This window comes from Flavobacterium enshiense DK69 (assembly GCF_000498495.1).
Classification (GTDB): domain Bacteria; phylum Bacteroidota; class Bacteroidia; order Flavobacteriales; family Flavobacteriaceae; genus Flavobacterium; species Flavobacterium enshiense.
Map to the genome: position 1 here is coordinate 1 of NZ_AVCS01000021.1, position 85,107 is coordinate 85,107.

Annotated in this window: 65 protein-coding genes and 1 other RNA gene; 40 read left to right on the forward strand and 26 right to left on the reverse strand. The window is 35.9% G+C overall.

What is annotated here, in order from left to right:
* Positions 1 to 339: 339 nt before the first annotated feature.
* The 4 genes from FEDK69T_RS12250 to FEDK69T_RS12265 are packed head-to-tail and all read right to left on the reverse strand — an operon-like array spanning position 340 to position 2,709.
* A complete protein-coding gene (locus FEDK69T_RS12250) occupies positions 340 to 981 on the reverse strand; it encodes an endonuclease III domain-containing protein (RefSeq protein WP_023574486.1) in 642 nt (213 codons plus the stop codon).
* A 3-nt stretch (positions 982 to 984) separates the two neighbouring features.
* A complete protein-coding gene (msrB, locus tag FEDK69T_RS12255) occupies positions 985 to 1,377 on the reverse strand; it encodes a peptide-methionine (R)-S-oxide reductase MsrB (RefSeq protein WP_023574487.1) in 393 nt (130 codons plus the stop codon).
* On the reverse strand, positions 1,374 to 1,850 hold the full coding sequence (msrB, locus tag FEDK69T_RS12260) for a peptide-methionine (R)-S-oxide reductase MsrB (protein WP_023574488.1): 477 nt from the start codon (positions 1,848 to 1,850) through the stop codon (positions 1,374 to 1,376). Before msrB (FEDK69T_RS12260) ends, msrB (FEDK69T_RS12255) begins: the two co-directional genes overlap by 4 nt.
* Positions 1,851 to 1,854: 4 nt before the next feature.
* Positions 1,855 to 2,709, reverse strand: a complete 855-nt coding sequence (locus FEDK69T_RS12265) for an alpha/beta fold hydrolase (protein ID WP_023574489.1) — start codon at positions 2,707 to 2,709, stop codon at positions 1,855 to 1,857.
* Between the two features lie 202 nt (positions 2,710 to 2,911).
* On the opposite strand from FEDK69T_RS12265, the gene FEDK69T_RS12270 reads away from it, so the two are divergent.
* From FEDK69T_RS12270 to FEDK69T_RS12330, 13 genes are all read left to right on the forward strand, one after another.
* Positions 2,912 to 3,724, forward strand: coding sequence for a M48 family metallopeptidase (locus tag FEDK69T_RS12270; protein ID WP_035630943.1), 813 nt, complete (start codon positions 2,912 to 2,914; stop codon positions 3,722 to 3,724).
* Positions 3,725 to 3,785: 61 nt separating this feature from the next.
* Positions 3,786 to 5,102, forward strand: a complete 1,317-nt coding sequence (locus FEDK69T_RS12275; protein WP_023574491.1) for an MFS transporter — start codon at positions 3,786 to 3,788, stop codon at positions 5,100 to 5,102.
* 61 nt (positions 5,103 to 5,163) lie between these two features.
* The gene (locus FEDK69T_RS12280) at positions 5,164 to 5,688 is read left to right on the forward strand and encodes a lipocalin-like domain-containing protein (protein WP_023574492.1); all 525 of its coding nucleotides are present in this window, start codon (positions 5,164 to 5,166) and stop codon (positions 5,686 to 5,688) included.
* 193 nt (positions 5,689 to 5,881) lie between these two features.
* Complete coding sequence (gene lon, locus FEDK69T_RS12285) at positions 5,882 to 8,332, forward strand: endopeptidase La (RefSeq protein ID WP_023574493.1); 2,451 nt, start codon at positions 5,882 to 5,884, stop codon at positions 8,330 to 8,332.
* Between the two features lie 110 nt (positions 8,333 to 8,442).
* Positions 8,443 to 9,462 (forward strand): type IX secretion system protein PorQ, encoded by a 1,020-nt coding sequence (gene porQ, locus FEDK69T_RS12290; protein WP_023574494.1) that lies wholly within the window; start codon positions 8,443 to 8,445, stop codon positions 9,460 to 9,462.
* A gap of 52 nt (positions 9,463 to 9,514) precedes the next feature.
* The gene (gene cmk / locus FEDK69T_RS12295) at positions 9,515 to 10,204 is read left to right on the forward strand and encodes a (d)CMP kinase (protein ID WP_023574495.1); all 690 of its coding nucleotides are present in this window, start codon (positions 9,515 to 9,517) and stop codon (positions 10,202 to 10,204) included.
* A gap of 145 nt (positions 10,205 to 10,349) precedes the next feature.
* Entirely contained in the window at positions 10,350 to 11,612 is a 1,263-nt protein-coding gene (locus FEDK69T_RS12300; protein WP_023574496.1) for a nucleoside permease, read from the forward strand.
* 446 nt (positions 11,613 to 12,058) lie between these two features.
* A complete protein-coding gene (rpsA, locus tag FEDK69T_RS12305) occupies positions 12,059 to 13,828 on the forward strand; it encodes a 30S ribosomal protein S1 (protein ID WP_023574497.1) in 1,770 nt (589 codons plus the stop codon).
* A 208-nt stretch (positions 13,829 to 14,036) separates the two neighbouring features.
* The gene (locus FEDK69T_RS12310) at positions 14,037 to 16,247 is read left to right on the forward strand and encodes a DUF7619 domain-containing protein (RefSeq protein ID WP_023574498.1); all 2,211 of its coding nucleotides are present in this window, start codon (positions 14,037 to 14,039) and stop codon (positions 16,245 to 16,247) included.
* A 121-nt stretch (positions 16,248 to 16,368) separates the two neighbouring features.
* A complete protein-coding gene (locus tag FEDK69T_RS12315) occupies positions 16,369 to 19,878 on the forward strand; it encodes a DUF7619 domain-containing protein (protein ID WP_051385139.1) in 3,510 nt (1,169 codons plus the stop codon).
* 1,170 nt (positions 19,879 to 21,048) lie between these two features.
* A complete protein-coding gene (locus tag FEDK69T_RS16110) occupies positions 21,049 to 22,584 on the forward strand; it encodes a T9SS type A sorting domain-containing protein (RefSeq protein ID WP_244875461.1) in 1,536 nt (511 codons plus the stop codon).
* Between the two features lie 1,038 nt (positions 22,585 to 23,622).
* The gene (locus FEDK69T_RS12325; protein ID WP_023574501.1) at positions 23,623 to 25,281 is read left to right on the forward strand and encodes a T9SS type A sorting domain-containing protein; all 1,659 of its coding nucleotides are present in this window, start codon (positions 23,623 to 23,625) and stop codon (positions 25,279 to 25,281) included.
* A gap of 259 nt (positions 25,282 to 25,540) precedes the next feature.
* Positions 25,541 to 28,246 (forward strand): DUF7619 domain-containing protein, encoded by a 2,706-nt coding sequence (locus FEDK69T_RS12330; RefSeq protein WP_035630862.1) that lies wholly within the window; start codon positions 25,541 to 25,543, stop codon positions 28,244 to 28,246.
* A 387-nt stretch (positions 28,247 to 28,633) separates the two neighbouring features.
* Here FEDK69T_RS12330 and FEDK69T_RS12340 read toward each other — a convergent pair whose 3' ends face one another.
* Both FEDK69T_RS12340 and pheT read right to left on the reverse strand, forming a co-directional pair.
* A complete protein-coding gene (locus FEDK69T_RS12340; RefSeq protein WP_023574503.1) occupies positions 28,634 to 29,350 on the reverse strand; it encodes a hypothetical protein in 717 nt (238 codons plus the stop codon).
* 162 nt (positions 29,351 to 29,512) lie between these two features.
* The gene (gene pheT / locus FEDK69T_RS12345) at positions 29,513 to 31,942 is read right to left on the reverse strand and encodes a phenylalanine--tRNA ligase subunit beta (protein WP_023574504.1); all 2,430 of its coding nucleotides are present in this window, start codon (positions 31,940 to 31,942) and stop codon (positions 29,513 to 29,515) included.
* A 135-nt stretch (positions 31,943 to 32,077) separates the two neighbouring features.
* Between pheT and FEDK69T_RS12350 the strand changes: the two genes are divergently transcribed.
* The 3 genes from FEDK69T_RS12350 to FEDK69T_RS12360 all read left to right on the forward strand — a co-directional run bounded on the left by FEDK69T_RS12350 (position 32,078) and on the right by FEDK69T_RS12360 (position 35,482).
* The gene (locus FEDK69T_RS12350) at positions 32,078 to 34,543 is read left to right on the forward strand and encodes an AsmA family protein (RefSeq protein WP_023574505.1); all 2,466 of its coding nucleotides are present in this window, start codon (positions 32,078 to 32,080) and stop codon (positions 34,541 to 34,543) included.
* Positions 34,544 to 34,729: 186 nt separating this feature from the next.
* Complete coding sequence (locus FEDK69T_RS12355) at positions 34,730 to 35,266, forward strand: DUF2975 domain-containing protein (protein ID WP_023574506.1); 537 nt, start codon at positions 34,730 to 34,732, stop codon at positions 35,264 to 35,266.
* A 3-nt stretch (positions 35,267 to 35,269) separates the two neighbouring features.
* Positions 35,270 to 35,482 (forward strand): helix-turn-helix domain-containing protein, encoded by a 213-nt coding sequence (locus tag FEDK69T_RS12360; RefSeq protein WP_035630866.1) that lies wholly within the window; start codon positions 35,270 to 35,272, stop codon positions 35,480 to 35,482.
* Positions 35,483 to 35,538: 56 nt separating this feature from the next.
* Here the strand turns inward: FEDK69T_RS12360 and FEDK69T_RS15955 are convergent, their stop codons facing one another.
* From FEDK69T_RS15955 to FEDK69T_RS12390, 6 genes are all read right to left on the reverse strand, one after another.
* Positions 35,539 to 36,102, reverse strand: coding sequence for a DUF4256 domain-containing protein (locus FEDK69T_RS15955; RefSeq protein ID WP_023574508.1), 564 nt, complete (start codon positions 36,100 to 36,102; stop codon positions 35,539 to 35,541).
* Between the two features lie 36 nt (positions 36,103 to 36,138).
* Entirely contained in the window at positions 36,139 to 36,768 is a 630-nt protein-coding gene (locus FEDK69T_RS12370) for an NAD(P)-dependent oxidoreductase (RefSeq protein ID WP_023574509.1), read from the reverse strand.
* A 43-nt stretch (positions 36,769 to 36,811) separates the two neighbouring features.
* Positions 36,812 to 37,837 (reverse strand): proline iminopeptidase-family hydrolase, encoded by a 1,026-nt coding sequence (locus FEDK69T_RS12375; RefSeq protein WP_023574510.1) that lies wholly within the window; start codon positions 37,835 to 37,837, stop codon positions 36,812 to 36,814.
* A 17-nt stretch (positions 37,838 to 37,854) separates the two neighbouring features.
* Positions 37,855 to 38,718, reverse strand: a complete 864-nt coding sequence (locus FEDK69T_RS12380; protein ID WP_035630871.1) for a bestrophin family protein — start codon at positions 38,716 to 38,718, stop codon at positions 37,855 to 37,857.
* A gap of 61 nt (positions 38,719 to 38,779) precedes the next feature.
* Positions 38,780 to 40,882, reverse strand: coding sequence for an ATP-dependent DNA helicase RecG (gene recG, locus FEDK69T_RS12385; protein ID WP_023574512.1), 2,103 nt, complete (start codon positions 40,880 to 40,882; stop codon positions 38,780 to 38,782).
* Positions 40,883 to 40,935: 53 nt separating this feature from the next.
* Entirely contained in the window at positions 40,936 to 41,667 is a 732-nt protein-coding gene (locus tag FEDK69T_RS12390; RefSeq protein ID WP_035630883.1) for a Dph6-related ATP pyrophosphatase, read from the reverse strand.
* A 75-nt stretch (positions 41,668 to 41,742) separates the two neighbouring features.
* Here FEDK69T_RS12390 and FEDK69T_RS12395 point away from each other — a divergent pair, with 75 nt between their 5' ends.
* The gene (locus tag FEDK69T_RS12395; protein ID WP_023574514.1) at positions 41,743 to 43,809 is read left to right on the forward strand and encodes a M1 family metallopeptidase; all 2,067 of its coding nucleotides are present in this window, start codon (positions 41,743 to 41,745) and stop codon (positions 43,807 to 43,809) included.
* A 62-nt stretch (positions 43,810 to 43,871) separates the two neighbouring features.
* Positions 43,872 to 44,369 (forward strand): hypothetical protein, encoded by a 498-nt coding sequence (locus tag FEDK69T_RS12400; RefSeq protein WP_023574515.1) that lies wholly within the window; start codon positions 43,872 to 43,874, stop codon positions 44,367 to 44,369.
* 389 nt (positions 44,370 to 44,758) lie between these two features.
* On the opposite strand, the gene FEDK69T_RS12405 is transcribed toward FEDK69T_RS12400, so the two are convergent.
* On the reverse strand, positions 44,759 to 45,277 hold the full coding sequence (locus FEDK69T_RS12405; protein WP_023574517.1) for a DUF7935 family protein: 519 nt from the start codon (positions 45,275 to 45,277) through the stop codon (positions 44,759 to 44,761).
* Between the two features lie 99 nt (positions 45,278 to 45,376).
* Between FEDK69T_RS12405 and FEDK69T_RS12410 the strand changes: the two genes are divergently transcribed.
* The 8 genes from FEDK69T_RS12410 (at position 45,377) to FEDK69T_RS12445 (ending at position 56,183) form a co-directional block, all read left to right on the forward strand.
* On the forward strand, positions 45,377 to 46,549 hold the full coding sequence (locus FEDK69T_RS12410; protein WP_023574518.1) for a carboxypeptidase-like regulatory domain-containing protein: 1,173 nt from the start codon (positions 45,377 to 45,379) through the stop codon (positions 46,547 to 46,549).
* 90 nt (positions 46,550 to 46,639) lie between these two features.
* Positions 46,640 to 47,818, forward strand: coding sequence for a carboxypeptidase-like regulatory domain-containing protein (locus FEDK69T_RS12415; protein WP_023574519.1), 1,179 nt, complete (start codon positions 46,640 to 46,642; stop codon positions 47,816 to 47,818).
* A gap of 120 nt (positions 47,819 to 47,938) precedes the next feature.
* Entirely contained in the window at positions 47,939 to 50,269 is a 2,331-nt protein-coding gene (locus FEDK69T_RS12420; RefSeq protein ID WP_023574520.1) for an ATP-dependent helicase, read from the forward strand.
* A 145-nt stretch (positions 50,270 to 50,414) separates the two neighbouring features.
* On the forward strand, positions 50,415 to 51,533 hold the full coding sequence (locus FEDK69T_RS15540; protein ID WP_051385140.1) for a hypothetical protein: 1,119 nt from the start codon (positions 50,415 to 50,417) through the stop codon (positions 51,531 to 51,533).
* A gap of 150 nt (positions 51,534 to 51,683) precedes the next feature.
* A complete protein-coding gene (locus tag FEDK69T_RS12430; RefSeq protein WP_035630888.1) occupies positions 51,684 to 52,304 on the forward strand; it encodes an L-threonylcarbamoyladenylate synthase in 621 nt (206 codons plus the stop codon).
* Between the two features lie 359 nt (positions 52,305 to 52,663).
* Positions 52,664 to 52,948: a hypothetical protein gene (locus FEDK69T_RS12435; protein ID WP_035630891.1), complete on the forward strand. Its 285-nt coding sequence runs from the start codon at positions 52,664 to 52,666 to the stop codon at positions 52,946 to 52,948.
* Between the two features lie 597 nt (positions 52,949 to 53,545).
* Positions 53,546 to 54,997: a DUF1214 domain-containing protein gene (locus FEDK69T_RS12440; RefSeq protein ID WP_023574525.1), complete on the forward strand. Its 1,452-nt coding sequence runs from the start codon at positions 53,546 to 53,548 to the stop codon at positions 54,995 to 54,997.
* Between the two features lie 145 nt (positions 54,998 to 55,142).
* Entirely contained in the window at positions 55,143 to 56,183 is a 1,041-nt protein-coding gene (locus tag FEDK69T_RS12445; RefSeq protein WP_023574526.1) for a methyltransferase, read from the forward strand.
* A 134-nt stretch (positions 56,184 to 56,317) separates the two neighbouring features.
* On the opposite strand, the gene FEDK69T_RS12450 is transcribed toward FEDK69T_RS12445, so the two are convergent.
* From FEDK69T_RS12450 to FEDK69T_RS12465, 4 genes are all read right to left on the reverse strand, one after another.
* The gene (locus FEDK69T_RS12450) at positions 56,318 to 57,151 is read right to left on the reverse strand and encodes an OmpA/MotB family protein (protein WP_023574527.1); all 834 of its coding nucleotides are present in this window, start codon (positions 57,149 to 57,151) and stop codon (positions 56,318 to 56,320) included.
* Positions 57,152 to 57,231: 80 nt separating this feature from the next.
* Positions 57,232 to 58,224, reverse strand: coding sequence for a glycosyltransferase family 2 protein (locus FEDK69T_RS12455; RefSeq protein WP_023574528.1), 993 nt, complete (start codon positions 58,222 to 58,224; stop codon positions 57,232 to 57,234).
* Entirely contained in the window at positions 58,225 to 59,292 is a 1,068-nt protein-coding gene (locus FEDK69T_RS12460; protein ID WP_023574529.1) for a MauE/DoxX family redox-associated membrane protein, read from the reverse strand.
* 9 nt (positions 59,293 to 59,301) lie between these two features.
* Positions 59,302 to 59,736: a type I restriction enzyme HsdR N-terminal domain-containing protein gene (locus tag FEDK69T_RS12465; protein ID WP_035630875.1), complete on the reverse strand. Its 435-nt coding sequence runs from the start codon at positions 59,734 to 59,736 to the stop codon at positions 59,302 to 59,304.
* Between the two features lie 46 nt (positions 59,737 to 59,782).
* Between FEDK69T_RS12465 and holA the strand changes: the two genes are divergently transcribed.
* The gene (gene holA / locus FEDK69T_RS12470) at positions 59,783 to 60,787 is read left to right on the forward strand and encodes a DNA polymerase III subunit delta (RefSeq protein WP_023574531.1); all 1,005 of its coding nucleotides are present in this window, start codon (positions 59,783 to 59,785) and stop codon (positions 60,785 to 60,787) included.
* Positions 60,788 to 60,846: 59 nt separating this feature from the next.
* Here holA and FEDK69T_RS12475 read toward each other — a convergent pair whose 3' ends face one another.
* On the reverse strand, positions 60,847 to 61,926 hold the full coding sequence (locus FEDK69T_RS12475; protein WP_023574532.1) for a glutaminyl-peptide cyclotransferase: 1,080 nt from the start codon (positions 61,924 to 61,926) through the stop codon (positions 60,847 to 60,849).
* Between the two features lie 88 nt (positions 61,927 to 62,014).
* On the opposite strand from FEDK69T_RS12475, the gene ffs reads away from it, so the two are divergent.
* The 5 genes from ffs (at position 62,015) to fsa (ending at position 65,555) form a co-directional block, all read left to right on the forward strand.
* Positions 62,015 to 62,113, forward strand: an RNA gene (gene ffs / locus FEDK69T_RS15735) — signal recognition particle sRNA small type.
* 75 nt (positions 62,114 to 62,188) lie between these two features.
* Positions 62,189 to 63,187 (forward strand): enolase C-terminal domain-like protein, encoded by a 999-nt coding sequence (locus FEDK69T_RS12480; RefSeq protein ID WP_023574533.1) that lies wholly within the window; start codon positions 62,189 to 62,191, stop codon positions 63,185 to 63,187.
* A 133-nt stretch (positions 63,188 to 63,320) separates the two neighbouring features.
* Positions 63,321 to 64,124, forward strand: coding sequence for an SDR family oxidoreductase (locus FEDK69T_RS12485; RefSeq protein ID WP_023574534.1), 804 nt, complete (start codon positions 63,321 to 63,323; stop codon positions 64,122 to 64,124).
* Between the two features lie 14 nt (positions 64,125 to 64,138).
* Complete coding sequence (locus FEDK69T_RS12490) at positions 64,139 to 64,831, forward strand: hypothetical protein (RefSeq protein WP_023574535.1); 693 nt, start codon at positions 64,139 to 64,141, stop codon at positions 64,829 to 64,831.
* Positions 64,832 to 64,898: 67 nt separating this feature from the next.
* Positions 64,899 to 65,555, forward strand: a complete 657-nt coding sequence (gene fsa / locus FEDK69T_RS12495) for a fructose-6-phosphate aldolase (RefSeq protein ID WP_023574536.1) — start codon at positions 64,899 to 64,901, stop codon at positions 65,553 to 65,555.
* 206 nt (positions 65,556 to 65,761) lie between these two features.
* Here the strand turns inward: fsa and FEDK69T_RS12500 are convergent, their stop codons facing one another.
* Positions 65,762 to 67,171 carry a thioredoxin family protein gene (locus FEDK69T_RS12500; RefSeq protein WP_023574537.1) on the reverse strand — a complete coding sequence of 470 codons (1,410 nt, stop codon included), beginning with the start codon at positions 67,169 to 67,171 and terminating at the stop codon, positions 65,762 to 65,764.
* A 157-nt stretch (positions 67,172 to 67,328) separates the two neighbouring features.
* Here FEDK69T_RS12500 and FEDK69T_RS12505 point away from each other — a divergent pair, with 157 nt between their 5' ends.
* Positions 67,329 to 68,945, forward strand: a complete 1,617-nt coding sequence (locus FEDK69T_RS12505; protein ID WP_035630876.1) for an ABC-F family ATP-binding cassette domain-containing protein — start codon at positions 67,329 to 67,331, stop codon at positions 68,943 to 68,945.
* 61 nt (positions 68,946 to 69,006) lie between these two features.
* Here FEDK69T_RS12505 and FEDK69T_RS12510 read toward each other — a convergent pair whose 3' ends face one another.
* The 4 genes from FEDK69T_RS12510 to FEDK69T_RS12525 all read right to left on the reverse strand — a co-directional run bounded on the left by FEDK69T_RS12510 (position 69,007) and on the right by FEDK69T_RS12525 (position 71,795).
* Positions 69,007 to 69,579, reverse strand: a complete 573-nt coding sequence (locus tag FEDK69T_RS12510; protein WP_023574539.1) for a uracil-DNA glycosylase family protein — start codon at positions 69,577 to 69,579, stop codon at positions 69,007 to 69,009.
* Between the two features lie 27 nt (positions 69,580 to 69,606).
* A complete protein-coding gene (locus FEDK69T_RS12515; protein WP_023574540.1) occupies positions 69,607 to 70,488 on the reverse strand; it encodes a pirin family protein in 882 nt (293 codons plus the stop codon).
* A 26-nt stretch (positions 70,489 to 70,514) separates the two neighbouring features.
* Complete coding sequence (locus tag FEDK69T_RS12520; RefSeq protein WP_023574541.1) at positions 70,515 to 70,829, reverse strand: GNAT family N-acetyltransferase; 315 nt, start codon at positions 70,827 to 70,829, stop codon at positions 70,515 to 70,517.
* A gap of 87 nt (positions 70,830 to 70,916) precedes the next feature.
* Positions 70,917 to 71,795: a pirin family protein gene (locus FEDK69T_RS12525; protein WP_023574542.1), complete on the reverse strand. Its 879-nt coding sequence runs from the start codon at positions 71,793 to 71,795 to the stop codon at positions 70,917 to 70,919.
* Between the two features lie 549 nt (positions 71,796 to 72,344).
* Between FEDK69T_RS12525 and pyrR the strand changes: the two genes are divergently transcribed.
* The 7 genes from pyrR (at position 72,345) to FEDK69T_RS12565 (ending at position 77,683) form a co-directional block, all read left to right on the forward strand.
* Entirely contained in the window at positions 72,345 to 72,896 is a 552-nt protein-coding gene (gene pyrR, locus FEDK69T_RS12535) for a bifunctional pyr operon transcriptional regulator/uracil phosphoribosyltransferase PyrR (protein WP_023574544.1), read from the forward strand.
* Positions 72,897 to 72,920: 24 nt separating this feature from the next.
* Positions 72,921 to 73,847, forward strand: a complete 927-nt coding sequence (locus tag FEDK69T_RS12540; protein WP_023574545.1) for an aspartate carbamoyltransferase catalytic subunit — start codon at positions 72,921 to 72,923, stop codon at positions 73,845 to 73,847.
* A 35-nt stretch (positions 73,848 to 73,882) separates the two neighbouring features.
* Positions 73,883 to 74,800, forward strand: coding sequence for a hypothetical protein (locus FEDK69T_RS12545; protein ID WP_023574546.1), 918 nt, complete (start codon positions 73,883 to 73,885; stop codon positions 74,798 to 74,800).
* Positions 74,801 to 74,869: 69 nt separating this feature from the next.
* The gene (locus FEDK69T_RS12550; RefSeq protein WP_023574547.1) at positions 74,870 to 75,202 is read left to right on the forward strand and encodes a hypothetical protein; all 333 of its coding nucleotides are present in this window, start codon (positions 74,870 to 74,872) and stop codon (positions 75,200 to 75,202) included.
* A 70-nt stretch (positions 75,203 to 75,272) separates the two neighbouring features.
* Positions 75,273 to 76,178, forward strand: a complete 906-nt coding sequence (locus FEDK69T_RS12555) for a ribonuclease Z (RefSeq protein WP_023574548.1) — start codon at positions 75,273 to 75,275, stop codon at positions 76,176 to 76,178.
* Between the two features lie 196 nt (positions 76,179 to 76,374).
* Positions 76,375 to 77,019: a pyridoxamine 5'-phosphate oxidase gene (pdxH, locus tag FEDK69T_RS12560; protein ID WP_023574549.1), complete on the forward strand. Its 645-nt coding sequence runs from the start codon at positions 76,375 to 76,377 to the stop codon at positions 77,017 to 77,019.
* Between the two features lie 154 nt (positions 77,020 to 77,173).
* On the forward strand, positions 77,174 to 77,683 hold the full coding sequence (locus tag FEDK69T_RS12565) for a CAP domain-containing protein (RefSeq protein ID WP_023574550.1): 510 nt from the start codon (positions 77,174 to 77,176) through the stop codon (positions 77,681 to 77,683).
* Positions 77,684 to 77,793: 110 nt separating this feature from the next.
* Here FEDK69T_RS12565 and FEDK69T_RS12570 read toward each other — a convergent pair whose 3' ends face one another.
* The 3 genes from FEDK69T_RS12570 to FEDK69T_RS12580 form a co-directional block, all read right to left on the reverse strand.
* Entirely contained in the window at positions 77,794 to 79,734 is a 1,941-nt protein-coding gene (locus FEDK69T_RS12570) for an OmpA family protein (protein WP_023574551.1), read from the reverse strand.
* Positions 79,735 to 79,745: 11 nt separating this feature from the next.
* Positions 79,746 to 80,654: a PorP/SprF family type IX secretion system membrane protein gene (locus tag FEDK69T_RS12575; RefSeq protein ID WP_035656404.1), complete on the reverse strand. Its 909-nt coding sequence runs from the start codon at positions 80,652 to 80,654 to the stop codon at positions 79,746 to 79,748.
* A gap of 49 nt (positions 80,655 to 80,703) precedes the next feature.
* Positions 80,704 to 85,107, reverse strand: a 4,404-nt coding sequence (locus FEDK69T_RS12580; protein WP_035656405.1) for a gliding motility-associated C-terminal domain-containing protein, incomplete at its 5' end; no start/stop codon positions are given.

Here is an 85,107-nt window from a genome sequence, read left to right on the forward strand (position 1 = left end):
CCTGCGCAGATGGTACTGCAAACCTGTGGGAGAGTATGTCGCCGCCTTTCTTTTGAAAACCCTTCATATAACGATGAGGGGTTTTTGTTTTACAATAATTTTGGTTTTGAAAGAATCAAGACTTGAAAAAATAGCTGTGTTCTTTTGAAAATTATCGTGTTTTAAAAGACAAACGAATATGGATTGCCTTCTAGCCCCGGGTGGAGTGGCACGAAGTAGAACGGAACACGGGAAAATGGTATAGCAATCAAAAACGGCCTTTCGCTCCTAAAATAATCAATGCGAAATATTGTAATCAATTGATTTTTAACCAATTGCCTTCCTTTAAAAAGATGCGATTTATAAGTTTTTGTAATAATTACAACAATAATTTACTGGACAAATGTCACATTTAGGATTGGTTGGCCTGCAGATTTCCCTGCCTAAAAAGGACATGGACATGCCTACTTCGCCCCAAATGTCTTTCGGTAAAACCTGCATTAATTGTTTTTCGACTTTGTTGCCGTCTTTAGATTCTGTAATCAATCCGATTCTTGGAGCTACTCTAATTACGTGTAAATCAGCAATAATACCTTCTGCTGTAACGGTGGCTTCCCTCATGATTACATTGGCAGATTTTCGGCCAATACCTTTTAACGCGACTAAATTTTCCATTGTTAGGGGGATGTTTTTATCTTCCTTTAATGATTGGGCGATTTCAATAATCCAACTTGCTTTTGTGCCAAAATTGCGGACTTTTGAAATATGTGGAATCAAAGCCTCAATATTTGAAACCGAAAGACTTTCTAAATTTGGATAATTTTCGAATAGAGCAGGGGCTATTTTATTGATATTCGCATCAGAATCTTGGGCTGATAGGATAACCATAACCATCAGCTGGTAAAGATTCTGATACTCCAAAGGATGCTTTTTTCCTTTATATTTTTCTATGATAGGCTTTAAGTTGGTCGCCCAATCGATTTTTTCTTCAAATAAATCCATATTTTATTTTTTACGGAAATCTAAAGATAAGGAATTTACGCAATAGCGAATACCGGTTTTTGTTGGGCCGTCATTAAAAACATGTCCGAGATGTCCTCCGCATTTAGCGCACAGAATTTCTGTCCGCAACATTCCGTGTGACGTATCTTTGATATACTCTACTTTTCCCGGAATGCAATCGTCAAACGAAGGCCAGCCGCAATGACCGTCAAATTTAGTATCACTTTCAAATAAAGGTTCTCCGCAAGCTCCGCAGCAGTAAGTTCCGTTTTCAAAAAGCAGGTTATATTCGCCTGTATGCGGGTATTCGGTACCTTTTTGGCGAAGAATTCTGTATTTTTCTTCGCCTAATTGTGCTTTCCACTCATCTTCTGATTTTTCAACAGTATATTTCATTGTTTCGCAGGAATAAATTGTATTGAAACTGAATTTGTACAAAAACGTTTTCCTGTTGTTTCGGCTGGGCCGTCGTCAAATACATGTCCGAGATGTCCGCCGCATTTTGCACAGGTAACTTCTATTCGCTCCATACCGAAACTGTTATCGGTAGTATATTTTACGGATCCTTTTATAGCCTGATCAAATGATGGCCATCCACAATCGGAATCAAATTTGGCATCAGAGGTAAATAAAGGATTTTTGCAGGCAGCGCAAACATAGATCCCTTTTTCAAAATGCTTCCAGTATTTTCCAGTAAAAGGTCTTTCAGTTCCTTTTTCCCTTAAAACCTCATATTGTTCGGGAGTTAATTTTACTTTCCAAGCGTCTTCAACTGTTGGAGTGGAGGCTGTTTGAGTTTCTTTTTTCTTTTCCTGTCCACTGCAGGAAATAAAGATGCTCATTATTAATATGACAAATAAATTTTTCATGTTTTTACTGAATAAATGAAACAATTTTTCTGATAACTTTCGTATCGCCTAAAATTTTTCTATGTCCCAATTCTTTGGTAATCAGTAACTCTCCATTTTTTAAATGCTGGTGAATATGATGAGCGGCAGATACCGGAACGTCATCATCGTTTTCGTCGTGAATTACCAAAACAGGAATAGTAACTTCTTTTGAAGCTATATACGTAGAATAACTGTTCATGGTTTCTCCAATCTTATTTTCAAATGTAAATTTCATCTGTTTACTTATCGCTGGCTTCATACCAAGTTTCAGCACAAAATCATCCATAATATCTTCAACAACATCGCCACTTCCGATTATTACCGCTTTTTTTACATTCAAACCTCGTTTTATTGAATTCATTATGGTCATGCCTCCCAATGAATGGCCGATTGCAAATTCAAATGGGCCAAATTCTTTTTCTATTTGTAATACAGAAGATATAAATTCGGTCATATTGCTTGTTTTTCCAGGTGCTTTTCCATGGGCTGGAGCGTCGAAACTGACGATTGAATATCCCGATTTAATAAGTTCATCAGCAATCTTAACCAACTGAGTCCCTCTGCCTGACCAACCATGTACCAGTAAAATTTTTTTTTCGGAAGCTCCATATTGGTATACCATTACACTTTTATTTATAGATTTTACAGTAATTAATTGCTGTTTACTGCCGGCATCCATTTCTATTTCCCTTTTCGGAATTTTATGGCGGATAGGTGTGGTAAATAATCTGATTGCGAATTTTGTAGCCAACTTTGGAGAAATAGTCTCTAATATCTTTGCAGAATAAAGAATTGCTTTGGGGATTTTGATAGTTTGCTGGTGTTTAGGTTTTTTCATTTCTGTAAATAATATACTGCAAGTTACTTTTTTAATGGGTTATGCAGTTATAAAATATTCTTAAAATAAATTAGTGCGGCACTGCTTTTGCGACTATTGGCATGAAGTTAATTTAATGCGAAAAGTAAATTTGAAACGAAATTAACACGTTTTTTCGGTGTATTTTTTTAAATTTGTTTTATAAAAATCTGACGTTATGAATATGAAAGTCCGCATAATAGTAATGGGCGCGTTAGTAGTTGCAATTTCCTGCGCAAAGAATCCCTTCACAGGAAAAAATACTATGGCGCTGGTGCCTAACAGTCAAATTTTCCCATCTTCTTTTCAACAGTATAATCAGTTTTTGGGAGAAAATAAGGTCATAAAAGGGACCAAAGATGCTGAACGTGTTGAAAACGTTGGTATGAAGATAAAAACAGCTGCTGAAAAATGGTTAAATGCCAATGGAAAAGAAGGTTATCTTAAAGATTATCAATGGGAGTATAATTTGGTAGACAATAAAGAAGTGAATGCGTGGTGTATGCCCGGAGGAAAAATAGTTTTTTACACCGGAATTATGCCAATCTGCCAAGATGATGCCGGTATGGCTACTGTAATGGGGCATGAGGTTGCGCATGCATTGGCAAATCATGGGCAACAACGTATGAGCGCAGGCATGATACAGCAACTAGGAGCAGTAGGGTTAGGAGTTGCTGCTGGAGGCCAAAGTAAAGAGACACAAGCGGCTATTATGACTGCTTACGGAATCGGTACTGAGTATGGAGGGATGATGCCTTTCAGCCGTTCTCATGAAAGTGAGGCAGACATGATTGGTTTGACACTTATGGCAGTTGCCGGTTATAATCCTGATAAAGCTGTGGCATTTTGGGAAAGAATGGCGGCCAATGCAGGCGGAAACAAGCCCCCTGAATTTATGAGTACACACCCTTCTGATGAGACCCGTATTGCAAATATTAAAAAGCTGATCCCTAAAGCTAAGGAAGAAGCTGCTAAATTCGGCGTGACATTTAAGTAAGAAAAAATATGTATATTCGAATCCCGATGTAAGTCGGGATTTTTTTTTATCTATATTAACTATGAAACAACTCAAAAAAGGGAGTTCTAAATTATTAAATGCCTGGGCGTCTTATGATTGGGCGAATTCGGTTTACAGTCTGGTCATTGCTTCAGCCATTTTTCCGATATATTATGGCCAGTTGTTTAAAGAAAAAGGCAATCTGAATATCGAAGTATTCGGAACTACATTAAAGAGCACTGCTTTGATAAGTTTTACGACTGCTGCAGCTTTTCTAATGGTATCGATTTTTTCACCATTGCTTTCAGGTATTGCCGATTATATAGGCAATAAGAAGTTGTTCATGAAATTTTTTTGTTATCTAGGAGCTTTATCAACTATCGGCCTTTGTTGGTTTGATTTGGATAGTATTTATTTCAGTCTGGCATGTTATTTTTTTGGACTGATAGGTTTTTGGGGAAGTTTAGTCTTTTATAATTCGTATTTACCTGATATAGCATTTCCTGAACAACAGGACAACGTAAGTGCTAAAGGGTATTCTATGGGCTATCTTGGAAGTGTTATTTTGCTTATCATAAATCTTGCAATGGTAATGAAACCGGATTGGTTTGGGATTACAGGTACTGAAGGTGAGGCGGCGATAAAAGCAATGCAGTATTCTTTCATATCAGTAGGTGTTTGGTGGATTGTTTTCAGCCAATACGCATTTTATTATTTGCCAAAAGGAACTCAAGAAAATGGAAATAAAATGCACAGTGCTGTTGTTTTTAACGGTTTTAAGGAGTTAAAAAAAGTATGGCATTTGCTTGAAGATAATCTTCGTTTGAAACGTTATCTTTTAAGTTTCTTTATTTACAGTATGGCTGTTCAAACAGTTATGTTGGCAGCCACTTATTTCGGAGAGCAGGAAATTGCATGGGAATCTGACGGACAACGTACCATGGGTCTGATCATAAGTATCCTGGTTATTCAGTTGGTGGCGGTCTTAGGTGCTGTTATTACTTCTAGGGCTTCTGAAAAATTTGGAAATATTCCGACACTGATTGTTATTAATTGCATCTGGATGGTAATTTGCGTTTGTGCTTACTTTGTGGTTTTACCTGTACATTTTTATGTTACTGCAGGTTTTGTGGGATTGGTTATGGGGGGAATTCAATCGCTTTCACGTTCAACATACTCGAAATTTTTACCTGAAACCAAGGATACTGCTTCCTTTTTTAGTTTTTATGATGTATCCGAAAAAATTGGGATTGTTATTGGGATGCTTTTATACGGGTTAATTGATCAGATTACAGGGAGTATGAGAAATTCCATTGTTTTTTTGGCGGTTCTCTTCGCGTCCGGTGTATTCTTGTTGATAAGAGTTCCGAAAAAATGATGACAAATGAAAAATAATATTATATTTGGAAAACTTTTAAAAAGACCACTAATAAATAATTATGAAAAGAATTACAATTTTAGCAACACTGACATTATTTTCAGCTGTATTATTTACAGCATGTGGGGATACAGAGCCTGTTGATCCAGCAGTACTTACAGGAGTTACCAATGATGATGTTGTCGGAAGATACCAATTGACGGCTTTCAATACTGATGTTCAGACCGATTTGAATCGTGACGGAAGCCCTTCTTCAAATCAGATGTCTGAGACGACTTGCTATAACAATATGTTTCTAACGTTGAATGAGGACAAAACCTTTACTGCTGATTCTAAAGGAGTAGATATTTCATCAATTAATTCACTTCAATGTTTTACAGATCCGTTAATAACTGGAACATGGGCTTATAACGGAAATACAATAGTGTTAACATATACTGAAAACAATATAGAGCATAATGAATCTTTTTCTGTTTCAGGTATTAAGCTTGTTGCCAGAGAAGATCAAGGCACTATTGTAGGAATTCCTATTGATACGCCTGAATTCATTTCATCCGGTGTCACAATGATTTACACAAAACAATAATTTCTTAATGAAATGATAAAAAAGCCTGAAACCTATTTCAGGCTTTTTTATTGGCATAAAGATTGACAAATACTAAGAAAGAATTTCAATAAAACGTAAATTTGTATTGATATTCAAAGGGATGGATTTTATATGTTTGTTAAAGCGTATGTCTGTCCTTTATTGTTTAATGACAAAAAGTCGTAAAAATACTATGCCAACTCAAAAAATACTCACGCTTGACAATCTGTCACTTCAGGAAATCGATACGGATGCGGAATTAATTCCGTTGTTAACCCCTGAAGATGAAGAAGAGATGAATAACGAAACCCTTCCGGGGGAGTTACCTATATTGCCTTTACGTAATACCGTTCTTTTTCCGGGTGTTGTGATTCCGATTACGGCAGGAAGAGATAAATCCATAAAATTGATTAATGACGCCAATGTCGGCGATAAAATCATTGGGGTTGTTGCTCAAAAGGATGAGAATGTGGAAGAACCAACGGCGGCCGACATTCATACAGTTGGTACGGTAGCCCGAATTCTGCGTGTTCTAAAATTGCCTGATGGAAATACGACGGTTATTTTACAAGGGAAAAAGCGTTTTGAAATCGATGCGGTTACAACCGATGAGCCTTACCTTAAAGCAAGAATTAAAGAAGTTGCTGAAAATCGTCCGGATGAGAAGGATGAAGAATTCTCAGCAATTATTGATTCTATTAAGGAATTGGCAATACAGATTATTAGGGAAAGCCCGAATATTCCGACTGAGGCAACTTTTGCCATTAAGAACATTGAAAGTAATCCGTTTCTAATCAATTTTGTTTCTTCCAACATGAATTTGTCAGTTGAAGAGAAACAAAAATTGTTGTCTGTTAATGATTTAAAAGACAGAGCATTAGAAACATTACGATATATGAATGTTGAATTTCAGAAATTGGAATTGAAAAACGATATTCAATCTAAAGTCCGTTTCGATTTAGATCAGCAGCAACGTGAATACTTTCTTCATCAGCAAATGAAAACCATCCAGGAAGAATTGGGCGGTGTTTCTCATGATCAGGAAATTGAAGAAATGCGCACTAAAGCCAAATCTAAAAAATGGGAAGAGAAAGTTGCCAAGCATTTTGACAAGGAAATTTCAAAATTGCAACGCATGAATCCGCAAAGTCCTGATTTCGGCATTCAACGTAATTATTTGGAGTTGTTCCTGGAATTGCCTTGGAATGAATATTCCAAAGATAAATTCGATTTAAAAAACGCTCAGAAAATATTAGATAGAGATCATTTCGGTTTGGATGATGTCAAAAAACGTATCATTGAGCATTTGGCAGTTTTAAAATTGCGAAATGACATGAAATCCCCAATCCTTTGTTTGTATGGGCCTCCGGGAGTTGGTAAAACCTCTATCGGAAAGTCAATCGCTGAAGCATTGGGAAGACAATATGTACGTATTTCATTAGGTGGATTACGTGACGAGGCGGAAATTCGCGGTCACAGAAAAACCTATATTGGAGCGATGCCGGGAAGAATCATTCAAAGTTTGAAGAAAGCCGGGACTTCCAATCCGGTATTTGTTTTGGATGAGATAGATAAATTGTCTAGCAGTTTTAATGGTGATCCTTCATCTGCCTTGCTTGAAGTTTTAGATCCGGAGCAAAATTCGGATTTCTACGATAATTTCCTTGAAATGGGCTTCGATCTGTCTAAAGTGATGTTCATTGCGACTTCAAACAGTATGACAAGCATTCAACCCGCTTTACGCGATCGTATGGAAGTTATTAACATGACTGGTTATACAATCGAGGAGAAAATAGAGATTGCAAAACAGCACTTGCTTCCTAAACAATTAAAGGAACATGGGCTGACTTCGAAAGACCTTCAAATCGGTAAAAAACAACTTGAAAAAATAGTTGTTGGTTACACAAGGGAATCAGGTGTCCGTTCGCTCGAGAAAAAAATTGCATCGGTAGTAAGAAATGCTGCAAAAAGTATTGCTTTGGAAGAAGAATATAATATAAAAATTACCGATGAAGATATTATTAAAGTATTAGGCGCTCCACGATTAGAGCGCGATAAATACGAGAATAATGAAACAGCCGGAGTAGTTACAGGTTTGGCTTGGACTAGCGTTGGAGGAGACATTCTGTTTATTGAATCCATCATTTCAAAAGGAAAAGGAGCCTTGACAATGACTGGAAATCTAGGTACGGTTATGAAAGAATCGGTTACCATTGCATTGGAATACATTAAATCCAATGCCGAAAAATTAGGAATCGATACTGAGGTTCTGGAGAAGTACAATATTCATATTCACGTTCCAGAGGGAGCGACACCTAAAGACGGTCCAAGTGCCGGTGTTGCAATGTTAACGTCTCTGGTTTCAAGTTTTACGCAAAAACGCATTAAGAAAAGCCTTGCCATGACCGGTGAAATTACCCTTCGTGGAAAAGTATTGCCGGTTGGAGGTATCAAAGAAAAAATCTTGGCTGCGAAAAGAGCCAACATTAAAGAAATTATTCTTTGTAAGGAGAATAAATATGATATCGATGAAATCAAACCGGAATACATTGAAGGATTGACATTCCATTACGTAGACACAATGGAAGAAGTTCTGGAAATTGCCATAACGAATCAGAAGGTGAAAAACCCTAAGAAATTATAAACAGTAAAGAATTCCAATTTAGAAATAAGTTGGAATTTCTTTTTTGCGTAATCCCTTTTATAATTTTATCTTCGCAAATGCGTTATACACCCAGAAACGAAAACCAATAAATGTACAAGAAACTTCTGACTTTCTTTTTCCTGCTGATTTGCACTGTGAACTACAGTCAGATTGGAGGAAAATATACTTATCAGTTTCTGAGTTTAGTAACCTCTCCAAGACAAGCTGCTTTAGGCGGAAAAACTGTAACCATATACGATCAGGACGTAAACCAGGCAATATACAATCCGGCAACCATCAATGCTGAAATGGACAATCATCTGTCGTTAAATTACGGGAGTTATTTTGGTGAAGTAGCTTACGGTACCGGTGCTTATGCCTATACGTGGGATCGTCATGTGCAAACATTACATCTTGGTGTAAATTACGTAAATTATGGTCAGTTTGAAGGATATGATGAGAACGGACAGAAAACAGGGGATTTCACAGGTAGCGAAATAGCGCTGTCCGGTGGATATGCCTATAATATTCCGTGGACACCAATTTATGTGGGAGCCAATGTGAAATTAATTTCGTCAACACTGGAGAGCTATAATTCGTTTGGTGTAGCTGCCGATATTGGAGGTTTGTATGTGGACGAGGATAATGACATCAACATTGGGTTAGTAATCAGGAATGTTGGAACTCAGATTTCAACGTATGCCGGGGACAGGGAAAAACTTCCGTTGGAAATAATTGCCGGTGTTTCTCAGGAATTAGAGAATGTTCCGCTTCGATGGCATTTGACTTTGGAAAACCTTCAGCAATGGCCTATCGCTTTCAGTAATCCCAACAGGGCAGAAGAGACTATTGATGGTGAGGCCGAGGAAGAAAAAGTGACTTTTTTCAGCAATGTGTTCAGGCACGTTATTTTTGGAGCGGAGTTATTTCCTCAAAAAGCATTTAACATCAGGTTAAGTTATAATTTCAGAAGAGGCGAGGAGTTGCGAATTGTAGATCAAAGAAATTTCTCGGGAATTTCAGCAGGTTTTGGATTACGATTTAATAAAGTTAAATTTGATTATTCGTATTCCAGATATACTGTTGCTTCAAACATGAGCTTATTTGGTTTGACAATTAATTTTCAATAAAGAATATTAAGTAAGTATAAAAAGTCGAAAGAAGAATTTAACTAGTAAGGAATTGAAAAAGATTACCATAGCAATAGACGGATTTTCGTCAACAGGAAAAAGTACTCTGGCAAAGCAATTAGCAAAGCATTTGGGGTATGTTTATGTGGATACGGGTGCGATGTACCGCGCAGTAACTGTTTTTGCGATGAAGCATAATTATATTTCTGAAGATCATTTAGACAAGAAGAAACTGGTTGACAGCATGCCTGAAGTACACCTGCATTTTGAGTTTAATCCTGAATTGGGCTTCGCGGAAATGTTTCTGAACGGAAAAAATGTAGAAACCGAAATCAGAACCCTGGAAGTTTCACGTTTGGTAAGTAAAATTGCCGAAATATCTGAGGTTCGCTCCAGATTGGTGGAACAGCAACAGAAGATGGGTAAAAACAAAGCAGTTGTAATGGATGGAAGAGATATCGGAACAGTTGTGTTTCCGCATGCTGAACTGAAAATTTTTATGACTGCCAGCCCGCATACCAGAGCGCAACGCCGTTATGATGAGTTGCTTGAACTGGGGCAGCAGGTAACTTTTCAGGATGTTCTCCAGAATGTCAATGAGCGTGATTATATGGATACTCACCGTGAAGACTCACCTTTGGTAAAAGCAAGCGATGCTGTTGAACTTGATAATTCGGGGCTTACCAAAAAAGAACAGTTTCAATTAGTGTTAAGCTTGGTTACTGAAAGAGTTACTGCTTAACAAATTGTTTAAATAATTTATATTGAAAAATCCAAAATAATTTAGGCTTGTAGAATAGTCTAAATTATTTTGGATTTTTTGTTTTTAATGTTAGATTTGCCGTCTTTTTGGAAAAATTATAATTTTTTATCACAAAAACAGATATATGAATATAAAAAATCGCCTTGTTTTAATGAACTTTCTGCAGTTTTTTGTTTGGGGAGCGTGGTTGATTTCATTGGGAGGCTATATGGGACAAACATTTGGTCCGATTGAAGGAAGTAGTATAGGGTTGTCAATAGGCAGGACTTATGGTTCAATGGGGTGGGCAAGTTTATTTATGCCGGCATTACTTGGTATTATTGCGGATAAATATTTAAGTGCCCAAAAAGTATTAGGGTTGTCGCATGTTATTGCTGGAATTGTAATTTTTTTTGCAACTAAAGCTACAAATTCAACAGAAATGTATTGGGTGATTTTTATGACCAGTTGTTTCTATATGCCTACGATAGCATTAAATAATTCTGTGAGCTATGCTGTTTTAAATAAATTTGAATTTGATGTTCAGAAAACATTCACCCCTATTCGGGTTTGGGGAACAGTTGGATTTGTTATTGCAATGTGGATTACTGATTTGACCGATTGGAAATCTGGGACTATGCAGTTTGTATTTGCTTCCGTAGCAATGATTATAACCGGACTTTTGAGTTTTACCCTACCTGATGTGCCTGCAGAAAATAAAAATAATAATCAGACTTTGTCCAGCAGGTTTGGTTTGGATAGTTTTGTGTTGTTTAAGCAAAAGAAAATGGCAATCTTTTTTGTTTTTGCTATGTTGCTCGGTGCTGCTTTGCAAATCACAAATATGTTTGGAGATACCTTTATAAGGGATTTTGGTTTAGACCCGGCTTATAAAGGGACTTTTGGTGTTGAACATTCCGTGTTTATTATTTCTTTATCTCAGATTTCAGAAACGTTATTTATATTGACCATCCCGTTTTTCTTAAAAAGATTTGGTATAAAACAAGTAATGTTGTTTAGTATGCTTGCATGGGTTTTGCGATTTGGTTTGTTTGGAATTGGTAATCCGGGTTCTGGGGTGATATTCTTGATATTGTCCATGATTGTTTATGGAATGGCGTTTGACTTTTTTAATATTTCAGGGTCATTATTTGTTGAAAAAGAAACGGATAGTAAAATCCGATCGAGTGCACAAGGTTTGTTTATGTTGATGACCAATGGAGTAGGGGCAATAATTGGAGGCGAATTCGCAGGAAGGACAGTTGGGTATTTTACGCATAACAATAAAGTGCAATGGACAAATGTTTGGTTCTCTTTTGCTTTATATGCGCTAATTGTAGCGATATTATTTGCAATAATTTTTAAATATAAGCACAATCCGAAGGATGTGGTGAGTGTGAGTCATTAAACATTGTGATAAAATAGTAAAACCGATGAACATTGTTTGTCGGTTTTTTGTTTGCTGATATTCAGTGCCATTCCTAAATAGCCCCGATGGGAGCTAGCTACCTTGTAGCGCGGACAGCGGGAACTGTGTTTCCAAAAATGCCCGAGCCATTCGCTCCCTTTCAGACTTCTTAGACTAACTTAGATTTTTGACTTTAGAATTTAACTGTTTGACGTTTTGACGTTTTGACAATTGATGTAGTTTGTCTAATTAAATTGTCCGATAATCTAAGAAGTCCAACAATCAATCAATAAAACTTTGGTAATTAAATAATTATTGTTAATTTTGCGCACCTTTTGGTGAGTAAGAGTTTCCTTTAGGTATCAACTATTTATGTAAAACACTGCTGTTGTTTTCTGTCGCATTAAGAAACTCGAGAGGCACGGCATACAAATTTTTTATCAGACATGTCTGAAGTAAACAAAACACAAGAAGAGTTTTTAGCGAATTTTAACTGGCACAACTTCGAAGAAGGTATTGATGCAGTAGATGCTCAGAACTTAAAAGAATTCGAAGATTTAGTAGCTAAAACTTTCATCTCTACAGAAGCTGAAGAAGTTGTAGAAGGTGTAGTTGTTAGAATCACTGAAAGAGACGCAATCGTTGACATCAACGCTAAATCTGAAGGTGTTATCTCTTTAAACGAGTTCCGTTACAACCCGAACTTGAAAGTTGGAGACAAAGTAGAAGTATTAATTGACGTTCGTGAGGACAAATCAGGTCAGTTAGTATTATCTCACAGAAAAGCACGTACAATCAAAGCTTGGGATAGAGTTATCGCTGCTAATGAGTCTGGAGAAATCGTTAATGGTTTCGTTAAATGCAGAACTAAAGGCGGTATGATCGTTGACGTATTCGGAATCGAGGCGTTCTTGCCAGGTTCTCAAATCGACGTGAAGCCTATCCGTGATTACGATCAATATGTAAACAAAACTATGGAATTCAAAGTTGTGAAAATCAACCATGAGTTCAAAAACGTTGTTGTTTCTCACAAAGCGCTTATCGAAGCCGATATTGAAGTACAGAAAAAAGAAATCATTGGTCAATTAGAAAAAGGACAAGTATTAGAAGGTGTTGTTAAAAACATCACTTCTTACGGTGTGTTCATTGACTTAGGAGGTGTAGACGGATTAATCCACATCACTGACTTATCTTGGTCAAGAATCAACCACCCATCTGAAGTTCTTGAATTAGACCAGAAACTTAACGTGGTAATCCTTGATTTCGATGATGAGAAAACAAGAATCCAATTAGGTTTAAAACAATTAAACGCTCACCCTTGGGATGCTTTAGATGCTAACTTGAAAGTTGGTGATAAAGTAAAAGGTAAAGTAGTTGTAATCGCTGATTACGGTGCATTTATCGAAGTTGCTGAAGGTGTTGAAGGTTTAATCCACGTTTCTGAAATGTCTTGGTCTACTCACTTAAGAAGTGCTCAGGATTTCGTAAAAGTTGGTGATACTGTTGAGGCAGTTATCTTAACTTTAGACAGAGAAGACCGTAAAATGTCTTTAGGTATCAAACAATTAACTCAAGATCCTTGGACTGATATCACTGCTAAATACCCAGTAGGTTCTAAACACACTGGAATCGTTAGAAACTTTACTAACTTCGGAATTTTCGTTGAGTTAGAAGAAGGAATCGACGGTTTAGTATATATCTCTGACCTTTCTTGGACTAAGAAAATCAAACACCCGTCTGAATTTGTTAACGTTGGTGACAAATTAGACGTAGTAGTATTAGAGTTAGATGTTGACGGACGTAAATTATCTTTAGGTCACAAACAAACTACTCCTAATCCTTGGGACAAATATGAAGAAGGTTTTGCTGTTGGGACTATCCACAACGGAACTATCTCTGAAATCGTTGACAAAGGAGCTACTGTAGAATTCGGCGAAGATATCGTTGCTTTCATTCCTACACGTCACCTTGAAAAAGAAGACGGTAAAAAATTGAAAAAAGGCGAAACTGCTGATTTCAAAGTTATCGAGTTCAACAAAGAATTCAAAAGAGTAGTTGCTTCTCACACTGCTATCTTCCGTGAAGAAGAAGAGAAAAACGTGAAAGCTTCTGAATCTAACACTGCTGCTTCTACAAATGCACAAGCATCTACATTAGGAGACAACAATGATATTCTTGCTGAATTAAAAGCTAAAATGGAAAAAGGAGAAAACTAATAGTTCCTTAATCTAAATAGTAAAAAGCCCTGCAATTGCAGGGCTTTTTTTATGCTTTATAAAATAAGTCGGAATCCCATTTTATAAGTTATGATACGTATTTAAATACGTCCTGAGCCCTTTTTATTGAGAAAATTACAAAGATTAGTAAGAAAAGTACATTTGAAATTTCTGCTTTCCATATATTTACGAACCTAAATTCTTTTTTATGAAGAAATTCTACTTTTTGTTGTTGGCTTTTTGCCTTTTTGCTGGTGTAAATGCTCAGGTTATTAATATTCCTGATGCTAATTTTAAGGCGAAGTTGTTGGCCGCAAATTCGAGTAATACGATAGCTAAAAATTTGGCAGGAGCTTATTTTAAAATTGACGCTGATAATGATGGGGAAATTCAATTAGCAGAAGCTAATAATGTATTGAGTTTGGAGTTTGGCGGCAACTTTAATATAGAAAGTATTCAAGATATTACCGGGATTGCCTCTTTCGGAAATTTAAAAAAAATTTATATCTACAGCACACTAGTCGGAAATGTAGATTTTACACAAAACCATAATATCGAAGAAATTTATGTTAGTGGGAATAGTGAAACTATTAATTTAATTAATTTATCGGGTTTAACTAATTTAGTTAAACTGTCTTTACTTTCTATCAGACCACATAATTATCCATACAACTATAATAAAGTAAATGTAGCATTAACAGGATGTACGGATTTGGTTGATTTGAATATTTATAACAGTTGTGTAAACATAAATTACTGTGAAATACCGAACCTGAAGTTTTTGAATTGTAGTTATTTGGAAGGAGGGGAGTCAGAAATTTTTGATTTTAGTTGCTTAGGTAGGCTTGAAACTTTAGATATTTCTGAAAATGTAATTAATAAATTAATATTGAAAAATGGATCGGTCTTAACTTCTTTAAATTTAGGACTAAATGACGCACAAGGCTTTGGTGCAACATATATATGTATTGATGATAATGAATTAGAATTAGCACAAGTATTAGCGCAATTAGAAACGGGTTTTACAGCTAATATAAGTACCTATTGTTCATTCACTCCAGGAGGGACTTTTTACACGATTCAAGGAAACAATAAATTTGATGCAACTAATAACGGTTGTGATGTTTCGGATACCAGCATAGCCAATCTAAGATTTTCTATCACTGACGGAACAAATTCAGGATGTCTAATTTCAAACACAGCTCGAAATTATTCAATTCCGGTAGGAGCAGGAACACATACCATAACACCAATGCTGGAGAATCCAACATATTTTACTATTTCACCAACTTCAGTTGATGTGACTTTTCCAGCACAAGCAAATCCTTTTACTCAAAATTTCTGTGTAACAGCAAATGGCGTTCATCCTGATTTAGAGGTTGCTCTATTGCCAATAAACACTGCCAGACCCGGTTTTGATGCTATTTATAAAATCATTTACAAAAATAAAGGAAATCAAATACAATCTGGATCAGTAAATCTTATTTTTAATGATGCGGTTTTAGATTTGGTCGCGGCAAACCCTTTAGCATCAAACCAGACAACGAATAGCTTATCATGGAACTTTAGTGATTTACAACCATTTGAAGCAAAGGAGATTATTTTAACATTCAATGTAAATTCTCCAACGGAAACACCAGCAGTAAATAACGGAGATATCTTAAATTATACTGCAACCATTGCTTCGTCTTCGACGGATGAAACACCAAATGATAATACGTTTGTATTTAATCAAACTGTAGTTAACTCTTTCGATCCTAACGACAAAACCTGTCTGGAAGGCGCAACGATTTCACCAACCGAAGTTGGGAAGTACGTGCATTATATAATTCGTTTCGAAAATACTGGAACTTTCCCTGCACAGAATATCGTGGTGAAAGATATGATTGACGCCGATAAATTTGATATCAATTCATTAGTGCCATTAAAAGGAAGTCATCCGTTTGTTACCAATGTCACTTCAGGTAGCAAGGTGGAATTCATTTTTGAAAACATCAATTTGCCGTTTGATAATGCTAATAACGATGGTTATGTAGTGTTTAAAATCAAAACCAAACCCACACTCGTAGTCGGAAATACTTTCAGCAATTCAGCAAGTATTTATTTCGATTATAACTTCCCGATTGTAACCAATACAGCTACTACTACAATCCAGGCATTAAGCACTCAGGATTTTGGATTTGGTCAATATTTCACTTTGTATCCGACTCCCGTTAAAGACGTTTTAAACATCGAAACTAAACAGACTATTGAAGTAAATTCCATCAATATCTACAATCAACTAGGACAATTGGTGTTAGTGGTTCCAAACGCACAGAATGTTTCAAAAGTGGATGTTTCCAATTTAGCATCTGGGAATTATTTCATCAAAATCAATTCGGATAAAGGAACTTCAAATACCAAGTTTATAAAGCAATAAGTAATACTTTTTATACTTCAAAATCCCGATTGCAGTTTGTAGTCGGGATTTTTTGCATATGCACCTAGTTTAAGTTAAGGTTCGGCAGTTTTGAGTAATTTTGTATTATAAAATATTGATTATGAAAAAGTTATACTCTTCTTTGGTTGCCCTTTTCATGTGTTTATGTGCTTCGTCACAAGTTGTCAATATCTCTGATGCTAATTTTAAAATCCGATTACTGGAATCAGATCCAAGTAATTTTATCGCTAAAGACCTCAATGGTAATTTTTTTAAAATAGATGCCAATAACGATTCGCAAATTCAGGTAACCGAAGCCATGCAGGTGAGTTACTTAGATGTACAGCGTGACTTGTCCATTCCCAACAGTATTTCCATTTCTTCTTTAGAAGGTATCTTAAGTTTTGGCAATATGAGGGACTTGAATTGTTCGAACAATGATTTGACATCGTTGAATCTAAGCGGTTTAAATAACCTTATTAATCTAAATTGCTCTTTCAACATATTAACGACACTGAATTTTAGTGGATTAACAAATTTGCAGAGCTTAATTTGTACCGGTACAGGAAATCAGTTTGGGTCATTGAATCTGACAAGTCTTACCAACCTAAGGCTTTTCGATTGTGGAGCTAATGGAATGTCTAGTGTAAATTTAAACGAGCTCGTAAATCTGCAATCACTGAACTGCCAATTCAATAATTTTACAATCCTGGATGTGAGTACATTAATTAATTTGCAAACGCTGACTTGCTCAGGTAACTCGGCACTGGCCTCATTGGATGTGACCGGATTAACGCATTTGCAGGAATTGGATTGTTCTAATAACGATGGTTTACAGGAACTCCATTGTTCGCAAAATCAGATAACTGCACTGAATTTAAATGGTTTACCAAGTCTTGTTACATTAGAAATTACTGATAATCTTCTAACGACATTAAATGCAAACAATTTGACCAGTCTTCAGAATTTGAATTGTTCTGGTAATCAGCTGACGTCCTTGCTTATTAAAAATGGTGTAAGCGAAGGAAGCCTGATTTTCGGTGATAATTCCGGTTTGTTATATGTTTGTGCCGATGCAGCTCAGATTGCTGGTGTGCAATCACTCGTAACTTCTTATGGGTATGTCAATTGTGTGGTCGATGATTCCTGTAGCAACGCCACAACAGAAATAGTGAACATACCAGATCCTAACTTTAAAGCAATTTTGCTCGAAGCCAATGAAAACAACTTTATTGCCCAGGATTCTAATCAGGCTAGTCTTAGAATTGATGGTAATAATGACGGGGAAATTCAATTGTCTGAGGCGTTGCAGGTGTTTCATTTAAATATAAACGTTTCACACGCTAACCAAGCCAGCGTCGAATCCTTATTGTCATTGGAAGGAATTTTAAGTTTTTCAAATCTTAGATCTTTGGCTTGTTCAGGTACGGGTTTATCGATGTTGGATTTGCATGGATTAAGCAATGTAAGGAATTTATTTGTAAATAATAACGAATTAACTACTATAGATTTAACCGGGCTTTCTGCTTTGGAGTTATTATGGTGTACTGGAAATAAATTTACAACACTTGATTTGACCGGGTTTGGTTTGTCAAATTTTAATTATTTATTGTGTAATGATAATCCGTTTTTGACGAGTTTGAACGTGGCGGGGATGTCCAGTTTGCAAAATTTGCATTCCAGTTATAATCCAAATTTACAGGAAATACGTTGTAACGGAAATCAATTAAACGCTTTAAATTTATATGGTTTACCTAGTCTGACTAATTTGAATTGTAGGGACAACTTAATTTCTGAGTTTAACATTAGTGAATTAAGTAATCTTCAAATACTTCGCTGCTCCGGAAATCTGCTAACTTCATTGGAAGTAAATAATCTGAGTGCTTTACTGGAACTCCATTGTTCAGACAATCAGTTGCCTTCTTTGGAAGTGAACGGATTAGTCAATCTTCAAATTTTGCATTGTAATGATAATCAATTGTCGGAACTGGAAGTAGGTAATTTGTCCAATTTGACAGAATTGCATTGTTCGGACAATTTATTGACTACACTTGATCTTCAGAATTTATTTCATTTGGTAGAGTTGCATTGTTCGGACAATCAATTGGAAACGTTGTTTATTAAAAATGGGATAGCTGAAGAGCTGGAAATAGAGGACAATCCAAATCTCGAATATATTTGTGCCGATGATTTTCAGCTTTCTAATGTACTGACAGAAATCAACACCAACGGCTATATAAATTGTACCGCAAATACCTATTGTTCTTTTGCTCCCGGCGGCACTTTTTATACCATTCAGGGTAGTAATAAAACAGATGCAACGGGTAACGGTTGTGATGCAGCCGATTTGCCTTTTCAGAATGCAAAATTTGTGATTGTAAGTGATAATTCCACCGATGCCGTAATCGCAAATGGTACCGGTTTGTATAATTTTTCTGTTATAGCGGGAACGCATACAATCACCCCGGTTTTAGAAAATCAGAACTATTTTAATGTCACACCACCATCGGCTACAGTCATTTTTCCGACTCAAAGCAGTCCGTTTACACAAAATTTCTGCTATACGCCAAATGGGGTTCATCCTGATTTGGAAATCACTGCATTTCCAACCACGGCAGCTGTTCCGGGTTTTGATGTCGATTACAGAATCGTCTTTAAAAACAAAGGAAATACAGTACAGTCGGGAACTATAAATCTGGAATTTGATGATGCGGTTCTGGATTTTGTCGATGCAGATCCAAACGTTACGAATCAGTCCACAGACAATTTATCGTGGAATTTTGTCAATTTGCAGCCTTTTGAAACCAGGGAAATTGAGGTAACCTTAAACCTGAATTCTCCAATGGAAGTTCCTCCGGTAAATGAAGGAGATACACTGAGTTATACTGCAACAATCAGTTCTCAGGTAACTGATGAATCGCCGGATGATAATGAATTCGAATTCAGCAATCCTGTTATCAACTCGTTTGATCCGAACGACATAACCTGTCTGGAAGGAGAGACAATATCCAAAAATAAAGTAGGGGATTATGTTCATTATATGGTTCGCTTTGAAAATACAGGTACTTATCAGGCTCGAAATATTGTGATCAAAGATGTGATTGATGGGGATAAATTCGATGTGGGGTCATTGGTAGTGGTTAAAGGGAGTCATAACTTTTACACAAACATCAAGGAAAATAAAGGAGAATTCATTTTTGAAAACATTAACCTTCCTTTTGATGATGCCAATAACGATGGATTCGTGGTTTTTAAAATCAAAACGAAACCAACGTTGAAGGAAGGAGATACGTTCAGTAAATCGGCCAGCATTTTCTTTGATTATAATTTTCCGGTTGAAACCAATACCGCGACGACTATGGTTAAGACGAAAATCAAACAGAATTCCGGCTTCGATTCCTATTTTATGATATATCCCAATCCTGTAAAAAATAGGCTGACTATTGAAGCTACAGAAACTCTTAACATTAGTTCCATTCGTATTTACAATCAGCTAGGGCAATTGGTTTTGGATGTTCCAAATGTGCAGTCAATCTCTAAACTGGATGTTTCGGCTTTATCTTCGGGAACTTATTTCATCAAAATCAATTCGGATAGAGGAGTTTCGAATGCTAAGTTTATCAAGCAGTAAAATGCACTTTTCATATTTTAAAATCCCGATTACAGTTTGTGATCGGGATTTCTGTTATTTCAAATGGTTTGGTTTTGGATAATATCACAAAAATTAATAAGAAAAGTACAGTCTAAATTTCTTATTTTATAAATTTATGCCGCTAAATATATTCCTATGAAGAAACTCTACTTTCTATTGATGGCTTTTTGTCTTTTTACTAGTGTTAATGCACAGATTATTAATTTCCCGGATGCAAATTTTAAAGCGAGACTAATGCTATCCGGAACAGGGCCAATTATTGCCAAGAATTTATCCGGGGTTTCTTTTAAAATTGATGCCAATAACAATGGTGAAATTGAAGTAAGTGAGGCTCAACAAGTAAGTTATTTAAATCTTAATTGTAACTGTTACCCAAACCAAATAATAAATTCTATAAGTGGAATTTCAAATTTTATTAATTTGAATACTTTACAATGTTTAAATCATAATTTAACAACATTAGATTTGAGTAATAATATAAACCTCCAAGAAGTAAATCTTGCTTCCAATAGCTTAACTAATTTAAATATTAATTCTTGCACAGGTCTTAAATATTTAGACATACGTGAGAATCAATTAACCTCGATTGATCTTTCAAATTGTGGGCAATTAGAATATTTGGATTGTTCAGGCAACACCTTTCCAAGTTTAGATTTATCAAATAATGTAAATTTGATTGATTTGTTCTTGCCAGTTGTGAGTAATGTGAATAATATAAATCTTGACACTAATGTAAAATTGAAGAATTTAAGGTGTGCTACAAATGGTCAATTATTTTATTTGAACCTTAGGAATAATGTGCTTTTGGAAAAATTAGATTGTGATCTTCTAAATATTAATACTCTAGATTTACAAAATAATATTAACCTAAAGGAATTGAGATGTAGTCGTAATCAATTAACATCGCTTGATTTAAGAAACAATATAAATTTAACAACTTTATATTGCGATAATAATAATTTAACACATTTAGACTTAAGTGATAATTCATTACTTCAATATGTTAACTGTGATAATAATCAATTAACATTTTTAAATATTAACGGTTTAGGGAATTTGATTAATTTGTACTGTAGAAATAATCAATTAAATAGGTTAGATGCAAGTACAAATTTTAATTTAGCTAATTTAGCTGCGGCAAATAATTCATTGAACGAATTATTTATTAAAAACGGTAGAAGTACATCGAATTATGGTTTTCCTCTAGGTAACCCAGGGTTAAGGTATATATGTGTTAATGAAAACGAAATTAGTAGATGGCAACAAAGTGCATCACAATTCGGTTATGTAAATTGTCAAATAAACTCGTATTGCTCATTTGTGCCAGGTGGTGTACATTACATAGTTTCTGGCAATAACAGATTTGATAGTAATAATGATGGCTGCGATGCTTCAGATGTTCTTTTGAAGAATTTAAAATTCAATTTAACTGATGGAGTAAATAGTGGTGTTTTTATTTCAAATGCAACTGGTCAATATTCAATTCCCTTTACAAGTGGGACGCATACGATAACTCCAGTTTTGGAAAACCCGTCCTATTTCACTATTTCGCCACCATCTGTTAATGTTACTTTTCCAACTCAGGCCAGTCCTTATACTCAAAATTTCTGTGTAACTATAAATAATCCAATAGCTGACCTAGAAGTTGTTTTATTACCATTGAATGCGGCAAGACCCGGATTTAATGCTAGTTATAAGCTCATTTATAAGAACAAAGGAAATACAACACAATCAGGTTCGGTTAACTTAACCTATAATGATGCTGTTTTAGATTTCGTTTCGGCTTATCCTGTAGAATCAAATCAAGCTAACAACAGTTTATCATGGGATTTCACTAATTTACTACCATTCGAGACAAGAGAAATTACTGTAGCTTTAAACGTAAATTCCCCAACGGAAACTCCGGCAGTAAATGATGGAGATATTTTGCATTATACTACAGCTGTTACTTCAGCAGCTACAGATGAAATGCCAAATGACAATACATTTGTATTCCATCAAAGGGTAGTTAACTCATATGATCCAAATGATAAAACTTGTATCCAAGGAACAACAATTGCTCAGAGCCAGGTAGGGAAGTATGTGCATTACATGATCCGTTTCGAAAATACGGGTACTTTTCCTGCCCAGAATATTGTTGTAAAAGACATGATTGATACAAACAAGTTTGATATCAATTCATTAGTACCGTTAAAAGGAAGTCATCCATTTGTAACCAATATCACTTCAGGAAATAAAGTGGAATTCATTTTCGAAAACATCAATTTACCGTTTGATGATGCCAATAATGACGGTTATGTAGCATTCAAAATCAAAACAAAACCAAGTTTGGTTGTTGGGAATACATTCAGCAACAGTGCAAGTATCTATTTCGATTACAACTTCCCGATTGTAACTAATACAGCAACTACAACAATCCAAACATTAAGTACTCAGGATTTTGGATTTGGCCAGTATTTCAGTTTGTATCCGAATCCGGTGAAAGATGTTTTGAACATCGAAACCAAACAGACTATCGAAGTAAGTTCCATCAATATTTACAATCAATTAGGACAATTGGTATTGGTGGTTCCTAATGCTCATGCAATTTCTAAAGTAGACGTTTCTGCTTTATCTTCAGGGAATTATTTCATCAAAATCAATTCGGATAAAGGAACTTCGAATACCAAGTTTATCAAGCAGTAAACTCTACATTTAAATATTTTGAAATCCCGATTGCAGTTTGTAATCGGGATTTTTGTTTAAGTGAAAGATGAGGAATATCACAAAAATTAATAAGAAAAGTACAGGTGAAATTTAGAATTTCGATAGATTTACAATGCTAAATTTATTCTTATGAAGAAAATCTACTTTCTATTGTTGGCTTTATGCCTTTTTACTGGTGCTAATGCTCAGGTTATTAATTTTCCTGATGCTAATTTTAAAGCGAGGCTAATGTTATCTGCTCCAGGTGCAAATATTGCCAAGAATTTATCCGGGATTTATTTTAAAATTGATGCAAATAACAATGGTGAAATTGAAGTAAGTGAAGCTCAACAAGTAAGCTACATAAATCTTAACTGTAACTGCTCATCAAATCAAATAATAAATTCTTTAAGCGGAATTTCAAATTTTATTAATTTGAATACTTTACAATGTGCTAATCATAATTTAACAACATTAGATTTGAGTAATAATATTAACTTGGAAACATTAAATATTTCTTCCAATAGGGTTTCTAGTTTAAATATTAATTCTTGCACCGGTCTTAAATGGTTAAACCTCAGAGACAATCCATTAACTTCGATTAATCTTTCAAATTGTAGGCAGCTAGAATATTTGGATTGTGCAGACAACACCTATGCAAGTTTAGACTTATCGAATAATGTAAATTTGATTGATTTGTACTTGCCACATGTGAGTAATATTAATCTTGACACTAATGTAAGATTGAAGAATTTATGGTGCCCATCATATATTGGCGAATCATCTATTTTTTATTTGAACCTTAGGAATAACGTACTTTTGGAAAAATTATATTGTCATTTTCAAAATATTAATGTTCTAGATTTACAAAATAATATTAACCTTAAAGAATTGAGATGTAGTAATAATCAATTAACATCACTTGATTTAAGAAACAATATAAATTTAACATATTTAGATTGCGCATATAATAATTTAACACATTTAGACTTAAGTAATAATTCATTACTTCAATATGTTAATTGTAAAAATAATCAATTGACATTTTTAGATATTAACGGTTTAGGAAATATGACTACTTTGTATTGTAACAATAATCAATTAGATAGGTTAGATTTAAGTACAAATTTTAATTTAAATGTTTTATTTGCTAATGATAATTCATTGAATGAATTATTTATTAAAAACGGTAGGAGTACATTAAACTATAATTTTTTTGGAGGTAACCCAGAGTTAAGGTATATATGTGCTGATGAAAACGAAATTAGTTCATTACAGCAAAGACTATCACAAACTGGTCATGTAAATTGTCATATAAACTCGTATTGCTCATTTGTGCCAGGAGGTATACATTATATAGTTTCGGGTAATAACAGATTAGATAGTAATGATGATGGCTGTGATGCTTCAGATGTTCTTTTGAAGAATTTAAAATTCAATTTAACTGATGGAGTAAATAGTGGTGTTTTTATTTCAAATGCTACAGGTCAATATTCAATTCCCTTTATAGGTGGAACGCATACAATAACTCCAGTTTTGGAAAACCCATCTTATTTCACTATTTCTCCATCATCTGTTAATGTTACTTTTCCAACTCAGGCCAGTCCTTATACTCAAAATTTCTGTGTAACTATAAATAATCCAATAGCTGACCTAGAAGTTGTTTTATTGCCATTGAATGCGGCAAGACCCGGATTTAATGCTAGTTATAAGCTTATTTATAAGAACAAAGGAAATACAACACAATCAGGTTCGGTTAACTTAACCTATAATGATGCTGTTTTAGATTTCGTTTCGGCTTATCCTGTAGAATCAAATCAAACTAGCAACAGTTTATCATGGGATTTCATTAATTTGCTGCCATTTGAGACAAGAGAAATTATTTTAGTTTTAAACGTAAATTCTCCAACGGAAACTCCGGCAGTAAATGATGGAGATATTTTGCATTATACTGCAACTATTAGTTCGGCAGCTACAGATGAAATGCCAAATGATAATACGTTTGCATTCCATCAGAGGGTAGTAAACTCTTTCGATCCAAATGACAAAACTTGTCTCCAAGGAGCAACAATTGCTCAGAGTCAGGTAGGGAAGTATGTGCATTACATGATCCGTTTCGAAAATACGGGTACTTTTCCTGCTCAGAATATTGTTGTAAAAGACATGATTGATACGAACAAGTTTGATATCAATTCGTTAGTTCCGATGAAAGGAAGTCATAATTTTGCTACAAGAATAAACAATAATAAAGTTGAATTTATTTTTGAAAACATCAATTTACCATTTGATGATGCCAATAATGACGGGTTTGTCGCTTTTAAAATCAAAACAAAACCAACTTTGGTTCTTGGAAATACTTTCAGCAACAGTGCTAGTATTTATTTCGATTACAACTTCCCGATTGTAACTAATACTGCTACTACTACAATCCAAACATTAAGTACTCAGGATTTTAATTTTGCGACTTATTTTATGTTATATCCGAATCCCGTAAAAGACGTTTTGAACATCGAAACCAAACAGACTATCGAAGTAAGTTCTATCAATATCTACAATCAATTAGGACAATTGGTGTTGCTGGTTCCAAACGCGCAGAATGTTTCAAAAGTGGATGTTTCCAGTTTGGCTTCCGGGAATTATTTCATCAAAATCAATTCGGATAAGGGAACTTCAAATACTAAATTCATCAAGAAGTAAGAATACAGTTTTTTAAATAGCTTAAATCCCCCGCAAATGCAGGGGATTTTTTGTTCATTTTCGAAGGTTATAAATTGATTTTTGCTGATTTATGATTCGTTTATCACGTCATATGCGCTTATTACAATCGCAATTAATTTGATTTATCGACAGCGGTAACAAATCAACGACAACCAACATCCCTATGAAAAGAGTTTCTTGTTAATTGTATGTAATTTAGGGATATAAATCATTCATTTAGGGATATAAATTATTGATTATGAAAAAAATCTACCTATTTCTGATGGCCGTGTGCCTTTTTACTACTGCTAACGCACAGATTATTAATTTTCCAGATGCTAATTTTAAGGAGAAATTGCTTCAGGCAAATCCATTTAGTTCATTTGTAATTGCAAAAGATTTTTATGGTAATAAGGTCCGTATTGATAGTAATCTTGACGGAGAAATTCAAATAGGAGAAGCGGCACTAATTTATTATCTGGAAGTGTCATGGTCAAGGGAGTGGAACAATGCTGTTACAGATCTGACTGGGGTATCCAATTTTGTTAATCTGCGAACGTTGGTATGTCCAGGTAACCATCTTACTTCATTGGATGTTAGTAATTTAACAAATCTTAGAGAATTGTATTGTCATATGAATCAGATTGCTGTTTTGAATATTAATGGACTAACAAACCTTAATGTACTGGGCTGTAATGAAAATCAGCTATCAACGTTGAACGTAAATTCTTTTACTAACCTGACTAAATTAAATTGCTCAAATAATACACTTACATCATTAAATATTAGCAATTTAGTAAATCTGACAGAGTTACGTTGTTCCCATAACCAAATTTCTTCTTTAAATATTAGTAATTTAGTAAATCTGACAGATTTAGATTGTTCCTATAACCAAATTTCTTCTTTAAACGTTAGTCCTTTAATTAATCTTAGAAATATTTACTGTGATAATAACCAAATCACCTCGCTGAATTTGAATGGTCTTGTATATTTACAAGAAGTGAGTTGTCATAATAATCAATTGACTTCCTTAAATTTGGGCAGTCATCCATACTTATTGCATTTGTTTTGTAATAACAATCAACTAACATCAGTAAATTTGGGCAGTCATCCAATCTTTGTTGGGTTGGATTGTAGTAACAATCCATTAACTTCCTTAAATTTGGGCAGTGGTCCATCCTTATATTGGTTGCGTTGTAATAACAATCAATTGACTTCCTTAAATTTGGGCAGTTATCCAAACTTAGAGCAGTTGCACTGTAGTAACAATCAATTAACATCATTAAATTTGAATGGTCTTGTAAATTTACAAGTTTTGCATTGCGATTATAATCAATTGACTTCCTTAAATTTGGGCAGTCATCCAAACTTTTCGTATTTGAATTGTAGTAATAATCCCTTAGAATACTTGTTTTTAAAAAATAATTCTGAAGAACTTGATTTTGATGATAATGATTGGGAAACGGAATATCCCGTATTTAGATTTAGCAATACGCCCAATTTAAGATATATCTGTGCAGATGATTTTCAAGTGGATGCAATTCAAAACAAAATCAACGAATATGGGTATACAAATTGTCATGTAAACACTTACTGTTCATTCGTTCCGGGAGCTGAATTTTTTACTATCCAAGGAAATAATAAATTTGATAATAATAACAATGGTTGTGATGTTTCGGATTCAGCATTTCAAAACCTAAAGTTCAGCATTTCAGATGGAACAAATAGCGGAACTTTTATTTCAAATACTTCTGGAAATTACTCTACTCCAGTTCAGGCAGGAACATATACTATAACTCCAATTTTGGAAAATCCGTCTTATTTTACAATTTCCCAAACAAGTCCGGTTGTAAATTTTCCAGCACAAACAAGTCCGTTTACTCAAGATTTTTGTATTGCCGCTAACGGTATTCACCCTGATTTAGAAGTTACTTTATTGTCATCACGACCAGTGCGTCCGGGTTTTGACGCAATTTATAAATTGATATATAAGAACAAGGGAACCAATGCACAATCCGGAACAGTTAATCTGACTTTTAATGATGCGGTTTTGGATTTAGTTTCAGCTAATCCTTTGACATTAACCCAAACAGTCAATAATCTAACTTGGGATTTCACTAATTTGCTACCATTTGAGACAAGAGAAATTACCATAACCCTAAATCTAAATTCCCCAACGGAAACACCGGCAGTAAATAACGGAGATATTTTAAATTATTCGGCAAGCATTACTTCAGTTGCGACAGATGAAACGCCAAATGACAATACATTTGCATTTAATCAAACCGTGGTTAACTCTTTCGATCCAAACGACAAAACCTGTTTGGAAGGTACCACGATTACTCCAAGCGAAGTAGGGAAGTACGTGCATTACCTTATCCGTTTTGAAAATACCGGTTCTTTCCCGGCAGAAAACATTGTGGTAAAAGACATGATTGATACGAACAAGTTTGATATTAATTCATTAGTACCGTTAAAAGGAAGTCATAATTTTGTTACGAGAATAAACGATAATAAAGTTGAATTTATTTTTGAGAACATTGATTTACCTTTCGACAATGCGAATAATGACGGGTATGTGGCTTTTAAAATCAAAACGAAACCAACTTTGGTTGTTGGGAATACTTTCAGCAACAACGCGAGTATTTATTTTGATTACAACTTCCCGATTGTAACTAATACAGCTACTACTACAATCCAAACATTAAGCACTCAGGATTTTAGCTTTGCGACTTATTTTGTGTTATATCCGAATCCCGTTAAAGACGTTTTAAACATCGAAACCAAGCAAACTATAGAAGTAAGTTCCATCAATATCTACAATCAATTAGGACAATTGGTGTTGGTGGTTCCAAACGCACAGAATGTTTCGAAAGTGGATGTTTCCGGTTTGGCTTCCGGGAATTATTTCATCAAAATCAATTCGGATAAAGGAACTTCAAATACCAAGTTTATCAAGCAGTAAGTTATATTTTTTATAGATTAAAATCCCGATTGCAGTTTGTGGTCGGGATTTTTTGTTTCTGTTGCGAGCGAGTTTATTTCTACTACTAGCGAGTTTATTTCTGTTGCGAACGAGTTTGTTTCTGTTGCGAGCGTATTTGTTTCTGCTACTAGCGAGTTTGTTTGTGTTGTGAGTGAGTTTGTTTGTGTTGCGAGGGACTTTATTTCTGCTACTAGCGAGTTTGTTTCTGTTGCGAACGAGTTTGTTTCTGTTGCGAGCGAGTTTGTTTCTGTTGCGAACGAGTTTATTTTTGCTAGGATTAAATTCCTTGCTGCACGTAAAATTCTTTATTGAGGTTAAATTTTTTACACATCGAAATCCCGATTGCAGTTTGTAGTCGGGATTTTTTTATCCGCCAAAATCACTGTTCCAAATATTCACATTGAAATTTTTACCTCTTGAAACGGCATAGTAGATTCCTATAGCGCACCAATATTTAAATATGAACAGGAAGGAAATAAATCTCATCGTTGCAGTGTCTGACTTTCCTAAAAATGTTTCAGGCACTAACAAACAGCAAAAGGCGCTCAACATTAGGAAAAATAGAATCAGAGTTCCAAGATTACGGAAGGGAAGTACCAGCCATTTTCTCAGCGGATGCAAGTCATTTCCCCATTTGTGTATCAGATAATAATAATCGTTGCCAAGTGGTGCAAACAAAAGCGGGTCATTGTATTTTTTTAATTGAAATACTTTGGAAGGGGCAATCATCTTAAATCCGCTCAATTGAGTTTGATGTGCTTTTTCCAGATTTTTTATTTTGGAGACAGCTTCCTCGGGAAACGGAAGTTTATAAAGATGGCTGTCTAAAAATCGTAATCGGTAATCGATACAGATTGCCTTTATCTGACTTAGGTGAAAGATTCTTTCGGTTTCGAGTAAATCAAAATCAAATGTGTTTTCTGTGATTTCAGATTTTGAACCAAGTTTTTTACGAATGAAAGTTCTTTTATTTTCATCTTCTGCCAATAATAAATTGGCAAAAGCTACCGGATCGGTGTAAGAACCGGATTTTTTTCGCTGAGAAATAAGCTTTTCATGAATATTTGTTTTCTTCAGCAGCATAGTAATGTTTCTTAAATGATTGATAAAAGAAAAACACTCTAAGTTAGTGATTTATAGGTAAATAATCAATAGGATTGACTTTGTTTTTAAATATGGATTCAAAAAAAATCCTGCAGAGGTTTTGCCTTGCAGGATTGATATTAAGTTTAAAAAAAAGTTTGTTTATCTTAACTGAGCGCCAACTTCTTTTTCGAAATTCTGTTGCAATTTGCTCATGATTTTGTCAATTTGAGCATCGGTAAGTGTTTTTGAAGCATCCTGAATCGTAAAACTTACTGCATAAGACTTTTTGCCTTCCGGAAGTTTGCTTCCTTCGTAAACGTCAAATAAGTTAACGTCTTTCAGCAATGATTTTTCTGTTTGCTTTGCAATCGAATAGATTTGCTCAAACTGTACATTACTGTCAACCAATAATGCTAAATCTCTGCGTACTTCAGGATATTTAGGAATTTCAACAAACTTGATTTTATTTGAAATCAGTTTTAAAACTTCACCCCAGTTAAAATCGGCAAATAAAACTTCCTGTTTGATGTCAAAATGTTTTAGGATCGATTTCTTAACGGTTCCGAATTCAACAATGGTTTCCTTACCGTTTGTAAGCGCAATTCCTTCCGAGAACACATCATTATCCAACGGTTGGGTTGTAATTTTATCAATTCCCAAACGGGACAATATTGCTGTAATATAACCTTTGAAAAGGAAGAAGTCGGACGGTTTTTCAGCCGTTGTCCAGCTTTCCATCAATCGGTTTCCGGTTACGAATAAAGTCAAGTGCTTTAGTTCTGTATAACCTGAAAGTAGTTTATGGTATGATTTTCCGAACTCGAATAATTTCAAATCGGATTTCTTTCTGTTGATATTGTAGGATAAAGCTTCTAAGCCACTAAACAACAACGACTGGCGCATAGCTGATAAATCATTGCTCAACGGATTCAGCATCGTTACATTATGCTCTTCTTTCAGTTTTTCTGTTAAGCTGATGTACTGAGGAGAAGTCAGGGAATTTGCCATCATTTCATTGAATCCCTGTGAAGCCAATTGGTTGGCAATTACATTCTGCACTTTGTAATCTTCAGTGCGGGACGAATTGGAAATCGAAGCATTCAGCTTTGTAGTAAAGTTGATGTTGTTGTATCCGTATACGCGTAAAATTTCTTCAATTACGTCGATTTCACGTTGTACATCCACGCGGTAAGCAGGAACTGTCAATCCTAAACCGGCATCAGAAACACTGTTTACCTTGATATCTAAAGTAACTAATATCTTTTTGATTGTCTCTTTCGGAATTTCCTGTCCGATAATCTTATTTACATTCGCAAAATTCAGCACTATAGGGAAATCCTCGATTTTTTTCGGATAAATATCGATAGGATCCGAAGTGATTTCACCACCTGCGACTTCCTGAATTAAAAGAGCAGCACGTTTCATTGCATATTCCGTAATGGTAGGATCAATTCCTCTTTCGAAACGGAAAGAAGCATCTGTGCTTAACGTATGTCTTTTTGCAGTTTTTCTAATCGATATTGGATTGAAGTAAGCACTTTCAAGGAAAATAGCAGTCGTGTTTTCAGTAACGCCTGAATTTTTTCCTCCGAAAACACCTGCGATACACATTGGTCCGCTTTCGTCACAAATCATCAAATCTTCCTCGTGAAGCGTTCTTTCAACTTCATCAAGAGTGGTGAATTTTGTGCCGGCAGGAAGTGTTTTTACAATCACTTTATTACCTCTGATTTTGGCTGCGTCAAAAGCGTGTAATGGCTGCCCCAATTCATGTAAAACATAATTGGTAACGTCAACAACGTTGTTTTTTGGAGCCAATCCGATGGCTTTTAAACGGTTTTGCAACCAACTCGGTGACGGTTTAACCGTGATTCCGGAAATGGTAACTCCGCAATACCTTGGAGCCAATTTCGTGTCTTCAACTTTTATGTCGATTTTCAGCGTACGTTTTTCAACTTTAAATTTACTTACAGATGGCGTCATCAATTCAGAATGATTATTTCCTTTCTGAATTAACCCTGCACGCAAATCTCTGGCAACACCTAGATGACTCATGGCATCGGCACGGTTTGGCGTTAATCCGATTTCAAAAACCTCATCAGTTTCGATATTGAACACTTTAGAAGCTAAAGTTCCCGGAACAAGATTCTCGGCAAGGATCATAATCCCGTCATGAGATTCACCAAGACCTAATTCGTCTTCGGCACAAATCATTCCGTGACTTTCCTCTCCGCGGATTTTTCCTTTTTTGATTTCGAAAGCGTTTCCTTCAGTGTCATACAATTTTGTGCCTATGGTTGCCACAGGGACTTTTTGACCGGCTGCCACATTCGGAGCTCCACATACAATCTGAACCGGCGGATTGCCGTCGCCTAAATCAACCGTAGTGATGCTTAATTTATCGGCATTCGGATGTGGAATGCAGGTAAGTACATGACCAACCACTACACCTTCCAGACCTCCTTTAAGGCTTTCGTATTTGTCCACACTTTCTACTTCAAGACCCAAATCAGTAAGCAGGGCAGAAGTATCTTCAGAGTTCCAGTCAATTTTGATGAATTGTTTTAACCAATTGTAGGATATGCGCATTTCTGTATCGTTTTTATAAGATTGCAAAGATAATAATTGTCTGTTATTTTTTGCTACAAAACAGCGAGCAATTATGCCTGAAATTGAGTAATTCTGACTGATTAATTTCTTAAATTTGTGTAAACACTTACACATTTGGAAACGAAAGTAGGTTTGTACGGTAAAATTAAAGGGAACAAAGTTCTTTTTATGTTGCTAAAAGGTCTTGGCGCGCTGTTACTTTTGTTTGTCATAATGTATTTAGGTTTAGGTATTTATCTTTCTGCCAGAAAAGATAAAATCAAAAACAATCTCACCGAATTAATCAACGAAAAAAGTACCGGAGAAATGAAGATAGGAGACCTGCAAGTTTCCTTATTTCAGGGGTTTCCGAGTCTGACTGTCCAAGTTAAGGATGTTATCGTCAAAGACAGTCTGTGGCATCTTCATAAGAGAACGCTTTTAAAGGCAGATAAAGTGTATGCAAAAGTTTCACCTTGGGCAATTTTAAAGAAAACGATTTCTGTAAACAATCTGACCATTAAAAATGCGGTTATTGATATTTATATTGATGAAAAAGGATATAGTAATATGTCTGTTTTTACGAATTTCAAAAAGGAGAAAAAACCTGAGGAAAATGAAAAATCAGATTTAGAGGTAAATATTGATGAAATCGACTTTACGGATGTTACCCTCGTTTCTGAAAATCAAATCAAGAAGAAAAATTTCAATTTCATAACATCGGATCTGGAGATGCGGATCTCCCGTAATGATATGGGATGGAAAGCAGCTGTTGCAGTGGAAACCTTTGTAAACAGTATGACATTTAATACCACAAAAGGCAGTTATGCTGAAAAGAAAATCATAAAAGGGGAGATAGGTGTTGTTTACAACAGCGAAAAAAAACAAATAGGTGCATATTCAAAGGAGCTTACTATCGGAGGGAATCCTTTCGAAGTTAAAGCTACGTTTGGGATTTCTAAAACCAATTCCCTTTTCAAAATAATGCTTTTTTGTCCGTCAATTCAATGGAGAGAAGCTTCATCTTTGTTGGCCAACAATGTCAGAACAAAATTGGATAAATTCAATTTGGCAGAACCTTTTGATGTGCGATGTACTCTTAAAGGTAATCTTAAAGTAAGAGGAAATCCTTCCATTCATGTGATTGCCAACATGGAAAATAATAAGTTGACTACAAAAAATGAAGTCATTGACGATTGCAGTTTTAAAGGGGAATTTATCAACCACTATGTGAAGAACGGAATCTTTGGTGATCCGAATTCGGCGGTGTTTCTGCATGGTTTTAGGGGGAATTACAGAGGAATCCCATTCACCACAAAGGATATGATGATTTTTAATCTGAAAAAACCAATAGCTTCAGGGTCTGTGAAAAGTGATTTTGACGTCACGGCTTTTAATTCGATTTTCTCTAAAGACCTTCTACAATTTACAAAAGGGAAAGCCAATGTTTCGGTTCAATTTAAAGCGAACGTGGTTGATTTGAAAATCTCGAAGCCTTTTATTATCGGGAATGTCAATATTTTGAATTCGAATTTTGCTTATGGGCAAAGTAAGTTAGCTGTTGCCGACTGTAATTTAAAAATGGAATTTACTCAGGATAAACTCGACATAAGGACTTTTGGTTTTAAAACCCCGAAAAGTGAGTTTTATATGAAAGGTTATGCAGGGAATTTCATGAATCTGTATTATGATAACCCGGAAAAAATAGTTTTGAACCTGGATATTAATTGTCCTAAGATAGACTTGTCGGAGTTTATTTTTATGTTAAAATCAAATAAGAAGGGAACGTCAAAAAAATCGCCAAAAGGAAAGAACAGGTCTGATTTTTTAGAAAAGGCACTTAACAACAGCAATCTGGCTCTTAATCTGAATATCGATAAACTGACTTATAAAAAATTTAAAGCAACAAATGCGATTGCAAACATAAAAACATCCAGCGATAACATTGCGATTGAAAAAGTAGCCATCCGTAAAGGAAATGGGACTATTAATCTTAACGGAATAATTGATCGCACCGGTAAAAATGATGATTTTAATCTGAAGGTAAATGTATCGAAACTGGATATCAGGGATTTGCTGTATTCTTTTGATAATTTCGGATCTGCTACGATTAACTATAAAAATATAACCGGTAATATCGATCTAAATGCAAATCTCAATGGTATTCTTACAGATAAAGGCGGAATAGAGAGAAACTCATTGAATGGAAATCTTACTTTTATTTTGAAGAACGGAGCCTTTATTAATTTCCAGCCGATTGAGAACGTTGGGGAAAAAGTTTTTCCCGGGCGAAATTTTAAAAAGGTGACGTTTGAAAACTTAAATGGTGATTTTAAAGTCAGTAATAGAAATATATATATCAGTCCGATGAAAGTAAACACAAGCGTGTTGAATTTTGATTTGAGCGGAGTTTATGCCCTGGAAAGAGGTACAAATCTTAATGTAGATGTTTATTTGCGTGACCCTCAAAAAGATAAAAACATAAAAAATCTTAAAATTCGGAAGAAAAAAAGGGACGAAGGAATGTCAGTTCATTTGATGGCTGTTGATGGTCCCGACGGAAAAGTGAAAGTGAAATTTCGAAGCCTTAAAGTGAAATAAGATTTCTAAGTAAGCAGTCATTGTTACTAATGACGTAACTTAACCTGATAATATGATAATTCAACTTCTGAATATACAAATTAATCTAAAAATATCTACATTGCTATTTTGACAAATAATGTATTTTTATTGTTTATCAATAAATTTTTATTAAATTTGTGATGTAATTTTAAATTTGAAACAATTATGTCAACAAAGAATAACTTCGTATTTAATGGCTTACTTGTTATTGCTTGGGTAATCTTCGTAGGCTTATCCATTGAAGCAGGAGGCTTGGTGGTCAATTTCATATTCAGCCTATTCAAACCTGAATTTGTGCAAAATCTGTATCAGAAGCTGGACTTAAGTGAAATGTATAATCGTAGCAAATGGGCATTTTTTGTTATGTATACTTTTATTTTGAGCATTGCTGTTTTGAAAGCATACCTGTTCTGTATAGTTATCAGGCTTTTACACAAAATTAATTTATCAAAACCATTCACCAGCTTTGTTTCGGAACAGATATCAAAGATGAGTCACTACACTTTTTCAATTGGAATCTTGAGTTATGTAGCCAGACAAACAGCCAAAAACTTGCAGCATCGTGGTTATGCTATTGACAACCTAAACCAGTTTTGGGTCGACAGTGAAGCATTTATCTTAATGGCGGCTGTAATCTATGTTATTGCAACAATTTTTGCAAAAGGAATTGAAATCCAAAACGAAAACGATTTAACTGTATAGACTATGCCAATCATTGTAAACTTAGACGTGATGATGGCAAAACGTAAAATTTCTCTGAATGAACTTTCTGAAAGAGTTGATTTGACATTATCCAATCTTTCTATTTTGAAAACCGGAAAGGCAAAAGCAATCCGGTTTAGCACATTAGAGGCGATTTGTAAAGCCTTAGACTGTCAACCCGGTGACATTTTAGAATATGTTAGTGATGACAAATAAATAACGAACAGCTAATGGCTGTCTTATTAAGGATTCATCGGGGTTTCTTTTCGAATTTATACTCTTAAAGAGCCTCGAAATCCTCTGGCAGCATAATATGATTCTGCACCATTGTGATACAGGAAGACTGTACCATAACGGAAATCGCAGAAAACAGCACCGCCAAGTTTTCGGATATCGGCAGGTGTTTTCACCCAGCTCGATGTTTTTGAGTCGAATTTTCCAAATTTATGCAGTTCGCGGTATTCTTCTTCCGTTAACAGTTCAATCCCTATGGAAGCGGCCATGTCAAGTGCGCTGTCTGCCGGTTTGTATTCTTTTCGTGAGTCAAGGGCAGCACGGTCGTAGCACAGGCTTCTTCTGCCTTTAGGACTTTCTGCGGAACAATCATAAAAAATATATTCGTCTGTATTTTTATTATAACCAACTACATCAGGTTCGCCTCCTGTTTGTTCCATTTCATTTAGTGACCAGAGTTTAATGGTATTGGCTTCCAATTTTGCTTGTACTTTATTCCATTCAAGGCCTTCATGACGGCTCATGTTTTTTTCGAAACGTGTTTTTAGTGTTTTAAACAGTTCTTCGCGTTGTTTCGGAGATAATTCTTTTTCGTTTGCCATTTTTGTAATGTGTTAATTTGATTAGAGAATATTGGGTTAATACATAATTCGGGGTTTCTGCTTAATATATAAGCCTTGTTCTGCTACAGAGAGCATAAATTCGGATAAATCTTTTCGGGATATTGTAAACAGTAACGAATTTGGTAAAATAGCTTCACCAACATTGTATTCACCAATGAATTTGCCATTGGTTAATTTGGGAGCTCGCACAATGGTCCAATCCAAATCACTGCTCTCAATTATGTTTTCCTTGATTTTATGGTCTTGAGTTGCCTTGCTCAATATAAGAGGCATTATATAATTCACTAAGAATCCCAATCCTTTTTTGTTGTCGTCCACTCCAATAAATGAGAGATAAACAAATCGTTTTACAGATTTTGTGTCCATTGCCTTAACAATGTTTTTAATTCCCGTTATCAGGGCTGGATCATGTATAAAAGGTGTTTTGGCTCCTAATGCACAAATGACAGCATCCTGATTTTCAATGGAGCGTTCAACAGCATTTGTATCGGTTACATCACCCTTAAAGACAGTTAAATTTGGATGATGTAAATGAAAATTTTCAGGAGTCCTTACAAAGGCTGTAACCTGATGTCCTTTTTCTAAAGCCTGTTGGGTTAATTGTAAACCTGTTAAACCCGACGCGCCAAATATCAGTATTTTCATGATTTTTAGGATTTAAAAAAGATGAGCCATTAATGTTCAAGGCTTATTTCTTAAGAAACGAAATCAAACCCTTAAAATAAACTTCCTGATCGTCATAAAAGTCCATGTGGCTTCCTTTCGGACAGAACAGGTAAGTACCTTTTTTAACCGATTTTGCCATTTGCTCCATATGCTTCGGATCCATGGTGTCGTAACGTGCACCAATAACGAGAGTCGGAATGGTAATGCTTTTTAAATCTGGCTGGCGGTTCCATTTCTCAAGTTTACCGGAAATACCAAATTCGCTGGGCCCCTGCATGGTCACATAAAGCGACTGGTTCATTTTTCCAAACGAACGCTGTACCGGTTCCGGCCAATCTTTTGCAGGCATACGCAAAATATGTTTCTCATAAAAATTTGGCATCAGCAATTCCATGTAGCGCGGATTGGAAAAATCGCCTTTCTCTTCAATGGCTCTCAGTTCTTTCAATACATCCGGATCCAACTGTTTGGCAAGAACTTCATCGGCATATTTTCCGTAGGCAACGGCATCCGACATCATATTGGAAATGATTAACCCTTTCATATTATTCTGGTACTTCATGGTATATTCCATAGCCAGAATTCCGCCCCAAGAGTGTCCCAATAAATAAAAATTGTCTTTGTTGAGGTTAAGGGATTTACGAACCTGTTCTACTTCTTCCACATAACGTGGCAAATCCCACAGGGAAACGTCTTTAGGATTGTCTGAATTTCCACATCCCAATTGATCATAATAGATGAACTCAATTCCTTCTGCCGGCAGAAAACTTTCGAAACATTCGAAATATTCATGAGTGGCTCCAGGGCCGCCGTTCAATAAAAGTACTTTGGTTGTAGGATTGTTTCCAAAGCGTTTTGTCCATACTTTAAATGTACCTTTCGGGGTCTCAATCGGAATTATCTGAATACCTCCAGTTTGAATTGAATCATTACTTTTTTGAAAATAAGGATTCATTTGGGCTGTTTGTTTTTCTGAAGTTTCCTTGCAGCTAAAGAAAAGCGGAGAAAGTGAGAGTGTAAGTAATAAAAGGGAACATTTTTTTATCATGGATTTTTCTTATAAAATTAAAGAATTTCCCCGACATGTTTTTTAATGTTCTCCGATATTTTTTTTGTTGGCAAATCATTTTCATCATCCCCAAACGGATCTTCAATTTCTTCGGCAATTAGCTCCAAACTAGCGAGTACATAAAAGATGAAAACCACAACCGGAACTACATAATAGCCTAATGTGAAAGCGTATCCGAAGGGCAAGGTCATCACATAAAAGAAGATGAATTTTTTAAGGAATGCACTGTAAGAGTAGGGAATAGGCGTGTTTTTAATGCGCTCACATGCACCGCATATATCGGTAAACGATTGAATTTCAGAATTGAGAATGATTAATTGATCACCGGTTATTTTTCCTGAGTTGTACAAATCATTGATCTTTTCAAACATCATTTTAGCTACCTGATTTGGTCTGTGTTTTTCATGATCGATTTTTAAATCAAGTCCTTCAAAAAGACTAAGCCCAGTTTCTTCGTTTTTCAGATGTTTGTTAAGAATGGAAGCGTACCCCGGAATAGCTTTTCTGAAATAAGCCCTGTCGTGTTCATCTCTTAAAATAACAGAAAGTTTCATGGCTAAATTTCGACTGTTGTTTACTAGGCTTCCCCACATTCTTCGGCCTTCCCACCATCTGTCGTAAGCGGTATTCGTTCTGAAGACCAACAGTAATGAAATTACAAAACCCAGCATTCCGTGCATGGCGCCTATATTTCTCACATAACTATTTTCAGGAAGATTTAAATAGCTGACTTCTAAATATCCAATGAAGCCTGAATAAATGCCAATAAAAATCATTAGCGGAAGTAAAAGCCTAAAAGTATCTGCCTTGTGAAATCTAAATATGAAAGTGATCCAGTCTTTTGTGTTATATTGTACCATATCTTGAGTTATGAGTTATCTCTGTCCTCTAATTTCTTGTGTCTTGTTTCTTTTCTCCAGTCTAACTAATGTAATTCCAAATCGATTTCTTCTTACCCAGCTCAATAAAAACTTTTCGCAATGTCTGATGTTCCGGTTTTTCCATTGCAGCGTCATCTTTTAAAAGCTTTATGGCGTGGTGACGGGCAAGCATTAAAACATCCTTATCTTTTACCAGATCGGCTATCTGTAAGTTTAAGACACCGCTCTGTTGTTTTCCCATTATATCTCCGGGTCCGCGAAGTTTTAAATCGACTTCCGCAATTTCAAAACCGTCATTTGTTGCACACATGGTTTCGATTCGGGTTTTGGTATCGTTGCTCAATTTATGTCCGCTCATTAAGATGCAATAACTCTGCTCGGCGCCACGTCCTACTCTTCCACGTAACTGATGTAATTGTGATAAACCGAAACGTTCTGCACTCTCAATAATCATCACGCTGGCATTGGGAACGTTAACGCCGACTTCAATAACCGTCGTCGCAACCATTATATTGGTTTTTCCTTCGGCAAAGCGTTTCATCTCGGCATCTTTTTCGGAAGGTTTCATTTGTCCGTGTACAATAGAAACGGAATATTGCGGTAACGGGAAATCCCTTGTGATTCCGTTATAACCATCCATTAAATCTTTATAATCCATTTTCTCCGATTCTTGGATTAGCGGATACACAATATAAATCTGTCTTCCCTTTGCAATTTCGTCTCTCAGGAATTTCCATACTTTCAGTCGGTTATTGTCATAACGATGTACGGTTTGGATTGGCTTTCTGCCTGGAGGTAATTCGTCAATAACGGAAACATCCAAATCACCATACAAACTCATCGCTAAAGTACGCGGAATAGGAGTGGCGGTCATTACCAGAACGTGTGGAGGAACTTCATTTTTTTTCCACAACTTACTGCGCTGCTCCACGCCAAAACGATGCTGCTCATCAATAATTGCCAGACCAAGATTTTTGAATTGCACCTTGTCTTCCAGCAAAGCATGTGTACCGATTATGATGTGCAGACTGCCGTTTTCAAGTTCTTCATGGATGATTTTTCTATCTGAAGTTTTAGTTGAACCGGTTAATAGTTTTATGTTGAGGTTTAGTTCTTTGGCTAATTCTGTTATACCAACAAAATGCTGTGAGGCAAGAATTTCCGTGGGCGCCATTAGACAAGCCTGAAAACCGTTATCGATAGCTAAAAGCATGCTCATCAATCCGACGATGGTTTTTCCGGAACCAACATCACCCTGAAGTAATCGGTTCATTTGCGCATTGCTGCCTAAATCATTTCGGATTTCTTTCAGTACTTTTTTCTGGGCATTGGTTAAATCAAACGGAAGATGACTGTTGTAGAATGTCGTAAAATAATCGCCTACTTTCTCAAACGGATGGCCTTTGATTTTATGTTTACGGATGAGGTTCTTGGTAATCAGTTGCAGCTGAATGAAAAACAATTCTTCAAATTTTAAGCGGAATTGCGCTTTGGCCAAAAGCTCCTGACTTTTCGGAAAATGAATGTTGAACAAGGCAGCGTTCTTCGGAATCAGTTTTAATTCTTCGAGTAAATAAGTCGGCAGGGTTTCAGTGAATAATGAATGTGTTTCAATAAACAACTGCTGCATCATTTTATTAATGACTTTGTTCGAAATACCTTTATTGGCTAATTTTTCCGTACTCGGATAAACAGGTTGCATGGCCGATCGTAAACTCGCTTTGTGTTCTTCAACTAATTCCATTTCCGGATGTGCCATGTTGAACAATCCGTTAAAGGAAGTCGTTTTCCCGAAAATCACGTAAGGTGTGTTTATTTTCAGGCTTTCGCGTATCCATTTTTGCCCTTGGAACCAAACCAGTTCCATTTCGCCTGTATCATCAACAAAAGTGGCTACCAGACGTTTTCCTTTTTTCTGCTCGACAGTTTTGATATGAATCACTTTACCGACGATCTGAACCTCTGAATTGCTGTTTTGCAGTTCGTTGATTTTGTAATACCGCGTACGGTCGATGTAACGGTTCGGATAAAGATTGATTAAATCGCCGTATCGATGAATGTTCAGTTCCTTACGCAACAAATCCCCACGCTGAGGACCAACGCCTTTCAGATATTCAATGGGAGTGTCAAGTAAGTTATTCATTTTGGCTTGTAAAAAGTAAAGCGAATATAAAACTTAATTTTTCAAATGAAAAGTTATTTCGGAATCAAATCACAATACCAAAATCCGTAATCAAAAGCGCTGTCATCTGTATCACAAGCGGTATTGGATGATTCTTTTTTAGGTTTCTCGTATTTACGATACACAATTTCTCCGATTTCAAAATCGATTGGTTTGGAGAAAATCGGCCCGTCAAAAGTAAACGTGTGGAATTCTCCGTTTTCTCCGCAAACATCAACATCATCAGGTAAATCGGCTATGAATTGCTCATCGATAACTCTTCCAACAAAACTTTTATCTAGATTTCGTTCGTTTACACAGGTTACTATTGTTTTGAAGCCCAAATCCAGAAATTCATGGATCAGTTCTCTCGTGTCAATTTTCCATAGCGGAAAAACGCCTTCCAATTGCATTTCGGCTAATTTATCTTCTCGGTATTTTCGTAAATCTTCCAGGAAAATGTCGCCAAAAACAGAAAGGGTAACACCTTTTTCTTTGAAATGATTCAGCGTCTGTCTCATAACATCTTCATAAACTTCCATGGTAGGCATTTCGGGAATTTCCATTTTATAAAGCGGTAATCCGATGCTTTCGGCTTGTTGTTCCAAAAGTTCAGCGCGAACACCATGCATGGAAATCCGATTGTATTGTTTGTTTACGCTTGTTAGAAGCGAAACGATTTCCATATCGGGATTCTGAAGGATTTTATATAAGGCCAGAGCCGAATCTTTTCCGCTGCTCCAGTTAAAAAGGGCTTTCTTTTTCAAATCTTGTAATTTGGAAGTAAACATACAAAAAAGTCCGAAATTCCTTTGTATTTTTGGGATTCTTATAAATTCACCATGAAATATTTTTTACTGATTATCACTTCATTCGCTTTTGCACAGCAAACTAAAAAAGTCGATTTTATTTCGTTAAACGCCAATTTGAATCCAAATTCAATTGAAAAATCCATCAGTGGAAATATAGCTTATGATTTTGTAGTGAAATCAAAAACGGATACCATTAAAATTGATGCGATCCGAATGGAATTCAGTGATGTAAAAATCAATGGTAAATCAGTACAATTTAAAAACTCAGGAAAAGCATTAAATCTTTTCGAAGGTTATAAGAAAGGAAAAAACAAACTGGAATTTTCTTATTCGGCAAAACCGAAGCAAACCATGTATTTTGTTGGTGATTTTTCAACGGGTTCCGGACAAATTTGGACGCAGGGACAAGGGAAATATACGTCACATTGGTTGCCTAGTTTTGACGACGTAAACGAAAAAGTGATTTTTAATATCTCGACGCAGTTCAGAAATGATTTTACCGTTTTATCGAACGGTGTTTTAAAAAACACCAGCATGAATTCAAAGGGAAATTTGAAAACCTGGAATTATCAGATGCAAAAACCTATGAGTTCTTATTTGGTAATGTTGGCCATTGGGAAGTTTGTAAAGAAAACGGAAACTTCAAAATCAGGAACACCATTGGAATTTTATCTGAGAGAAGAAGACAAAGATAAATTCTCAACAACCTATAAATTTTCAAAAGAGATTTTTGATTTTTTTGAAAAAGAAATAGGGGTGAAGTATCCTTGGGAAGTATACCGCCAGGTTCCTGTTATGGATTTTTTATATGCCGGAATGGAAAACACAACTTCAACGATTTTTGCACAGGATTTTGTAGTGGATGAAATTGGGTTTAATGACCGAACTTACATGAATGTAAATGCGCACGAACTAGCCCATCAGTGGTTTGGCGACATGGTTACGGCCCAAACGGGAAAACACCATTGGCTGCAGGAAGGTTTTGCAACCTATTATGCATTATTGGCCGAAAAGGAACTCTTTGGCGAAGACCATTTTAACTTCGAATTGTACCAGACGGCAGAAACATTGCAAAGAGCTGCGAAAACGGATACGATTCCGCTACTAAATGAAAAAGCAAGTTCGCTTACGTTTTATCAGAAAGGAGCTTGGGCGCTGCATAATCTGAGAGAACAAGTTGGTGATAAAAATTTCAAAAAGGCTGTCAAACGATATTTAAAGAAATACAGATTCGAAAATGTGAATACGGATAATTTTTTGGCTGAGATTAATAAAGTTTCCAAATACGATGCCAATCTCTTTAGGAAAAACTGGTTGCAAGCATCCGGATTTCAGGTGAATGAAGCATTGGCTATTCTGAAGAAAAACAAATTCATGTCGGATTATCTTAATTTGGTAGAGCAGTCGGAAGTACCTTTTTCAGAAAAGAAAGCCCGTTTTGAAGCCATTTTAAATTCTGATGCTTTTTATCCTATGAAAGAGGAAGTTGTTTATCAGATGACAGAAGTTCCTTTTGAGGAGAAAAAAGACTTGTTGCTAATAGCTATGAAATCGGATAATAGTAAAATCAGACAAGCTATTGCTGTTACGATGAAACAAATTCCGCTTGATTTCAAATCAGAATACATGACCCTACTGAATGATCATTCTTATTTTACAAGGGAAGTAGCTTTTAAAAATGTAATGGCACAATTTCCAGAAGATCGGTTTTCTGTATTAGAACAAACGAAAGACTGGGGTGGCTTCAGTGATAAGAATTTACGAATTGCCTGGTTGACATTGGCTTTGGCTACACCGGACTATCAAGAAGAGAACAAGGTGAAGTTTTATGATGAATTACTAAGATATACTACACCGAATTTTGAAGCCAACACAAGACAAAACGCCATTGTGAATTTATTATTTCTTAATAAAGCCGATAAAAACGTATTGCCTAATCTGGTAAACGGATTAACCCATCCTAAATGGCAGTTTACTAAGTTTTGCCGCGAAAAAATCAGGGAAATGCTGAAACAGGATACATTCAGAAAGTATTTCCAGGAGTTGTTGCCTACATTGCCTGAAAACGAAAAAACACAACTGCAACGATTATTTTAGTTTTTTTTAACAAATTTATCAGGATAAAATCCTACATTTATAAAAATGTAAAAAGATAATATATGAAAAAACACTTAAAGTATTTTGCCGTTTTACTAATTACTGTTTTTGCAGTAAGCTGTGATTCTAACGATGACAATTCAAGAAATGACAATTCAAGCAATGATAGTAGCGAATATATTTCATATAAGATAGATGGTGGAGAAACCGTTTTTGCAAATGACATATCATGGGCAGGCCCAATTCCAATTAACGAAGGAGGATTAGGAACTGAATTATGGGTCGTAGGTAATCTCGCAAATGGAGGAATCATTAAAATAAGTGGAGACGTATGCGCTCCAGGAGTTTATACAACAGCCACACATCATTTCGGTATTGACGGTCCGTTTGGAGGTGTATATGCTGTTGGCGGAGATACGCCAGCAAACACAATGTCCTTTAATTTAACCAATCATGGTAATTTAGGAGAATATATCGACATGACTTTTAGCGGTACATATACCAATCAAACAGGAACGCATACCTTAAATGGTACTGTTCATGTTATAAGAAATCATTAATGAAAAAGCCCCGAATTTTTTGGGGCTTTTTTTATTTATATACTTCTATTTATATACTTTGGTTATCTTTCAGATGAATGGTAATACAAAAAACAAAAAAACTCCAAAACTAATTCTGGGATTACGACCAACTTTGCTTGAAAACGAAAAAGTGCAGCTACAAAAATTATTGTAAGAATTGTACGCAACCAATTTCTTGTGAATGCATCTTTTTAATAGAGAAAATTAATTAATGAAAATTGTTTTTTGAAAGTCCAAGTAAGTATTGGAAGATTTTGAGATTGTATTCAGACGAAAAACGAAGCATACCGATGAACCGTATAAGTGTTATAATGTAATTATAAAAGGTTATTTATAATAAAAAAGCCCCGATAATCAGGGCTCTTAGTTTATCCTAGAATTTCTGTGATTTCATTTTTTATGAAAGACAGCGCTAAAACGGTAGGGGATTGCTTTTCCAATAAATCCGTTAAGAGTTTTTCGCGCAATTTGTCCGCATTTTCAACTTGTAAAGTTGTTTTTCGGATGGTTTGAATAATGGTGTTTTTTGCTGTAAGGATAATGTTCCAGCACTCGTCTGAAATATAAACCTGTTGTGTTAAATTATGTTCAAATTCCTGTTCGATATGATGAATCAATAAAGACTCATAATCATTCTTATCGATAGAAAGAGGAGCAACACGAACCAACAGTTTTCCGGGGTTAATACGCTCTAAAAATAAAGCCATGCGCTCATAAGCCTGTAAACGTAAGGGTAAAGCCGTTTTTTGGGATTCTTTGTGTAAAAGGAAACGTCTTCTGCCTTCTTCGTTTTTTAAATAAGAATTAAAAATGTAATAAGCTACACCTCCTGTTACAATTGAGGGAAGTGTGTAAGCTGCGATATCAATTATTTTAGAATAATCCATTTTTTGGGTTTAATTTTTTGCAAAAGTATAAGATTAACGGAATTCAGGATATATCCTTGCAATCTTTTTCGTTAATTTTGTTAATAACAAGGTAAAAATATGAAAAAGTTATTACTGGTCTTTATGTTTTTTATGCATTTAGGGGTTTTTTCACAAAACGTTGAAATTGTTGTTGCCTTAAAAGACTATGAAACCAATCTTCCGATCGAAGATGCTTCTATTACGGTACTTAACACCAATCAGGGACTGGTAAGTAATAAAGACGGTATTTTTAAAATTTCCTTGGATAAACCTTCAAAGATCCAGATTTCACATGCATCCTATAAAACGATTGTGGTTAATTCGGCTTCATTGAAATTGAAGGAAAATATAATTTATATGGATCGGAATACTAAAACTTTGGAAGAAGTTATCATAACCACAAAACATCCTCAGGAAATTTTAAAGAAATTGATCGAAAATTCCTCTGATAAACTAACGATTCCAGTAAATCTTAAAGTTTATGTCCGTGAATTCTTTAAGAAAAATGATAAGTATACATCATTTAACGACGGACTTTTAAATTTTTACATTCAAGGAAGGCCTACTAACGTAAAGACCGATATACTGGTGGAACAAAATCGTTTTTATGGGTTAATTAATGATGAAATTGATGAAAGTACATTAGGATACAATTTAAACGATATAATCGGTAACTACTATGAATTCAAATACCTTGAAAAAGTAGTGGAGGCTTATTCGAAGAAAAAATACGATTACGAAATAAAAACATTTCCAAATAATCAGGATTATTACATAATGAATATCAGGCCGTTGCCAAATATTGAAGGTTATTTCCCTGATTTCTATATAGTTTACGATTATAAAAAGAGCATCATAATCGAAATCAATTCCTCAGTACTAACGGAACGTTATGAGTTTAAAGGGGTAACCGATTTTTTAGTGATTAAAGGAAAAATTTTTAATTCGGTTTTTAATGCTACCTATAAATATGACGGAAATAAGTATTACCTAGCCAGTTCAAAAGAAGAGATAGGTTTCAAGACAACCAATAAGAAAAAAGAAGAAGAACGCATTGAGGTGAAGAATTATCTGGTCACGACAAACTTCAGTACGAAACCGGTTCCTTATGATAAAAGTGATGTCTACAAAGAGAAATCGTTATTCAATAAACGAAATACCATACTAACCAATTACTGGGAATTCGATTCAGGGTTGACTCCGACGGAAGAAGAAAAACAGATAATTGAAAGTCTGGCTTCTAAATTATAACTCAAATAATTAAAAATTAACAACTTTTTATAATAATTTTCTTTTGTTCTGTTAAAAAAATATATTTCTTTGTAAGAAATTAATTATTTTATGAAACAGACAATAATCTTATTTTTAGTTAGTCTTTGGACAATCAAAACTTTATCTCAGGAAAAGAAAATTACAGTTATCCTTAAAAATGAAATAACAAAAGAAGTAGTTTCAGGGGCTTCTGTTAGCGTTGTAAATTCAAACCAAGGTGCTGTCAGCAATGAAGAAGGTGTTTTTCGTCTTTCCATAGATGCTCCTTCCGAAATAGTAATTACTCATTTAACCTATAAAACAAAAGTAATACCGTCTTCAGATTTAAAACAGGCTGAAACAATTGTCTTTCTTGAGGAAAACGATACCAAACTTGAGGAAATGATTATTTCCAAAACACCAATTTACCAGGTTCTTTCAGCATTGGTTGAAAATTCTGCTAAACGATTGACAATGCCTATCCATCTAAGTACTTATTGCCGTGAATTTGTGAAGAACTACGGAAACTATTCCCGATTTTCAGATGGTTTGGTGGACTTACATATTAAAGGAAAAGCAAAAAAAGTAGATATTGATGCTGTTGCACTTCAAAACAGATCTTATGGACTTAATGAAAAAGATCCTGCTTCAGAGCATTTAATAGGATTCAAGTTGGATAGGATTATTGAAAAGACCTATGAGTTTAGTGTGCTAAAAACGTTTTGCACAAAAAAAAGCCAGAAAGATTATGATTTTGAAATTAAGAGCAATCCTTCTGATGATAATGTTTATTTCATATATATAACTCCGAAGAAGGAAGCCGAAAAATTACTTTACGAAGCTAAAGTGGCTTATAACCGTTCACAAAAACTGATTTTATCAGTAGATATGAAAATAGCCGATTCCCATCTTCAATACTCAAAAGAAATGAATTTTATATTAATGAGAGCTTTGTTTAAGAAGGATGATTTTAAGGCTACTTTTAAATTTGAAAATGACAAATATTTCCTTGCCAATACTTTTGCTGATGTTCATTTTAAAGCTTGGAATAAAAGAGGAATGGATTATGATCTGGAAGCCAAGAATGCTTTTGTGGTTAAAAATTATGCTGATGAAAATTTTAGTTATGATAAAGAAGAGATCATGGATAATTCGGTACTTGCGCGTAATAAAAACAATATTAAATCCCAATACTGGGAATTTGATTCGGGTCTGACATTGACAATAGAGGAAGAGAAAATAGTCGAAAAATTGGCTTCCAAATCTTAAAAAATGTAACGTTAAAAGGCATTCAAAACTTGAATGTCTTTTTTTTATGGTTATTTTTGTAGATTATAATTTCAATAACCAAGAAATCCAGTTATTTTGAAAGTCAGTGATTCAAATAAAATGCAACAGATAATAAATCAGCTTAACGAAGCTCAACGTGCGCCCGTACTGCAAAAAGACGGACCAATGATAGTGATTGCGGGTGCCGGTTCCGGAAAAACACGTGTGCTTACGGTTCGTATTGCCAATCTAATTCATCAGGGTGTTGATGCTTTCAATATCTTATCGCTTACGTTTACCAATAAAGCGGCACGTGAGATGAAAAAACGTATTACCGACATCGTAGGCCCTGAAGCCAAAAATCTTTGGATGGGAACCTTTCACTCGGTTTTTGCCAAGATTTTGCGTATTGAAGCCGATAAATTAGGATATCCAAGTAATTTCACCATTTATGATGCCCAGGATTCTGTGCGCCTGATCGGACAAATTATTAAGGAGATGCAGCTGGATAAGGATGTCTACAAACCAAAACAGGTTTTCGGCCGGATTTCATCCTATAAAAACAGTCTGATAACCGTTAAGGCTTACTTCAACAATCCGGAATTACAGGAAGCCGATGCGATGAGCAAAAAACCGCGCATGGGTGAAATTTACAATCAGTATGTGGAGCGTTGTTTTAAATCCGGAGCCATGGACTTTGATGATTTGTTATTGAAAACAAATGAATTATTAAATCGTTTTCCAGATGTTTTGGCGAAGTATCAGGATCGTTTCCGTTATATCCTTGTGGATGAGTATCAGGATACCAACCATTCACAGTATCTGATTGTTCGCGCTTTATCCGACAGGTTCCATAATATCTGTGTGGTAGGTGATGATGCGCAGAGTATTTATGCTTTCCGCGGAGCGAATATCAATAATATTTTAAACTTTCAGAAGGATTATGAAGGTGTTCAGACGTATCGATTGGAACAGAATTACCGTTCGACCAGAAATATAGTTGAAGCCGCCAATACAATCATCGACAAGAATAAAACCAAGTTAGATAAAGTGGTTTGGACCGCGAATGATTTCGGTCCGAAAATTAAAATCCACCGCAGTTTAACTGATGGGGAAGAAGGTCGTTTTGTAGCTTCCACCATTTTTGAAGAGAAGATGCAAAAGCAGATGATGAACGGACAGTTTGCTATTTTGTACCGTACCAACGCCCAATCACGAGCAATGGAAGATGCTTTGCGCAAAAGGGATATTCCGTACCGAATTTACGGAGGATTGTCGTTCTATCAGCGCAAGGAAATCAAAGACGTGTTGTGCTATTTGCGTTTGGTCATTAACCCGAAAGACGAAGAGGCATTGATTCGCGTAATTAATTATCCGGCGAGGGGAATTGGTAATTCGACTATTGAGAAACTAACGGTTGCGGCCAATCATTACAAGCGTTCCATCTTCGAAGTTATGGAACACATTGAAAAAATCGATTTGAAGCTGACATCGGGAACTAAAAATAAATTGCAGGATTTTGTAATGATGATTAAGAGTTTTCAAGTCATCAACGAAAATCAAGATGCTCTTTATCTGACCGATCATGTAACCAAGAAAACCGGTTTAATTCAGGAACTAAAAAAGGATGCCACTCCGGAAGGTATTGCCCGTATTGAGAACATCGAAGTTTTAATGGGAGGTATCAAGGATTTCATCGAAGGACAAAAAGAAGTTGACGGTGCCCGTGGTGCCTTATCTGAATTCTTGGAAGATGTGGCTTTGGCAACTGATTTGGATAATGATACCGGTGATGACGACCGTGTAGCATTGATGACCATTCACTTGGCAAAAGGATTGGAATTCCCAACGGTTTTTATCGTAGGTATGGAAGAAGATTTGTTCCCGAGTGCGATGAGTATGAACACTCGAAGCGAACTGGAAGAAGAACGCCGATTGTTTTATGTAGCCTTAACCCGTGCGGAACACCAAGCGTACTTAACATACGCACAATCGCGTTACCGTTGGGGAAAACTTGTTGACAGCGAACCATCGCGTTTTATAGAAGAAATAGATCCGCAGTATTTGGAATATTTAACACCAGTAGAAACGAATTACCGTTATAAACCGATGATTAATACCGATATTTTTGGAGATGTAGATAAATCGAAACTTCGTTTGACAAAGCCTGTTGCTGGGACACCTCCGAAATATATTACAAGTAATGAGCCAAAACCTGACTTTAATATTCGTAAATTGAAGCCAGTTTCGGGTTCCGCGCCAAGCGGTAAAGCCAATTTGTTTGACGGTAATTTGGCGATAGGGAATATCGTAATGCATGAACGATTCGGAAAAGGACAAATCCTGAATTTGGAAGGAGCAGGGGCAGACAAAAAAGCAGAAATCAAATTTGAAGTAGGAGGAATCAAGAAGTTGTTGTTGCGTTTCGCGAAGCTGGATGTGATTGGGTAAAAAGTATATATCATGTTTTAGTCACCTGTAAGCTCTTTTAACGAATGTATATTTTGAAAATTTTATTAAAGTTATTTTTTTAATACTATTTTTCTTCTAATTTCGTTTTGAATTGTAGTAACAGAATATTTAAAACAATCCTTTTATGATAGCTGCCCAAACTTTAAAACAAAGCAAATGGTTTACAAAACTTTCATTAAGTTTTTTGTCTATAGTTGGAGCAGTTAATTTGTTACTGTTTATAGTATTGCCACTTTTGCCTTTTAAGTTGTCAAAATACATTCTGCCAATTGGTTTAATTATGTTGGCTTTGTCAATTGTTTTTTCAATTGTTTTTTCAATCTATTGGCATTATAAAGAGAAAAGTAACTCGTTTAACTCTGAGAAGTGCCATGTTTGGTTAACCACGCTGTTGCGTTATTGGCTGGCTGTACAAATAGCTACATTTGGTTTTGAGAAAATTTTGGGCGTAAACTTTGCTCATTCTTATCATGCTGATGATGCTTTGACAAGTACTTTAAACGGGCAAGAACTAACCTGGATTTATTATAGTTATTCTTACGGACTTTCGTTGATTGTGGCTTTTTTTCAAATAGTTGGAAGTTATCTATTATTGTTCAGACGGACTATTCTTATAGGTGTTTCATTGTTACTCCCAGTGATGTTTAATATCGTATTGATTAACCTATTTTATGGGATAGGTATAGTAGTCGCATTTACTGCAATTTCAATGACATTAGGTTTGATTTATTTATTATATCAGAGAAAAGAGGAGATAATTTCTTTCTTCAAACGATACGAAATAGGATTACCAACTATAGGGAATTCAACTATACGCAATAGCATAAGAGTTGTATGCATACTACTACCTATATTTTTTATCACTTATTATAAGAGTAATGTATATGCTTCATCAAAGTATTTTGGTAAGTGGGAAGTAGAAACTATGAAACGAAATGGATCTGTTATTCCTGAAAAAGCTTGGGAAAAAGATACTTTAGCTTGGAAAAATATCTATTTCGAAGAGCGTGGGAAATTGTATTGTACACCTAATCCTTATAAATATGATGACGATGTATCCATTTTGTTTAAATATGAATACAATGAAGATAAAGATGCAATAAGAGTTATATCATATGAGAAAAACCCTCAGCAACCAGATACAATTCCTGTTCAAATAAATAAGTTTAAAGGTAATTCGATGGAATGGAATATGGTTTTTTATAAAGATACCATTCAAATGCAATTAAAACGGGAAAATTAAGTAGTTTTCAATAATTAATTAAAAACAAAGCTTTGTCAAAAAGAATAGAGAAAGCTCTTTTAGAAAGTATTGTAAGAAGTTAGAAAAAGCTTTAACTTTAATAATTATAAATGCTTAAAGCGAATTGCTTATGGCTTAATGCTGAAAACAATGGCACAATTCATTAAAATTTACCCGGAAAACCCAAGTGAAAAGGAAATTGCTAAAGTGGTAAAAACACTTCGCGATGGTGGTTTAATAATCTATCCGACTGACACGGTTTATGGTTTGGGATGCGACATCACCAATACGAAAGCTTTGGAGCGCATTGCCAAAATTAAAGGCGTGAAACTGGAAAAAGCTAATTTCTCTTTTGTCTGCCATGATTTAAGTAATATTTCCGATTATGTGAAGCAGATTGATACGTCGACCTTCAAAATCCTGAAAAGAGCATTGCCGGGACCTTATACCTTCATCCTTCCCGGAAATAATAATCTTCCGAAAGAATTTAAAAAGAAAACTACGGTAGGTATTCGTGTGCCGGATCATGAAATTGCATTGGAAATTGTGCGTCACCTTGGAAATCCAATTGTTTCCACTTCAATTCATGATGACGATGAGGTTATTGAGTATACTACTGATCCCGAATTAATCTTTGAAAAATGGCAAAACCTTGTCGATTTGGTTATTGATGGCGGTTATGGTGATAACGAAGCATCAACTATTATTGATTTATCGAATGGTGAGCCTGTTGTTGTTCGTGAAGGAAAAGGAAGTTTGGATATTTTATAAGAATTAGTAAAGAGCTATTTATATAAAAAACGTCTTGAAATTCAAGGCGTTTTTTATTAAATGTTTATAGTTACTGAAACTAACTGACCGCAAAACTGATTTTACATATATTAAAAAGAAATCAAATCCTAGAAGATTTCATCTGATGCAAAAGAATATATTTTTCTAACCACCTAATTTTTCTTGTAAAATAAAACATCTCTAAATAAAATATAGTTTTTATAAATAAAAAGTACTTTGTATTTCAAAGTTTATTAAATTTGTGTAGAGAAAATTGAAGATGAATGATTTACAATTTAAATAAGGGTCATTTTAGTTCTGTTTTCATGGAAAATTATTTCAAATCAAAATTTAAAATTATGCAAAACAAAAGGCTTTTAGGAATTGTGCTAGCGGTAGCAGTTTTACTGTTTATTCCGTTTACAGCAATGCAGTTTACTGATGAAGTAAATTGGACTTTATTTGATTTTATTGTTGCAGGAGTCTTATTGCTGGGAACTGGTCTGATGTGCGAATTTGTAATAAGGAAAGTAGCCAAAACCGAACATAGAATAGCTCTCTGTGGAGCTGTTTTGGCAGTGCTCGTCCTGATTTGGATCGAATTGGCTGTTGGTATCTTCGGAACGCCATTCGCAGGATCATAGCGGGAAGGCAGAATTCAGAAATTGAAATTAAAATCATAACTCAATAACCGACAATTAGTTCTTGTCGGTTTTTTTATTTGTTACAACGATTAATTTATAGATTACAAAAAGGATTACAAAAATTTGCATGATATTACACTAATGTATTGAAAAAGAGAAGAGAAAAACTGCTCGTCATTCTGATTATGAGTATGAGAATCAATACTGCAAAAGAGCGAGGTTTAATTACTGAAATCGTTATTTATTAATTGGTAGATAGTAATTTACCTACGGGACTGCCGATGGTCAATGTACATAATAGGGTGTCGATGTTCGGCCAGTTAAAAAAACTTATGTATATAGATGGCGTAATATAAGGTACGCCAATGAATCGCATTTGTATGCTTACCGACTACATGAAGGCGGAACAAAAAGTTGTTGCCTGACCCAACCAGGATGTAGTGTATGGAACAGGTACGATCGGAAACCGCCTGCTGTAATGAAAGTGAAATAGATTGATGATGTAAATGTGACAACCTTTTGAAACAGAGATAGGTGAGAAGTTGGTTGTTAGTCTTGCGTGTTTTTTAAGAATAAACCAATACATAATAAACTGTAATGAAAAATATCCTTCTTTCATTTTTTCTTATTTTGCTTTTGATAGGTTGTAATAAGAAGCAAAAAGAACAAACAAATACTGATGCACCTATACAATCAGCAGCAAATACCTTTAGACCGGCAAATATTCAGGAAGAAATGATTTACAGCCGTGCATTGACAGCGGCAGTATGGAGCATGCCTGTGGTAAATTACCAGCTTATGTATCAGGAGATGGCCACTAAGCTTAAAGGAGATTTTAATCAGATTGTTATTTGGCCGAAACTTTTGGATTGGAAAAATCAAACACTTACCCCAAATCCCGATGTCATCTATCTCATGCCTTTTTTCAATACAAAAGATGTTGGGCCTATTGTTTTGGAAATTCCTCCTGCTGATAAGGGAGTGTTGAACGGAAGTGTAATGAACTATTGGCAAGCAGCTATTGAAGATGTAGGGCCTGGTGGAGTTGATAAAGGTAAAGGAGGGAAATACCTGTTTCTCCCTCCGGATTATGACGTAAATAAGGTTCCGAAAGGTTATATCCCGCTCGCTTCTAATACGTACCAGGGTTATGCTCTAATCCGTTCGGTCCTTAAAAGCGGCAGCGCTGTTGATGTTATAGCAGCTATCGAATATTCAAAACGAATCAAACTTTACCCTTTATCACAGGCAAGCCAATCACCGCAAACTACTTTTTTGGATGCAAGCAATGTGGTGTATGATTCTTCCATCCCATATGATATTAGGTTTTTTAAATCGCTAAATCTTATGGTTCAAGCCGAGCCATGGCTTGAGCGTGATAAGGCAATGATTGATCTTTTAAAAACTATTGGTATTGAAAGAGGGAAACCTTTTAATCCTAAACCACGAACAGTGGAAATTCTAAACCATGCAATCAAAGCTGCAAAAGCATGGCTTGATGTTAACTATGAATCGATGCCAAGATATTATATAGACGCTCATTGGTTTTTCCCGGCCACGGAGGAAACACATCAGAGCATCATAAACGATTTCAAAGTTCCTGATTCATACCCCGTAGATAATCGTGCAGTGATTTATACAATGGCTTTTTTCAGTGCCAAACATATAGGGGAGTCGCAATATTATTTGATGACGTTAAAAGATATAGATGAAAAACCGTTAGAAGGCAGCAAGCACTATAAATTGAATGTGCCGGCAAACGCACCGGTAAGCCAATATTGGTCGATGACGGTATATAACCGAGATACACATACCTTCATCCGAAATGCAAAATGGATGGGACGTTCCTCGCAAACTCCCGGTATCAAGACAAACGATGACGGCTCCGTGGATATTTACTTCGGACCAACGCCTCCGCCAAGTGGCGAATCGAACTGGATTCCGACGGATTCTAAAGGACAATTCGAAGTGCTCGCACGTTTTTACGGCCCTAAGAAAGCCTTGTATGATAAATCATGGAAGTTGGGAGATATTGAGGAAGTGAATTAATGAACGTCGAATTACGCTAAGATTCAGAATGACTATTGACAACATTTATGAAGAAGAATAGAATCTTATACTGAATATCACATAAGAAGTAAATAGGATCAGCTTAAAACGTTAAAAATAAGTAACAACAAATATTTAAAATTATATGAACAACACACAAAATCATCCGACCCCTGAAAGTATCCTTCAGATTGCCTCAGGCTTTTGGGCTTCAAAAATTCTTTTGAGCGCAGTAAAATTTCAAATCTTCACAACTCTTGCCGAACGAAAAAGTATGTCGGCCGGCGAAATCAAATCGCTTTTAGGCTTTAAGTGTTCCGACAGGAATGTGTGTGATTTTCTAGATGCGCTAACAGCCTTTGGTTTCTTGAACCGTGAAGGTATATTGGAAACAGCGAAATACAGCAATAATGCTGATGCCGACTTTTTTCTTGATAGAAACAAACCCTCTTATATAGGAGGATTACTTGAAATGTTAAATAATAGGCTGTATGGTTTTTGGGGGAATCTTGAAGAAGGACTGCTAACAGGAAATCCTCAAAATGAAGCGATTCAGGGAGAAAATCTTTTTGATAAACTGTATGCAGACCCGGCAAGGTTGGAAGAGTTTATTCAGGCCATGAGCGGTGTTCAGATGGGAGCATTTATGGCATTGGCCCAAAAACTGGATTTTTCAAAATCCAAAACACTTGTGGATGTTGGGGGGTCGGCAGGAATATTGTCGTTGATGGTTGCCAAGCACCAGCCGAACATGAACTGTATTACTTGGGATTTACCTGCTGTTACACCGATTGCTGATCAAACCATTCAGAAATTCCAGCTTCAGGATCGTGTTAAAACAGCGCAAGGGGATTTCTTTAAAGACGAATTTCCGAAAGCCGATATTGTAACCATGGGTAATATTCTTCATGACTGGGATGAGGAAACTAAACTGATGCTCATGAAAAAAGCGTATGATGCTTTGCCTGAAGGGGGGGTTTTTGTAGCTGTTGAAAACGTAATAGACGAAAACAGAAATAAAAATGCTTTCGGGTTGATGATGAGCCTTAACATGCTGATAGAAACAGGAACAGGATTTGATTATACGCTCGCTGATTTTAATAAATGGGCAACTCAAGTAGGTTTTAAATCGACGTCGATGATTCCATTAGCGGGGCCTACAAGTGCGGCGATAGCGGTCAAATAGTCGATTCTGTTTTTCAATTGAACGATTGGTATTTGAAGAGCCAATCATCAATCCAACTAAACAAATTAAAAAAAGAGTTTCTATTGAAACTCTTTTTTTAATTCTTATCAGAATAAATCTTACTGACGGTATATTTATTTGCCCAAAGTCTTCATCTCTTTCTCAAGCATATCATAGAATTGATCTATTTTTGGCATGATGATGATTCTTGTTCTTCTGTTTTTAGCGCGGTTAGCCGGCGTGTCATTTTCAAAAAGCGGAATGTAATAGCTTCTTCCGGCAGGGATTAACTGCTTCGGATTTACACCTAAGTCTTTTTGTAAAACTCTCACGATGGATGTTGCTCTTTTAACAGATAAATCCCAGTTGTCCAACAATACTGCATTTTTAATAGGCACGTTGTCTGTGTGGCCTTCTACCATGCACTCAAAATCAGGTTTGCTGTTGATTACTTTGGCTACTTTACCCAAAACACCTTTAGCTCTGTCGCTTACTTCATAACTTCCTGATTTGAATAAAAGATTATCGGCAATGGAAATCATTACCACTCCTTTTTCTACATTGATGTTAATGTCCGGATCGTCAATACCCACTTCTCGTTTTAAACTTGTTACCAAAGCCAATGTAACACTGTCTTTTTTGGTTAAAGCATCCTGTAAACGAGATATTTTTAAATCTTTTTCTTTTAAACTTTCCAGTGATTTTTCAAGATTTTGAGCACCTTTTGTAGTCAAAACAGTCATTTCTTTGGAACTGTTGATCAGATCGGTGTTGGTTTTCTTTAAATAATCGTTCTGATTGTTTAATGCTTCCTTCTCAGTAAGGCAAGTGTTCAGTTTAACGGTACAAGTATTCAGTAAATCCTGAATTTCTTTGTTTTTAGCTTCCAGCTCTGCTATTTTCTTCTTGGTTCCGCAAGATGTCAGCGATAGGCCAACAACAGAAAGTAAAATAAATAGTTTCTTCATGATTAATGATTTTTTTAAAGGTATTAACAAAGTTACTTACTTATTAAAAATGTTTTAAAATTTAAAATGATAAACAAATGTTAAAGATTAACATCAAAAATCTTACCATTTTTAAAGTAGTAACGGTATACAACTGATTTTATTCTATAATAATCTTTGGACTGAAAAGCGTCTCTTTTCTTTAAAAACCTGAACATCTGTACATAAAAGTAATAATGTGCAACTAAAACGGCCCACAAATGTTTAGGTTTTCCTTGAAGAAGAAAGCGTATTCCTGCAACTCCGTCAAGACACATGCGGATGAAAAGCGTTGGAAACAAATGCGAAGACGGAAGATTTTTAAGCATCATCCAAACTGAGTTTCTAAAATTCAGGAATGTTTTTCTCGGGCTCCCGGCGTCCAAAGTAGCTCCGCCGACATGATATACTGTGGATGAACCACAATATTTAATGCTGTATCCTTTGTTGTAGGCCCGCCAGCAAAGATCGATTTCTTCCTGATGAGCAAAAAAATCAGGATCAAAACCTTTCAATTCCCTGAAAATCTCTTTTCGGATAAAAAAACAGGCTCCGGATGCCCAGAATATTTCAATCGTGTCATTATACTGCCCATTGTCTTTTTCCAACGTTTCAAAGATACGGCCACGACAATACGGAAAACCATATTTGTCAATAAAACCACCAGCAGCACCGGCATATTCAAAATAAGCCTTGTTCTTAAAATCCAATAATTTCGGCTGGATAATTGCAGTACTTGGCTCGTTTTTGAATAAACTGATAATTGGCTGTAACCAGTTTTCGGTTACTTCTATGTCCGAATTGACCAAAGCATAGATTTCTTCCTCAACAAATTGTAAGGCCTCATTATATCCTTGTGCAAATCCAAAATTCGCTTTGTTTTCAATAATGGTAACCGAAGGAAAATTATTTTTAATATAGGCAACAGAATCATCGCTTGAAGCATTGTCGGCTACATATATTTTTGCTTCAGGGGAATACTGAATGACTGATGGTAAAAACTGCTCTAAAAGTTTAACACCGTTCCAGTTTAGAATGACTACTGCTACTTTCATTTAATATTCGATTACAGTTGTTGCCCCTTTTTTATTTGTTGAATAAGAAGCAAGATACTGATTGATTTTATTATATATTCTCGTTTCAGGATAAATCATAATTCCTTTGTAATCATATGCCCAACTACTTATATAAACAAAATATTCTGAATTGTATTTTGTTATATATGGTTTGATTTCTCGAGGTAATTTTTTTAGTAAGGTTGTATCATTAATGCGAATAGTGGCATATTTGGGCTTTCCGGATAATATGCTGAATGATAAAAAATGATCCCAATGACCAAACAGGTTAAAAATAGGCAATAAAATAACTAAAATAGTTATGAATGTCTTTTTATAAGTCGGAGCAATTAAAGTCTTGAGCGAAGTTTTATCGGAATAAATTACTAAAGCAATCGTTGAAATCATTAATATGTTAACAGGGATAACATTGTATCCTGTTTTCATTAATAATAATGCCGTTATAATAATGCCGTGCATTAAAATTAATAAGATACAACCTAATTTTCGGGTTGTTTTAGAAAGCAATAATAAACCAAAACCAGCTTCAAGAAATGGAACAGCATAAGTAAATGCTACCCTAAAAAAATAAGGAACAAAAGGGATCCTTTTGTTTAAGCCGCCTAACCAAACATTTAAAAAATGCTCATTGTATTTATGGATTCCGCTCCAGAAATAAATACCAAAAAATAATAGAATTATTGCCATCCGTGTCTCTTTATCATTTTTTGCAAAAGAATGACAGAATAAAAGCAACATAAAAATATAAAATGTAGGCTGAAGTCTGTTGATATCTGAAAGAAAGAGATAGCTAAGTAATATCAATAAAAGTGATTGGACGTATTTATTTTGTTTTAAAGGAAATATTGTTAATAATAGAACAACAACCCCAAGAAAAATTTTGCTGGCAAATAAAGGGAGTATTGGGATTTTTTCAATTATTGGAATTAAAGGGAAGTGGTTGTTGGAAATCCAAAGATTTGGAAACATAAATATGCTAACTAAAAAAGCAAATGTAATTATGAAACGATTTATAATTAAATCATTTTGTTTATGAAGTATGATCATTTGGAAGTTTTAGGGTAAGTCTTTTAGGAACTGATATTGTTCGTTTTCATAATCCATGTAACAAAAATAATGATTTAGTCCGTTGGTCACCATTAAATATTTTGCTTCCAGTGTCATGTTGTAACGTGCAATCTGATCGAAAGTCTGTTGGGAAATGTTTACTTCTGGGGCTTTGCATTCAACTAATAGAAATATTTTTCCATCAGGCTGAAATACAACTACATCATACCGTTTTGTTAAACCGTTTATTTTAATGGATTTTTCAACATTAATATAGGATTTCGAATAGTTTTTCTGCTGTAAAAGAAATTGAACCACGTGTTGGCGCACCCATTCTTCGGGAGTGACAACCACAAATTTTTTACGGATTTCATCAAACACAGCGAGTTTATTTTCACTATTTTTGAACCGAAACGTATAAGCGGGAAAATTCAGTTTTTGCATCTGACAAAGCTATCATCAAATAACCAAATAACCAAATCAAAGCATTTTGGACGAAGTTTTAAAAATCATCAAAGACATACAAGCCGGAAACATCAAACCAATCTATTTTTTAATGGGCGAGGAGCCTTATTATATTGATAAGTTGGCCGAATATATCGAAGAGAATATTTTGCAGGAACACGAGCGTGATTTTAACCAAACTGTTTTGTATGGTCGTGATGTTACCGTTGAAGACATTGTTGGGAATGCCAAACGTTTTCCAATGATGGCCGATCGTCAGGTAGTTATTGTAAAAGAAGCGCAGGAATTATCCCGAACCATTGAAAAATTAGATGCTTACGCAGAAAAACCGCAGCCAACAACGGTTTTGGTAATCTGCTATAAATACAAAACGTTAGACAAACGCAAGAAAGTCACCAAAACACTTAATAAAGCAGGCGTTGTTTTTGAAAGCAAGAAACTGTATGAAAATCAGGTAGGCGATTGGTTAAAAAGAGTTTTGGCAGGAAAAAAGCTGAGTATTGAACCTAAAGCCGCTGCAATGTTCGTCGATTTTTTAGGAACCGATTTAAGTCGGATTGCCAATGAAATTGACAAATTGGCTATCATTTTAAAGCCAGGTGAAACTATTACACCTGCAATTATTGAGGAAAATATAGGTTTCAGTAAGGATTTTAATCCGTTTGAATTGCGTAAAGCTATAGGTGAACGAAATCAACTAAAAGCCTACCAGATAGCTGATCATTTTGCTCAAAATCCCAAAGACAACCCCATTGTATTGACAATCGGCTTGGTATTTGGTTTCTTTTCACAGCTTTTGCAGTATCACGGATTAAAGGATAAAAGTCCTGCCAATGTGGCAAAGACATTGAAAATAAACCCTTATTTTGTGAAAGATTATGATGTGGCGTTAAAGAATTACCCAATGAAAAAGGTGAGTGCCATTGTAAGTACGCTTCGTGATGTTGATGTGAAAAGCAAAGGGGTAGGGGCGAACAACTTACCACAACACGATTTGTTGAAAGAAATGCTGGTTAAGATTTTTAATTAGGAATAGTAATAAAAAAAAGCCCGTTGTAGTAACGGGCTTTTTTATTGTGTGGGAATGTGTTATTCCGTAATTTTTATTTCAAACATTTTGTCCCAGTTTTTTCCTGTAACAAAAATGGTTTTCGTTTTAGGGTTGTAAGCGATTCCGTTTAATACATCAATATCCGGGTGTTGCGTCACTTTTGATTTTAAATCGGATAAGTTAACAACAGCTTCCACAGCGCCATTTTTAGGGTCGATGATTGCAATGGCGTCCATCTGATAAATATTGGCGTAGATTTTACCATCAATCCATTCCATTTCGTTTACGGCCTTGATTTTTGAATTGGAAGTATAAACATTGATATAATCCACTTCTTTGAAATCAGCCGGATTAACGAAATAAATCTTTTCAGAACCATCAGACATTAAAAGGTTTTTGCCATCATTGGATAATCCCCATCCTTCCATGTTCGGTTTGAAGTATTGGAAAGTTTTTTCTTTTTTGAACGTATCGGGATTGTAAACATAACCTTCGCCGTTTTGCCACGTTATTTGGAACACCTTATTGTTTAGCACGGTACAGCCTTCACCAAAAACGCTTTCAGGAAGTTCTACAATTTTATGTACTTTACCGGTTTTGTAGTCTGTTTTGCGTAGGGAAGAAATACCTTTTAAGCCGGTCCCGCTTCCGGTCCCATTTCCTGTACTTTCAAATAAGGTATCTCGATAAAATTCCAATCCTTGAGTGTATGCTTTCAAATCGTGCGGATAAGTGTTTACGATTGTATATTTCAATAATTTCGGCTGAATATTGGAAACCAATTCCACACGTGAAGTTACTTCGTTGTTTTCGCCTTCAAAATAAACTAATGCTTTAATGTTTTGGTATCCCAGTTTTTGATCTGCAAAAGGAAAATTCATTTTATCACTTCCTTTAACGGTGCCTATTTTTCTATCATTGATATAATAAATAATTGAGTCTATTTTTTTGTTTTCAGGATTATTTAAGGCTAAAGAAAGTGATTCCTGAGGCTTATATTGCTCTTTAAATTGGGAAGAATCGAAAGAAAATAAATTTTCTGTGGCTTTTTTATCACTGTTACAGGAAATAATTACTGTTCCTAATAATATGAATGCTAATAGGTTATGTTTTTTCATCGTTTAAAAATTGTTAAAGGCAATATACAATGTTATTTTTATATCTTCAATTGACTTGCAAAAAAATAAAAAAATTGTATATTTGCACCGGCAAGTCCTACACGACCAGCTCCTGCAGACTCCTCCAGGGTGGGAACGCAGCAAAGGTACGCGGTTGTAGCGGTGCGATGTAGGTCGCTTGCCGTTTTTTTAGAATATCTTTTCAGTTTATATATCTCCCTTGCGGAGATTTTTTTATTTTTAGGGTATTCAAAACTATCCCATGAACCTGTCCTGGCAAATCGTCCGTCTCAATCTTAAAGAAACTTTTTCGATTTCATATGGTAATTACGCTTTCAGGGAAGCGCTTATTATCAAGTTGAGTGATTTAGGTAAAAGTGGTTATGGCGAATGCACGGGAATTGATTACTATCACATAAGTTTAGCGGATTTCGATAAAAAACTCCATCTGATAAAAGATAAAATCGAATCCCAGAAAATTAATCATCCGACAGATTTTTACAAATTCCTGTTAACCTTGGAATTGCCGAGTTTTTTGCGTTCTGCATTGGATTGCGCCTATTGGGATTTGTTCGGGAAACTGGAAATGAAGACTTTTTCAGAATTGAATTTGATAGAAATCGGCAATATTCCGGAATCCTCAATAACAATAAGCGTTGCGCCAATTGAAACCCAACTTGATAAAATAGCCAATTCATCCTGGAGCAAATTTAAAGTCAAATGCAACCGTTTTGACGAGAAGGAAATCGAAAAACTTTTGCAAACAGGAAAATCGGTGGCTTTAGACGCTAACGGGAGTTATACTTCGGCACAATGTCATTGGCTTGAAAATTTTGAAGCGTCAAACGGTTTTACTTATGTGGAACAACCTATGAAACCTGGAGCAGTTAATTTTGAGTTGCTGCATTACGATAAATATCCGAATTGGATGGCCGATGAAGATTGCCAGGAAAACATCGACTTAAAACTATTACAACCTCACTACAGAAGCATCAACATAAAACTGGTTAAATGTGGCGGACTAACCCCAGCATTAGAATTAATAAAAAAAGCCAGAAATTTAAATTTCAAAATCATGATTGGTTGTATGACCGAATCGACCATCGGCATTTCGGCAGGAGCAGCTTTAGCTTCTTTAGTGGATTTTGCCGATTTAGATGGAGCCAATTTAATTGCCAATGATATTGCAAAAGGAAGTCAGATAATTAACGGGACCATTCACCTTTCTGAAAAACCGGGCTTGGGAATCGAAATTACGTAAACATGGAAATGTGTAACCTGCATTTTTTTTAACGTAATATCTTCCTTACTTTCGTAGAGGTTATGCCCCATAATCTAAATCTATAAGTCAAATAATCTAAAATCAAATAATCGAGTAATCGAATAATCTAAAAATGAGCAAAGTAGTTTTGATTACAGGAGGTTCCTCAGGTATCGGGAAATCTGTTGGCGAATATTTACACCAAAAGGGATTCATTGTATATGGAACGAGCAGAAATCCGGAACGTGTTGAACATTCTGTTTTTCCATTGGTTGCTTTGGATGTGAGAAATTCAGAAAGTATCAAAAAAGCCGTTGACGAAGTAATTACTAAATCCGGACGACTGGATGTTGTAATCAATAATGCCGGAGTTGGAATCACAGGACCACTTGAAGAAATTCCTTCGGAAGAAATAAAAAACAATTTTGAAACCAATTTATTCGGGCCCATTGAAGTGATGAAAGCTGTTTTGCCTCAAATGCGTCATCAGAAATCGGGTTTGATTATTAACGTAACTTCTATTGCAGGTTATATGGGATTACCGTATCGAAGCGTGTATTCGGCATCAAAAGGAGCGTTGGAATTAATTACCGAAGCCCTGCGAATGGAAACTAAATCGTTTGGGATTCAGATTACGAATGTCGCTCCGGGTGATTTTGCGACGAATATTGCAGCTGGACGTTATCATGCGCCTTTAGTAAAGGGGTCGGCTTATGAAATCCCTTACAGTAACACTTTAAAAACAATGGATGATCATGTAGACAGTGGGAGTAATCCGGACGAAATGGCATTGGCTATATATGCCGTTATTCAGACTCCGAAACCGAACGTGCATTATAAAGTAGGCGCTTTGATGCAAAGGTTTTCAATCGTATTAAAGCGAATTCTTCCGGATAAAATGTATGAGAAATTATTAATGAATCATTATAAGCTTTAAGCAAATAAGCGATTATGAAGTTTAAATTTCTTCTATTTTTCGTTTTGGTATCCAACTTCTGTTTTTCGCAATCTTTTGCGGAAAATGACACTATAAGAGCCGCTGTTATTGTAACTGGTGGTTATGGCTTTAGCTATAGGGTCGTAAAAGTTCCTAAAGGATTGTCGTCAGCCGAAACGGATTATTTGAAGGATTTAAAAACCGGCACAAACTTTGACATCGGCGTTTATTACAAGTTTAATTCATTATACGGTGGTTTAGGACTGAAATTTAATAAATATAACTCCAAAGGGAGTGGTTACTCCAGTGAGTACGGTAGTTTTGGAGATGACATCAACATTACATTTTTCGGAGCTTCGGTTTTTCTTTCGTCGAACAGTGTAGATGATGGTAAAAAACGAGTGGGACAGGTATTTATGGAATTTGCTTTGGGCTATATCAAATACAGAAATGATTCCTATGCTTTTGCAAATGAACACACAATCTATTTAGGTGGAAATATAGGATTTTCTGCTTCCGGAGCTTATCATTTTCGGATTACGGAACGTTTTTTAATAGGACCGCAATTAGCATATGTAGGAGGTTTTTTGGAAAGAATTAATGTTAGCTATCCGGATAGCACTAGGGAAACTATAGTAATGGATGAAGAATCCAGAGAACGATTACATCGTATAGATTTAAATGTTTCGGCTAAATTTAGATTTTAAGTAAATTAATGAATAATTTTGCGCCAAATTTAAAGGAATAATACACAACAATTTTAAATACATCAAGATGAAATTTTTTATTGACACAGCCAATTTAGAGCAGATTAAAGAAGCACAGGCATTAGGTATATTAGATGGCGTTACAACAAACCCATCATTAATGGCTAAAGAAGGAATCACAGGAAAAAACAATATTTTAAAGCATTATGTAGATATCTGTAATATTGTTGAAGGTGATGTTAGTGCCGAAGTAAATGCTTTGGATTTGGAAGGTATGATCAAAGAAGGAGAGGAGTTGGCTGAATTACACGAACAAATTGTTGTGAAATTACCGATGACAAAAGAAGGAATCAAAGCTTGTAAATACTTCTCTGATCGCGGAATCAGAACTAATGTAACTTTGGTATTCTCTGCAGGTCAGGCGCTTTTGGCTGCAAAAGCTGGTGCAACCTACGTTTCTCCGTTTTTAGGACGTTTGGACGATGTTTCAACTGATGGTTTAAACCTGATTGATGAAATCCGCTTGATTTATGATAACTATGCTTTCGAAACTCAGATTCTTGCGGCTTCTGTTCGTCATACAATGCACGTTGTAAATTGTGCTAAAATCGGAGCTGATGTAATGACGGGTCCTTTGTCTTCTATCTTAGGATTATTAAAACATCCATTAACGGATATCGGTATCGCTCAGTTTGTTGCTGATTTCGAAAAAGGAAATAAGTAGTATTCATATTGCAGAAATCAGATTGCAGCGAGCAGATTAAAAGCAAGAAGCAAAATGACAGATTGCCCACTGTAGGATATAAAAAAAGGATTCAATTTTGAATCCTTTTTTGTTTTTCATTAATATCCGTGTTCCCTTTATTTGTAATAAGAAATCTGGAATCTGCTTACTGTGAAATCTGCGGCCAGCTATCTGCAATTTGAACACTACTTCAAATATTTTTCAAAATCAGCATCGAATAAGCTGACAAACGCATTTTTAACTGTTCCGTCAGGATTTAAAAGTAAAACGCGGTGAATTTTGGTGATAACCCATTCATCTTTCAGTTTTTGCATATCCGTTGCATGAAGTTCTGTGGTATCATTGAAATTATAGGAAGCAAGCGTTTGTTGCCAATCTTCTAATGAATCATCCATATTGATACCTACAAAATTCAAATCAGGATATTTAATTTTTAAATCGTGCGCTTTTTTATGAACACCTTCCAAATGCGATTTCGAACTTAAAGTCCAGAAGAAAACTATAGTCTCGCCTTTGCCTTTAGCTATCGAATTAAAGTCGATTTTTTCATTTCGTTTATTGATAAACTTCTGTGGAGGAAGTTTACTTCCCGGTGTCAATAGTTGGGCAGCACTCGATATTTTTCTGATTTCGTTGTGCTTACTTTTATCCGTGGAAAGCTGAAAATAACGGTCTAAAAACTTTTTATTGTTCGCCATATTTTGATCTTCGAGAAGATACATGAAGGCGATGTTGTTTAAAACACCGTTTTTTATTTTCTGATTTTTAATCAGCGTATCGGTTATGTTCAGTTTTTTTATGTTGGAGGCTAATGCGCTTTGTTCATATTCTTTTTCAGTGGTACAATTTTTATAGGCGATGTTGTTCAACATAGCCGTTATGTAGCGCACGAAATCCACATAAGTGGTCAAGTCCTCATTGTTGTAGTCAATCTTATTTCTGAAAGCATAATAGTTTTTAGGTAATACTTTGCAGATGTCTTCCCCGTTTCTCCTTTTATGGGCAATAGGGTATATTTCTTTTTTCGCGAGATAATCCAAATCTAGTGAAGCCTTTGCAAAAACATCAAATTTTTCGTTCCAGCCGATTTCGGTTTTTCTTCTTAGGTAAAATGATTTTTTTGCAGCATATGAAGAATCAATTGTCTTTGAGAATCGCTTGTAGTCTTTATCAAAAACATCATAACTTCTGTCGGCTTCATTTTTCAGGAACATTTCAATCAGGTAATTGTTTTTCTGGTCGCCACGGCCGCAAAACACTAATGAATTGTCGAATTCTTTTGTGTTTAACCGAAGCATGATACTGTCGTTCTTGTCAAAATAGACATACTGGTATTCCGGTTCATGCCTGAAAGTATACATTCCGGGAGCAAGTGAATCGATTTTTTTGAAAAAACGGTTCTTATCATCCAAAAGTAAAGAATCAATTACTTTATTATCCTTTAAAAGAAGTACATAACGGTTGTTCGGATTGATTATTTCACCTCCAAAATATGCAGTGTAGTTGTCGTCTTTGAATTCTTTGTTACAGGAACAAAGTCCGCACAGAACGACAGACGAGATAGGTAATAGTAGATTTTTAAAATAGGCGAACATTTAATCAAAATTAATTCAAAACAAATATAGGTCTGTAGGGGATAACTTGCTGTTAATGTACAGTTAAAATGCCAAAATGAACATTCTTATAATAAGGGGCCAAAACTCCGCTATTTTTTCTACTTTTGCAACACTTTTAAAAAAAATCAAAAAATCAATGCTAACAGTTTCAAATTTATCAGTTCAATTTGGTAAGCGAATTTTGTTCGACGAAGTAAACGTAACCTTCACACAAGGGAACTGCTACGGAATTATCGGAGCAAACGGTGCTGGAAAATCTACTTTTTTAAAAATATTGGCAGGTGATATCGATCCTACTTCTGGTCGTGTTATTCTTGAACCGGGCAAACGTATGTCGGTTTTAAACCAGAACCACAATATGTTTGACGAACATACTGTTTTAGAAACCGTGTTAATGGGGAATAAAACATTATTTGCCATTAAAAAGGAAATGGACGAGTTGTATGCAGATTACGATGATAAAAATGCAGACAGAATCGGTGAACTTCAGATGCAGTTTGATGAAATGAACGGGTGGAATGCCGAATCAGATGCAGGAGCGATGCTTTCCAACTTAGGAATTGGTGCAGAACTTCATTATACATTGATGAGTGATATGGAAGGGAAGATGAAAGTACGTGTGCTATTGGCACAGGCATTATTCGGAAACCCTGATGTTCTAATCATGGATGAGCCGACCAACGACTTAGATTTTGAAACGATTGGTTGGTTGGAGAACTTTTTAGCAAATTATGATAATACGGTTTTGGTGGTTTCTCACGACCGTCACTTTCTGGATGCGGTTTGTACGCATGTATCAGATATTGACTTCGGAAAAATCAACCATTACTCGGGTAACTATACTTTCTGGTATGAATCTTCTCAGTTAGCTGCAAAACAACGTGCACAGCAAAACAAAAAAGCTGAAGAGAAAAAAGCAGAATTAGAAGAATTTATCCGTCGTTTCTCGGCGAACGTAGCAAAATCAAAACAGGCAACTTCCCGTAAAAAAATGATCGATAAGTTAAACCTTGATGAAATAAAACCATCAAGCCGTCGCTACCCAGCGATTATTTTCGAACAAGAGAGAGAAGCCGGAGATCAAATTTTGAATGTACAGAATTTAAGTGCTTCAATTGATGGTGAAGTTTTGTTCAAAAACGTTGATTTAAATATGGCAAAAGGGGATAAAGTTGTTGTTTTCTCTAAAGATGCCCGTGCTACGACTGCTTTTTACGAAATTTTGAACAATAATATGAAAGCCGATACAGGTACTTTTGATTGGGGAATTACAACCACACAATCGTATCTTCCAAACGATAACCACAGTTTCTTTGAAAACGATTTGACTTTAGTAGACTGGTTGCGCCAATGGGCAAAAACAGAACCGGAAAGAGATGAAGTTTATGTTCGCGGTTTCTTAGGAAAAATGATTTTCTCAGGAGAAGAGGCTTTAAAAACAGGACGCGTTTTGTCTGGAGGGGAAAAAGTACGTTGTATGTTATCCAGAATGATGATGATGAGAGCAAACGTTTTAATGCTTGATGAGCCGACAAACCACTTGGATTTGGAATCGATTACAGCTTTCAACAACTCGCTGAAAAACTTTAAAGGATCTGTTTTGTTTACAACTCATGACCACGAGTTTGCACAAACGGTTGCCAACAGAGTGGTGGAAATCACACCAAATGGAGTAATTGACAGATATATGACTTTCGATGAATATCTTGAGGATGATAAAATTCAGGAGATGAGAAAGAAAATGTATTCTTAATAATAAAAAATCCCGCTTACGAGCGGGATTTTTTTATGCTTATTTGTGAATTTTAAGGACATTATTCAAAAATATCTCTTATTTCTTTTTTTAGCTCAGGCAACACTTCATGAGTAAACCATTCATTTTTAGCGAGCCAGATATTGTTTCTTGGTGAAGGATGTGGCAAAGGAAAATATTTAGGCAAATAGGATTTGAATCGCTTAACAGTTTCCGTCAGGGTTTTATCTTTCTTATCACCGAGATAATAGTTTTGGGCATAGTGTCCTACCAATAAAATAAGTTTTGCTTCGGGCATTAATGCCAGTAATTTGTTGTGCCAGAGAGGAGCGCATTCCGGTCTTGGCGGCAAATCGCCTGTTTTTCCGGTTCCGGGATAACAAAAACCCATCGGCATTAAAGCCACTTTGTTGGTATCATAAAAAGTGGCTTTGTCAATACCTAACCAGTTTCTCAGATTGTCACCGCTTTTATCATTCCACGGAATACCGGTGTTATGAACTATTCTGCCTGGTGCCTGGCCAATAATGATGAGTTTGCTCTTCGAACTTGCGGCTATAACCGGATTCGGACCAAGTTCAAGATACTTTTCACAAACTTTACAGTTCCTGATTTCGGTTAAGAGCTTATCCATCACAGTCGCGTTAAATCTTTGTTTTTTTTAAAATTTTGCAGGGGATGGCAGAGGTACAAATTCGGTTTCGCCCGGAACTTTAGGGAACTTTTGTTTTTCCCAATCTGTTTTGGCTTTTTCAATACGTTCTTTACTTGAAGAAACGAAGTTCCAGTAGATGAAGCGTTCTTCGGGAAAAGATTCGCCACCGAAAATATAAATGGAAGAATTTTCACCGATTTCAAATTCGCAAAGTTTAGTGTCTTTGGCAATTAAAATCTGCTTCGGGTCAAAAACAACATCATCGCTTTTAATACTTCCTTCTAATATGTACAAGGCACTTTCTCCAAACAGATCGTCTCCGATTTTTACTTTTTGGGGAGTAGTGCTTTTTATTTCGATAAGGTAAAGCGGACTGTAAACAGGTACTGCTGATTTTCTCCCAAAAGCTTCACCGGCTATCAGTTTGAATGACAGGCCGTCTTGTTCCCATTGCGGAATATCCTTTTCTTCAATATGTGTGAAATTGGGTTCCATTTCCTCTAATTCCTTTGGAAGGGCTACCCAGATTTGTAATCCATGAAGCATTTTTTCGAAGCCTCTAAGGAATTGGGGAGTTCTTTCTGAATGCACGATTCCTTTTCCGGCGGTCATCCAGTTTACAGCACCGGGCTCAATTACCATTTCGGTTCCTAAACTGTCTCTGTGCATGATGCGCCCTCTGAAAAGATAGGTAAGGGTGGAAAGCCCTATATGAGGATGGGGTGCTACATCGAAATTTTCGATATCGCTTAAATAGGTCGGACCCATATGGTCTATAAAGACAAACGGTCCAACGGCTCTTTTCTCACGAAAGGGAAGGAGTCGTCCAACCATAAAATTTCCAATATCGGCAGCGCGTTCTTCTATTATTAATTTTACGTTTGACATAAGCAGTTTTTTATAAAGTTAATGAATTATTCGTCAAATCCTTTAAAATGTTCATCCACGATACGTTTCCATTCAGGATGCCTTTTTATGTATGCGAAAACGAACGGACAAAGCGGAATGATTTTACTGTTATGCTCTTCAATATATGCCAGTGTTTTTTCAATTACGGCAGTTCCGGCACCTTTTCCTTCCAGTTCGGGTTCGGTTTCTGTGTGGATTAAAGCTGTGGCATACGGTTTTTCTTTGTAAAGAATGAAAGCTTTGTGTCCGTCAATGGTAATTTCAAACTGATTTTTTTCTTCGTTTTTTACTAATGGGATTTCTAAATATTCTGGTTTCATGATTGGATTTTTTAGAAGGTTAGTTTTTTAGGTAATTAAAAAAAAAACAACAATCGCATTGTATTGAGATTGCTGTTTTATTATTGTTTAGTCTGCCAGATAACCGAATTTACCTGTATTCACATCGTCAAATGCCTGAAGGATTTCTTCGTTAGTATTCATAACAAACGGGCCATGAGCGACAATGGGTTCGTTAATCGGTTCGCCGCTTAAAACCAAAACGGTAGCATTTTCAAGTGCTTCAATGCTAAAATCTTCTCCTTTGTTTTCAAACAACACGAAATGGTCTGTTGGAACGATTTCTGTATCGTTAACTTTGATGCTTCCTTCGATAACCAATAAAGCGGTGTTATAATCTGCAGGAAACGAAAATGAAGCTTTTCCACCTTCACTCAGTTTTGCATTTTGCAGATGAACAGGCGTGAAGGTTGATGCGGCACCTTTCACATCTTTGTACTTTCCTGCAATGACTTCTATAAATCCCGCATTATCAGGAAGTATATATTTGTCGATTTGCTCATTGGTAATCCCTTGATATTTAGGGGCCGACATTTTATCTTTGGCCGGTAAATTTACCCATAGCTGCACCATTTGAAATTCACCACCTTTTTTGCTGAACTCTTTTTCATGGTATTCTTTATGCAAAACGCCAGAAGCAGCTGTCATCCATTGCACATCGCCTTCACCAATAACACCGCCTCCGCCCGAACTGTCATGATGCGCCACTTTTCCTTTGTATGCTATAGTAACAGTTTCAAAACCTCTGTGCGGATGTACGCCAACGCCTCTCGGAATTTCAGAAGGCGGAAAATTGTATTTGGAGTTGTAATCCAACATAATAAATGGACTCATACGCTCCATATCCAAATGATAGCCACTCGGAATAAAGTTGTGTACCCTGAAGCCATCACCAACAAAATGAGGTGTCCTTGGAGCCGCTACTAATTCAATATTTTTTGTTGTCATTGTACTATTTCTTTTATTTAGATACACAAAGTTAGTTTACAATATTACTATAGCACTTAATATAGATTAAGAAATAAGATAAAAAAAGCTGTGGTTTCCCACAGCTTCTAACTAAACTAACTCAAATATTAATTTCTTTATTTATATCTATTGCTGATTTTGTATTGTTAATAACTATGTTAAAATTATTTTTATTTTTTTGAAAAACATAAAATTAAATAAATTTTTAGTTGAATTTACTTGTTTTATCGATAAAATGCTTAAAATAAAAAAAATGGTTTTTTGATGAATTTTTAAAAGGAGTATTGCCGATAAGAAAGTCGCTTCTGTAGTCAACTTGGTTCAATATCAACCCGGGATCCATTTTTATTAAAATTACTAAAACGAGAAGTGTAGGAACATTTCGATTCATTAAAGAATGATTTCAATCAAAAACATTTAAAAAAAAGACAGTTCAAAAAGCGGTCTTTTTTATGTAAACTGAGTACAGCAAAATTTTTTTTAAATAAAAAAATTGTACTTTTACGCTCCAAACTCAACACTTCATATATGAGTCAAAAAGTATTGCTCACTTCAAAAGAAGTCAATATCATTCTACATCGTTTGGCTTGTCAGTTAATCGAAAAGCATCTCGATTTTTCAAACACTATCCTTATCGGCATTCAGCCACGCGGTAAATTTGTTGCAGAGAGAATCAAACAGATTTTGGAAGAGGAATATAATATTAAAAACATTCCGCTTGGATTTTTGGATATTACGTTCTTCAGGGACGATTTTCGAAGAACCGAAAAACCGGTTGAAGCCAATAAAACCCAAATCGATTTTTTGGTAGAAGATAAAAAAGTGGTTTTTATAGACGATGTTTTATACACCGGAAGAAGTATCCGTGCCGCTTTAACAGCAATTCAATCGTTTGGAAGACCGTCCGGAATTGAGCTTTTGACGCTTATCGACAGACGTTTCAGTCGTGATTTACCTATTCAGCCGGATTATCGCGGACGACAGGTAGATGCCATCAATAACGAAAGGGTACTGGTGAACTGGAAAGAACATGACGGAGTAGATCAGGTGCTTTTAGTAGCCAAAACAACAAACAACTAAGAATTACAACAACACAGCATAACAATGAAAGAACTAAGCGTCAATCATTTATTAGGGATAAAATACATCAACAAAAACGATATCGATTTAATTTTCGAAACTGCCGATCAGTTCAAGGAAGTAATCAATCGTCCGATTAAAAAAGTACCTTCATTACAACATATTACCATTGCCAACATCTTTTTTGAAGACAGTACGCGTACCAAACTATCGTTCGAATTAGCGCAAAAACGTCTTTCGGCAGATGTGATGAGTTTTTCTGTGGCTCAATCTTCGGTTAAAAAAGGAGAAACATTGATTGACACCGTAAACAATATTCTTTCAATGAAAGTGGATATGGTTGTAATGCGCCATAAAAATCCGGGAGCAGCTTATTTTTTATCACAAAATGTTAATGCGAGTATTGTAAATGCTGGAGACGGTGCACATGAGCATCCAACACAAGCTTTATTGGACAGTTATTCCATTCGCGAAAAACTTGGTGAAGTAGGTGGGAAGAAGGTTGTGATTGTTGGTGATATCTTACATTCCCGTGTGGCACTTTCCAATATATTTGCACTGCAAATGCAAGGGGCAGAAGTTATGGTTTGCGGCCCAAAAACGTTGATTCCGCGCTACATTGAATCGCTTGGAGTGAAATATGAACCAAATCTTCGTAAAGCATTGGAGTGGTGTGATGTTGCGAATATGCTTCGTGTACAAAATGAACGTTTAGATGTGAATTATTTTCCATCAACACGTGAATATGCGCAACAATACGGTGTTGATAAAGCATTACTCGATTCTTTAAGCAAAGAAATAGTAATCATGCACCCGGGGCCAATTAACAGGGGAGTGGAGATAACTTCTGATGTGGCGGATTCTTCACAATCGGTTATCTTAAACCAGGTTGAAAACGGGGTTGCAGTTCGAATGGCTGTAATCTATTTATTGGCGCAGAAGATAAAATAGTCAAAAGTTAAAAGGGATAAGTTAAAAGTTTTATTATGAGATTAGCAGTTTTAGGAGCTTTTTTTATTCTGATTACTTCTTGTAAGAACACAAATAAGGAGGCTCTTTCTGATTTACAGGCTTCGAATAAAATTGAAACTGTGAAAAATAAGAATTATGAGCTGGTTAAAGTTGCCGATTCAAAAGGAACGCTTGTTTTGTTTCCGGGTTTTGGGCATTTTGCTAAGGATACTGAAAATGAGTTTAAGATTATTGAACTTGCCACAAAGAAAGGGGTTTCGGTAGTGTTGATGAATTTCAATCAAAGTGTTTTTTTAAAAGACAATGAAAAAGCGTCATTAGCAAATGAAATGGTTACAATTTTTGAAACCAATCAACTCTCTTTTGAAAATATTTATATCGGAGGTTTCTCCAGTGGAGGAAATGTGAGTTTGTTAGTAGGTAACTATTTTGTTGAATCAAAAAGTAAAATCCAACCCAAAGGCGTTTTTATAGGGGATTCACCTGTGGATTTACTGAAAATCTATCAGAATTGCGAAAAAAATATTGCTAAAAACTTCTCTCAAGAAACTGTTGAAGAATCCAAATGGATAGTTGGTGATTTTAACACTAAATTAGGCAGTCCAAAAAACGGTATTCAAAAATATGAGCAAGTTTCGCCCTTTACCTATCAAACCGGAAATATTGAAAATCTATCGGCTTTAAAGAATACCAAAATAAGACTTTATACAGAACCTGATGTAGACTGGTGGAAAAAAGACAGCGATCAGAGTTACGAAGAAATGAATGCTTATTCCATTGAAAAACTTTCACAGGAATTGAAAAAACAAGGTTTTTCGAATGTTGAATTGATTCAGACCAAAAACAAAGGATACCGCGCCAATGGAGAACGTCATCCACATTCTTGGTCTATTATTGATAAAGAAAACTTAATGGAGTGGATGTTACAATAAAATTGATTTGTTAAAACTGAAAATCCTCAGTAACTTAGCAACTCAGCCACTTAGCAACTTAATTTAATAATGAAAGTAGACCATAAAATACACACTACAATTCTAAAAGATACCGAAGGTGATGTTTCGGAGTTTCTTAAGAAAGTTACAGACCAATACGAATCCTTTAAAGACCGCAATCTTATTTTGGATGTTTCCCATGATAAATCGGCAGATGTAAAGGCTATCAAAACCTTTGTGGAATTATCTAAAAAACACAAGAAGGCAAAAAAATCATTTGTGATTGTTGCCGAAAACATCGATTTTAATGACGTACCGGCCTCTTTGTTGGTTGTTCCAACGCTTTTAGAGGCGCACGACATGATTGAAATGGAAGAAATCGAACGCGATTTAGGATTCTAATTTAGTAGGCAGTTACAGTTTACAGTATTCAGAAACTGCGACTTAGCACTGCTACTGAAAACTGAAAATAATGAAACTGACAATTCTAGGCTGTTATGCTGCCACACCACGTACAATTACCAATCCGACTTCACAGGTTCTGGAAATAAAAAATCGCATGTTTTTAATTGATTGCGGAGAAGGAACCCAAGTACAGCTTCGAAAAAATAAGATTAAGTTTTCGCGAATCGAACATATCTTCATTTCGCATCTTCACGGTGATCATTTTTATGGTTTGGTGGGGTTAATTTCCACTTTCATGTTGTTGAACCGTCAAACGGATTTACATGTTTACGGACCTAAAGGAATTAAGGAAGTAATCCTTTTACAACTCAGATTATCAAATTCTTATACCGGATATAATCTTTATTTTCACGAACTGGAAAGCAAAGAAAGTGAAGTTGTTTTTGAAGACGAGAGAGTAATCATTAAAACCATCCCGCTTAGGCACAGAGTATATACGAATGGTTTTTTATTTCAGGAAAAAAACCGTGAGCGTAAACTCAATATTGATGCTATTTTAAACCACGATATCGAAACCTGCTATTATCAGAAAATAAAATATGGTGGCGATATAACTTTGGAAGACGGAAGAGTAATTCCTAATGAAAAGCTGACTTTCGATCCAGAACCGTCACGAAGCTATGCTTTTTGTTCTGATACAGCTTATGATGAAAGTATTGTGCCAATCATAGAAAATGCTACCGTTTTATATCATGAGAGTACATTTTTGGAATCTGAAGAACATCTGACCGAAAAAACAATGCATTGTACTGCTAAGCAAGCTGCTACAATTGCTAAAAAAGCTAATGTAGAACAATTGGTTTTAGGGCATTATTCCACACGATATGATTCTATTGAACGATTTAAAAGTGAAGCCGAAAGCGTTTTTCCGAATATTCTACTGGCCGATGACGGGAGGGAATTTGAATTCTAGACAACTTAGAATGTTGGAAAATTAGACTTCTTAGAATTTTTTAATTAAGAAATTTCGAAAAAAACAGCTATGTTTATATTAAAGTGAATCATCAATAAGTAATCAGAGTTTCTAAGAAATCTAGAAATGAAAGTAATCTATGTTTCCAGGAAATCTAAATATCTAACTAATCTAATAATCTAAGGAGCCTAAGATAATGTCCGATTTAAGCAATTACCGAAAATCTTACGAAAAGAGTGAACTTCTGGAAACCAATATCCCTGAAGATCCTATTAATTTATTCCACAGATGGTTTTATGAAGCTGAAGATTTTGACGGACTAGAAGAGGTTAATGCAATGACAGTTACTACAATTGGTCTCGATGGATTTCCGAAGGCCAGGGTAGTTTTGCTTAAAAAGTTTAATGAGGAAGGTTTTATTTTCTACACCAATTATAATTCTGAAAAAGGAAAAGCACTGGAACATAACCCAAATGTTTGTTTGTCCTTTTTTTGGCATTCCATGGAGAGACAGGTTATAATTAAGGGTATTGCAGAAAAAACGTCTGAGACAGTTTCCGACAACTATTTTGACAGTCGCCCGGATGGAAGTAAGTTAGGTGCCGTAGTTTCACCACAAAGCGAAGTTATTCCCTCAAGAGATTTTTTGGAGGAAAACCTCAAAGCTTTGGAAAAAGAATATCAAAACAAAGAAATTCCACGTCCGAAACATTGGGGTGGTTATTTGGTTAGACCTGTATCGGTAGAATTTTGGCAAGGAAGGCCAAATCGACTTCACGACCGCATACGTTATCAGCTTTTAGAAGATTTTAATTGGAAAATCGAAAGACTTTCACCTTAAAACTTCAGAAAAACAAATATAAATGTTAAAATTTAGTGTATTTTATCGATTTTTTTTGTAGATAATCGATTTTTAACTAATTTAGCTCTGTAAGTCAGTCAGTTACAATTTTGTTTGGTGCAAAAACAGAGCTTGACATTTAAAATTTGATTTTATGAAGTTATCGTTTTTTCGTTCCCTGTCTATCGTTACACTTCTGCTGGTTTTTGCTTCTTGTTCAACTGAAAGTACAGAAGAATCAATTCAAAACACATCATCTACAGAATATGCTGTAAATGATAAGTACGCTTACAGCCAGATTGAATTGGAAGTTGCTAATTTAATTAATCAGTACCGCATAAGTAAAGATTTAAAATCACTTGAAAAAATAAATCATATTTCTAATGTTTCGGAAGAACACGATGAATATATGATATCGATCAATACATTGACGCATGCCCTTTTTGCCCAAAGAGAGGAGAATTTGAAAGTTACTTTAGGAGCCGTGGCTGTTGGAGAGAATTTAGCCTACAATTATTCTACAGCAAAGTCTGTAGTTGATGCATGGATTAACAGCCCGGCTCATAAAGCTAACATGGAAGGTAATTATACTCACTTTGGAATTTCTGTACGAGAAAATGCAGAAGGAAAAAGGTATTTCACTACCATCTTTATCAGAAAATAATCTTAATTACAATATGTGTTTAGTTTCTGGGTTTTTATAATCCTAAAAATGAAAAAGCATTCACCTAAGTGAATGCTTTTTTTAATTAAACGAATTGTAAAAAAGAATGATTATTCCATACTAATGACGATAAATTCACTTCGTCTGTTTTTTTGATGTTCTTCTTCGGAACATTTTACTCCGTCTTTACATCTGTTTAACAGTTGAGATTCTCCATATCCTTTCGAAGTTAATCTGCTTCGATCGATACCATTTTTCACCATATATTCTAAAGTTGATTTTGCTCTGTTTGTTGAAAGTTTCATATTGTATTTGGCAGTTGCACGACTATCGGTATGCGCACGGATATCCACTTTCATTTTAGGGTATTCTTTCATTACGGCAATGACTTTCTCTAATTCCACAGCTGCATCAGGACGAATATTCCATTTGTCCAAATCGAAAAGAATGATTCCCAGATCCAGTACTTTTGCAAGATCGGTTCCCACAACAATAGGAGGCGCTTTTTTCACTAAAGCGATATCTGCTCTTGTTTCACCGCTGGAAAGAGGTGTTGCTACACCAATTTCTTTAGTTTCATAATCCGGATATCCAGCCCTTATGTAGTATTTTTTATCACACTCAATACCTTCTTCGAAGACAAAATTTCCGGATGCATCCGCATCTATGGTCTTGATTACTTCCATATTGGCATTCATTAATATTACTTTAGCTGAAGCTAAAGGCTGTAAAGAAGAAATATCAGTTACTTTTCCTTTTATTATCTGAAGACAAATACTTTCTTTGAATTTATAAATATCGTCAGAACCTGCACCGCCGTCCCTGTTTGAGGTAAAATAACCAATATGGGTTTGTGTATTTACGATGTATCCAAAATCGTCTTTAGGACTGTTTACGGGAGCTCCAACATTTTTTATCGATGTGAATGATCCATCTTTATTCATTTTAGATTCGAAAACATCAAGACCTCCAACGCCCAAATGATCATCTGAAGAGAAATACAATACATTTTTATCGTCTAAATAAGGAAATGTTTCACGCATTGGAGAATTGATCTTCTCTCCTAAATTTTCAGGAGCTCCAAAAGAACCGTCTTCATTGATAGCTACTCTGAAAATATCCGATTGTCCTAAAGTTCCCGGCATATCAGATGAGAAGTACAATGTTTTTCCGTCTGCACTCAAAGCAGGGTGGGCTACACTGTAATTATCATTGTTAAACGGAAGTTCTTTTACATCCTGCCACTTTCCGTCTTTTAAAGTGGCTTTATAGATTTTAAGTTTGGTGACTTTGTCATCACTTTTTCTCTTTTTGCCCTCATTATAGTTGTTTCTGGTAAAATAAACGGTATTACCGTCTTTTGAAAAAACAGGTGTTGCTTCGTGAAATTTTGAATCAAGGTCTTTCGAGAATTCCTTGGCTTCACTGAGTTTACCGTCTTCAGCTGCTTTGGCTGTGAAAAGTCTTGTAAAATTCTGACCTGTCCAACTGTGTTTTCTTTGGAAGACATCTTTGCTTTTTCGTGCAGAAGTAAATATAACATCGCCTCCTTTGAACATCGATCCGTAGTCGGAGTATTCGGTATTGATATCACCGGCATTTTCAACTTTATATCTATCCGAATCTTTTTGCAATTCAGCCAAGTAATCTTTCTGATTCACCAGTTCTGCACCTGTAGGATTATTGGTTTTCTGGAAAAACTTAGTTAGATATTCATCTGCTTTAGCGTAATTACCGACAGACTTTAAAGATTGTGCATACCTGAAATAATATTCAGGGGCAGCATCCGCAGCTTCAGGCATTGCAAACAATTGGGAATACCATTTTTCGGCTTTATCATATTCACCGTTGAAGTAATAGGCATCGCCCAGTTTTTCAAATAAGCTTATCGATTTATGGCCTTTTTCCGCAACTTTTTCATATATCTTTATTGCATCGATATAAGCATAATTGTCATACTTTTTGTCGGCCTTTGCTTCTTTCCCGAATTGAGAATATATATTATTACCAATACTGAAAATGGCAATTATAAGTAGTGTTTTGATTTTCATAACTATTCAATTTAGAAGAAACGAGGAGTTAACATTTTAGAATTATTGAACAATTCCCATCTCAGGAAGATCTCGTGGGACCCGTCATTATAATTTTTTAAATCAGTAGTTTCCATATCATACGCATATCCTATGAAGAGAGAGTTTGATATTTGAAATCCGGCCATTGCACTCCAGGCAGAATCCCATCGGTAGGCTGCTCCCAGAGTTAGTTTGTCATAGATCAAAAAGTTTAAAGAAGCATCGCCTTGCAGCGGAGCTCCTTCCGCTGCTTTCATAAGTATTGAAGGTTTGATTTTCAAGTTGCTTCCAACATCAAAAACATAACCTGTTATGAAATAGTAGTGCATTTTTTCCTTTGTAATCGAAACTGAGTTGTCTTTGTAATGATTTGTTTCGAAAAAGTTAGGAACTGATAAACCTGCGTAGAATTTGTCTGAGTACAGATATACTCCTGCTCCGACATTCGGACTGAAATCGTTATCGAGATTTTGAAATCTGGGATCATCCGGATTTTCGATAGTCAGCTTATTTACATCTATATTGAAAAGATTTGCTGTTCCTTTTAATCCGAATGCCAGTTTGTAATTCTCAGACATTTGGATAAAGTATGACAAGTCTGCAGATATATTAGTTTCAGTTGCAGGTCCGATTTTATCATTAACAACGGACAATCCAATTCCAAAACTTGAATCACTAATGGGTGAGTTTACAGAGAACGCAGCAGTTGTAGGCGCTCCGTCCAAACCAACCCATTGGGCTCTGTATAAGCCAAAGATGCTTAGAACCTCTCGCGAACCGGCATATGCAGGATTTATGGTAATGGTATTATACATATATTGTGTATACTGTGAGTCTTGTTGAGCGTAACCCATCATACCTATTAATCCCAAAACGAGTGTTATTAATTTTGTCTTCATGTTCACTAATTTAAATTAATTTGGTAAATAATTAATAGAAGTATGAGAATTATCTGCTTAAATATAAATATCCAGATTTATCGTTCCATTGCCCAGACTCATTGTCTTTGTATTTCATGATGTAGAAATAGGTTCCTCCAGGTAATAATTCACCTTTATTAAGAGTAGCTCTTCCTTCAGATTTTCCGTCAAAAACAACAGTTGTATTGTTATAGCCGCTTTTTTCGAATACCAGAATTCCCCATCGGTTGTATATCTGAAGATTGTTTTCAGGGTAACATTCTAATCCGTCGATAATTAGGTAATCGTTTTCACCATCATTATTTGGAGAGAATCCATTGTTCACAGTAATAGTACACGCAGCCAACACTCCGCAATCATCAACCACATGAACGTAAAATTCTAATTTTCTAGGACATGTTGTTTGTTCAGTTGTAAGGATGTATTGGAGTGTATAATAACCGGTTTGCAGCTGAGTTACATCAATTGTATTATTGGCGTGGTTAATAAGGGCATCATGTATATTTACACCAACCCATTGACCTCCAGGTTCGGTTCCTAACGGAAGAAGTGACATCAAATTGAATGTGGTATATGCACTGTCATTGTTACACAAATCCGGATTATCAGCACTAAAAGTGTCGCCAACAGTAACATGTACAGTTTGTGAAACCACAGTTTGATTACCACAAATATCGGTCACAGTCCAAGTTCTGATTATGTCATAACTACCTTCAATCTCTGAATTAGGATCCACGTGTTCTTCAAATACAACTGTAACTTCTCCTCCGCAGCTATCTGAAAATTCAAGTTCAGGAGCAGCTGGAATGCTAGAACATGGTGCTGTTACCACTTCACTAAGATTGGTCACTAGTGCCGGTGGAGTTTCATCAAAAACAGTTATTATTTGAGACATAGTGGATGTGTTTTGGCACACATCGGTAAATGTCCATGTTCTGGTAACTACAAATGAATTAGGACAATCTCCTTGTACTAATGTATCTACACTTTCCGCTGTTATATTTCCGGTACAATTGTCTACTGCTGTCAGAGAAAGTGTTGCTGGCACTTCAGATGCACAAGACACGGTTAAATCGGCTGGTACTTCTGGCAATGTAGGAGGAATGATATCTGAAACAGTGATAGTTTGACTTACAGATGAAGTGTTATTACAAGCATCAGTGAAAGTCCATGTTCTTACTACAGTGTATGAATTACTGCATGTACCTGGTGTAATCACGTCGATTCCTTCCACTGTAATATCGTCTCTACAATTATCTCTAGCTGTTAAAGTTACCATTGTCGGGATTTCGGAACCACAGGAAACTGTAATATCTGTCGGAGCTTGAGGTGCTACAGGCGCATTTATATCCTGAACATTTATGGTTTGTGATGCCGTAGATGAATTTCCGCAACCATCAGCAGCCGTCCATGTTCTTGTAATGGAATACGAACCTTCACATGCTCCTGGAGTAGTAACATCAACGAATGTTAAAGCTATCGGCAAACTACAATTATCAGTTGCTACAGCTTGTGCGAATTCAGGCTGCGCTGGGCAATTGATTGTAGCTGCTTCAGGAAGCGTTTCAATAATAGGAGGTGTGATATCCTGAACATTAATTGTTTGTGATGATGTAGATGAATTTCCGCAAGCATCAGCAGCTGTCCATGTTCTGGTTACAGAGTAGGAGCCTGCACATTCACCTGGAGTGGTTACATCGGCGAATGTTAAAGCAATCGGAAGACTGCAATCATCTGTAGCTACTGCCTGAGCAAATTCAAGTGTTGCAGTACAGTCAATTGTTGATGCAGCTGGCAATGCTTCGAAAACCGGTGCAGTAATATCCTGAACATTAATTGTTTGTGATGTTGTAGCTGAATTTCCGCAAGCATCAGCAGCTGTCCATGTTCTGGTTACAGAGTAGGAGCCTGCACATTCACCTGGAGTGGTTACATCGGCGAATGTTAAAGCAATCGGAAGACTACAGTCATCTGTAGCTACTGCCTGAGTAAATTGAAGCTGTTGTGTACAGTCTATAGTTGATGCCTCAGGTAAAGCGTTAAATACCGGAGGAGTAGTGTCCTCTACGACAATAGTTTGTGATAATGTTGATACATTTTGGCAGGCATCTGTAGCGGTCCATGTTCTGGTTATAGAGTAAGAACCGGCACATTCACCTGGAGTAGTAACATCGTTGAATGTCAGTGTGAAAGCAGAACCGCAATTGTCTGTAGCTGTAGCCTGAGCAAACTGAGGTTGCATTTTACAATCGATAGTAGCTGTTGCTGGAAGCGGTGCAATTACCGGAGGAGTAGTATCTCGAACAGTAATGGTTTGCGATACAGATGCTGAATTTCCGCAAGGATCGGCAACTGTCCATCTTCGTGTAATGACGTAGGAGTTCGGACAGTTTCCAGGTACAGTAGTATCAACTCCCGTTACTGTAATTTCTCCGGCACAGGTATCTGTTGCGGTTAAAGAAATCATAGGAGGAACTTCACCTGCACATGAAACTGTAATATTTGCAGGAGGGGCTTGTAAAACCGGATTGGATCTATCCGATACATTGATGATCTGACTTACAGATGAAGTATTTCCACAAACATCAACAAATGTCCATGTTCTGGTTACAGTATAACTGCTTGAACAACTTCCAGCAGTCACTGTATCTGTTCCTGTTACTGTAATTGGCCCGCTACAAGCATCATTGGCGGTTAATGATATCATTGGTGGGATATCACCGCTACAAGAAACAGTTACGTTTGCAGGAGCTTGTGGTATAACAGGTGATGTTATGTCTTGTACATTAATGGTTTGTGATCTTGTTGATGAGTTTCCACAAGCATCGGTAGCTGTCCAGGTTCTGGTTACTGAATATTTTCCGGCACATGATCCAGGCGTAGTCACATCATTGAAGGTAAGTGTAATTGCAGAGCCGCAAGCATCAGTAGCTGTTGCCTGAGCAAATTGCGGAACCGCAGGACAGTTTATGGTTGATGTTGCCGGTAAAGCTGCAATTACCGGTGCAGTAATATCCTGAACATTTATGGTTTGTGTAGCTGTTGATGAGTTTCCGCAGGTATCTCTAGCTGTCCAAGTTCTGGTTACAGAATAAGAACCGGCACATTGTCCGGGCGTAGTCACATCATTAAATGTTAACGTAAAAGTTGAACCACAATTATCGGTAGCTATTGCCTGTGCAAATTGAGGAACAGCAGGACAGTTAATAGTTGATGTTGTCGGTAAAGCTGCAATTACAGGAGCAGTTACATCCTGAACATTGATTGTTTGTGTTTTTGTTGATGAATTTCCGCAGGCATCACGAGCCGTCCATGTTCTGGTAACGGAATAAGAACCTGCACATTGCCCCGGAGTTGTCACATCGTTGAATGTCAGTGTGAAAGCAGAACCACAATTATCTGTAGCTGTAGCTTGAGCAAATTGAGGAACAGCAGGACAGTTAATAGTTGATGCTGCCGGTAAATCTGCTATAACAGGAGCAGTAACATCTTGGACATTTATGGTTTGTGTTTTTGTAGATGAATTTCCGCAGACATCACGAGCCGTCCATGTTCTGGTAACGGAATAAGAACCGGCACATTGTCCTGGAGTCGTCACATCGTTGAATGTCAGTGTGAAAGCAGAACCGCAATTGTCAGTTGCCGTAGCTTGTGCAAATTCAGGAACCGCAGGACAGCTTATGGTGGACGTGGCTGGAAGCGGTGCAATTACCGGAGGAGTAGTATCTCGAACAGTAATGGTTTGCGATACAGATGCTGAATTTCCGCAAGGATCGGCAACTGTCCATCTTCGTGTAATGACGTAGGAGTTCGGACAGTTTCCAGGTACAGTAGTATCAACTCCCGTTACTGTAATTTCTCCGGCACAGGTATCTGTTGCGGTTAAAGAAATCATAGGAGGAACTTCACCTGCACATGAAACGGTAATATTTGCAGGAGGGGCTTGTAAAACCGGATTGGATCTATCCGATACATTGATGATCTGACTTACAGATGAAGTATTTCCACAAACATCAACAAATGTCCATGTTCTGGTTACAGTATAACTGCTTGAACAACTTCCAGCAGTCATTGTATCTGTTCCTGTTACTGTAATTGGCCCGCTACAAGCATCATTGGCGGTTAATGATATCATTGGTGGGATATCACCGCTACAAGAAACAGTCACGTTTGCTGGAGCTTGTGGTATAACAGGCGATGTTAGGTCTTGTACATTAATGGTTTGTGATCTTGTTGATGAGTTTCCACAAGCATCGGTAGCTGTCCAGGTTCTGGTTACTGAATATTTTCCGGCACATGATCCAGGCGTAGTCACATCATTGAAGGTAAGTGTAATTGCAGAGCCGCAAGCATCAGTAGCTGTTGCCTGAGCAAATTGTGGAACTGCAGGACAGTTTATGGTTGATGTTGCCGGTAAAGCTGCAATTACAGG

What these genes read in the sequence shown, in the direction of transcription:
- FEDK69T_RS12250 (WP_023574486.1), bottom strand. Translation starts at nt 981, where the DNA reads ATGGATTTATTTGAAGAAAAAATCGATTGGGCGACCAACTTAAAGCCT.
- msrB (WP_023574487.1), bottom strand. Translation starts at nt 1,377, where the DNA reads ATGAAATATACTGTTGAAAAATCAGAAGATGAGTGGAAAGCACAATTA.
- msrB (WP_023574488.1), bottom strand. Translation starts at nt 1,850, where the DNA reads ATGAAAAATTTATTTGTCATATTAATAATGAGCATCTTTATTTCCTGC.
- FEDK69T_RS12265 (WP_023574489.1), bottom strand. Translation starts at nt 2,709, where the DNA reads ATGAAAAAACCTAAACACCAGCAAACTATCAAAATCCCCAAAGCAATT.
- FEDK69T_RS12270 (WP_035630943.1), top strand. Translation starts at nt 2,912, where the DNA reads ATGAAAGTCCGCATAATAGTAATGGGCGCGTTAGTAGTTGCAATTTCC.
- FEDK69T_RS12275 (WP_023574491.1), top strand. Translation starts at nt 3,786, where the DNA reads ATGAAACAACTCAAAAAAGGGAGTTCTAAATTATTAAATGCCTGGGCG.
- FEDK69T_RS12280 (WP_023574492.1), top strand. Translation starts at nt 5,164, where the DNA reads ATGAAAAGAATTACAATTTTAGCAACACTGACATTATTTTCAGCTGTA.
- lon (WP_023574493.1), top strand. Translation starts at nt 5,882, where the DNA reads ATGCCAACTCAAAAAATACTCACGCTTGACAATCTGTCACTTCAGGAA.
- porQ (WP_023574494.1), top strand. Translation starts at nt 8,443, where the DNA reads ATGTACAAGAAACTTCTGACTTTCTTTTTCCTGCTGATTTGCACTGTG.
- FEDK69T_RS12300 (WP_023574496.1), top strand. Translation starts at nt 10,350, where the DNA reads ATGAATATAAAAAATCGCCTTGTTTTAATGAACTTTCTGCAGTTTTTT.
- rpsA (WP_023574497.1), top strand. Translation starts at nt 12,059, where the DNA reads ATGTCTGAAGTAAACAAAACACAAGAAGAGTTTTTAGCGAATTTTAAC.
- FEDK69T_RS12310 (WP_023574498.1), top strand. Translation starts at nt 14,037, where the DNA reads ATGAAGAAATTCTACTTTTTGTTGTTGGCTTTTTGCCTTTTTGCTGGT.
- FEDK69T_RS12315 (WP_051385139.1), top strand. Translation starts at nt 16,369, where the DNA reads ATGAAAAAGTTATACTCTTCTTTGGTTGCCCTTTTCATGTGTTTATGT.
- FEDK69T_RS12330 (WP_035630862.1), top strand. Translation starts at nt 25,541, where the DNA reads ATGAAAAAAATCTACCTATTTCTGATGGCCGTGTGCCTTTTTACTACT.
- FEDK69T_RS12340 (WP_023574503.1), bottom strand. Translation starts at nt 29,350, where the DNA reads ATGCTGCTGAAGAAAACAAATATTCATGAAAAGCTTATTTCTCAGCGA.
- pheT (WP_023574504.1), bottom strand. Translation starts at nt 31,942, where the DNA reads ATGCGCATATCCTACAATTGGTTAAAACAATTCATCAAAATTGACTGG.
- FEDK69T_RS12355 (WP_023574506.1), top strand. Translation starts at nt 34,730, where the DNA reads ATGTCAACAAAGAATAACTTCGTATTTAATGGCTTACTTGTTATTGCT.
- FEDK69T_RS12360 (WP_035630866.1), top strand. Translation starts at nt 35,270, where the DNA reads ATGCCAATCATTGTAAACTTAGACGTGATGATGGCAAAACGTAAAATT.
- FEDK69T_RS15955 (WP_023574508.1), bottom strand. Translation starts at nt 36,102, where the DNA reads ATGGCAAACGAAAAAGAATTATCTCCGAAACAACGCGAAGAACTGTTT.
- FEDK69T_RS12370 (WP_023574509.1), bottom strand. Translation starts at nt 36,768, where the DNA reads ATGAAAATACTGATATTTGGCGCGTCGGGTTTAACAGGTTTACAATTA.
- FEDK69T_RS12375 (WP_023574510.1), bottom strand. Translation starts at nt 37,837, where the DNA reads ATGATAAAAAAATGTTCCCTTTTATTACTTACACTCTCACTTTCTCCG.
- FEDK69T_RS12380 (WP_035630871.1), bottom strand. Translation starts at nt 38,718, where the DNA reads ATGGTACAATATAACACAAAAGACTGGATCACTTTCATATTTAGATTT.
- recG (WP_023574512.1), bottom strand. Translation starts at nt 40,882, where the DNA reads ATGAATAACTTACTTGACACTCCCATTGAATATCTGAAAGGCGTTGGT.
- FEDK69T_RS12395 (WP_023574514.1), top strand. Translation starts at nt 41,743, where the DNA reads ATGAAATATTTTTTACTGATTATCACTTCATTCGCTTTTGCACAGCAA.
- FEDK69T_RS12400 (WP_023574515.1), top strand. Translation starts at nt 43,872, where the DNA reads ATGAAAAAACACTTAAAGTATTTTGCCGTTTTACTAATTACTGTTTTT.
- FEDK69T_RS12405 (WP_023574517.1), bottom strand. Translation starts at nt 45,277, where the DNA reads ATGGATTATTCTAAAATAATTGATATCGCAGCTTACACACTTCCCTCA.
- FEDK69T_RS12410 (WP_023574518.1), top strand. Translation starts at nt 45,377, where the DNA reads ATGAAAAAGTTATTACTGGTCTTTATGTTTTTTATGCATTTAGGGGTT.
- FEDK69T_RS12415 (WP_023574519.1), top strand. Translation starts at nt 46,640, where the DNA reads ATGAAACAGACAATAATCTTATTTTTAGTTAGTCTTTGGACAATCAAA.
- FEDK69T_RS12420 (WP_023574520.1), top strand. Translation starts at nt 47,939, where the DNA reads ATGCAACAGATAATAAATCAGCTTAACGAAGCTCAACGTGCGCCCGTA.
- FEDK69T_RS15540 (WP_051385140.1), top strand. Translation starts at nt 50,415, where the DNA reads ATGATAGCTGCCCAAACTTTAAAACAAAGCAAATGGTTTACAAAACTT.
- FEDK69T_RS12430 (WP_035630888.1), top strand. Translation starts at nt 51,684, where the DNA reads ATGGCACAATTCATTAAAATTTACCCGGAAAACCCAAGTGAAAAGGAA.
- FEDK69T_RS12435 (WP_035630891.1), top strand. Translation starts at nt 52,664, where the DNA reads ATGCAAAACAAAAGGCTTTTAGGAATTGTGCTAGCGGTAGCAGTTTTA.
- FEDK69T_RS12440 (WP_023574525.1), top strand. Translation starts at nt 53,546, where the DNA reads ATGAAAAATATCCTTCTTTCATTTTTTCTTATTTTGCTTTTGATAGGT.
- FEDK69T_RS12445 (WP_023574526.1), top strand. Translation starts at nt 55,143, where the DNA reads ATGAACAACACACAAAATCATCCGACCCCTGAAAGTATCCTTCAGATT.
- FEDK69T_RS12450 (WP_023574527.1), bottom strand. Translation starts at nt 57,151, where the DNA reads ATGAAGAAACTATTTATTTTACTTTCTGTTGTTGGCCTATCGCTGACA.
- FEDK69T_RS12455 (WP_023574528.1), bottom strand. Translation starts at nt 58,224, where the DNA reads ATGAAAGTAGCAGTAGTCATTCTAAACTGGAACGGTGTTAAACTTTTA.
- FEDK69T_RS12460 (WP_023574529.1), bottom strand. Translation starts at nt 59,292, where the DNA reads ATGATCATACTTCATAAACAAAATGATTTAATTATAAATCGTTTCATA.
- FEDK69T_RS12465 (WP_035630875.1), bottom strand. Translation starts at nt 59,736, where the DNA reads ATGCAAAAACTGAATTTTCCCGCTTATACGTTTCGGTTCAAAAATAGT.
- FEDK69T_RS12475 (WP_023574532.1), bottom strand. Translation starts at nt 61,926, where the DNA reads ATGAAAAAACATAACCTATTAGCATTCATATTATTAGGAACAGTAATT.
- FEDK69T_RS12480 (WP_023574533.1), top strand. Translation starts at nt 62,189, where the DNA reads ATGAACCTGTCCTGGCAAATCGTCCGTCTCAATCTTAAAGAAACTTTT.
- FEDK69T_RS12485 (WP_023574534.1), top strand. Translation starts at nt 63,321, where the DNA reads ATGAGCAAAGTAGTTTTGATTACAGGAGGTTCCTCAGGTATCGGGAAA.
- FEDK69T_RS12490 (WP_023574535.1), top strand. Translation starts at nt 64,139, where the DNA reads ATGAAGTTTAAATTTCTTCTATTTTTCGTTTTGGTATCCAACTTCTGT.
- fsa (WP_023574536.1), top strand. Translation starts at nt 64,899, where the DNA reads ATGAAATTTTTTATTGACACAGCCAATTTAGAGCAGATTAAAGAAGCA.
- FEDK69T_RS12500 (WP_023574537.1), bottom strand. Translation starts at nt 67,171, where the DNA reads ATGTTCGCCTATTTTAAAAATCTACTATTACCTATCTCGTCTGTCGTT.
- FEDK69T_RS12505 (WP_035630876.1), top strand. Translation starts at nt 67,329, where the DNA reads ATGCTAACAGTTTCAAATTTATCAGTTCAATTTGGTAAGCGAATTTTG.
- FEDK69T_RS12510 (WP_023574539.1), bottom strand. Translation starts at nt 69,579, where the DNA reads ATGGATAAGCTCTTAACCGAAATCAGGAACTGTAAAGTTTGTGAAAAG.
- FEDK69T_RS12515 (WP_023574540.1), bottom strand. Translation starts at nt 70,488, where the DNA reads ATGTCAAACGTAAAATTAATAATAGAAGAACGCGCTGCCGATATTGGA.
- FEDK69T_RS12520 (WP_023574541.1), bottom strand. Translation starts at nt 70,829, where the DNA reads ATGAAACCAGAATATTTAGAAATCCCATTAGTAAAAAACGAAGAAAAA.
- FEDK69T_RS12525 (WP_023574542.1), bottom strand. Translation starts at nt 71,795, where the DNA reads ATGACAACAAAAAATATTGAATTAGTAGCGGCTCCAAGGACACCTCAT.
- pyrR (WP_023574544.1), top strand. Translation starts at nt 72,345, where the DNA reads ATGAGTCAAAAAGTATTGCTCACTTCAAAAGAAGTCAATATCATTCTA.
- FEDK69T_RS12540 (WP_023574545.1), top strand. Translation starts at nt 72,921, where the DNA reads ATGAAAGAACTAAGCGTCAATCATTTATTAGGGATAAAATACATCAAC.
- FEDK69T_RS12545 (WP_023574546.1), top strand. Translation starts at nt 73,883, where the DNA reads ATGAGATTAGCAGTTTTAGGAGCTTTTTTTATTCTGATTACTTCTTGT.
- FEDK69T_RS12550 (WP_023574547.1), top strand. Translation starts at nt 74,870, where the DNA reads ATGAAAGTAGACCATAAAATACACACTACAATTCTAAAAGATACCGAA.
- FEDK69T_RS12555 (WP_023574548.1), top strand. Translation starts at nt 75,273, where the DNA reads ATGAAACTGACAATTCTAGGCTGTTATGCTGCCACACCACGTACAATT.
- pdxH (WP_023574549.1), top strand. Translation starts at nt 76,375, where the DNA reads ATGTCCGATTTAAGCAATTACCGAAAATCTTACGAAAAGAGTGAACTT.
- FEDK69T_RS12565 (WP_023574550.1), top strand. Translation starts at nt 77,174, where the DNA reads ATGAAGTTATCGTTTTTTCGTTCCCTGTCTATCGTTACACTTCTGCTG.
- FEDK69T_RS12570 (WP_023574551.1), bottom strand. Translation starts at nt 79,734, where the DNA reads ATGAAAATCAAAACACTACTTATAATTGCCATTTTCAGTATTGGTAAT.
- FEDK69T_RS12575 (WP_035656404.1), bottom strand. Translation starts at nt 80,654, where the DNA reads ATGAAGACAAAATTAATAACACTCGTTTTGGGATTAATAGGTATGATG.